General features: G+C 74.2%; 94 protein-coding genes (1 of these 94 only partly in view). 32 read left to right on the forward strand and 62 right to left on the reverse strand.

Annotated elements, in window-relative coordinates; all coding sequences use genetic code 11:
• Positions 1-297: 297 nt before the first annotated feature.
• Positions 298-1,095 carry a DNA-binding protein gene (locus ACWEO5_RS01605; RefSeq protein ID WP_452159088.1) on the forward strand — a complete coding sequence of 266 codons (798 nt, stop codon included), beginning with the start codon at positions 298-300 and terminating at the stop codon, positions 1,093-1,095.
• Positions 1,096-1,183: 88 nt separating this feature from the next.
• Entirely contained in the window at positions 1,184-1,675 is a 492-nt protein-coding gene (locus ACWEO5_RS01610; protein ID WP_452159090.1) for a toll/interleukin-1 receptor domain-containing protein, read from the forward strand.
• Positions 1,676-1,792: 117 nt separating this feature from the next.
• Here ACWEO5_RS01610 and ACWEO5_RS01615 read toward each other — a convergent pair whose 3' ends face one another.
• Both ACWEO5_RS01615 and soxR read right to left on the reverse strand, forming a co-directional pair.
• Positions 1,793-2,641 carry an SAM-dependent methyltransferase gene (locus ACWEO5_RS01615; protein WP_452159092.1) on the reverse strand — a complete coding sequence of 283 codons (849 nt, stop codon included), beginning with the start codon at positions 2,639-2,641 and terminating at the stop codon, positions 1,793-1,795.
• 90 nt (positions 2,642-2,731) lie between these two features.
• Positions 2,732-3,229: a redox-sensitive transcriptional activator SoxR gene (gene soxR / locus ACWEO5_RS01620; RefSeq protein WP_344551858.1), complete on the reverse strand. Its 498-nt coding sequence runs from the start codon at positions 3,227-3,229 to the stop codon at positions 2,732-2,734.
• A gap of 67 nt (positions 3,230-3,296) precedes the next feature.
• Between soxR and ACWEO5_RS01625 the strand changes: the two genes are divergently transcribed.
• Both ACWEO5_RS01625 and ACWEO5_RS01630 read left to right on the forward strand, forming a co-directional pair.
• On the forward strand, positions 3,297-4,007 hold the full coding sequence (locus ACWEO5_RS01625) for a transketolase (RefSeq protein ID WP_452159094.1): 711 nt from the start codon (positions 3,297-3,299) through the stop codon (positions 4,005-4,007).
• A gap of 43 nt (positions 4,008-4,050) precedes the next feature.
• Entirely contained in the window at positions 4,051-4,941 is an 891-nt protein-coding gene (locus tag ACWEO5_RS01630; protein WP_452159271.1) for a transketolase family protein, read from the forward strand.
• Between the two features lie 14 nt (positions 4,942-4,955).
• Here the strand turns inward: ACWEO5_RS01630 and treZ are convergent, their stop codons facing one another.
• From treZ to glgX, 4 genes are all read right to left on the reverse strand, one after another.
• Positions 4,956-6,692, reverse strand: a complete 1,737-nt coding sequence (gene treZ / locus ACWEO5_RS01635) for a malto-oligosyltrehalose trehalohydrolase (protein WP_452159096.1) — start codon at positions 6,690-6,692, stop codon at positions 4,956-4,958.
• Positions 6,692-9,082, reverse strand: a complete 2,391-nt coding sequence (treY, locus tag ACWEO5_RS01640; RefSeq protein WP_452159098.1) for a malto-oligosyltrehalose synthase — start codon at positions 9,080-9,082, stop codon at positions 6,692-6,694. Before treY ends, treZ begins: the two co-directional genes overlap by 1 nt.
• A 63-nt stretch (positions 9,083-9,145) precedes the next feature.
• Complete coding sequence (locus ACWEO5_RS01645; RefSeq protein WP_452159101.1) at positions 9,146-9,988, reverse strand: SDR family oxidoreductase; 843 nt, start codon at positions 9,986-9,988, stop codon at positions 9,146-9,148.
• A 222-nt stretch (positions 9,989-10,210) separates the two neighbouring features.
• The gene (gene glgX, locus ACWEO5_RS01650; protein ID WP_452159103.1) at positions 10,211-12,319 is read right to left on the reverse strand and encodes a glycogen debranching protein GlgX; all 2,109 of its coding nucleotides are present in this window, start codon (positions 12,317-12,319) and stop codon (positions 10,211-10,213) included.
• A 401-nt stretch (positions 12,320-12,720) separates the two neighbouring features.
• Here glgX and ACWEO5_RS01655 point away from each other — a divergent pair, with 401 nt between their 5' ends.
• Positions 12,721-13,968 (forward strand): SAV2148 family HEPN domain-containing protein, encoded by a 1,248-nt coding sequence (locus tag ACWEO5_RS01655; RefSeq protein ID WP_380272865.1) that lies wholly within the window; start codon positions 12,721-12,723, stop codon positions 13,966-13,968.
• A gap of 124 nt (positions 13,969-14,092) precedes the next feature.
• Positions 14,093-14,800 (forward strand): exonuclease domain-containing protein, encoded by a 708-nt coding sequence (locus tag ACWEO5_RS01660; RefSeq protein WP_344551864.1) that lies wholly within the window; start codon positions 14,093-14,095, stop codon positions 14,798-14,800.
• 19 nt (positions 14,801-14,819) lie between these two features.
• Here ACWEO5_RS01660 and ACWEO5_RS01665 read toward each other — a convergent pair whose 3' ends face one another.
• From ACWEO5_RS01665 to ACWEO5_RS01675, 3 genes are all read right to left on the reverse strand, one after another.
• Positions 14,820-15,827, reverse strand: coding sequence for a polysaccharide deacetylase family protein (locus ACWEO5_RS01665; RefSeq protein WP_452159106.1), 1,008 nt, complete (start codon positions 15,825-15,827; stop codon positions 14,820-14,822).
• Between the two features lie 170 nt (positions 15,828-15,997).
• Entirely contained in the window at positions 15,998-16,876 is an 879-nt protein-coding gene (locus ACWEO5_RS01670; protein WP_380272862.1) for a phosphotransferase enzyme family protein, read from the reverse strand.
• An 87-nt stretch (positions 16,877-16,963) separates the two neighbouring features.
• Positions 16,964-19,165, reverse strand: a complete 2,202-nt coding sequence (locus ACWEO5_RS01675; RefSeq protein ID WP_452159273.1) for an MMPL family transporter — start codon at positions 19,163-19,165, stop codon at positions 16,964-16,966.
• 506 nt (positions 19,166-19,671) lie between these two features.
• On the opposite strand from ACWEO5_RS01675, the gene ACWEO5_RS01680 reads away from it, so the two are divergent.
• The 3 genes from ACWEO5_RS01680 to ACWEO5_RS01690 all read left to right on the forward strand — a co-directional run bounded on the left by ACWEO5_RS01680 (position 19,672) and on the right by ACWEO5_RS01690 (position 24,275).
• Complete coding sequence (locus tag ACWEO5_RS01680) at positions 19,672-21,843, forward strand: MMPL family transporter (RefSeq protein ID WP_452159108.1); 2,172 nt, start codon at positions 19,672-19,674, stop codon at positions 21,841-21,843.
• 309 nt (positions 21,844-22,152) lie between these two features.
• The gene (locus tag ACWEO5_RS01685) at positions 22,153-22,356 is read left to right on the forward strand and encodes a cold-shock protein (protein ID WP_014135140.1); all 204 of its coding nucleotides are present in this window, start codon (positions 22,153-22,155) and stop codon (positions 22,354-22,356) included.
• A 185-nt stretch (positions 22,357-22,541) separates the two neighbouring features.
• On the forward strand, positions 22,542-24,275 hold the full coding sequence (locus ACWEO5_RS01690) for a DEAD/DEAH box helicase (protein ID WP_452159111.1): 1,734 nt from the start codon (positions 22,542-22,544) through the stop codon (positions 24,273-24,275).
• 43 nt (positions 24,276-24,318) lie between these two features.
• On the opposite strand, the gene ACWEO5_RS01695 is transcribed toward ACWEO5_RS01690, so the two are convergent.
• Positions 24,319-24,828, reverse strand: coding sequence for a MarR family winged helix-turn-helix transcriptional regulator (locus tag ACWEO5_RS01695; RefSeq protein WP_452159113.1), 510 nt, complete (start codon positions 24,826-24,828; stop codon positions 24,319-24,321).
• 165 nt (positions 24,829-24,993) lie between these two features.
• Here ACWEO5_RS01695 and ACWEO5_RS01700 point away from each other — a divergent pair, with 165 nt between their 5' ends.
• A complete protein-coding gene (locus ACWEO5_RS01700) occupies positions 24,994-25,503 on the forward strand; it encodes a hypothetical protein (protein WP_452159115.1) in 510 nt (169 codons plus the stop codon).
• 223 nt (positions 25,504-25,726) lie between these two features.
• On the opposite strand, the gene ACWEO5_RS01705 is transcribed toward ACWEO5_RS01700, so the two are convergent.
• The 10 genes from ACWEO5_RS01705 to ACWEO5_RS01750 all read right to left on the reverse strand — a co-directional run bounded on the left by ACWEO5_RS01705 (position 25,727) and on the right by ACWEO5_RS01750 (position 35,666).
• Positions 25,727-26,455: a sirohydrochlorin chelatase gene (locus tag ACWEO5_RS01705; RefSeq protein ID WP_452159275.1), complete on the reverse strand. Its 729-nt coding sequence runs from the start codon at positions 26,453-26,455 to the stop codon at positions 25,727-25,729.
• A 250-nt stretch (positions 26,456-26,705) separates the two neighbouring features.
• Positions 26,706-27,632, reverse strand: coding sequence for an ABC transporter permease (locus ACWEO5_RS01710; protein WP_452159117.1), 927 nt, complete (start codon positions 27,630-27,632; stop codon positions 26,706-26,708).
• A complete protein-coding gene (locus ACWEO5_RS01715; RefSeq protein ID WP_452159119.1) occupies positions 27,619-28,422 on the reverse strand; it encodes an ABC transporter ATP-binding protein in 804 nt (267 codons plus the stop codon). Before ACWEO5_RS01715 ends, ACWEO5_RS01710 begins: the two co-directional genes overlap by 14 nt.
• Before the next feature lie 128 nt (positions 28,423-28,550).
• Positions 28,551-29,624 carry an ABC transporter substrate-binding protein gene (locus ACWEO5_RS01720; RefSeq protein ID WP_452159121.1) on the reverse strand — a complete coding sequence of 358 codons (1,074 nt, stop codon included), beginning with the start codon at positions 29,622-29,624 and terminating at the stop codon, positions 28,551-28,553.
• A 312-nt stretch (positions 29,625-29,936) separates the two neighbouring features.
• Positions 29,937-31,265, reverse strand: coding sequence for a sulfate adenylyltransferase subunit 1 (locus ACWEO5_RS01725; protein WP_344551872.1), 1,329 nt, complete (start codon positions 31,263-31,265; stop codon positions 29,937-29,939).
• 3 nt (positions 31,266-31,268) lie between these two features.
• A complete protein-coding gene (gene cysD / locus ACWEO5_RS01730) occupies positions 31,269-32,207 on the reverse strand; it encodes a sulfate adenylyltransferase subunit CysD (RefSeq protein ID WP_452159123.1) in 939 nt (312 codons plus the stop codon).
• Entirely contained in the window at positions 32,204-32,770 is a 567-nt protein-coding gene (gene cysC / locus ACWEO5_RS01735) for an adenylyl-sulfate kinase (protein ID WP_452159125.1), read from the reverse strand. The genes cysD and cysC overlap by 4 nt, the downstream gene beginning before the upstream one ends.
• Positions 32,771-32,829: 59 nt before the next feature.
• Positions 32,830-33,528 (reverse strand): phosphoadenylyl-sulfate reductase, encoded by a 699-nt coding sequence (locus ACWEO5_RS01740; RefSeq protein ID WP_033250780.1) that lies wholly within the window; start codon positions 33,526-33,528, stop codon positions 32,830-32,832.
• A 156-nt stretch (positions 33,529-33,684) separates the two neighbouring features.
• Positions 33,685-35,406, reverse strand: coding sequence for a nitrite/sulfite reductase (locus ACWEO5_RS01745; protein WP_452159128.1), 1,722 nt, complete (start codon positions 35,404-35,406; stop codon positions 33,685-33,687).
• A gap of 176 nt (positions 35,407-35,582) precedes the next feature.
• Positions 35,583-35,666: a putative leader peptide gene (locus ACWEO5_RS01750; protein ID WP_318264789.1), complete on the reverse strand. Its 84-nt coding sequence runs from the start codon at positions 35,664-35,666 to the stop codon at positions 35,583-35,585.
• Between the two features lie 172 nt (positions 35,667-35,838).
• On the opposite strand from ACWEO5_RS01750, the gene ACWEO5_RS01755 reads away from it, so the two are divergent.
• Complete coding sequence (locus ACWEO5_RS01755; RefSeq protein ID WP_344551877.1) at positions 35,839-37,062, forward strand: YihY/virulence factor BrkB family protein; 1,224 nt, start codon at positions 35,839-35,841, stop codon at positions 37,060-37,062.
• A 129-nt stretch (positions 37,063-37,191) separates the two neighbouring features.
• Here the strand turns inward: ACWEO5_RS01755 and ACWEO5_RS01760 are convergent, their stop codons facing one another.
• Together ACWEO5_RS01760 and ACWEO5_RS01765 are read right to left on the reverse strand one after the other, a co-directional pair.
• Positions 37,192-37,542 carry a hypothetical protein gene (locus ACWEO5_RS01760; protein ID WP_452159130.1) on the reverse strand — a complete coding sequence of 117 codons (351 nt, stop codon included), beginning with the start codon at positions 37,540-37,542 and terminating at the stop codon, positions 37,192-37,194.
• The gene (locus tag ACWEO5_RS01765; protein WP_452159132.1) at positions 37,539-38,798 is read right to left on the reverse strand and encodes a hypothetical protein; all 1,260 of its coding nucleotides are present in this window, start codon (positions 38,796-38,798) and stop codon (positions 37,539-37,541) included. The genes ACWEO5_RS01760 and ACWEO5_RS01765 overlap by 4 nt, the downstream gene beginning before the upstream one ends.
• A 459-nt stretch (positions 38,799-39,257) precedes the next feature.
• Here ACWEO5_RS01765 and rsgA point away from each other — a divergent pair, with 459 nt between their 5' ends.
• Complete coding sequence (rsgA, locus tag ACWEO5_RS01770; protein ID WP_452159277.1) at positions 39,258-40,373, forward strand: ribosome small subunit-dependent GTPase A; 1,116 nt, start codon at positions 39,258-39,260, stop codon at positions 40,371-40,373.
• Between the two features lie 502 nt (positions 40,374-40,875).
• Here the strand turns inward: rsgA and ACWEO5_RS01775 are convergent.
• Complete coding sequence (locus ACWEO5_RS01775) at positions 40,876-43,950, reverse strand: BTAD domain-containing putative transcriptional regulator (RefSeq protein ID WP_452159134.1); 3,075 nt, start codon at positions 43,948-43,950, stop codon at positions 40,876-40,878.
• Positions 43,951-44,406: 456 nt separating this feature from the next.
• Between ACWEO5_RS01775 and ACWEO5_RS01780 the strand changes: the two genes are divergently transcribed.
• Positions 44,407-46,518, forward strand: a complete 2,112-nt coding sequence (locus tag ACWEO5_RS01780; RefSeq protein ID WP_452159136.1) for an ATP-binding protein — start codon at positions 44,407-44,409, stop codon at positions 46,516-46,518.
• A 76-nt stretch (positions 46,519-46,594) separates the two neighbouring features.
• Here the strand turns inward: ACWEO5_RS01780 and ACWEO5_RS01785 are convergent, their stop codons facing one another.
• From ACWEO5_RS01785 to ACWEO5_RS01795, 3 genes are all read right to left on the reverse strand, one after another.
• Positions 46,595-47,125, reverse strand: coding sequence for a methylated-DNA--[protein]-cysteine S-methyltransferase (locus tag ACWEO5_RS01785; RefSeq protein WP_452159138.1), 531 nt, complete (start codon positions 47,123-47,125; stop codon positions 46,595-46,597).
• Positions 47,122-48,729: a DNA-3-methyladenine glycosylase 2 family protein gene (locus tag ACWEO5_RS01790; RefSeq protein ID WP_452159140.1), complete on the reverse strand. Its 1,608-nt coding sequence runs from the start codon at positions 48,727-48,729 to the stop codon at positions 47,122-47,124. The genes ACWEO5_RS01785 and ACWEO5_RS01790 overlap by 4 nt, the downstream gene beginning before the upstream one ends.
• Before the next feature lie 116 nt (positions 48,730-48,845).
• Positions 48,846-49,352 (reverse strand): MarR family winged helix-turn-helix transcriptional regulator, encoded by a 507-nt coding sequence (locus ACWEO5_RS01795; protein ID WP_452159142.1) that lies wholly within the window; start codon positions 49,350-49,352, stop codon positions 48,846-48,848.
• 187 nt (positions 49,353-49,539) lie between these two features.
• On the opposite strand from ACWEO5_RS01795, the gene ACWEO5_RS01800 reads away from it, so the two are divergent.
• On the forward strand, positions 49,540-50,967 hold the full coding sequence (locus ACWEO5_RS01800; protein WP_452159144.1) for an MFS transporter: 1,428 nt from the start codon (positions 49,540-49,542) through the stop codon (positions 50,965-50,967).
• A 141-nt stretch (positions 50,968-51,108) separates the two neighbouring features.
• On the opposite strand, the gene ACWEO5_RS01805 is transcribed toward ACWEO5_RS01800, so the two are convergent.
• From ACWEO5_RS01805 to ACWEO5_RS01815, 3 genes are all read right to left on the reverse strand, one after another.
• A complete protein-coding gene (locus ACWEO5_RS01805) occupies positions 51,109-51,843 on the reverse strand; it encodes a DUF305 domain-containing protein (protein WP_452159146.1) in 735 nt (244 codons plus the stop codon).
• Positions 51,840-52,538 (reverse strand): DUF3105 domain-containing protein, encoded by a 699-nt coding sequence (locus ACWEO5_RS01810; RefSeq protein WP_452159148.1) that lies wholly within the window; start codon positions 52,536-52,538, stop codon positions 51,840-51,842. Before ACWEO5_RS01810 ends, ACWEO5_RS01805 begins: the two co-directional genes overlap by 4 nt.
• Before the next feature lie 113 nt (positions 52,539-52,651).
• Positions 52,652-53,224, reverse strand: coding sequence for a hypothetical protein (locus ACWEO5_RS01815; protein ID WP_452159149.1), 573 nt, complete (start codon positions 53,222-53,224; stop codon positions 52,652-52,654).
• Positions 53,225-53,523: 299 nt separating this feature from the next.
• Here ACWEO5_RS01815 and ACWEO5_RS01820 point away from each other — a divergent pair, with 299 nt between their 5' ends.
• Complete coding sequence (locus tag ACWEO5_RS01820) at positions 53,524-55,137, forward strand: protein phosphatase 2C domain-containing protein (RefSeq protein ID WP_452159151.1); 1,614 nt, start codon at positions 53,524-53,526, stop codon at positions 55,135-55,137.
• A 171-nt stretch (positions 55,138-55,308) separates the two neighbouring features.
• Here ACWEO5_RS01820 and ACWEO5_RS01825 read toward each other — a convergent pair whose 3' ends face one another.
• The 3 genes from ACWEO5_RS01825 to ACWEO5_RS01835 form a co-directional block, all read right to left on the reverse strand.
• Positions 55,309-55,911, reverse strand: coding sequence for a TetR/AcrR family transcriptional regulator (locus ACWEO5_RS01825; protein ID WP_452159153.1), 603 nt, complete (start codon positions 55,909-55,911; stop codon positions 55,309-55,311).
• A 60-nt stretch (positions 55,912-55,971) separates the two neighbouring features.
• Positions 55,972-56,202: a hypothetical protein gene (locus ACWEO5_RS01830; protein WP_452159155.1), complete on the reverse strand. Its 231-nt coding sequence runs from the start codon at positions 56,200-56,202 to the stop codon at positions 55,972-55,974.
• A 100-nt stretch (positions 56,203-56,302) separates the two neighbouring features.
• The gene (locus tag ACWEO5_RS01835) at positions 56,303-57,061 is read right to left on the reverse strand and encodes a GntR family transcriptional regulator (protein WP_452159157.1); all 759 of its coding nucleotides are present in this window, start codon (positions 57,059-57,061) and stop codon (positions 56,303-56,305) included.
• Between the two features lie 112 nt (positions 57,062-57,173).
• Here ACWEO5_RS01835 and ACWEO5_RS01840 point away from each other — a divergent pair, with 112 nt between their 5' ends.
• Entirely contained in the window at positions 57,174-57,410 is a 237-nt protein-coding gene (locus ACWEO5_RS01840; protein WP_452159159.1) for a hypothetical protein, read from the forward strand.
• A 93-nt stretch (positions 57,411-57,503) separates the two neighbouring features.
• Here the strand turns inward: ACWEO5_RS01840 and ACWEO5_RS01845 are convergent, their stop codons facing one another.
• From ACWEO5_RS01845 to ureA, 4 genes are all read right to left on the reverse strand, one after another.
• Positions 57,504-58,103, reverse strand: coding sequence for a class IV adenylate cyclase (locus ACWEO5_RS01845; RefSeq protein WP_452159161.1), 600 nt, complete (start codon positions 58,101-58,103; stop codon positions 57,504-57,506).
• Between the two features lie 99 nt (positions 58,104-58,202).
• A complete protein-coding gene (locus tag ACWEO5_RS01850) occupies positions 58,203-59,249 on the reverse strand; it encodes an agmatine deiminase family protein (RefSeq protein ID WP_452159163.1) in 1,047 nt (348 codons plus the stop codon).
• 31 nt (positions 59,250-59,280) lie between these two features.
• The gene (locus tag ACWEO5_RS01855; protein WP_452159165.1) at positions 59,281-61,002 is read right to left on the reverse strand and encodes an urease subunit alpha; all 1,722 of its coding nucleotides are present in this window, start codon (positions 61,000-61,002) and stop codon (positions 59,281-59,283) included.
• A 28-nt stretch (positions 61,003-61,030) separates the two neighbouring features.
• On the reverse strand, positions 61,031-61,741 hold the full coding sequence (gene ureA / locus ACWEO5_RS01860) for an urease subunit gamma (RefSeq protein ID WP_344551897.1): 711 nt from the start codon (positions 61,739-61,741) through the stop codon (positions 61,031-61,033).
• 284 nt (positions 61,742-62,025) lie between these two features.
• Between ureA and ACWEO5_RS01865 the strand changes: the two genes are divergently transcribed.
• Positions 62,026-62,520 carry an ATP-binding protein gene (locus tag ACWEO5_RS01865; RefSeq protein ID WP_452159167.1) on the forward strand — a complete coding sequence of 165 codons (495 nt, stop codon included), beginning with the start codon at positions 62,026-62,028 and terminating at the stop codon, positions 62,518-62,520.
• 239 nt (positions 62,521-62,759) lie between these two features.
• Complete coding sequence (locus tag ACWEO5_RS01870; RefSeq protein ID WP_452159169.1) at positions 62,760-64,961, forward strand: SpoIIE family protein phosphatase; 2,202 nt, start codon at positions 62,760-62,762, stop codon at positions 64,959-64,961.
• Between the two features lie 198 nt (positions 64,962-65,159).
• On the opposite strand, the gene ACWEO5_RS01875 is transcribed toward ACWEO5_RS01870, so the two are convergent.
• The 5 genes from ACWEO5_RS01875 to ACWEO5_RS01895 all read right to left on the reverse strand — a co-directional run bounded on the left by ACWEO5_RS01875 (position 65,160) and on the right by ACWEO5_RS01895 (position 70,192).
• Entirely contained in the window at positions 65,160-66,179 is a 1,020-nt protein-coding gene (locus ACWEO5_RS01875) for a DUF2637 domain-containing protein (protein WP_452159171.1), read from the reverse strand.
• A gap of 165 nt (positions 66,180-66,344) precedes the next feature.
• Positions 66,345-67,160, reverse strand: a complete 816-nt coding sequence (locus tag ACWEO5_RS01880; RefSeq protein ID WP_452159173.1) for a (2Fe-2S)-binding protein — start codon at positions 67,158-67,160, stop codon at positions 66,345-66,347.
• A 95-nt stretch (positions 67,161-67,255) separates the two neighbouring features.
• Positions 67,256-68,125 (reverse strand): hypothetical protein, encoded by an 870-nt coding sequence (locus ACWEO5_RS01885; protein WP_452159175.1) that lies wholly within the window; start codon positions 68,123-68,125, stop codon positions 67,256-67,258.
• Positions 68,126-68,389: 264 nt separating this feature from the next.
• Positions 68,390-69,247, reverse strand: coding sequence for a hypothetical protein (locus ACWEO5_RS01890; protein WP_452159177.1), 858 nt, complete (start codon positions 69,245-69,247; stop codon positions 68,390-68,392).
• Between the two features lie 291 nt (positions 69,248-69,538).
• Positions 69,539-70,192: a nucleotidyltransferase family protein gene (locus ACWEO5_RS01895; RefSeq protein ID WP_452159179.1), complete on the reverse strand. Its 654-nt coding sequence runs from the start codon at positions 70,190-70,192 to the stop codon at positions 69,539-69,541.
• Between the two features lie 131 nt (positions 70,193-70,323).
• Between ACWEO5_RS01895 and moaA the strand changes: the two genes are divergently transcribed.
• From moaA to ACWEO5_RS01910, 3 genes are all read left to right on the forward strand, one after another.
• A complete protein-coding gene (moaA, locus tag ACWEO5_RS01900; protein WP_452159181.1) occupies positions 70,324-71,343 on the forward strand; it encodes a GTP 3',8-cyclase MoaA in 1,020 nt (339 codons plus the stop codon).
• A 78-nt stretch (positions 71,344-71,421) separates the two neighbouring features.
• Positions 71,422-72,090 carry a pyridoxine/pyridoxamine 5'-phosphate oxidase gene (locus tag ACWEO5_RS01905; protein ID WP_452159183.1) on the forward strand — a complete coding sequence of 223 codons (669 nt, stop codon included), beginning with the start codon at positions 71,422-71,424 and terminating at the stop codon, positions 72,088-72,090.
• A 182-nt stretch (positions 72,091-72,272) separates the two neighbouring features.
• Positions 72,273-73,022: an HNH endonuclease family protein gene (locus ACWEO5_RS01910; protein ID WP_452159185.1), complete on the forward strand. Its 750-nt coding sequence runs from the start codon at positions 72,273-72,275 to the stop codon at positions 73,020-73,022.
• 97 nt (positions 73,023-73,119) lie between these two features.
• On the opposite strand, the gene ACWEO5_RS01915 is transcribed toward ACWEO5_RS01910, so the two are convergent.
• Positions 73,120-75,975 (reverse strand): glycosyltransferase family 39 protein, encoded by a 2,856-nt coding sequence (locus ACWEO5_RS01915; RefSeq protein WP_452159187.1) that lies wholly within the window; start codon positions 75,973-75,975, stop codon positions 73,120-73,122.
• A gap of 178 nt (positions 75,976-76,153) precedes the next feature.
• Between ACWEO5_RS01915 and ACWEO5_RS01920 the strand changes: the two genes are divergently transcribed.
• Positions 76,154-76,945, forward strand: a complete 792-nt coding sequence (locus ACWEO5_RS01920) for a hypothetical protein (RefSeq protein ID WP_452159189.1) — start codon at positions 76,154-76,156, stop codon at positions 76,943-76,945.
• Between the two features lie 61 nt (positions 76,946-77,006).
• Here the strand turns inward: ACWEO5_RS01920 and ACWEO5_RS01925 are convergent, their stop codons facing one another.
• A complete protein-coding gene (locus ACWEO5_RS01925; RefSeq protein WP_452159191.1) occupies positions 77,007-78,035 on the reverse strand; it encodes an aspartate-semialdehyde dehydrogenase in 1,029 nt (342 codons plus the stop codon).
• A 193-nt stretch (positions 78,036-78,228) separates the two neighbouring features.
• Positions 78,229-79,068: a dihydrodipicolinate synthase family protein gene (locus tag ACWEO5_RS01930; RefSeq protein WP_452159193.1), complete on the reverse strand. Its 840-nt coding sequence runs from the start codon at positions 79,066-79,068 to the stop codon at positions 78,229-78,231.
• 71 nt (positions 79,069-79,139) lie between these two features.
• Here ACWEO5_RS01930 and ACWEO5_RS01935 point away from each other — a divergent pair, with 71 nt between their 5' ends.
• From ACWEO5_RS01935 to ACWEO5_RS01945, 3 genes are all read left to right on the forward strand, one after another.
• Entirely contained in the window at positions 79,140-80,024 is an 885-nt protein-coding gene (locus tag ACWEO5_RS01935; RefSeq protein WP_452159195.1) for a LysR family transcriptional regulator, read from the forward strand.
• 38 nt (positions 80,025-80,062) lie between these two features.
• Entirely contained in the window at positions 80,063-80,512 is a 450-nt protein-coding gene (locus ACWEO5_RS01940; RefSeq protein WP_344559219.1) for a type II toxin-antitoxin system PemK/MazF family toxin, read from the forward strand.
• Positions 80,513-80,626: 114 nt separating this feature from the next.
• Positions 80,627-81,157, forward strand: a complete 531-nt coding sequence (locus ACWEO5_RS01945; protein ID WP_452159196.1) for an RDD family protein — start codon at positions 80,627-80,629, stop codon at positions 81,155-81,157.
• A gap of 44 nt (positions 81,158-81,201) precedes the next feature.
• On the opposite strand, the gene dnaE is transcribed toward ACWEO5_RS01945, so the two are convergent.
• A complete protein-coding gene (gene dnaE / locus ACWEO5_RS01950) occupies positions 81,202-84,759 on the reverse strand; it encodes a DNA polymerase III subunit alpha (RefSeq protein ID WP_452159198.1) in 3,558 nt (1,185 codons plus the stop codon).
• A 201-nt stretch (positions 84,760-84,960) separates the two neighbouring features.
• Between dnaE and ACWEO5_RS01955 the strand changes: the two genes are divergently transcribed.
• Entirely contained in the window at positions 84,961-86,061 is a 1,101-nt protein-coding gene (locus ACWEO5_RS01955) for a winged helix DNA-binding domain-containing protein (RefSeq protein WP_452159200.1), read from the forward strand.
• A gap of 67 nt (positions 86,062-86,128) precedes the next feature.
• Here ACWEO5_RS01955 and ACWEO5_RS01960 read toward each other — a convergent pair whose 3' ends face one another.
• From ACWEO5_RS01960 to ACWEO5_RS01975, 4 genes are all read right to left on the reverse strand, one after another.
• Complete coding sequence (locus ACWEO5_RS01960; RefSeq protein ID WP_452159202.1) at positions 86,129-86,755, reverse strand: dienelactone hydrolase family protein; 627 nt, start codon at positions 86,753-86,755, stop codon at positions 86,129-86,131.
• Between the two features lie 74 nt (positions 86,756-86,829).
• A complete protein-coding gene (locus tag ACWEO5_RS01965) occupies positions 86,830-89,427 on the reverse strand; it encodes a M9 family metallopeptidase (RefSeq protein ID WP_452159204.1) in 2,598 nt (865 codons plus the stop codon).
• 192 nt (positions 89,428-89,619) lie between these two features.
• Positions 89,620-90,003, reverse strand: coding sequence for a DUF4180 domain-containing protein (locus tag ACWEO5_RS01970; protein WP_452159206.1), 384 nt, complete (start codon positions 90,001-90,003; stop codon positions 89,620-89,622).
• The gene (locus ACWEO5_RS01975; RefSeq protein ID WP_452159208.1) at positions 90,000-90,413 is read right to left on the reverse strand and encodes a helix-turn-helix domain-containing protein; all 414 of its coding nucleotides are present in this window, start codon (positions 90,411-90,413) and stop codon (positions 90,000-90,002) included. Before ACWEO5_RS01975 ends, ACWEO5_RS01970 begins: the two co-directional genes overlap by 4 nt.
• A gap of 534 nt (positions 90,414-90,947) precedes the next feature.
• On the opposite strand from ACWEO5_RS01975, the gene ACWEO5_RS01980 reads away from it, so the two are divergent.
• The 3 genes from ACWEO5_RS01980 to ACWEO5_RS01990 all read left to right on the forward strand — a co-directional run bounded on the left by ACWEO5_RS01980 (position 90,948) and on the right by ACWEO5_RS01990 (position 94,651).
• Complete coding sequence (locus ACWEO5_RS01980) at positions 90,948-91,928, forward strand: serine protein kinase RIO (RefSeq protein WP_452159210.1); 981 nt, start codon at positions 90,948-90,950, stop codon at positions 91,926-91,928.
• A gap of 184 nt (positions 91,929-92,112) precedes the next feature.
• The gene (locus ACWEO5_RS01985) at positions 92,113-93,966 is read left to right on the forward strand and encodes a serine/threonine protein kinase (protein WP_452159212.1); all 1,854 of its coding nucleotides are present in this window, start codon (positions 92,113-92,115) and stop codon (positions 93,964-93,966) included.
• 130 nt (positions 93,967-94,096) lie between these two features.
• On the forward strand, positions 94,097-94,651 hold the full coding sequence (locus ACWEO5_RS01990; protein WP_344557166.1) for a hypothetical protein: 555 nt from the start codon (positions 94,097-94,099) through the stop codon (positions 94,649-94,651).
• A 21-nt stretch (positions 94,652-94,672) separates the two neighbouring features.
• On the opposite strand, the gene ACWEO5_RS01995 is transcribed toward ACWEO5_RS01990, so the two are convergent.
• Positions 94,673-95,560, reverse strand: coding sequence for an ABC transporter permease (locus ACWEO5_RS01995; RefSeq protein ID WP_452159214.1), 888 nt, complete (start codon positions 95,558-95,560; stop codon positions 94,673-94,675).
• Complete coding sequence (locus ACWEO5_RS02000; protein ID WP_452159216.1) at positions 95,557-98,313, reverse strand: alpha/beta fold hydrolase; 2,757 nt, start codon at positions 98,311-98,313, stop codon at positions 95,557-95,559. Before ACWEO5_RS02000 ends, ACWEO5_RS01995 begins: the two co-directional genes overlap by 4 nt.
• 158 nt (positions 98,314-98,471) lie before the next feature.
• Here ACWEO5_RS02000 and ACWEO5_RS02005 point away from each other — a divergent pair, with 158 nt between their 5' ends.
• The gene (locus ACWEO5_RS02005; protein WP_452159218.1) at positions 98,472-99,482 is read left to right on the forward strand and encodes a mechanosensitive ion channel family protein; all 1,011 of its coding nucleotides are present in this window, start codon (positions 98,472-98,474) and stop codon (positions 99,480-99,482) included.
• 24 nt (positions 99,483-99,506) lie between these two features.
• On the opposite strand, the gene ACWEO5_RS02010 is transcribed toward ACWEO5_RS02005, so the two are convergent.
• Together ACWEO5_RS02010 and ACWEO5_RS02015 are read right to left on the reverse strand one after the other, a co-directional pair.
• Entirely contained in the window at positions 99,507-99,968 is a 462-nt protein-coding gene (locus ACWEO5_RS02010) for a GNAT family N-acetyltransferase (RefSeq protein ID WP_344557158.1), read from the reverse strand.
• A 1-nt stretch (position 99,969) separates the two neighbouring features.
• A complete protein-coding gene (locus ACWEO5_RS02015) occupies positions 99,970-100,908 on the reverse strand; it encodes an RluA family pseudouridine synthase (RefSeq protein ID WP_344557156.1) in 939 nt (312 codons plus the stop codon).
• Positions 100,909-101,099: 191 nt separating this feature from the next.
• On the opposite strand from ACWEO5_RS02015, the gene ACWEO5_RS02020 reads away from it, so the two are divergent.
• Positions 101,100-102,617 (forward strand): FMN-binding glutamate synthase family protein, encoded by a 1,518-nt coding sequence (locus tag ACWEO5_RS02020; RefSeq protein WP_452159221.1) that lies wholly within the window; start codon positions 101,100-101,102, stop codon positions 102,615-102,617.
• A gap of 3 nt (positions 102,618-102,620) precedes the next feature.
• Here ACWEO5_RS02020 and ACWEO5_RS02025 read toward each other — a convergent pair whose 3' ends face one another.
• From ACWEO5_RS02025 to ACWEO5_RS02035, 3 genes are all read right to left on the reverse strand, one after another.
• The gene (locus ACWEO5_RS02025; RefSeq protein ID WP_452159223.1) at positions 102,621-103,487 is read right to left on the reverse strand and encodes a DUF3592 domain-containing protein; all 867 of its coding nucleotides are present in this window, start codon (positions 103,485-103,487) and stop codon (positions 102,621-102,623) included.
• A 125-nt stretch (positions 103,488-103,612) separates the two neighbouring features.
• Complete coding sequence (gene lspA, locus ACWEO5_RS02030) at positions 103,613-104,359, reverse strand: signal peptidase II (protein WP_452159279.1); 747 nt, start codon at positions 104,357-104,359, stop codon at positions 103,613-103,615.
• A gap of 106 nt (positions 104,360-104,465) precedes the next feature.
• Positions 104,466-104,969, reverse strand: coding sequence for a TraR/DksA family transcriptional regulator (locus tag ACWEO5_RS02035; protein WP_452159225.1), 504 nt, complete (start codon positions 104,967-104,969; stop codon positions 104,466-104,468).
• Between the two features lie 582 nt (positions 104,970-105,551).
• On the opposite strand from ACWEO5_RS02035, the gene ileS reads away from it, so the two are divergent.
• A complete protein-coding gene (ileS, locus tag ACWEO5_RS02040; protein WP_452159227.1) occupies positions 105,552-108,683 on the forward strand; it encodes an isoleucine--tRNA ligase in 3,132 nt (1,043 codons plus the stop codon).
• Positions 108,684-108,752: 69 nt separating this feature from the next.
• On the opposite strand, the gene ACWEO5_RS02045 is transcribed toward ileS, so the two are convergent.
• The 6 genes in view from ACWEO5_RS02045 to ACWEO5_RS02070 are tightly spaced (at most 29 nt apart) and all read right to left on the reverse strand, a layout consistent with a single transcriptional unit that may run on beyond the window.
• Positions 108,753-109,520 carry a dienelactone hydrolase family protein gene (locus ACWEO5_RS02045; RefSeq protein ID WP_452159229.1) on the reverse strand — a complete coding sequence of 256 codons (768 nt, stop codon included), beginning with the start codon at positions 109,518-109,520 and terminating at the stop codon, positions 108,753-108,755.
• A gap of 29 nt (positions 109,521-109,549) precedes the next feature.
• Positions 109,550-109,954, reverse strand: a complete 405-nt coding sequence (locus tag ACWEO5_RS02050) for a DUF4873 domain-containing protein (RefSeq protein ID WP_452159231.1) — start codon at positions 109,952-109,954, stop codon at positions 109,550-109,552.
• Position 109,955: 1 nt separating this feature from the next.
• The gene (locus tag ACWEO5_RS02055; protein ID WP_344557139.1) at positions 109,956-110,867 is read right to left on the reverse strand and encodes an AurF N-oxygenase family protein; all 912 of its coding nucleotides are present in this window, start codon (positions 110,865-110,867) and stop codon (positions 109,956-109,958) included.
• Positions 110,864-111,706 (reverse strand): HesA/MoeB/ThiF family protein, encoded by an 843-nt coding sequence (locus ACWEO5_RS02060; RefSeq protein ID WP_452159234.1) that lies wholly within the window; start codon positions 111,704-111,706, stop codon positions 110,864-110,866. The genes ACWEO5_RS02055 and ACWEO5_RS02060 overlap by 4 nt, the downstream gene beginning before the upstream one ends.
• A complete protein-coding gene (locus ACWEO5_RS02065; RefSeq protein WP_452159236.1) occupies positions 111,703-112,617 on the reverse strand; it encodes a hypothetical protein in 915 nt (304 codons plus the stop codon). The genes ACWEO5_RS02060 and ACWEO5_RS02065 overlap by 4 nt, the downstream gene beginning before the upstream one ends.
• A gap of 16 nt (positions 112,618-112,633) precedes the next feature.
• Positions 112,634-113,469: the 3' portion of an acyl-CoA dehydrogenase family protein gene (locus ACWEO5_RS02070; protein WP_344557134.1), read on the reverse strand. 421 nt of this gene lie beyond the right edge of the window; the window shows 836 of its 1,257 coding nt (coding positions 422-1,257); its start codon lies beyond the right edge, outside the window; its stop codon occupies positions 112,634-112,636.

Below are 113,469 nucleotides of genomic sequence, written 5' to 3' on the forward strand. Positions count from 1 at the left end.
GCATGCCCGCGGGGACGGCGGGTGGCCCCCGGGTGACCGTCGGCGGTCAATTCCGGTGCGCTCTGTCACCCGCTCTGTCGACAAGGCGGCGCCCCCTACGCGGCCCACGCCTCCTACGCGCCCCTCGCGCCCCTCGCGCCCCTCTCACCCCTCGCGTCCGAGTCGGTCGGCGACCCCTTCCCGCACCGCCCCACCGCGCTCGACCCCGCCGTCCCGGCCCTGCTGCGCGCGCAGCTCACCCAGTACCGGGCGCTCGGCCAGCACCTCGACCCCGTCCTGCTCGTCCCCGCCCTGCAGATGCAGAGCGAGACCGCCGTCCGGATCGCGCTGCGCTGCGACGGCCGTTCGCGCGCCGAACTGCTGCTGATCGCCGCCCACTTCATCGAGTTCGGCGGCTGGATGGCCCAGGAGGCGGGCGACCGGCACACCGCCCTCGCGCACACCGAACGGGCCGTCGAACTCGCCCGGGCCGGCGGCAACCGCCACCTCGCCGGGTACGCGCTGGTCCGCCGCGCCCTGATCACCTTCTACGCCGGGGACGCCGCCGCCACCGTCGCGCTCGCCACCGCCGCCCAGGACCGCCGCCTGCCGCCGCGCATCCGCGGCCTCGCCGCACTCCGCGAGGCCCAGGGCCACGCCCTCGGCGGCGACCGCAACCGCTGCCTGCGCGCCCTGGAACGCGCCGAGGTGCTGCTCGCCACCGCCGCCGCCGACCACGACGGCGGCCCGGTGATCGGCAGCGCCAACGTCGCCGACCCCGCCGCGATGACCACCGGCTGGTGCCTGTTCGACCTCGGCCACGCCCGGCGCGCCGCCGAGGTCCTCGACCGCGAGTACGACCGCCTCCCGCCGCACGCCACCCGGGCCCGGATCCGCTACGGGCTGCGCCGCGCCCTGGCCCACGCCGGCGCCGGCGAGGCCGAGCACGCCTGCGCCGTCGCGGCCGAACAGCTCGGCGCGCTGGCCGACGTCCCCTCCGCGACGGTCGCCACCGACCTGCGCCGACTCGACCGCGAACTGCGGCGCTTCCGGGCCAGCCGGACGGTGCGCGCGTTCCAGCCCGTGCTGCTCCGGGCGATCACCGGCGGCTGCTGACCGCCCCGGTCCGCCCCCCGCACCACCGTTTCCCTCCTCCCGGGCGGGTCCGCCGCCGGGACACCCCGCACAGAGAGGTCGACGCACCATGCCCGCGATCTTCGTGAACTACCGCACCGGAGACCAGGAGGCGGTCGCCGCGCTGCTCGACCACGGACTGTCCTACCGGTTCGGCAGCGACCGGGTGTTCCGGGCGAGCAAGTCCATCGCCCCCGGCCGCCACTACCCGCGGGAGATCATCGCCGGGGTCCGCAGCTGCGCGGTCCTGCTCGCGGTGATCGGCCCCCGCTGGTTCGACGTGCCGGGCCGCGACGGCCGCCCCGCCGTCGAGGACCCCGGGGACTGGCCGCGCCGCGAGATCGCCGAAGCCTTCGCCGCCGGAGCCCTGGTCGTTCCGGTCCTGGTCGGCGACACCCCCAGGCTCCGCCCCGAACGCCTCCCCGAACCGCTGGCGCCCCTCGCCGACTGCCAGCACCGCCGCTTCGACCTGCGCAGCTCGCACACCGACCTGGCCCGGATCGCCGACGAACTCGCAGCGCTGATACCGGAGTTGGCCGCCCACGACACGGCCCGCGTCTGACTCTCCCAAAGACACGCAGCAGCACGGACCTTCGACGGGCTCCGGCCGTCAGCGGCCTCGACCCGCCGTTCCCCGGGCCCCTGGTGGTTGCTCTCCCGGATCCTCGCGGTCCGCCCGTCAGGGCTTGCGGGCGACGCCGGCCCAGATGGCGACCTCGTGGTCGGTGTCCTGCGGGGCCTGGTCGGGGCGCCAGAGCGGGGCGGTGACCAGGCCGGGCTCCAGCAGTTCGAGGCCGTCGAAGAAGCGCAGCACCTGTTCGCGGCTGCGCATGCTGAGCTGCGCGCTCGCGGACTTGTAGGCGGCGGGGCCCTTGGCGGCCTCCTGCGGGGGAGCGAAGTCGCCGGTTGCGTGCGAGAGGGCGAGGTGGCTGCCGGAGGGCAGGGCGTCGACCAGGGTGCGGACGATCCCGTACGGGTCGTCGGCGTCGTCGATGAAGTGCAGGATCGCGAACAGCTGGAGGGCGACCGGCTGGTCGAGGTCGAGCAGCTCGCGGACGGCGGGGTCGGCGAGGATCGCCTTCGGGTCGCGCAGGTCGGCCTGCAGGACGCTGACCGTGCCGGGGCGGGCGCCGGCGAGCAGGGCCCGGCCGTGCACCAGGACGATCGGGTCGTTGTCCAGGTAGGCGACCTTCGCGGCGGGGTCGACGGCCTGGGCGATCTCGTGGGTGTTCCCGGCCGAGGGGATGCCGGTGCCGATGTCGAGGAACTGGCGCACGCCCTGCTCGGCGAGGGTGCGCACGGCCCGCTGCAGGAACGCCCGGTTGGCCCGGGCGCTGATCCGCACCAGCGGGCTGATCGAGAGGACCTGGTCGGCGGCGGCCCGGTCGGCGGGGAAGTTGTCCTTGCCGCCGAGGTAGTAGTCGTACATCCGGGCCGGGTGCGGGATCTCGGGGCGCAGCTCGGCGGACGGCGGCGGCTCCTGGCCGCCGGACATCCAGTCGAGCGCGATTTCCTGATGGTCGGTCATGTCTGGCTCCCCCGTCGGTGGAACGCGTTTTCGGGGGCAGCATAGACGGCCCGGCGGGGGGTGCGGCGGCCGCCCGGGGAAAGGAGCGGATCAGCTCTCCGCGTCCGGGTCGGGCCCGGGTTCGGGGCCGGTGTCCGGGTCGCGGGTGAGCAGGTAGCGGGCGCCCGGTCCGGCGGCCCCGGCCCGGTCGGCGGCGTTGTAGAGGCCGCAGCGGGTCAGGGAGAGGCAGCCGCAGCCGATGCATCCGGTCAACTTGGCTCGCATCAGCTGGAGTTCGGCGATCTGCCGGTCGATCCGGTGCTGCCAGGCGGCGGCCACGGCGTCCCACTGGCGGGTGCTGGGGGCGCGGTCCTCGGGGAGCCGGGCGAGTGCGGCGCGGGCCTCGTCGAGGCTGAGCCCGACCTGCTGGGCGGCCCGGACGAAGGCGATCCGGCGCAGCGCGGAGCGGGGGTAGCGGCGCTGGTTCCCGGCGGTGCGGGTGGAGTGGATCAGCCCGAGGCTCTCGTAGTAGCGCAGCGCGGAGGCGGCCAGGCCGCTGCGTTCGGCGAGCTGGCCGATGGTGAGGACGTCGTGCCGGGTGGGTGCCATGGCCGTCCAGGGTACCGGGGAGCGTCCGCTTGACTTCAAGCGCGCTTGAAGTCGGAGGCTGTTCCCCATGACGAGCGAAGCGACCCGCACCCTCGGCGGCGGCGGGTACACCGACCTGCCGCGCCTGATCTCCCTGATGACCGGCGACGAGAAGCACTCCCCGGCCGCGAACTCCACCCTGGACGCGCTGTGGGTGCTGTACGACCGGGTGCTGGACGTGCGCCCGGAGAACGCGGACGCGCCGGAGCGGGACAGGTTCCTGCTGTCCAAGGGCCACGGCCCGATGGCGTACTACGCGGTGCTGGCCGCGAAGGGCTTCTTCCCGGTGGAGCTGCTGCACAGCTTCGGCGCCTACGACTCGCCGCTGGGCCACCACCCGGACCGGCTGCTGGTGCCCGGCGCGGAGATCGGCTCCGGTTCGCTGGGCCACGGCCTGCCGCTGGCGGTGGGCACCGCGCTGGGCCTGCGGGCGCAGGGGCTGGAGCGCCCGGCGGTGTGGGTGCTGATCGGGGACGCCGAGTTCGACGAGGGCTCCAACCACGAGGCGGTGGCCTTCGCCGGGGCGTACGGCCTGGAGCGGCTGCACGTCCTGGTGATCGACAACTCCTCGGCCACGCACGGCTGGAGCGGCGGCATCGCGGCCCGCTTCGCCGGCGAGGGCTGGTCGACGGCCGCCGTCGACGGCCGCGACCACGAGCAGCTGTACCGGGCGTTCACCGCCCCGCATCCGGGCCGCCCGCACGCGGTGGTGGCCCGCACCGAGCCCAAGTACAGCTGAGAGCAGGGGAGAAGAGACCGTGAACAGCACCCACGAGCCGACCATGCGCGAGCAGTTCGCCACCACCGTCACCGAGTTGCTGGAGCGCGACCCGCGCACCGCGCTGGTGCTCGCCGACATCGGGGTCGCGCAGTTCCCCGGGGCGGCCCGCGCCCACCCCGACCGGGTGGTCAACGTCGGCATCCGCGAGCAGCTGCTGATCGGCGTCGCGGGCGGCCTGGCGCTGACCGGGATGCGCCCGATCGCCCACACCTTCGCCAGCTTCCTGATCGAACGGCCCTTCGAGCAGGTCAAGTTGGACCTGGTGCACCAGGGCGTCGGCGCCGTCCTGGTGTCCGCCGCCGGCTCCTACGACTGGCCGGCCGGCGGCCGCACCCACATGTCCCCGGGGGACGTCGCCCTGCTCGACACCCTGCCCGGCTGGCACATGCACGTCCCCGGCCACCCCGCCGAGACCGACCTGCTGCTGCGCCACGCGGTCGCCGCCGGCGACACCCTGCAGTACGTCCGGCTCTCCGCCCACCAGAACGCCGAGCCCCGCCCGGTCGCACCCGGCAGGTTCCTGACCGTCCGCCAGGGCTCCCGGTCGGCCGGCACGGTGCTGGCGGTCGGCCCGATGCTGGACGCCGTGCTGGCGGCCACCGAGACGCTCGACGTGACGGTGCTGTACGCGGCCACCGTCCGCCCGTTCGACGCGGCGGGCCTGCGCGCGGCGCTGGGCGAGCGGGCCGACGTGGTGCTGGTGGAGCCGTACCTGGCGGGCACCTCCGAGCGGGCGGCGCACCAGGCGCTGGCCGACCTGCCGCACCGGGTCCTGGCGCTGGGCGTGCCGGTGGCCGAGCACCGGCACTACGGTTCGGTCCCCGAGCACCTGGCCGCCTACGGCCTGGACGCCGCCGGGCTGCGCGCCCGGATCGCCGAGCACCTCTGGTAGGGCCCGCCGGCCGCTCAGGCGGTGCGCACCACCGCCACCGCGTCCGGCCCGAGCAGCACCGCGCCGCCCGGACCGGCCGCCACCTCGCCGAACGACGCCTCCAGTGCGGCGAGTTCGCCCTCCAGCGGGACGGGCAGCGGCTGCGCCCCGCCGCCGAGCCGCACCAGCACCCGGTAGCGGCCGCGGTGCACCACCAGCCACCCGGCGGCCGCGTCGTGGCGGACCAGGACGGCCGCCAGGTCGCCGTCCGCCAGCTCCGGGGCGGCCCGCCGCAGCCGGATCAACTCGCGGTACCAGGCCAGCAGTTCGGCGTGCGGGGCGCGCTGCGGTTCGGACCAGTCCAGGGTGGAGGCGCGCACCGTGTCGGGGCTCTGCGGGTCCGGCACGTCCTCGGCCCGCCAGCCGTGCCCGGCGAACTCCCGCCGCCGCCCCTGCCGGACGGCCTCGGCCAGCTGCGGGTCGGTGTGGTCGGTGAAGTACTGCCAGGGGGTGCCCGCGCCCCACTCCTCGCCCATGAACAGCATCGGCGTGAACGGCGAGGTCAGCACCAGCGCGGCCGCCGCGGCCAGCCGCCCCGGCGGCAGCGACGCGGAGAGCCGGTCGCCGGTGGCCCGGTTGCCGACCTGGTCGTGGGTCTGCGCGTAGCCCAGCAGCCGGTGCCCGCGCTCGGCCGGGAACGGGCGGCCGTGCGAGCGGCCCCGGAACGAGGACCAACTCCCGTCGTGAAAGAAGCCCTTGGTCAGCGTCTTGGCCACGGCCGCGTACGGGTCGGCGGCGAAGTCCGCGTAGTAGCCCTGGGATTCGCCGGTCAGCAGGCAGTGCAGCGCGTGGTGGAAGTCGTCGCTCCACTGCGCGTCCAGGCCCTGCCCGCCCGCCTCCCGGGCGGTGGTGGTGCGCGGGTCGTTCAGGTCGGACTCGCCGACCAGGAACAGCGGACGGCCGGTGGCCCGCGCCAACGTGCCCACCTCGGCGGAGAGTTCCTCCAGGAAGTGGCGGGCCCGGGTGTCCACCAGGGCGTGCACCGCGTCCAGCCGCAGCCCGTCGATCCGGTAGTCGCGCAGCCAGGCCAGCGCGCTCTCGATCAGGAAGGCCCGGACCTCGTCCGAGCCCGGCGCGTCCAGGTTGACCGCCGAACCCCACGGCGTCTGGTGCCGGTCGGTGAAGTACGGGCCGTACTGCGGAAGGTAGTTGCCGGACGGGCCGAGGTGGTTGTGCACCACGTCCAGCACCACGCCCACCCCGCGCCGGTGCGCCGCGTCCACGAACCGTTTCAGCCCGTCCGGGCCGCCGTACGGCTCGTGCACCGCCCACAGGTCGACCCCGTCGTAACCCCAGCCGGAGCGGCCCGGGAAGGCGCACACCGGCATCAACTCGACGAAGTCCACGCCCAGTTCGACCAGGTGGTCGAGCCTGGCGGCGGCCGCGTCGAACGTCCCTTCCGGGGTGAAGGTGCCCACGTGCAGCTCGTACACCACCGACCCCGGCAGCGGGCGGCCCCGCCAGGCGGTCTCCGACCAGGCGAACGCCGCGTGGTCGACCGGGCGGCTCAGCCCGTCCGGGCCGGACGGCTGCCGGGCCGAGCGCGGGTCCGGCAGCGCCGGCCTCCCGTTCAGCCGGAACCCGTAGTCACCCTCCGGAGCCTCGCCGCGCCACCAGCCCGGCCGCCCCGAATCGCGCTCCAGCAGGTACGGGATCGCCCCGACCTCGACCTCGACCACCTTGGCGTCCGGCGCCCACACCTGGTACCGCATCACGACCCCTCCGAGAGCAACGCCACCGGCAACTGCCGGAACAGATAGGACAGTTCGACCGGACCGCCGGTGAAGCGGCGCTCCGTCAGCAGGTCCGTCCAGCGGCCCGGCGGCAGCTCCAGCACCGTCTCGCGCCAGCCGCCCGCCCGGTGCAGCCCGTACGGCAGCCGGGTCGCCGCGGACAGCACCCGCTCGCCCCGCCCGAACGCCACCAGGTGCTCCGCCGCCGGGCCGTCCGCCGCCAGCGGCCGGTACGAGCCCAACTCGCCCGCGCGGCGCAGGTGCAGGGCCGTGGTGGTCAGGTGCAGCTTCTCCCGGGCCAGGTCGCCCGGGCGCGGCTCCGGCGAGTCGGTCAGCCGCACCGCCAGCGCGCCCAGGTCCACCGGCGCCCGGTTGTCCGGGTCGACCAGCGTGTACAGCGGCTCCTCGCCGCCCTGGAACACGTCCGGCACGCCCGGCGCCAGCAGGTGCAGCAGCGTCGCCGACAGCGAGTTCACCCGGGCGAACGGCGCGATCAGCCCGGCGAACCCGGCGATCCGCGGACACAGCCCCGGATTGGCCAGCGCCTCCCGCGCGTACCGCTCCAGCCAGCCCTCGAACCCCGCGTCCGGGGCCTTCCACGAGGTGCGCCGCTTCGCCTCCCGCACCGACTTCAGCACCACCGCCAGCAGCCGGTCCTGAGGCAGCGGCCACGCCGCCAGCAGGGTCTGCCACAGCAGCCAGGCCGTCGGGCGGTCCGCGCACGGCCCCGCCGCCAGCGTCCACGCCGCGCACTCCGCCGCCCACACCTCCGGCAGCTCCGCCAGCACCGCGAGCCGGGCCCGGGCGTCCGCGCTGCGCTTGGTGTCGTGCGTGGACAGCGCCGTCATCGCCCCCGGCCACAGCCGCTCCTGGTCGGCGCACCAGCGGTGGAACTCGTCCACCGACACCCCCGGGCGCTCCGGCAGGCCGCCCACCTCGTTCAGCGACAGCAGTGCGTTGAACCGGTAGAACGCGGTGTCCTCCACGCCCTTGGCCGCCACCGCCGACGCGGTCTGCGCGAACCGCCGGCAGAACTCGTCCCGCGCCGCCGACCGCCCCAGCGAACCCAGCGCCAGCGCCCGCACCAGCAGCTCGGTGTCCGAGGCGTCCACCGGGGCCGCCAGCGCCTGGCGGGCCTCCAGCGGGGCCGGCTCGCCCGGCACCACGTACGGCCGGTACACCGGGTACCCGGTCAGCAGGCCCTCCAGCGCCCGGCGCACCGCCAGCGGCGAGTGGTCCGCCAGCTCGGGGCCCTCCGCGCAGATCCGCCCCACCAGGCGCACCAGCCGGTCGGTCTCCGCGGCCAGCGCCCCGCCCGGCGCGACCATCTCGGCCCGCCCGGCCCGGCCCGCCGCCGCCGGGTCCGCCGCCTCGCCGACGTCCCGCCGGTAGGCCGCGAACAGCTTCTCCGCGCCCCGCCGGTCGGTCAGCACCCCGTCGATCCGGCGCAGCGCGTCGTACCCCGTCGTCCCCGCGCACGGCCAGTCCGCGGGCAGCGCCTCGTCCCCGGTCAGGATCTTCTCCACCACCGTGTACGCCCCGCCGGTCGCCTCCGCCAGCCGCCGCAGGTAGCCGCGCGGATCGGCCAGCCCGTCCGGGTGGTCGATCCGGAAGCCCGCCAGCACGCCCTCCCGGTGCAGCCGCAGCAGCACCCCGTGCGTCGCCTCGAACACCTCCGGGACCTCCACCCGGACGGCGATCAGGTCGTTCACGGTGAAGAACCGGCGGTAGTTGACCTGCTCGTCCGCCAGCTGCCACCAGCACAGCCGGTACCACTGCCGCTCCAGCAGCTCCGCCAGCGGCAGGCCCTCGGTGCCGGGCCGCAGCGGGAACTCGTGCTCGTGGTAGCGCAGCACCTCCCCGTCCACCACCAGCTGCCCCAGCACCGCGCCCAGCCGGTCGCCCAGCAGCGGCAGCAGCAGCCGCCCCCGCTCCGGCGCGTCCACCGGCCCCGGCTGGGCGCCCCAGTCGACGTCGAACCAGGCCGCGAACGGGTCGTCCGGGCCGTTCTTCAGCACCTGCCACAGCGGCCCGTTCAACCGCTCCGGCACCGGCAGCGCCATGTGGTTCGGCACCACGTCGGCGATCAGCGCCAGCCCGTGCGCCGCCGCCTCCGCGGCCAGCGCGCGCAGCGCCCCCTCGCCGCCCAGCTGCTCGCTGATCCGGCTGTGGTCCAGCGTGTCGTACCCGTGCGTGGACCCCGCCACCGCCTCCAGCAGCGGCGACAGGTGCAGGTGCGACACGCCGAGCGCCGCCAGGTACGGCACCGCCCGGCGGGCGTCGTCGAAGGTGAACCCCGGCTGCAACTGGAGCCGGTAACTGGCCGTCGGGGCGTCGGCTGTCTCGGGGCGTGCGGCGGCGGACGTCATACCCGGATGCCTACCCGAGCCACCCCGCCGCTACCGCCCGCACTGCGCCGAACGGGCCCCCGCTCACACCGGATCGGGCTCCGCCGCCCCCTCGCCCGCCAGCGCCCGGGCCGCCGCCAGCTCCGCCGCCGCCCCGGTCAGTGACGCCTCCACCATCGCGTACGCGTCCGGCCCCACCGGCACCCGCACCGGCCCGGACGGTGCCGCGACGGCCCGCAGCACCAGCTCCGCGAACGCCTCCGGCCGGTTCAGCTCGGCGTCCCCCGCCATGCCGCGCAGCGCCAGGTGCATCGGCTCCAGCGTCTCCCCGTACACCGGCAGCTTCACCGCCGTCTCGGCCAGCGAATTCCCGTACGAGGTGGCGAAGCCGCCCGGCTCCACCACCGTCACCCGCACCCCGAACGGCGCGGCCTCCGCCGCCAGCGCCAGGCTCATCCCCTCCAGCGCGAACTTTCCCGCGACGTACGCCCCCAGCCCCGGGAAGGCCATCCGGCCGCCCACCGAGGAGACGTTCACCACGTGGCCGCCGCCCTGCGCCCGCATCACCGGCAGCACCAGCCGCGACAGCCGCCACGGCGCCACCGCCAGCACCTCCAGCTGCTCGCGCAGCTCCTCGTCCGAGACCTCCTCCACCGCCCCGAACAGGCCCACCCCCGCGTTGTTCACCAGCACGTCCACCCCGCCGAAGCGCTCGCGCGCCAGCTCCACCACCGCCGCGCAGTCTGCCGCGCTGCGCAGCTCCAGCCGGGCCGGCACCACCTGCTCGGGGAACTCCGCCGCCAGCGCGTCCAGCGGCGAGGCCCCCCGGCTGGTCGCCACGATCCGGTCCCCGGCCGCCGCCACCGCCCGCGCGAGCGCCAGCCCCAACCCCGACGAACAACCGGTCACCAACCAACGACGAGACACTTCGTACCCCCTCTGATCTGCGATTTCACGCTACGCAGGGGGATACCCCGATCAGGGGCCCGGGGAACGGCGGGTCGATGCTGCTGGTGGCCGGAGCCCATCGAAGTGTCCGTGCTGCTGCGTGTCTTCAACGGAACCGGAAGCAGATGCGCGCTCCGGCAGTGAATCGTCAGCAGACCCGGGCTCGCCGTTCCCCGAGCCCCTGGCGGGGGCTCTCTTCCGTCACGCGGGGCGCTGGAGGACCACCAGGGCGCGGTCCGGCAGGCGCAGCGTGTCGCCGGCCTTGACGCGGGGGCCGGTGCCGCGCGGGGGGAGGGTGGGGAGGGAGGTGTCGACGACGAGTTGCCAGGCTTCGCCGTGGTCGGCGGGGACGGTGAAGGCGAGCGGCTCGAAGTGGGCGTTGAACATCAGCAGGAAGGAGTCGTCGACGATCTTGCCGCCCCGGCGGTCGGGTTCGGAGATGGCGTTGCCGTTGAGGAAGACGGTCAGCGACTTCGCGTAGGTGGTGGACCAGTCCTTCTTGGTCATCTCCTCGCCGGCGGGGGTGAACCAGGCGATGTCGGTGAGGTCGTCGTGGGTGCCGGAGACCGGGCGGCCGTGGAAGAAGCGGCGGCGGCGGAAGACCGGGTGGTCGCGGCGCAGCCAGATCATGCCCTGGGTGAACTCCAGCAGGGAGGCGTCGGCGCCGGCCCAGTCGACCCAGGTGAGCTCGGAGTCCTGGCAGTAGGCGTTGTTGTTGCCGCGCTGGGTGCGCCCGGCCTCGTCGCCGTGGCAGAGCATCGGGACGCCCTGGGAGAGCATCAGGGTGGCGACGAAGTTGCGCTGCTGGCGGGCCCGCAGTTCCAGGACGGCCGGGTCGGTGGTGTCGCCCTCGGCGCCGCAGTTCCAGGAGCGGTTGTGCGACTCGCCGTCCCGGTTGTCCTCGTGGTTGGCCTCGTTGTGCTTGTCGTTGTAGGAGACCAGGTCGCGCAGGGTGAAGCCGTCGTGGCAGGTGACGAAGTTGATCGAGGCGATCGGGCGGCGGCCGTCGTCCTGGTAGAGGTCGGAGGAGCCGGTCAGCCGGGAGCCGAACTCGGCCAGCGTCGCGGGTTCGCCGCGCCAGAAGTCGCGGACGGTGTCCCGGTACTTGCCGTTCCACTCGGTCCACAGCGGCGGGAAGTTGCCGACCTGGTAGCCGCCCTCGCCGAGGTCCCAGGGCTCGGCGATCAGCTTGGCCTGGGAGACCACCGGGTCCTGCTGGACCAGGTCGAAGAACGAGGAGAGCCGGTCGACCTCGTGGAACTGCCGGGCCAGCGTGGCGGCCAGGTCGAAGCGGAAGCCGTCCACGTGCATCTCGGTGACCCAGTAGCGCAGCGAGTCCATGATCATCTGGAGCACGTGCGGACTGCGCATCAGCAGCGAGTTGCCGGTGCCGGTGGTGTCCTCGTAGAAGCGCTGGTCCTTGGCGAGCCGGTAGTAGGAGGCGTTGTCCAGGCCGCGGAAGGAGAGCGTCGGGCCCAGGTGGTTGCCCTCCGCGGTGTGGTTGTAGACCACGTCGAGGATCACCTCGATCCCGGCCGCGTGCAGCGCCTTCACCATCGACTTGAACTCCTGCACCTGCTGGCCGCGGTCGCCGGTGGAGGAGAACGAGGAGTGCGGGGCGAAGAAGCCGACCGTGTTGTAGCCCCAGTAGTTGGACAGCCCCAGGTCGCGCAGCCGGTGGTCGCGGACGAACTGGTGCACCGGCATCAGCTCGATCGCGGTCACGCCCAGCTTCGCCAGGTGCTCGATCACCGCCGGGTGGGCCAGGCCGGCGTAGGTGCCGCGGATCTCCTCCGGGATGCCCGGGTGCCGCTTGGTCAGGCCCTTCACGTGCGCCTCGTACAGCACGGTGCGGTGGTAGTCGGTGCGCGGCGGCCGGTCGGTGCCCCAGTCGAAGTACGGGTTGATCACCACCGAGTGCATGGTGTGCGGCGCCGAGTCCAGGTCGTTGCGGCGCTCGGGCGCGCCGAAGTGGTAGCCGTACACCGACTCGTCCCAGTCGATGTTCCCGCTCATCGCCTTCGCGTACGGGTCGAGCAGCAGCTTCGAGGCGTTGTGCCGCTGGCCCAGGCCCGGCTGGTACGGGCCGTGCACCCGGAAGCCGTAGCGCTGGCCGGGCTGCACGCCCGGGAGGTAGGCGTGCCGGACGAAGGCGTCGGTCTCGCGGAGCTCGACCACCGTCTCGGTGCCGTCCTCGGCGAGCAGGCAGAGTTCGATCCGGTGCGCGCTCTCCGAGAACACGGCGAAGTTCGTGCCCGCACCGTCGTAGGTGGCGCCGAGCGGATACGGTTGCCCCGGCCAGACCTGCATGAGACCCCAACTTCCTTGCGCAAGACGCGAACTGGCGCTCCCACGGGGGATTCCCGGCGGAGCGCCCGGCCATGTGCGGGGCGGCAGCGGCGTGACGCACGGCACATTCCGCATACTCCCCGGCGGGGGCCGGAACTCCCCGCCCATTCGCCCGTGGTTCGCCCGAACGGGTGTCCTGGCGGCCCGACCCGTCGGCGTGGCGCGGTCGGACGGTGACGGACCGCCGGGAGCCGGTCCGCTTGCTGTCAAGAGGGCTGCGGCCCGGTGGCGGCGGGCGATACCCTTGATCGTCCGGATCGCGAGCCCCGGGCCCGTGCGGCGTGCGACCAGGACCGCCGCGGTGGAGCGAAACAGCGGACGCACCGTCACCCGCGGGGGACGGACGAGAGGTGAGGTAGCGGATGGGGTTCCCCGCCGGCGGCGACGGCACGGACCCGCGGGCCGGGAGCAGCGAGGCCCCCACGCTGATCGTCCGCGGCGGCCGCGGCCCGCTGCCCCCGCAGAGCGGCCCGCTGGAGGGCATGCCGCCCGCCTGGGCCGCCGAGCAGTGGGAGGACGCCTACCGCCGGGTCCGGCTGACCGGCCGCGCCTACGTCTGGCTCAACCTGGTCGAGCAGCGGATGCGCGCCCTGGTCGACGAGGTGCTGCGCCCGGTCTACGCGCCCGCGCACGGCGAGGAGTGGGTCACCGCCGCCGCCGGACCGGCCGGCGAGGAGTGGGTGCACCGGGCCGCCGCCGTCCGCGAGGTCTCCCGCCGCAAGGGCTACCTGCTGGACCCGCTGGACGACGACCCGCTGGTCTTCCTCACCCTGCCGCAGCTGCGCGAACTGATGGTGCAGCACTGGCCGTGCTTCGAACCGCACCTGGTGGACCGCCGGGAGGTCGAGCTGGCCCTGGACGAGCTGGAGGTCGCCCGGCACGTGGTCTCCCGCAACCGGGCCCTGTCGCAGACCGTCCTCGACCAGACCGAGCGGGCCGCCGCCCGGCTGCTCGCCCTGCTCGACGGCGCGCACGGCGGCGTCCCCGCCGACGTGGTCGAGGAACTCGTGGCCGGCCGCTACGCCGACGTGGTCGCCGTCCACCCCGACCGGGTCCGGCTGCAGCGCGACCTGCCGGTCGAGGACCTGCTCGACGGCGCCCGGCGGCTCGACGCGGTCGGCATCGGCCTGGGCATGCTCTGCCAGAACTACACCGGCAAGCGGCTGGTCAAGCTCGCCTCCGACGGCTGCCGGGTGCGGCTGCTGTTCCTCAACCCGGCCAGCAGCGCGGTGCGTCGGCGCGAGCGCGAACTGGGCATCGGCCGAGGCGAGTTGGGGCGTGCCGTGGAGATGAACATCATGCACGTGCGGCGGGTGCGGGCCCGGCTGCGCGACCAGGGCAGCTTCGAGATCCGGGTGTTCGACGAACTGCCCCGGTTCACCGCGTACCTGGTCGAGGGCCAGCGCACCACCGGCGCCGGCGGGCGCCGCCGCTCCACCGACCTCGGCGTGGTCCAGCCGTACCTGCGCAAGGCGCGCGGCATCGAGTCGCCCGCGCTGGTGCTGCGCGGCGGCGCCGGGCAGGAGTCCGGCGGCACCGAGCCCGGGCTGCTGGAGGTCTACCGCGAGGAGTTCGAGGGGCTGTGGGGCGACTCCCGGCCGGTCTCCTGAACGCGCACCGGGCCGCCCGGCGGGCGCGTACCGGCCCGTCCGAGGGGCAGACGCGCCCTGGCGCTGTCACTGCGGCGCGCGATGATGGACGCACCTTGGCAGTGCTGACGGAAGGACACACCCCATGACCTGGTGGAAGGGGCCGCTCACCGGTTTCGACCTGGAGACCACCGGCACCGACCCGGAGGAGTCACGGATCGTCACCGCCGCCGTGGTCGACACCCTCGGCGGCGGCGTGCAGGGCGCCACCACCTGGCTGCTCGACCCGGGCGTGCCGATACCCGCCGAGGCCGCCGCCATCCACGGCATCACCGACGCCGAGGCCCGCGCCAACGGCCGCCCCGCCGCGGCGGCGATCGAGGAGATCGCCACCGCCCTGGCCGAGCGGCTCGCCGCCGGGCGCCCCGTGGTCGCCTTCAACGCCCCCTTCGACCTCTCCCTGCTCGACGCCGAACTGCGCCGGCACGGCCTGCCCACGCTGGCCGAGCGCCTTGGCGGCCCGGTCGGCCCGGTGGTCGACGCGATGGTCGTCGACCGCGCCCTGGACAAGTACCGCAAGGGCTCGCGCACCCTGCAGCGGGTCTGCGAGGTCTACGGCGTCGAACTGCGCGACGCGCACGAGGCCGGCAGCGACGCGCTGGCCGCCGTCCGGGTCGCCGTCGCCCTCGGCCACCGGTACCCGGACCAGGCCGGCGACCTGCCGCTGGACGAACTGCACCGGCGGCAGGTCGACTGGTACCGCAGCTGGGCCGCCGACCTGCAGGACTGGCTGCGCCGCAAGGACCCGGCGGCCGTGGTCGACCCGCGCTGGCCGCTCAAGGCCGCCTCCTGAGCGCCGCGCCGACGGCCCGTCAGGACTGCGGGAAGTCGAAGGCGTAACCCTGGGAGACCAGCCACGGCAGCAGCTGTTCGAGCGCCGCCACCGTCTGGCTCCGGTCGCCGCCGCCGTCGTGCATCAGCACCACCCCGCCCGGGCGGAGGTTCTGCTGCACGTTGGAGACGATCGCCCGCACGCCCGGGCGCGACCAGTCGCGCGGGTCGACCGTCCAGCCCAGCGACTTCATCCCCAGGTCGGCGCCGATCCGCTCGTTCTCCGCGGTGAAGTCGCCGCCCGGGGCGCGCCACCAGGTGATCTCCGGGGCGTTGCCGGCGGCCTTCTCGATGTCGGCCTTGGCGTCGCCGATCTCGGCGACCTGCCGCTCGTGGCTCTGGGTGTGCATCGGCTGCGGGTGGTCCACGGTGTGGTCGCACAGCCGGTGGCCCTCGGCGAGGATCCGCCGCACCGCCGCCGGGTGGGTCTTCGCGTTGTCGCCGATCTCGCAGAACGTCGCCTTGGCGCCGTACTGCGCCAGCAGGTCTAGCACCCGGCCGGTGGCCGGGCCCGGGCCGTCGTCGAAGGTCAGCGCCACCGTCCGCCCGCCCGCGGCGGTGTGCCGCAGCACGCCGGTGGCCGGTGCGTGGGTGGACGGCGCGGCGCTGCCGGGCGTGCCGCTCGGGCTCGGCCGGACGGGGGCCGCCGTCCGGGCCGCGGACGGGGAGGCGGACGGGGACGCGTACGGGGAGGCGGACGGCGCGGCGGAGGCGGAGGTGCCGCTCGCGGACGGGGCCGGGGTGCTGCGGGTGGGGGAGGCCGGGCTCTCGCCGCCCTCGCCGGGTGTCGGCCGGGCCGCCACCGAGGAACTCCCGCCCGCCGCGCCGGTGGTGCTCGCGCTCGGTGCCACCGAGCGGTGCGCGGCGTCCCCCGCCGCGGAGGGGGAGCCCTGCGCGGCGCAGCCGGCCAGCAGGGCCGAGGTGCCGAGCAGCGCGGAGGCGCCGAGCAGGAGGGAACGTCGGGGGGCGGGTATGCGGGCCTTCACCATGGGGCGACTCCTGACGTCGTACCGGCCGCCGCGGGGCGGGGCGTCCGGTACGACGCCAGGTACGAGCGGGGTGGTTCCGTCCGGTTGTGGGCCGCGTCACAGTGCGGCGCGGAACGCCGCGCCGCGGGGCGGCCAATCGGACAGAAGCGGGCAGAATGGGAGTTAAGCGGTCAGAACGCGAACCAGCGTACTGCCGTCGCTCCGTCCCGCAGCGAGCCCACCCGGCGGCGGAACTCGGCCGCCGCGGCCGGGTTCCCGGCCGCCTGCTGGGCCACCCACGCCGCGCTCGCGGTCTCCCGGGCCCCGCGCAGCACCGCGAAGCCCGGCCAGTCGCGGACGTCCCACCCGTAGGCCGCGTCGAACGCGGCGACCTCCTCGGCCGGTACGCCGTAGCGGTCCTGACTGAGCGCCAGCACCACCAGGTCGTGCTCGCGCAGGTCCGAGGCCATGTACTCCAGGTCGAGCAGCACCGGGCCGTCCGGGGTGACGTGCACGTTGCGCGGCAGCGCGTCGCCGTGGATCGGGCCGGGCGGCAGGGCCGGGGCCAGTTCGGCGATCGCGGTGAGAAAGGTCTCCTTCCGGAGCCGGAGGAAGGCCGTGTCGGCGGGGTCGACGTGCCCCTCGGCGGCGGCCAGCCAGGCGTCCACCGGGGCCAGCAGGTCGCGCCGCCCGAGCGGGACCGGGGCCGGGCCCAGCGCGTGCAGCGCGGTCAGCAGCGGCGCCAGGTCGACCGGCCGGGCCGGGCGGACGGCCGGGGCCAGCCGGTGCCACCAGGTCACGGGGTGCTCCCGCACCACCCGCACGCCGCCGTCGGCCGGGCGCACCACCGGCACGCCCGCGCCGTCCAGCCAGCGCGCCAGCGCGAGTTCGCGCTCGGCCCGGGCGGCGTCCCCCGGGGTGCGGCCGACCTTGGCCACCAGCCCCTCGGCGGGCAGTTCGAAGACGGCGTTCTGCCCCAGCGCGAGCAGCACGGCCCCGGCCGGGTCGATCCCGGCCGGGGCGCACGCCTCCTGCAGGAGGGCCAGCGCCCTCGGTTCGTCGAAGATCACCCGTTCATTGTCGGGGGGATCCCCGGCGGGCGGTGCAGGCGGGGCCCGGGGAACCGCCGCGCCCCGGGCCCCGCCGCCGCGGCTCCGCTAGCGGCCGGCGCCGACGGGCAGCGGTTCGGCGGGCGCCCCGGCCGGCCCGCCGACCGGGCCCTCGGCCTCGATCCGGGGGAGCCAGTGCAGCCAGCGCGGCAGGTACCAGTTCTTCTCGCCGAGCAGGGTCATCACGGCGGGGAGCAGGACGGCCCGGATCACCGTGGCGTCGATCAGGACGGCGACGGCCAGGCCCACGCCCATCTGCTTCATGGACTGCATGGAGAGCGTGCCGAAGACCGCGAAGACGCCGACCATGATGACCGCGGCGCTGGTGACCACGCCGGCCGTGCTGCGGATGCCGTGGGCGACGGCGGCCCCGGTGCCCAGGCCGCGGTCCCGGGCCTCCTTGATCCGGGAGACCACGAAGACGTGGTAGTCCATCGAGAGGCCGAACAGGATCACGAAGAGGAACAGCGGGATCCAGCTCTCGACCGCGCCGACGCCCGCGGTGCCGATCAGCGAGGCGCCGACGCCGTGCTGGAAGACCAGCGCGAGCACGCCGTAGGCCGCGCCGATGGAGAGCAGGTTGAGCAGGACGGCGGTCAGCGCGACCGTCAGCGACCGGAAGGAGAGCAGCATCAGCAGGAAGGCGAAGGCGACCACGAAGCCGAAGACCGGCAGCAGCGAGTCGGACATCTGCCGGTTGAAGTCGACCGACCCGGCGGTGCTGCCGGTGACCGGCGCCTCGGTGCCGGGCACCGCGCCGACCGTGGCGGGCACGACCTCCTCGCGCAGGGCCTTCAGCGCGGCGACCGAGGCCGCGTCGTTGCCGCTGCCGTACAGCGGGATGTCCACCGTCGCGACGTTCTGCTCGGCGTGCACCTTCACCTCGGTGGGGCCGTGCATCTTCCCGGTGGCGAGGGCGCGGGCCTGCAGGTCGGCGAGGGCCGCGGTCATCTCGGGGGAGGTGATGTCCCGGGCCCTGACCACCACGGTGGCGGGGGAGGGGGTGCCGGGGAAGGCGGCCTCGACCCGCTGGGAGGTGGCGACCAGGGCGTTGCCCTCGGGCAGCTGCTGCTGGAAGGTCAGGTTCGCGGTGTGCATGGTCAGCAGCGGGGCGGCGATCGCCAGCAGCACGCCGGTGGCGAGCACGGCGGCGGCCAGCGGGCGGCGCAGCACCGGGGTGAGCACCGCGTTCCAGAACCGGCCGCCCTCCCCGGCGGCGCGCCGCGAGCGGCGCAGGAAGGGCAGCCGGCCCTTCTCGACCCGGTCGCCCAGCATTGAGAGCAGGGCGGGCAGCACGGTCAGCGAGCCGAGCACGGCGGTGACCACGACCACGATCGTGGCGAAGGCCATCGACCGGAAGTCGGCCATGCCGGTGAGGAACATGCCGGCCATGGCGACCACCACGGTGATGCCGGAGACCAGGACGGCCCGGCCGCTGGTGGCGGCGGCGATCCGCAGCGCGGTGGCGTGGTCGCGGCCGGCGGCCCGCTCCTCGCGCTCCCGGCGCAGGTAGAACAGGCAGTAGTCGACGCCGACGGCGAGGCCGACCAGCAGCATCATCGAGCTGGCGTTGTCGCTGGTGTGCAGCACGCCGGAGGCGAGGGCGACCAGGCCGCCGGCGGCGACGAAGGCGGTGATCGCCAGGACCACCGGCAGCACGGCGGCGACCACGGCCCCGAAGGCGATCAGCAGGATGCCCAGGGCGAGCGGCACGGCCGTCCACTCGGCGCGCGTGAAGTCGTCCTTGAACTGGTCGGCGAACCACTTGCCGGAGCTGGCCTCGCCGTACTCCTCGATCACGAAGCCGGTGTGCCGCTCCTTCGCCCCGGCCACCGCGTCCATCACGGCGGGCACGTTGGCGACGGCGGCCTCCTGGTCGTCCCCGTCGACGGTGAACTGCAGCAGCACCGAGTGCCGGTCCGCGGAGACCGCGCCGGTGTCGTACGGGCTGAGCGGCTCGCTGGTGCGGCCGGTGGCCCGGACGGCGGCCGAGACCTGCTCCACGGTGGACCGGAAGGCCGGGTCGTCGGCCGTCAGGCCGGCGCTCTGGACCAGCACGGTCTCGCCGGCCGGGGACTTCAGGCCCGCCTCGTCCAGGATCCGGGCGGCCCGGGAGGTCTGGCCGGGCAGCGACTCCGACTCGGTGACCTTCTCCGAGCCGTGCACGCCGCCGAGGAAGGAGACGAGGACGACGAACAGGAGCCAGCCGAAGACCGCGGTCTTCCGGTGGCGGGCGCTCCAGGCGCCCATGGTGGCGGCGATTCCCTGCTTCACTGCTGGTTCCCCCAGGGGTGTCGGACGGCCGTGGCCGCCCCGGTCAGTGGGCCGCGGGAGCGGGCTCCGGCGGCCCGACCAACGCTAGGAAAGCGGGCCTTGACGAACCATCCGGCTAGTCACCGGCTTTTCCCTGGACCTGCCCCCAGGGGTGAGTAGGGGGTTAACCCCACCCCGGGGGTCGGGGTCTCCTCCTTGGGGTGCGGTGCGGTGTCCACCCTGAGGGGGAGCGATCTCCACCCGGAGCACGAGGTGGGAGGGCCCGCGGCCGGGTGACGATAGTGCGGGGCCGGCTCCGTGGCCGCCCCTGGGGGGCGGAACCGAAACCCACTTGCCGGGCGGCAAGTAAGGTCTCGTAGAATGCCCACTAGTCCTTACCTGCCGACCGGCTAGGCCCTGCGCGGGCCCGCGTGCCGGTCCGAGCCGTTGCCCGGTTCCCGTCCCCCGGCGGCGGTGAACCATGCCCAGGAGGCATTGCGAGCATGTTCCACCGACTTGGACACTTCGTCGTCAAGCGGGCCTGGTGGGTGATCATCGCCTGGGTGGTCGCTTCCTTCGCCCTGGTCTCCTTCGCCCCGAAGATGAGCGCCTCGACCGACGAGTCAGAGTTCCTGCCGAAGCACTACGAGTCGATCCGGGCCTCGGTCCTCCAGGAGGAGAAGTTCCCGGCGGAGTTCACGCCGGGCGCCATCCTGCTGTTCGAGCGCACCGACGGCGGCGCGCTGACCGACGCCGACAAGGCCGACATGGCCAAGGTCACCCAGGGTCTGACCGACAAGCACGTCAAGCTGGTCGAGCAGATCATCCCGCCGTCGGAGAAGAGCACCTCCCAGGACGGCCACTACGCCATGTCGATGGTCTCCATCGACAAGACGAAGATGCAGACCGACGAGTACAGCGACGCCGCCAAGGAACTGCGCACCGAGGGCAAGAAGCTCGCCGAGGGCACCGCGCTGAAGTTCCAGATCGGCGGCCAGGCCGCGATGGCGCTGGACCAGAAGGAGTCCTCCAGCGCCACCGACGCGATCACCATGGTGGCCACCGTGGTGCTGATCGTGGTCATCGTCGGCGTGATCTTCCGCGGCGTGCTGGTCGGCTGGCTGCCGGTGCTGCTCTCACTGCTCCCGATGATCGCCGCCAGCGGCCTGATCGCCTTCGTCACCAAGCTGTTCGACCTGAAGAGCTCGCCCATCGCCTCCGCGATCCAGATCGTGGTGATCCTCGGCGTCGGCACCGACTACTTCCTGTTCCTGATGTTCCGCTACCGCGAGCGGCTGCGGGCCGGTGACGACCGCAAGTCGGCCGTGGCCAACGGCGTCGCCCGGGTCGGCGAGGCGATCGCCTCGGCGGCCGGCGCGGTCACCGTCGCCTTCGCCGTGCTGCTCCTCTCCGAGCTGGGCATGTTCACCGCGCTCGGCCCGGCGCTGGCCATCTCGGTCATCGTCACCGCGTTGGCCTCGCTCACCCTGACCCCGGCGCTGCTCGCCGTCATCCCGGCCAAGGCCACCTTCTGGCCCGGCAAGAAGTGGATGGAGGAGCCGAAGGGCGCCCGCTTCCACAAGTTGGGCAAGACTGTCGGCCGCCGTCCGGGCCTGGTCGCCGCGTTCTCCGGCGGTGTGCTGGTGGTCCTCTCGCTGGCCGGCCTCGGCTACCAGGGCACCTTCGACATGGCCAAGAGCATGATGCCGAAGGACAAGGAGTCCATGGTCGTCATGGACTCGCTCAGCAAGGGCTTCTCGGCCGGCGCCGCCGACCCGACGCACGTCTTCCTGAGCACCGCGAACAAGGGCGGCGGCCCGCTCGACGCCGCTGCGCTGGACGGCTTCGGCGCCAAGCTGGGCCAGGTGCCCGGCGTCGCCGGCGTCGCTGCCGAGCACAAGACCAGCGAGGACGGCACCACCGCCGACTTCGTGGTGACCCTGAAGGACGCCGCGGCCAGCAACGAGGCGATCGACTCGATCACCGAGCTGCGCTCCACCGCGCACGCCGCCGCCCCCAGCGGCAGCGAGGCCCTGATCGGCGGCACCTCGTCGGTCTACAAGGACATCAACCTGGCGATGACCCACGACTACAAGCTGGTCTTCCCGGTGGCGGGCGTGCTGATCCTGCTGATCCTGGGCCTGCAGCTGCGCAGCGTGGTCGCCCCCTGGTACCTGATGGCCTCGGTCGGCCTCGGCTTCGCGGCCACCCTGGGCGCCACCACGGTGGCCTTCCTCAAGATCGGGTCCGAGCCCGGTCTGATGTTCATGCTGCCGATCTTCATCTACCTGTTCGTGGTGGCGATCGGCACCGACTACAACATCCTGATCATCGCCCGCCTGCGGGAGGAGGCCCGCGAGGGCCGCAGCCCGCGCAAGGCGGCCGAGGAGGCGCTGCGGCACGCCGGTCCGACCGTCGCGGCGGCGGGCTTCATCCTGGCGGCGTCCTTCGCGACCTTCATGCTGGCGGGCAACGTGCTCTTCGCGGAGCTGGGCTTCGCCCTGTCCATCGGCATCGCGCTGGCGGCCTTCGTGATGGCGATGTTCTTCACCCCGTCGATCACCGCGCTGCTCGGCAAGAAGGCGTGGTGGCCCGGTCACGGCGCGATGCCCGACCACGGCCCCGAGTCGATCGGCGGCGGCGAGCGCGAGCCGCAGCCGGCCGGTCGGGCCTGATCCGGCGGCCGCCGGGAGCCCGGCGGCCCGGTGCGCGGGGGGCATGCGGTCCGAGAGGACCGCATGCCCCCTCCGCGTGGCGGCGAAACACGGTGTGACCAGCGCAACCATTGCCGCCATTGACGGGGGGCGACGTGCTATTGTCGAAGCAGTTGCAGTATTGGTTCCCATGAACGTGTGTGTGCGCCTGCTGGTTCCAACCGACAGGCGCATTTGTTTTGTCCGGTGTTTAGTCTCCGGATGGGGATCGCGGCTACGTGGGGCGCACGAGGTGTGTGTCCCAATGCCCCAGTGAAAGTGGAGACGGTTATGGCTACCGGCACCGTGAAGTGGTTCAACAGCGAAAAGGGCTACGGCTTCATCGAGCAGGACGGCGGCGGCGCCGACGTCTTCGCTCACTACTCGAACATCCAGTCGACCGGCTTCCGTGAGCTGATCGAGGGCCAGAAGGTCGAGTTCGACGTCACGCAGGGCCAGAAGGGCCCGCAGGCCGAGAACATCCGCCCCATCTGAGTCCCGGCTCACGCCGACTCCTAGATGTCGCAGGCGAGGGCCCGTACCTCCACAGGGTACGGGCCCTCGTCCATGCCGCCCGACGGCCGGGGCGGCCCCACTCCCTCTTTCGGCGGCCGATTCATCGTTCAGCCCCGTCGTGCCCGTGCACACCGGCTGACGGCCCCTCAGAGAGTGGAACACGCATGCCCGAACAGTCCCGTCCGCGCACCGACCAGCCCCGCACCGGGCGGTCCCGTGCCGACCAGCCCCGCGGCGAGCAGCCCCGCACCCGCGGCGGCCGGCCCCGCACCGGCGGTGCGCCGCGCACCGAGCAGCCGCGCCGTCCGCGCCGCGGTGCCGCCGCGCCCGCGCCCGCCGAGGACTTCACGCCCGTGCAGGGCACCCCGTCCCGGCCGCCGGCGGCGAGCTTCGCCGAGCTGGAGCTGCCCGCCGGGCTGCTGAAGGAGCTCGGCGCGCAGGGCGTCACCGAGCCGTTCCCGATCCAGGCCGCCACGCTGCCGGACGCGCTGGCCGGGCGCGACGTGCTCGGCCGCGGCCGCACCGGCTCCGGCAAGACGCTGGCCTTCGGCCTGCCGCTGCTGATGCGCACCCACGGCAAGCGGGCCACCGCGCGCCGCCCGCTGGGCCTGGTGCTGGTGCCCACCCGCGAGCTGGCCCAGCAGGTCACCGAGGCACTCGCCCCGTACGCCGGGGTGCTGAACCTGCGGATCACCACCGTGGTCGGCGGCATGTCGATCACCCGGCAGTCCAACCAGGTCCGGCGCGGCACCGAGGTGCTGGTGGCCACCCCCGGCCGGCTGGACGACCTGATCCAGCGCGGGGACGTGTTCCTGGAGGACGTGGCGATCACCGTCCTCGACGAGGCCGACCAGATGGCCGACATGGGCTTCCTGCCGCAGGTCGTCAAGCTGCTGGAGCAGGTCGCCGAGGGCGGGCAGCGGATGCTGTTCTCCGCCACCCTGGACCGCAACGTGGACCGGCTGGTCAACCGCTTCCTCGCCGACCCGGTCACCCATTCGGTCGACCCGTCGGCCGGGGCGGTCACCACCATGGACCACCACCTGCTCCAGCTCGACCCCGCCGACAAGGCCGAGACCACCGCCCGGATCGCCTCCCGCGAGGGCCGGGTGATCATGTTCGTGCACACCAAGCACGGCGCGGACCGCCTGGCCAAGCAGCTGCGCGCCAACGGCGTGGTGGCCGCGGCGCTGCACGGCGGCAAGTCGCAGCCGCAGCGCAACCGCGTCCTCGACCAGTTCCGCGAGGGCGAGGTCACCGCGCTGATCGCCACCAACGTGGCCGCCCGCGGCATCCACATCGACGGCCTCGACCTGGTCGTCAACGTCGACCCGCCGATCGACCACAAGGACTACCTGCACCGAGGCGGCCGCACCGCCCGGGCCGGCGAGTCCGGCACCGTCGTCACCCTGGTGCTGCCCGAGCAGCGCCGCGAGGTCAACCGGCTGATGAGCATCGCCGGGATCCGGCCGACCGTCACCAAGGTCCGCCCCGAGGACGGCGACCTCAAGCGCATCACCGGCGCCCGCACCCCCTCCGGCGTGGCCGTGACCCTGCCGGTGCCCGCGACGGCGGCCGCCCCGGTCCAGGAGAAGCCCGCGGCGGCGAACGGCGAGGGCGGCGGCGGTCGTGGCCGCGGCCGCGGGCGCGGCGGGGCCAAGCCGGTGGACGGCGAGGCGCGCCGCCGCCCGGCCAAGCGGGCCGACGCCGGACTGCCCAAGGACCTCGACATGAGCGGCAACCCGCGCCGCCCCCGCCCCAAGCAGCGCCCCGGCGGCGGGAACCCGCAGATGGCGGCGGGCTTCATCGGCAAGGCGTCCGGCCGGGCGAAGCCGGGCTCCGGCGCGAAGAGCGGCTCCAACTACGGGACCGGCCGCCAGCGCCGCAAGGCGGACTGACGGCCGGTGCGGCCGGACGCCGAAGGGCTGGGCGCGGGTGCGCTCAGCCCTTCGGCGCGGCGGGACGCTCCGGGACGGCAGGGTCCGTCGGGGCGTCGGAGGGCCCCGAGGGCTTGGACAGTGCCCGGACGGCCGTGACCAGCGGGGCCAGCTCGGGGCGCAGTTCGGCGCCGTCGAGCGCCTCGGCGAGGGCCCGGTCGTTGGTGGGACGGGCCTCGGCGAGCAGGTCGAGGCCGGCCGGGGTGACGTTGGTGTAGATGCCGCGCCGGTCGGTCGGGCACAGGTAGCGGGCCAGCAGGCCGCGGTCCTCCAGCCTGGTGACCAGGCGGGTGGTGGCGCTCTGGCTGAGCACGACCGCGTCCGCGAGCTGGTTCATCCGGAAGTGGCCGCCGTCGCCGTCGTGCTGGTCGGAGAGCACGTCCAGCACCGAGAACTCGCGGACGCTGAGCTCGTGCCCGGCCTGCAGGGCGCGCTCGACGTGCGCCTCGATCCGGCCGTGCAGGGCGGTGAGGGCGCACCAGCCGTGCGCCAGTCCTGGGTCCGGACGGGTCATGGCCGGGGGCTCCCTTCGTCGGCGGTCCTTGCTCTCCTGCCGGTGACAAGCTTATGCGAAGTGCGCAAATTCCCGCGCCTGCAAGTATCGCTGGTCTGCTGGTCTGCTGGTCTGCTGGTCTGCTGGTCGGCTGGTCGGCCGGTCGGCCGGGGAAGGGGAACCGGGATGGAACGGGACGCGCGGATGGACGCGCAGGAAGCGGCGCTGGACGCGCTGCTGGCGGTGCTCGGGCTGGAGGTCCGGATCGAGCCGGACGCGCGGGTCGCCGCGCTGGCCGCCCGGGCCCCCGGCTACGAGCAGTACCACCGGATCGGCCACAAGCGGCAGGCCGCGTACCGGCACCTGGCCGCGGACCGGGCGGCGGTCCGTACCCACTACCGGTCGGTGCTGGACGCGCTGCTGACCGACGACGACCCCTCCTCGCCGCGCTGGCTGGCCCAGGTGCTGGCGGTCGCGGGCGGGAACCGGCGGCTCCAGCAGGAACTGGTCGCCGCACTGGAGGACGGCGAACCCCTGCGGCAGGTCTGCGCGGTCGGCGCCTGGCGGTGGGCGGACGCCCCGCACGGCGACCTGGAGCAGCGCTTCCGGGCGGCCCGCCGGGAAGCGGCCCGGAATGCCGCCGACCCGTGGGTGCGCGAACGGATGGTGGATTCGCCCGGCACGCGCGGAAATTGACGGAACATCAGATTTCCGTTCACCGGGCGGCCTTCGGAGGGCCCTGCGGTGGTCGGTTCCCGGAGCGCCGGGAAAGCGGTTCGGGCACGGCCCCGGTCCGTCGCCTCGGGCACGGGCCCGAAGTCGCGCCGGGCTCCCGGGTGACGGCTTCGGGCAGGTCCGCGCCGACGAGTTCGGCGGGCAGCAGGACGGTCCAGGGCGGGGCCGGGCGGAGGTGGCGCGCTCAGGCGGTGCGGGACGTCCGGACGGGGCGGGCCAGGGCGGCTGCGGCGTGGCGGGAGAGGACCAGGCGGGCGAGTTCGGGGGCGGCGCCGAGGACCGGGGCGAGGTGGTCGGCGCCGTGGGCCGTCGCGGCGGTGGCGATCCGGTCGGGGAGCAGGCCCGGGGCCAGCAGGTAGGGGGCGACGGCGGTGGCGCGGACGCCCGGGGTGGCGCGCAGCGCGGCGAGGGCGTCCTCGACGGTGGGCTGGGCGGCGGAGGCGTGCGCGGTGGTGACGGCGGCCCAGCCCCGGGTGCGGCGCCACTCGGCGGCCACCGCGCGGGTGGTGGCGTTGGCGGCCGGGTCGGAGGAGCCGGCCGCGGCCAGCACGACGCCGGTGCGGGCCCGGACGGCCGGGTCGGCGACGTCCAGACCGGTCCCGGCCAGGCGGCGGTCCAGGGCGTCCAGCAGCAGCGGGGAGGGGCCGAGGACGTCCGCGACCGGGATCGCCGAACCGGCGGCGCGCAGGGCGGCCGGGATGTCGTGCTTGGCGTGGAAGGCGCGGTTCAGCAGCAGCGGGACGGCGATCGCGTCGGTGAGGCGCGGGGCGACCTGGGCGATGCGGGGCGCGCAGTGGTCCAGGTAGGCGGTGCTGACGGCGAGACCGGGCGCGAGGGCGCGGACGGCGTCGGCGAGCGCCTCGACGGTCGCGGCGTGGCGCGGGTCCCGGGAGCCGTGCGCGAGCAGCAGCAGCGGCGGGAGGGCGGGCGCACCGGCTGCGGGCGGCGGCGTCCGGCGCGCGGCGGCGGGGGCGGTGCCCGGCTGCGGGCAGTGCCCTGCTGCGGCGCGCAGTTCTCCGGGCCCCTGGCGGGGTGCGGGAGTCGAGGCGCTCAAGCCGCCGCGCTCCTGGCGGGGCGCGGCGGGGGAGTCCCGGCGGTCCGGTCGGGCCCCGCGCCCTGGTGGGGGCGCGGGGGTGGGGCGTGTGGTGCGGGGGGTCATGCGGTCAGCGGGAGTTGACGAGGAGGCCGCGGCTGCGCAGGACGTGGCGCTCCAGCGGGGAGAAGAACAGCAGGTCGATGGCGACGCCGACGAACAGGATCAGCAGGATGCCGAGCAGCACGCCGGACATGTTGGAGAACTCGCGCTGGTTCTCCAGGTACCGGCCGAGCCCGAGGCCCAGGTCGGGGGAGGCGGCGATGAGTTCGGCGGCCATCAGGGAGCGCCAGGAGAAGGCCCAGCCCTGCTTGAGCCCGGCCAGGTAGCCGGGCAGGGCGGCGGGCAGCAGGATGTGGCGGGCGCCGCGCAGGCCGGTCGCGCCGAGGGTCTGGCCGGCCCGCAGGTAGATCGGCGGGACCTGGTCGATGCCGCTGATCAGGCCGTTGGCGACGGACGGGACGGCGCCGAGCAGGATCACCGCGTACATCGCGGAGTTGGTGATGCCGAGCCAGATGATCGCGGCGGGCACCCAGGCCACCGAGGGCAGCGACTGCAGGCCGGAGAGGACCGGGCCGAGCGCGGCCCGCACCGGCTTGACCCGGGCGACCAGCAGGCCGATCGGGGTGCCGATCACGACGGAGAGCACGAAGCCGGACAGGCCGCGCCAGACGCTGGTCCAGATGATCGAGAACAGCGTTCCGGCGTACCAGAGTTCGGTGAGCGAGTCCCAGACGTCGGCGGGGCTGGGGAGCTTGTCGGGGGTGGTGAGGTCCAGGCTGTAGGCGATCTGCCAGACGGCCAGGACCAGCACCACGCCGAGGACCGGCGGCAGGACCTTCTGGCGCAGCACGGTGGAGAACGGGGTGCGCTGCGCCTGGACGGTCTCCAGGGCGTCGAGGCCGGCCTCGACGCTCGCGCTGTCGGCGGACTCGGCGTCCTTGGCGTCCTTGGCGTCCTTGGCGAGGGGGACGGCGGCGGTGTCAGTGCTGGACATGGCGGCGGATCTCCCCACGCAGTTCTTCGGTGATCTCGATGGACAGGTCCGCGACTCCGGCCGACTCGATCCGGCGCGGCTGCGGCAGGTCGATCCGCCACTCCTTGGCGATCCGGCCGGGGCGGGAGGAGAGCAGCACGACGCGCTGGGCGAGGCGGACGGCCTCGCGGACGTTGTGGGTGACGAACAGGACGGCGAGCTGCTTCTCCGCCCAGATCCGGGTGATCTCGTCGTGCAGGACGTCGCGGGTGATGGCGTCGAGCGCGGCGAACGGCTCGTCCATCAGGAGCACCTGGGAGCCCTGGGCGAGCGAGCGGGCCAGCGCGACGCGCTGGCGCATGCCGCCGGACAGCTCGTGGACGCGCTTCTTGTACGAGCCCTGGAGGCGGACGAGTTCGAGCAGCCGCTCGGCCTCGGGGCGGCGCTCGTCCTTGGGGACGCCGGCCAGCCGCAGCGCGAGCTCGATGTTCTTGCCGGCGGTGAGCCAGGGGAACAGCGCGTGGTCCTGGAACATCAGGGCGGGGCGGCCGCCGGGCACCTCGATGCTGCCGGAGGTCGGCTTGTCCAGGCCGGCCACCAGGTTGAGCAGGGTTGACTTGCCGCAGCCGGAGGCGCCGAGCAGGGTGACGAACTCGCCGGGTGCGACGGTGAGGGAGATGTCCTCCAGCACCGGTGCGGCGGTGCCGGGGCGGCCGAAGGTCTTGTGCACGTGCGAGATCCGGACGGCGGTGTCGCCGTCCGGACGGCCCGTGCCGGGGGCGTCGGGCGAGGTGGTCAGTGCCGTGGTCACGGGCACCTCCTGCGAGTGTGGTTCCGGGCAGGGCGGGGATCGGTGTCCGGGGTCCGGCCCCGCGCCCGCCCGGTGAGTGGGCATCGGTTGGGCGGGCGCGGGGCGCGGACCTCGGGGCCTGGGAGGTCTTACTTGGTGCCCAGACCGGCGTCGGCGACGGCGGGCTGGTTGTTCTCCTTCAGCACCTTGTTGAGCAGGGTCAGGTCGTAGATCCCGGCCAGGTTGGGCTTCTTGAGCAGCCCGGCGTTGACGGCGTGGTCGGCCTCGGCCTGCAGGGTGCTCGCCAGCGGGTCGTCGATGAAGTCGATGTCCTGCCAGGCCGGGTCGAGGATCGCGGCGTCCAGCGAGTTGCCCGCGTCGGCCTTGATCTGGGCGTTGGCGACGTCCTTGGCCTGCGCCGAGTTGGCCTTGATCCAGGCGTTGGTCTTCACCGAGCCGCGCAGCACGGCCTCCACCACGTCCGGGTGCTCCGTGAGGAACTTCTGCGAGACGATCAGGTTGGTGATGACGAACTTCTTGTCCGGCCAGACGTCCTTCTCGTTCAGCAGGACCTTCGCGCCCAGGGTGACCAGCTTGGAGGCGGTCGGCTCGGGCACCCACGCGCCGTCGATGGAGCCGGACTTGTACGCGTCGGGGGTGACCTTGTTGTCGGTGCGCAGCACCTTCACGTCGCCGTCGCCGGTCTGGGCGTCGACCTTGTAGCCCTTCTCCGCCAGGTAGTTGAGCAGGGCGACGTCCTGGGTGTTGCCGAGCTGCGGGGTGGCGATCTTCTTGCCCTTGAGGTCGTCCAGGGTGCTGATCTTGTCCGGGTTGACGACCAGCTTGACGCCGCCGGAGGCCGAACCGCTGATGATCTTCAGCGACTTGCCCTCGGACTTGGTGAACCCGTTGATGGCGGGGGAGGGGCCGACCCAGCCGATGTCGATCGAGCCGGCGTTCAGCGCCTCGATCTCCGCCGGGCCGGCGTTGAAGACCTGGGTCTTGATCTGGGTGCCGCCCAGCTCCTGCTGGATGATGCCCTGCTTGAGGCCGACCAGTGCGGTGCCGTGGGTGAGGTTGGCGAAGTAGCCGATCTTCACGGTGTCCGCGGACAGCTTGGCGCCGCTCGCGGCCGGCTTGGCCGAGGCGCTGTCGTCGCTCTTGGAGCCGTAGGAGCAGGCCGACAGCAGGCCGGCGGTGGTCAGCACGGCGACGGTCGCCACGGCGGCGCGTCTGATCCGGCCCGCGCGGGGGCGTGCGGAGGTATGGGTGAGCTCGGTGCTCGGTGCCATGAGAGGTGTCCCGTTCGAGAGAGAAGGAAGGTCGCGCACTGGGTGTGCCTGACGTGCTGCCGGGGCCGGGCCGACTCCGCCGTGCCTGCTGTGGGAAGGAACGGCGGCGTGCGGGCCCGGTGACAGGGGCTCAGCGCCCCTGTCCGCCCCCACATCGCGTCAGGCCGCCCTGGCCGCTGCCGAGGACGCCGCTGCCGATGCGGCCGCCTTCCTTGTCCATGCCCGAGAACGCCTCGCTGGGCATCAGACCCAGTCCTCCTCTTCCGGAGCGTCAGGTGCGTCGGTGGTGCTGACGGTGTCGAACGCCTCGCCCGCCATGCCGGCGGTGAGCGTGGTGCCGTCGGACGGGTCGATCAGGACGAACGAGCCCGTGCGGCGGTTGTCGGTGTAGTCGTCGAGGGCCAGCGGCTCGGCGGTGCGCAGCACCACGTGGCCGATGTCGTTGACGTTCAACCCCTCGGCGCCGGAGCGCCGTTCGAGGGTGTCGATGTCGATCCGGTAGGAGATCTCCTTGACGAGGGCGCGCACGGTGCGGGTGGTGTGCTTGAGCAGCACCTTCGCGCCGACGTGCAGCGGACGCTCGTTCAGGTGGCAGACGGTGGCCTCGACGTCCTTGGTGGGGACGGGCACCCGGCCGGCCGCGATCAGGTCGCCGCGGGAGATGTCGATGTCGTCCGCGAGGCGGACCGTCACCGACTGCGGGGCCCAGGCGATCTCGGTGGCGGTGCCGAGCGCGTCGATCGCCGCGACGGTGGAGGTGTGGCCCGAGGGCAGCACCGTCACCGCGTCGCCGACCCGCAGCACGCCGGAGGCCAGCTGGCCCGCGTAGCCGCGGTAGTCGTGGAACTCCTCGCTCTGCGGCCGGATCACGTACTGGACCGGGAAGCGGGCCGGCTCGGCGCTCGGGTCGGTGCCGACCGGCACCGTCTCCAGGTGCTCCAGCAGCGTCGGGCCGCCGTACCAGTCCATGTGGGCCGAGGGCTCGACCACGTTGTCGCCGGCCAGCGCCGAGATCGGCACCGCCACGACGTCCTTGACCCCGAGCGAGGCCGCGTACGCGGTGAACTCCTCGGCGATGGCCGCGAACACCGGCTCCGCGTAGTCGACCAGGTCCATCTTGTTGACCGCCAGCACCACGTGCGGGACGCGCAGCAGGGCGGCGACCGCGGCGTGCCGGCGGGTCTGCTCGACCACGCCGTTGCGGGCGTCGACCAGCACCACGGCCAGCTCGGCGGTGGACGCGCCGGTCACCATGTTGCGGGTGTACTGCACGTGGCCGGGGGTGTCGGCGAGGATGAACCGGCGCCGGGCGGTGGCGAAGTAGCGGTACGCCACGTCGATGGTGATGCCCTGCTCGCGCTCGGCGCGCAGGCCGTCGGTCAGCAGCGCCAGGTCGGGGGCCTCCTGGCCGCGCCGGCGGGAGGCGTGCTCGACGGCCTCCAGCTGGTCGGCCAGCACCGACTTGGAGTCGTGCAGCAGCCGGCCCACCAGCGTGGACTTGCCGTCGTCGACGGAGCCCGCGGTGGCGAAGCGCAGCAGCGAGGTGGCGGTGGCTTCCTGGGTGGTGCTCATTGCTTAGAAGTACCCCTCGCGCTTGCGGTCTTCCATGGCGGCCTCGGACATCTTGTCGTCGGCGCGCGTCGCCCCTCGTTCGGTGAGGCGGGAGGCGGCGATCTCGGTGATCACGGCCTCGATGGTGTCGGCGTCGGAGTCGACCGCGCCGGTGCAGGACATGTCGCCGACGGTGCGGTAGCGCACCAGCCGGGTCTCGACCTGCTCGGTGGCCTTCGGGCCGCCCCACTCGCCGGCGGTCAGCCACATGCCGTCGCGCTTGAACACCTCGCGCTCGTGGGCGTAGTAGATCTCCGGGAGCTCGATGCCCTCGCGCTCGATGTACTGCCACACGTCGAGCTCGGTCCAGTTGGACAGCGGGAAGACCCGGACGTGCTCGCCGGCCGCGTGCCGGCCGTTGTACAGCGACCACAGCTCGGGGCGCTGGCGGCGCGGGTCCCAGGCGCCGAACTCGTCGCGGAGCGAGAAGACGCGCTCCTTGGCGCGGGCCTTCTCCTCGTCGCGGCGGCCGCCGCCGAACACGGCGTCGAACTTGTTGGACTCGATGCCGTCCAGCAGCGGGACGGTCTGCAGCGGGTTGCGCAGCCCGTCCGGGCGCTCGCGCAGCACGCCGCGGTCGATGTAGTCCTGCACCGCGGCGACGTGCAGCCGCAGGTTGTGCTCGGCGACCGCGCGGTCCCGGTAGGCCAGCACCTCGGGGAAGTTGTGCCCGGTGTCCACGTGCAGCAGGGCGAACGGCACCGGCGCGGGCGCGAACGCCTTCAGCGCCAGGTGCAGCATCACGATGGAGTCCTTGCCGCCGGAGAACAGGATCACCGGCCGCTCGAACTCGCCCGCGACCTCGCGGAAGATGTGCACCGACTCCGCTTCGAGGGCGTCCAGGTGGGACAGCGCGAAGGGCGTGTCCTCGGCCCGGAACAGGCGCTGGGTGGTGACGGTCATGCCAAGCCCCTCTCGGTCAGGAAGGCGTGCAGTTCGGCGGCGGACTCGGCCACCGTCCGGCCCTGGGTCTGGAGCCGCAGCTCCGGCTTCTCGGGCGCCTCGTACGGGTCGTCGACCCCGGTCAGGCCGGAGATCTCGCCGGCCGCCTGCTTGGCGTACAGGCCCTTGACGTCCCGCTCGGAGCAGAGCTCGACCGGCGTGGCGACGTGGATCTCCAGGAACCCGGTGCCGTTCGCGGCGTGCCGCTCGCGCACCGCGGCGCGCGAGTCGGCGAACGGGGCGATCACCGGGGCGAGCACCTTGACGCCGTTGGCGGCCAGCTTCTCGGCGACGAAGCCGATCCGGGTGACGTTGGTGTGCCTGTCCTCGCGGGTGAAGCCCAGGCCCTTGGAGAGGAACTCGCGGATCTCGTCACCGTCCAGCACCTCGACCCGGTGGCCCTCGGCGCGCAGCCGCTCGGCCAGTGCGAACGCGAGGGTGGTCTTGCCCGCGCTGGGCAGGCCGGTCAGCCACACGGTGGCGCCGCGCTCGCGGCCCGCGGCCGCAGTCTCGGCGGTGGTCACGGTGGTTACTCCTGACGGTCGGTGACGGTGGTTCACGTGCTGCTCGTACTGGCGGCGGCTCAGAGGTGGATGCCGCACTCGGTCTTGCCGGAGCCCGCCCAGCGGCCGGCCCGGCCCTCCTCGCCCTCGCCGGGCTTGGCGGTGCAGGACAGCGGCGAGCAGCCGATCGAGGTGTAGCCCTCCCACAGCAGCGGGTTCAGCAGCACCCCGTTGGCCTGGACGTACGCGTCCACGTCGTCCTGCGTCCAGCGGGCGATCGGGGCGACCTTCACCTTGCGGCGCTTCGGGTCCCAGGCCACCACGGGGGTGTTGGCGCGGGACGGCGACTCGTCGCGGCGCAGGCCGGTCGCCCAGGCGTCGTACGCGCCCAGGCCGCGGTTCAGCGGCTCGACCTTGCGCAGCGAGCAGCACAGGTCCGGGTCGCGGTCGTGCAGGTTCGGCCCGTACTGGGCGTCCTGCTCGGCCACGGTGAGTTTCGGGGTCAGCGTGATCACGTTGACCGGCATGGTCGCGGCGACCGCGTCCCGGGTGCCGATGGTCTCCGGGAAGTGGTAGCCGGTGTCCAGGAAGACCACGTCGACGCCGGGCAGCGCGGTGGAGGCCAGGTGGGCGACCACCGCGTCCTCCATCGAGGACGTCACGCAGAACCGCTTGCCGAAGGTGTCGGCCGCCCAGCGCAGGACTTCCTGCGCGGTGGCCTCCTCCAGCTCGCGGCCCGCGGCGACGGCTATCGCCTCGTAGTCAGTCGCGGTCGTCATGTCCGTTACCCCCGTGGTTCGTTGACAGCAGTCCGAGGAACTTCAACTGGAAGCCCCGGCGGCACGCCCGGCATTCCCACGACCCGTGGCCGCTCTCGGACGGGCGCAGGTCCTCGTCCCCGCAGTACGGGCAGTAGAAGGGGGCGGCCCGTTCGGTCACGAGAGCTGCTCCTCGGTGGCCCGGACCGTCCACTGGGCGAACCGCTCGCCGTCCCGGCGCTCCGCCTGGTAGCGGGTCAGCACGCGCTCGACGTAGTCGGGCAGTTCGGCGCTGGTGACCTTCAGGCCGCGGACCTTGCGGCCGAAACCGGCCTCCAGGCCCAGGGCGCCGCCCAGGTGCACCTGGAAGCCCTCGACCTGCTCGCCGTTCGCGTCGACGACCAGCTGGCCCTTGAGGCCGATGTCGGCGGTCTGGATCCGGGCGCAGGCGTTCGGGCAGCCGTTGATGTTGATGCTCAGCGGCTCGTCGAACTCCGGCAGGCGGCGCTCCAGTTCGTCGATCAGGGTGCGACCGCGCTCCTTGGTGTCGACGATCGCCAGCTTGCAGTACTCGATGCCGGTGCAGGCCATCGTGCCGCGGCGGAACGGGGTGGGGTTCACCCGCAGGTCCAGCGCCTCCAGGCCGGCCACCAGGGACTCGACCTTGTCCTCGGCGACGTCGAGCACGATCATCTTCTGCTCGACGGTGGTGGCGAGGCGGTTCGAGCCGTGCTCGGCGGCCAGGTCGGCGATCTGCGAGAGCAGCTTGCCGTTGGCGCGGCCGACCCGCGGCGCGAAGCCGACGTAGAAGTTGCCGTCGTTCTGCCGGTGCACGCCGACGTGGTCGCGCCAGCGGTTGCTGGGCTCCTGCGGGCCGGGGCCGTCGGCGAGTTCGCGCTTCAGGTACTCGTCCTGCAGGACCTGGCGGAACTTCTCCGGGCCCCAGTCGGCGACCAGGAACTTCAAGCGGGCCCGGTTGCGCAGGCGGCGGTAGCCGTAGTCGCGGAAGATGCCGACCACGCCCGCCCAGACGTCCGGGACGTCCTCCAGCGGGACCCAGGCGCCGAGCCGCACGCCCAGCTTCGGGTTGGTGGACAGGCCGCCGCCGACCCACAGGTCGAAGCCCGGGCCGTGCTCGGGGTGGACCACGCCGACGAAGGCGATGTCGTTGATCTCGTGCACCACGTCGAGCAGCGGCGAGCCGGAGATCGCGGTCTTGAACTTGCGCGGCAGGTTGGAGAATTCCTTGTTGCCGATGTACCTGCGGTGGATCTCGTCGATCGCCCAGGAGCCGTCGATGATCTCGTCCTCGGCGATGCCCGCGACCGGGGAGCCGATCACCACGCGCGGGCAGTCGCCGCACGCCTCGGTGGTGGACAGGCCGACGGCCTCCAGCTTCTCCCAGATCGCCGGCACGTCCTCGATCCGCACCCAGTGGTACTGGACGTTCTGCCGGTCCGTCAGGTCGGCGGTGCCGCGGGCGTACTGCTCGGAGACCTCGCCGATCGCCTTCAGCTGGGCCACCGTCAACTGGCCGCCGTCGATGCGCACCCGCATCATGAAGAACTCGTCCTCAAGCTCGTGCGGCTCCAGGACGGCGGTCTTGCCGCCCTCGATGCCCTGCTTGCGCTGGGTGTACAGGCCCCACCAGCGCATCCGGCCGCGCAGGTCGTTGGGGTCGATCCCGGCGAAGCCGGTGTGGGCGTAGATCGTCTCGATCCGCGTCCGCACGTTGAGACCGTCGTCGTCCTTCTTGAACTGCTCGTTGCCGTTGAGCGGGGTGAAGTGCCCCATCCCCCACTGGCCCTCGCCGCGGTGGCGGGTCACCTTGCGGGCGGCGGGGCGGGCCGCGGGGGCGGCGCCGGCCTGAGGCTCGACCGTTTCGGGAGTGCGGGCCATGGTGTCAGTCCTTTGAGCGGCTTGGCGGGTGCGAGGTGCTGGCGGCCCCGGACGCGCTCCGCTCCCACCTGCGGCGTTCTACGCAGGCGGTGGGAGGGGGTGACGCTGGCCGGGCAGGTCTTGCGCACATCCGCGACGGCGGGGATGGCGCCGGTGCGGTGCGGCGTACGGAGGGCTCAGGTCACCGGACAGATGGCGCTGGACACGCGAAGGAGGTCGACGTGGAGTCGGCCAACTAGGGTGGTTCCGGCGCTAGACATGGCAAGAGATTCGCACGGCGAGCGACTCGCGGTCCACTAACGTCCGAATCCTGGACTCCATTGTTCCGAATGTTGAGACGAACCCCGAACCCGGGCAGCTCCGGGCCCCACCGGCCGTCAGTTCGGGCCGGTGGCGCGCCGGTCGTCCGGCCCGGGCCGATACCGTAGGGGCGTGCAAGGAGCAGGCAGTACCCCCCACCCGGTCGGAGCGCCCGGACCGGCCGGCGAACGGCCCTCCCGCCGACGCGGCGGACGGCGCCGCGCGGCCAAGCGAACCACCTGGTACGGCACCGTGTGGGCGCTGGTGAAGGACACCACCAACACCTGCGTCGAGTACCGGGTCACCGGACTCGCCGCCGAGGCCGCCTTCTTCACCCTGCTCTCGATCCCGCCGCTGCTGCTCTGCCTGGCCGGCACCCTCGGCTACCTCGACGACATCCTCGGGGCCGGCACCATCGACAAGCTCAAGCACGACATCGTCTCAGCAGCTGGGACGGTGCTCTCACCGAGCTCGATCGACCAGATCGTCCAACCCCTGCTGAACGACGTCTTCGACAGCGCCCGGCCCGACCTGATCTCGATCGGCTTCCTGCTCTCGCTCTGGTCCGGATCCCGGGCGCTGTACATCTTCATCGACACCATCACCGTCATGTACGGCCTCGACGGCAAGCGCGGCCTGGTCAAGACCCGGCTGATGTCGCTCGGCCTCTACCTCGGCGCGCTGGTCATCGGCTCGCTGGTGCTGCCGCTGCTGGTCGCCGGACCCGGACTGCTGCTCAACACCTTCCCGAGCTCGGCCGGGGCGATCACCGGCTTCTACTGGCCCGCCGCGATCGTCCTGCTGATCGTCTTCCTCACCACCCTCTACCACGTGGCCGTCCCGGTCTCCACGCCCTGGCGCGAGGACATCCCCGGCGCGCTGGTCGCCCTGCTCGTCCTGGTGGTCTGCAGCGTCGCCCTGCGGCTCTACCTGGTCAGCTCGGTCGAGGGCCACTCCGTCTACGGCTCGCTCGCCGCACCCGTCGCCGTACTGCTGTGGATCTTCGTGGTGGCACTGGCCGTGCTCATCGGCGCCGCCATGAACGCCGCCATAGACCGCCGCTGGCCCACCGTCGAGACCGCCGACGCCCGCGCCGAGAACGAGCGCCTCGCCGAGGACGCCGCCGTCGAGCGCGGCCGCGAGGCCGCCGCCCGCCGCGCCGTCGAACGCGCCGAACGCGCACGCCAGTTCGGCCTCGCCGACGGCCACGACGAGGACCTCTTCGACGAGGACGACGACCTCCCCGTCCCCAGCGAGTACCCCGAACGCTGGGCCGGCTTCCTCCCGCCCCGCGACGTCCGCCGCCGGATCAGCAGCCGGATCGGGACCCGGCGCCGCCGCCGCTCCGGCAAGTGAGCACGCGCCGCCGGGGCCGGGCGGTGGCGTCCGGGCCGGGGCGTCCGGTGGGTGGCGTCCGGTAGGTGGGCGCGGAGCCCCTCCCGCGGGTGCGCGGGAGGGGCCGACGGACCCGTTGCCGGCTGCTCGCTACCGGTTGCCGGCCGTCGTGGCGCGGCGCGCCGACAGCAGGGCGTGCACCAGCGAACCGGCCAGCGGGGCCGGGTCGGCACCGCTGTCCCCGACCGGCCGGAGCGTCAGCACGCCCCCGCGGAAGCGGACCCGCACCAGGCCGTCCGGGCCGCGCAGCGCCAGCACCGCGCAGCCCGGGTGGCGCCGCCACACCTCCTCCAGCGGACCGTCCGGGTGCGCGCCGTGCAGCACGTCCGCCAGCCGCCGGACCCGCTCCGGCTCGTCCGTCCGGGCCGCCAGGTGCCGGTCGCACCAGGCCGGGGCGCCCGGGGCGAGCGCGCCGGCCGGCAGCCGGACCGTCACCGTCACCGCCACCGTCCACCCCCCAGCAGCGGGGCGGGCGGTGCCAGCGGCGGCTCGACCGCCGGACGGGCCGGCTCGCCCAGCTCCAGCACCCGGTACAGCAGGCGGCGGATCCGGGGCAGGAAGGTGCCCGGCTCGGACGAGATCCGGGCCCCGATCTCCGCGTACGCCTCCCGCCGGTACCTCTCGTCCGCGTACGCCAACTGTTCGGCCAGCGGGTAGGACGGGTCCAGCGCCGGTGCGGTGCGCGCCAGTTGGACGCCCGGCGACAGCGGGTTCACGTTCCGGTGCGGGAACCGGGCCAGCAGGATCCGGGCCCCGGTGAGCGACGCGTACAGCGTCACCGAACCGTGGTCCCCGATCACGTAGTCCGCGGCCACCAGCAGCGGGCGCCAGTCGGTCTGCGGGGCGACCAGCGACACCGCGCCGCCCGACATCCCCTCCACCCAGCGGCGCACCTGCCAGCCGCCGTGCCCCGCCGCGACGTTCGGGTGCACCACCAGCGCCGTTCGGAACGGCCCGGCCGGCAGCTCGCGCACCAGCCGGGGCAGCAGCGCCTCCAACCCCCCGAACACCGAGTCCGGTCCCCAGGTCGAGCAGAGCAGCACCAGCCGCTCGCGCTCCGCCAGGCCCAGCGCGGCCCGGTACTCGGCCCGCCGCGGCAGCGCCGCCACGATCCGGTCGTGGTCGCCGTCGCCGACCACCTCCGCCACCGGCAGCACCTCCGGGCAGGTCCGCGCCAGCACCGCCAGGTCGTCCCGGTGGGCCAGCGCGTACGCCGCCGCGTTCGGGCGGCCCTGCCACAGCAGGTAGTCCCGGCCCAGGCCGGCCACCTCCCGTGCCCCGCCGTCCTCCCGCGCCCGGCCGTCCTCCCCGCTTCCGCCGCCCCGGCCGGCGGGACGGTCCCGGCGGCCCGTCACCGAGCCCGCCGGGGGCAGCGCCCGGGCCAGCTTCAGGTGGCCGGCCCCGTGCGGCAGCCGCACCAGCGGGCCGCGCACCCGCTCGATCCCCCGCGAACCGGCGGCCAGCACCAGGTCGAACTCGGTGGCCACCGCCTGCTCCCACGGCACCACCGTGCCGCCGAGCCCCATCAGGAACGCCGTCACCCCCTCGTTGAACGCGTGCGGTGCGACGGTGAACACCACCTGCACCCGCAGGTCCGCCGCCAGCAGCTCGCACACCTCGCGCAGCCGCTGCCCGTACACCACCGTGTGCACGACCGCCAGCACCCGCTTGCGGCCGGGCAGAGTCGCCCAGGACACGGGCTTCCCCCTTCTTCCTTCGCTTCCCCCACTACCCGGCCGTCGGCCGGAACGGCGGGCCCCGTGCGCCGCCGTCGGATGAGGGATGTCCGGACGCGGTGGCGGGACGGCTGGAGAACCCTTGCGCGGCTTGCGGAACCCTTGCGTCCGGCCGGTCGTGCGCGGGCGACCCGTTCGCGCTCCGGGGCGGGCGGTAATTCGGTGGCGCGGGTGGCGGGCGGCCACTAGCGTGGCGTTCGCCGATCGAGGGCACCCCGTGGCGGGGTGCGCGAGGCGCGTCCGGAACGGAAGGAGGTGAGGGCCGTGAGGCCGGTTCACGCAGGTGTTTTCCCCAGCGTTCGGAAGTCCACCGTGTCCATCACCCCCTGGCACCCGGTCCGCCGTCCTCCGGTGTCGCGCACGCGCTGACGCCGACCGGCCGGGGCCGCCCGTTCCCTCGAAGGGTCCCCGTTGATCACCATGCACGACCCCGTCACCACCCCCGACACCCCCGACACTCCCGTCACCGCTTCCGCGCACCCGCTCGCCGGGCTCGGCTGGACGGACGGGCGGGCCGCCGCGTTCGCCCCGCTCGCCGCCGCCGGACTGCTCCCCGGGCGGATCGTCCGGATGGACCGCGGCAGCTGCGAGGTGCTGCTCGTCGACCCGGACGACGGCGAGCCGGCCGTCCGCCGCGCCGCCACCCGTCCGGTGATGACGGCCGACACCGCGCACAACCCGTGCACCGGGGACTGGGTCGCCTACGACCCGGCCGCCCGGCCCGCCCCCGCCCTCGCGGCGGTGCTGCCCCGCACCACCGCGATCGTCCGCAAGGGCGCCCACAAGCGCTCCGAAGGCCAGGTCCTGGCCGCCAACGTCGACACCGTACTGATCGCCGTCTCGCTCGCCGCGGAACCCGATCCCGGCCGGATCGAGCGCCTGCTCGCCCTCGCCTGGGAGTCCGGGGCCGAACCGCTGATCGTCCTGACCAAGTCCGACCTGGTCCACGACGGCGACTTCGTCCGGGCGGACGTCGAGGCGATCGCCCCCGGTGTCACCGTCCTGACGGTCAGCGCCGAAACCGGCGAGGGGATGGACGCGCTGCGCGCCCGGGCCACCGGCTCCTGCGCGCTGATCGGCCAGTCCGGCGCGGGCAAGTCCACCCTCACCAACGCGCTCACCGGGACGGCCGCCATGACGGTCCAGCAGGTCCGCTCGGTGGACGAGAAGGGCCGGCACACCACCACCGTCCGCGAACTCGTCCCGGTCCCCGGCGGCGGCGCCGTCATCGACACCCCCGGCCTGCGCGGCGTCGGCCTCTTCGGCGGCGAGGGCATCGAACACGCGTTCGCCGACATCACCGCCGTCGCCGCCGGCTGCCGCTACGCCGACTGCTCCCACCGCACCGAACCCCGCTGCGCGGTCCGGGCCGCCCTCGCCGACGGCACCCTGCCCGAGCGCCGCTGGGAGAGCTACCTCAAGCTCCAGCGCGAGAACGACTGGATCGCCGCCCGCACCGACGCCCGCCTCCGCGCCGAACGGGCCCGCCACCGCAAGCACCTCACCAAGGCGGCCCGCTCCCGCCCCAAGCCCTGAGGTACCAACGGCCCGCAGCCGATGCCCCCTGCCGGGGCACCGGCCGCGGGCCGTTCCAGCCCGTGCCGGGTGGCTCAGATCCAGATCCAGAGCGAGTTGAGGTCGAGCACCTGTTCGGCCCCATCGGGGCCGGATATGGCGGAGCTGCGGAGATGGGGCCGGCCGGGACGGACGAGGAGGGTGGTGGCGCAGGGGGGCGCAGGGCGGAACACGTTCGGCGAGGTCCTTGCTCTTTGAGGGTCCAGTGTGACTGTCCCAACAATAGCTGATCTTCGGCATGCCGATTCGTCGGCTGGCGCTCATTGGTACGCGGCCAGGACAGGGGGGCCGAAGTTGCGCCACGATGGCTCGATCCGAGCGGGCAGCCGGGCGGAGCGGGGAAGGTTTCCGCCACTGGTTCGCCACAACCGAAAGCCCCGCACGCACCCCGGAAGGAATCCGATGATTTCCGGGGCGTGTGCGGGGCTTTCCGGTGGCGGTCGGGTGGACTCCTCCCGAGGTCTCAGCCGGTCTGCGCCGAGGGAGTGGACGGCCTTTCGCCTGGTCGGTCCCAGTGCTCGGCGAGTTGGCTCAGTCCCCGCCGGGCGGATTCCTCTTCGATCGGGGCGTGTATCGATCTGGCGATTCCGAGTGCTCCGGCATAGACCTCCCCGGCGGATTCCAGATTTCCGTTAAGGGCCAGTATCCGGGCTTTCACATTCATGGTCTCGGCCTGCCGGTGAAGGCTTCCCAACCGATGAAACGCTCGAAGCGAGTTCTCGATCAGGAGCAGGGATCGGCCTGTTTCTCCGGCTGCCGAGAGGACTTCCGCGAGATTGACCCGGGAAATGGCGAGGTCGATCTCCGAGATGATTCCCTCGCCGTTCTCCGAGACGTATTCGAGTGCCTCTCGGGCGGCGGCGGTGTCGCCGGTGTCGAGCCGCAGTGCGCCGATGTTCGTGGTCACCTGCAGGATGGCCGTTCGGTTCCCGCAGGCGCGGAAGCCCGCCAGCGCTTCGTTCAGGCTGGCCATGGCCTGCTCGGGCTCGCCCAGCTGGTTCTGCAGCAGGCCGAGGTTGACGAGGGCACCGGCCACCGCCGCCGTGGGGGCGTCGAGGGCGCGGAGGAGGGTGAGGGATTCGCGCTGCAGGGTCAGTGCCTGGTGGGGTTCGCCCCGTCGCCAGTGGAGCTGGGCCAGGTGTCCCAAGGCTTCGGCGGTGCCCCGGCGGTCGCCGGTGTCCTGGGCGAGGGTCAGTGCGCGGCGGGCCGCCTGGTCGGCGTCCGGGTACCGGGACACCTTCAACGCGTAGTGGGCGAGGGCCAGTCGGGCGTGCAGTTCGGGTTCGGTCGCGCCCGCGTCGCGCCAGTGGTCGGCGGCCGAGCGGTGGGCATCGAGAGCCTCCCGCCACAGGCCGGCGGAATCCATTCGGCCGTTCATGACGTGGATCAGGACGGCGGCGGATCTTCGGTCGCCGTCGGTTCGCAAGCTTTTTTCGAAGTCGCTCAGAGATCTGGTTTCGGTGGCCAGCCAGTCCCGGGCGGGAACCGTCCGGAGAACCTCGGCCGGAAGCTGCGGGCGGCTCCCGCCGGTGCCCGCCAGCAGGGCTTCCAGCGGCATCCGGTAACGTTCGGGGAAGGACAAGCGATCTGCTCTGTCCACCATCTCCGTAAGGAAGTTGACGCACCGTCGGATCGTGGCGGCGTGTTCCGCGGCGGATTCCTCCCGCGACTCCTGAACGGCCGCGTATTCGCGTACCAACTCGTGGAAGCTGAACCGCTCGACCGCGTGCTCGGCGAGCAGGCTGACTCCCATCAGGTCCTCGATCAGGCGTTCCGCCCGGTCGACGGGGCAGTCGATGAGTACCGCCGCGGTCAGCAGGCCGAAGTCGGTGCCCGGGTGCAGGCTCAGTCGGCGGAAGGCGCTCTGATGGTCGACCGACAGATCGTGGTACGACATGGCGAGGGTCCGGTGGAGGCTGTCCGGGCCATGTCTCAGCTCGCTCAGGCGGTCGCCGCGGGAGAGCCGGTCGGCGAGGTGGGCGAGGTCCCACGAGGAACGGGAGCGGAAGCGGCCGGCGGCGAGGCGGAGGGCCAGGGGGAGGTGGGCGCAGCGGCGGGTGACATCGGCGAGCCGGGCCTGGTCCGCGGCCCGTTCGGGGCCGATCAGGCGGGTGAACATGGCGGCGGAGGCGTCGGGCGGGAGGGCGTCGAGCGGAACGATGCTGACGGCGGGCAGTTCGGCCATCCGGTGGCGGCTGGTGATCAGGACGAAGCAGGTGGGGGCGGTGGGGAGCAGCGGGCCGATCTGGTCGGGGCCCGCGGCGTCGTCGAACAGCACCAGGGCGCGGCGTTGGGCGAGCAACTCGCGGCAACGGGACAGGAGTTCGTCGGATTCGAGGGGGATCTCCGGGGCGGGCACGCCGAACTGGCGCAGCAGGTCGGTGGCGGCGGCCTCGGGGCTGCGGTCGGGGCGGGCGGGGGAGTGGGCGGCGAGGCGGAGCATGAAGGCGCCGTCGGGGAAGTCCGGGAGCAGCCGGTGGGCGGCCGCGAGCGCGAGCGCGCTCTTGCCGCAGCCGGGCTGGCCGCTGAGCGCGATCACCGGGAGCGCGGTGGGCCGGTTTGCCGCGCAGGCCGGCCACTCGCCGCGGCCGGCAGCGGTGAGCATCTCCAACTCGTCGTCCCGGCCCACGAGTTCGGGGGCCGGGAGCAGGGTGGAGGGGCGCCGTTCCGGGGCCGGTGGCACTGCGGCGGCCGGTGCTGCTGCGGGCGGTGGCGTGGTGGCGGGCGGTGGGACGGCGGTGACCGGGGGCGCGGCCGGTCGGTCGACCAGGTCGCTGATGCGGTCCCGGCGCAGGATGCCCTCGTGCAGCCGGTCGAGTGCCTCGCCGGGGTTGGTGGCGAGGTCGTCGTACATCCGGCGCCGGATCCGCCGGTACACCGCGAGCGCTTCGTCGATCCGGCCGCAACCGTAGAGGGCGGTCATCAGGTGGGCGGCCACCCGTTCGTTCCACGGGCTCTGTTCGGCGAGTTCGGTGAGGTCGGGGACGAGGTCGGCGAAGTGGCCGAGGCGCAGTTCCACCTCGAAGCGGGTCAGCGAAGCGGCGAACCTGCGGTCCAGCAGTTGGCCGCGGACCTGCTGCGCCCACAGGCCGGGCAGTCCGGCGAGCGGTTCGCCCTGCCAGGCGCCGTCGGCCCGGCGCAGGACGGCGAGGGCCCGCCGGTCGTCCCCGGTGTCGGCCAGTCTGCGGGCTTCGAGGACGAGGTCGTAGTACAACTGCCAGTCCACTTGGTCGGCTCCGGCGTGCAGCGTGTAGGTGCCGGACCGGGAGACGATCTCGATCGGTGCGCCGTCCGTGCCGGCGCCCAGCTCGTTGGCCCGGCGCAGGGCCGTGCGGAGCCTGGAGAGGTAGCCGTACAGGGTGCTGGCGGCGCTCGGCGGAGGGTCGCCGTCCCAGAGCCGGTGGGCGATGGAGGAGGCCGACTGCGGGCGTTCCAGGTCGAGGGCGAGACAGGCGAGCAGGGTTCTGGTCTTGCGCGAACTGATGGGCAACGGCCGTCCCCCGGCCGAGAGTTCGACAGTGCCCAGCAGGTGGATCATCGCGGTGTTCCTCCTGTCGCCGGTTCCTCGGTCGCGCAGGAGGCGAGCATGGCACGGGTGCGGATGCGCTGCCATAGCACCCCGATGTTTCCCGGCGCCAGTTTTCCGGCATTGTTCCGGTGTTCGACCGGCCTTTCTGGTAATGGGCCGGTTCCCCGGTCGGGCCGGGACCGCCGATCGCCACCGGGGCGGGCGCGGCGGTCGCGGGGGCGGGAGCCGAATCGTCCGGGGGCCGGGACCTGGGCTTTCGGGAACGGGAGTCGGCGGAACGCCGGGAAGGCGGGCCGCCCGCCGGTGCCCCCGCCGTCCCGGCGCGCCGGGGAGCGCGGTCCGCTCGGCAGGTGTGCCCGGGGCGGGAGACCGGACCGGTGGCGGGTGGTGCGGCGGGCCGTGCCGATCGGCCGCACCCGTCGGTCCGGCGTCGATCCAGCATCGATCCAGGGGAGGAATGAGCAGGTGGAAGGCGTTCGCAACTCCATCACCGGACAGGTCAGGCTCGAAGGCGTCGCGCTCCAGGCGGGCGACATCCACGGGGGCGTGCACGTCCATTCGCACGCTCCGGCGCTGCTTCCAGTACCCCAACAGCTTCCGCCCGCTCCTGCGCGCCTCTGCGGGCGCGGGGCGGAACTCGCCGCGCTCGACCGTGAGTTGCACGCGCTTCCGGTGCCGGGCGGGCGCTGCCTGGTGCTGGCCGGGCCGCCGGGAGTCGGGAAAAGCGCGTTGGCGGGCCACTGGTTGCGGGCCCGGGCCGCGGCCTTCCCCGACGGCCTGTTCTACGCCGACCTCCGCAGCCACGCGCCGGGCGGCCCGGCCGATCCGGTGGAGGTCCTGGGCGCGTTCCTGCGCGCGCTGGGCCTCTCCGGCGTGCCCGCCGAGCCGGGTGAGGCGGCCGCGCTGTGGCGCTCCGCCACCGCGCACCGGCGGATCGGCCTGCTGCTGGACAGCGCCGCCACCGCCGCCCAGGCCCGGGTGCTGCTGCCCGGCTCCGAGCACTCGGTCGTGGTGGTGACCAGCCGGACCAGACTGCCCGGGCTGGTCCTGGACGGTGCCGGGTTCCTCCAGGTCGGCCTGATCGACCGGTCCGCCGCCGTCGAACTGCTGGTGGACCGGGTCGGCGCCGACCGGATCGCGGCCGAACCGCTGGCCGTCGACCAGGTCGTCACCCGGTGCGCGGGACTGCCGCTGGCGGTCTGCGTGGCCGGTGCCCGGATGGCCGCCCGGCCGAGGCAGTCCCTGGCCGCCACCGCCGATGCCCTGCGCACGGAGACCGACCGCCTCGGCGAACTGCGCCTGGACCGGGACCGGGCCGTGCAGGCGGTGCTGGACGCCTCCTACCGGATCCTCGACCCGGCCGCGGCCCGGCTCTACCGGCTGCTCGGTCTGCTGCCGGTGCCCGAGTTCACCGCGGCGCTGGCGGGGGCGGCGGCCGAACTCCGGCCCGCCGAGGCGGCCCGGCTGCTGGAGGAGCTGGGGGACGAACACCTGCTGGAGGAGCCCGACGACGGCCGCTACCGCTTCCACGACCTGGTGCGCCTGCACGCCCGCGGGCACGGTACGAGCGGCGAGCCGCCGCAACTGCGCCGGGCCGCGGTCCGGCGGGTGGCCGAACACCTGCTGGCCACCGCCACCGCCACCGAGCGGCTGATCAGCCCGAGCCGCCGTCTACTGACCCGCAGCTACGACCAACCACCGCTCTGCGTACCGGAGTTCGCGGACGAGGGAGAAGCCCTGAGCTGGCTCGACCGCGAGCGGGGGCAACTCGGCGCGGCCCTGCGGGCGGCGGCCGACGCCGGGCAGAACGCCCTGGTGTGGCAGCTCGCGGACGCCATGTGGCCGCTCTTCCTGCGTCTGCGCGCTTACGAACTCCAGCTGGAGGCACACGAGTCGGGGCTGGCCGCGGCGCGCGCGGAGGGGAACCGGGCGGCCGAGCAGCGGATGCTGACCTCCGGCGGGCACGGGCTGCGCAACGCCGGCCACTTCGCCGAGGCGGCCCGCTGGTACGGCGAGGCGCTGGAACTGGCCCGCGCCATGGCGGACCCCCGGGCGGAGGCCAACGCCCAGTACGGAATCGGCCAGTCGCACCGGATCGCGGGCGAACTCCCCTCCGCCCGGCGGGCCTTCGAGGAGACCCTGCGGCTGCGGGAACTGGTCGGCTACCCCCGGGGCACCGCACTCGCCCGGATCGCTCTCGCCGAAGTCGCCCTGGCCGAAGCCGACCTGCCGGAAGCGGTCGCACAACTCACCAGAGCAGAAGCCGAGTTGACCGCTCTCGGCGACCACTACGAGGCGGCCCGGGCGCTCGCCCTGACCGGTGAGGCCCGACTCGCCGCCGGACACCTCCCGGAGGCCCGGCAGACGCTGGAAGCGGCCCTCACCGCGTTCCGGGCCGCCCGCTCGGCGCTCTGGGAGGCCCGCGTCCTGGAACTGCTGGGGACCCTCGCCGAACGCGGGGGCGACCACCGGGCGGCCCGGGAACACCTGGAACGGGCCCTGGAGCTGTACCGGGCGGTGGCCGCGCCCAACGCCGAACCGCTGGCCCGGCGGCTGGCCGAGCCACCACCGCACTGACCGGCCCGGCCGGCCGGGCGGGCCGAGCCACCGCCGTACCGGCCGGCCCCCGGCGGCGCCGGTCGGCCCCCGGGCCTCAGAACAGCCGGTCGCCGCTCTCGTGCGCGAGCAGCCAGCGCTTGGCGTCGATGCCCGCGGCGAAGCCGGTGAGGCTGCCGTTGGCGCCCATCACCCGGTGGCAGGGGCGGACGATCAGCAGCGGGTTGGCACCGACCGCGCCGCCGACGGCACGTACCGCGCGGGGGGACTGGCCCGCGACGTCGGCGAGTTGGCCGTAGGTGAGGGTGGTGCCGTACGGGATGTCGTCCAGGGCGTCCCAGACCTGCTGCCGGAAGGGCGTGCCGACGGGGGCGAGCGGCAGGTCGAAGGTGGTGCGCTCGCCCGCGAAGTAGGCGGTGAGCTGCTCGACGGCGGGCGCCAGGGCGTCGGCGTCGGGCTGCCAGTGGGCGGCGGGTTCGGCGAGCGCGCCCTTCTGGCCGGGGGCGGTGACGGCGGCCAGCGCGAAGGTGCCGTCGGCGTGGCGGGTGCCGCTGAGCAGCAGGGTGCCGAGCGGGCTGCCCATGGTGGTGAACACGGTGGTGAACACGGTGGTGGGCGCGGTGGTCATGACTGGTCCTCGCGGGTGTTGCGGGTACGGGGTGCGGCGTTGCGGGTACGGGGTGCGGTGCCGTGCCGGGCGGCGGCGGCCGCCCACAGGTGGTGCAGGGCGTAGGAGCGCCAGGGCGCCCAGGCGGTGGAGCGGTCGGCGGCGGTGCGCGGGTCGCCGTTCTCGCCGAGGGCGCGCAGGCCGTCGCGGACGCCGATGTCGGTGGGGAGGAACACGTCCGGGTCGGCCAGCGCGCGCATCCGCAGGTAGCCCACCGTCCACGGGCCGATGCCGGGCAGCGCGAGCAGCTCGGCGGCGGTCCGTTCGCGGTCCACCCCGCGGTCGAGCCGGACGGTGCCGTCGGCGAGCGCGGCGCACAGGCCGAGCAGGGCCCGGCGGCGGGCGTTCGGCATCGCCAGCTGCTCGGGGTCGGCGGCGGCCAGCGCGGCGGCGGTCGGGAACAGCAGCCGCAGGCAGCCGTCGGCGGTCGGCAGCGGGGTGCCGTAGCGCTCGGCGAGCCGGCCGGCCAGGGTGCGGGCGGCGGCCACCGTGACCTGCTGGCCGAGCACCGCGCGGACGGCGAGTTCGTGCGGGTCGACGTGGCCGGGCGAGCGCAGTCCGGGGCGGGCGGCGGCCAGCGGGGCCAGCAGCGGGTCCGCGGCGAGCCGGGCGTCCACCGCGTCCGGGTCGGCGTCCAGATCGAACAGGGCGCGCAGCCGGTGCACGGCCGTGGTCAGGTCGCGCAGGTCGGTGAGGGTCAGCCGGCAGTCCAGCCACCCCCGGTCCGGCCGGTCGCCGGGCCCGAGCCCGTCGACCTCGGCCAGGCCGTGCCCGTACGGGAGGGCCAGCGTGCGCCGGTAGGTGCGGGTGCCGGGGGTCGGGCCCCCGACGACCTCCTCGACGCCCGGGACGGCCCGCAGGCCGAGGAAGTCGATCAGGTGGTCGGTGTCGATCGCGCCCCGGTAGGCCAGCCGCAGGCCGAGCGTGCCGCCCGCGGCGGGGGCGCGGCGGTGGCCGCCGGGTTCGGTGCGCAGCGCCGACGGGGTGCGGTCGTACACCTCGCGGATGGTGTCGTTGAACTGCCGGACGGAGGCGAAGCCGGCCGCGAACGCCACGTCGGTGACCGGGAGTTCGGTGGTCTGCAGGAGCAGCCGGGCGGTCTGCGCGCGCTGCGCCCGGGCCAGCGCGAGCGGGCCCGCGCCGAGCTCGGCGGTCAGCTGCCGCTGGAGTTGCCGGGAGCTGTAGCCGAGCCTGCCGGCCAGCCCGGCGACGCCCTCCCGGTCGACCACGCCGTCCCCGATCAGCCGCATCGCGCGGCCGACCAGGTCGGCCCGGTGGTTCCACTCGGGCGAGCCGGGCACCGAGTCCGGCCGGCAGCGCCGGCAGGCCCGGTAGCCGGCGCCCTGGGCGGCGGCCGCGGTCGGGTAGAAGGTGCAGTTGGTGCGCTTGGGGGTGGTGGCCGGGCAGCTCGGACGGCAGTAGATGCCGGTGGTCCGCACCGCCGTGAAGAACACCCCGTCGAAGCGGGCGTCCCGGCTGTCCACGGCCCGGTACCTGGTCTCGTCGTCGATCACGCCTTCCAGTCTGCGCGATCCCGGGAGTACCGACTGGCGGGATTCGGACATCGCCGTGGCGGCCCGTTCGGCGGGCTGGAGCCGGCGTGCAGGAGTTCTGCGCCGGAGCCGCCGCGCCGGAGCCGGTGCTCCGGGCCGGGGCGGAGAAGGGATGAGCCGCGAGGGCCTCAGCGGGTCGGGTCGGCGCCGGCGAGGGAGCGGGCGAGGAGGTCGAGGCCGGGGAGGGCGCGCATGACGGCTTCGCGGTCGGCGGGGGTGAGGCTCTCCAGGGCGGTGGCGAGGCGGCGTTCGTGGGCGCTCTGCCAGTCGTGCAGCTGCTGGTGGCCGGCTTCGGTGAGGGCGATCCGGGCGGTGCGGCGGTCCCCGGGGTCGGGTTGGCGGTCGACCAGGCCGGCGTCCAGGAGCTTGGAGATCAGGCCGCTGACGGTGTTGGGGGCGAGGCGCTGGCGGGCGGCCAGTTCGCCGACCCGCAGCGGGGAGGCGGCGAGCGTCTGGAGCAGTTCGACCTGGGCCATCGGCAGTGCTTCCCAGGGGAATTCGGAGCGGATCGAGCTCCGCAGCGCCCGGCGCAGCCGGGTGATCACGTCGGTGAGCTGCTGCGCCCCGGCGAGTGCGTCGTCGCCCGCGGCCGCGGGGCCGGACGGGTGCGGGGCGGGCTGGGGCTGCGAAGACATGCCGGACAGCGTAGCGTCCGGCAACCGTGGGGCTACCGGGAGTCCACCCGTCGACCGGCCGGGACGGCGTGCTGTCCGGTGCGTGCGTGCGGGGGCGGGGCGGGGCGGCGGACCGGCCGCCGGGGCGATTGATCGGGGCCGGAACTGCTCCTTGAACGATTATGTCGGAAACAGATATGTTCGGCGCATGGCTGAACCCGCGGCCGCCTCCCGGCTGCTCGACACCCTCCAACTCGCCGAACGCCCCCGCCCCCGCGCCGTCGCCCGCTGGCCGCACGCGCACTGGCTGGCCGTCGGCACCGTCTGCCTGGGCGCCTTCCTCGGCCAACTCACCGCCAGCGTCACCTCGTTGGTCTTCCCCGCGCTGGAAGGACACTTCGCCGCCCCCTTCGCCGCCGTCGAATGGGTCTCGCTGGCGTACCTGCTGGTCCTGGTCGCGCTGCTGGCCCCGGTCGGGCGGCTCTCCGACCTGATCGGCCGCAAGACCGTGTACCTGGGCGGGTTCGCGGTGTTCGCCGCCGCCTCGCTCGGCGCCGGACTGGCCGGGAACCTGGGCGTGCTGATCGCCTGCCGGGCCGTGCAGGCGGTGGGCGGCGCGATGATGCAGGCCAACAGCGTCGCCCTGGTCGCCCGCGGCGTGCCCGAACGGGCGATGCGCACCGCGCTCGGCGTGCAGGCCGCCGCCCAGGCGCTCGGCCTGGCGCTCGGCCCGACCCTCGGCGGCCTGCTGGTCGCGCACGCGTCCTGGCGCTGGGCGTTCTGGGTCAACGTGCCGATCGGCGTGCTCGGGATGCTGGCGGGCTGGTTCCTGCTGCCGCGCACCTTCCCCGACGGCCGCGGCCCGGCCCGGACCGCGGCCCGCGAGGGACGGTTCGACCTGGCCGGACTGCTGCTGCTGGCCGCCTCCTCCACCGCCCTGCTGCTCGCCCTGTCCGCCGCCTCCGGCCTGCCGCTGCCCGGCTGGGCGGTCGCCGCGCTGCTCGCCGCGGCCGCCGCCGGCACCCTCGCCCTGGTCCGGCAGGAGCGCCGCGCCGACCGCCCGCTCGTCCCGCCCGGCCTGGTCAACACCCCCGGCATCCGGGCCGGCCTGCTGGTCGCGCTGATCGGCTACCTGCTGCTGTTCTGCCCGCTGGTCCTGGAACCCGTCGTGCTGGCCGGGCACGGCACCGGCACCACCGCCGCGGGCGCCGCGATCACCGCGCTGCCCGCCGCGTTCGCCCTCGCCGCCACCGTCGGCGGCGCCCTGCTGCCCCGCCGCTGGAGCGACGCCGCCCGCTGCCGCTGCGGCGCGCTCACCGCCGCCGCCGGACTGCTCGCCCTCGCCGCGCTGCCCGCCCCCGGCCCCTGGACGTCGGCCGGGCCGCTGCTGCTCACCGGCTACGGCCTCGGGCTGCTGCTGCCCGCCAACAACGCCCTGGTGATGCGGGCGATCCCCGCGCAGAGCTCGGCCGTCGGCGGCGGACTGGTCAACATGGTGCGCAGCCTGGGCACCGCGCTCGGCACCGCGCTGCCGGTGCTGGCCGTCCACCAGGCCGGGCCGGCGGCCGGCGGCCGGGTCGTCCTGCTGCTGCTCGCGGCGGTCGCCGGGCTGGCCGTCCGGCTCTGCAAGGGCTGAACGGGGGCCGGGGGCCGGGGGCCGGGGGATGAGGGGGAGCGGGAGACGAGGGGCCGGGCGCGGGAACGCCCGAGGGCGCCGTCCGGTGGTCGGGTCGGACGGCGCCCTCGGGCGTTGCGGTGCGCTCGGCGCCGCGGCGGCTCAGGGAGCGGGCTGGGCGCCGCGCTCGGCGAGCATGTCGGTCATCAGCTGGATCTCGGCGTGCTGCGCGTCGACCATGCCCTGGGCGAGCCGCTTCTCCGGGGCGTTGGTCCCCGCGTCCACGTACGCCTGGGCCATCTCCGCGCCCGCCTTGTGGTGCTTGATCATCAGCTGCAGGAAGAACACCTCGGCGTCCTTGCCGCTGAGCGAACGGAGCTTGTCCAGCTCGGTGTTGGTCGCCATGCCGGGCATCAGCGAACCGTCGTGCGCCTCGTAGGTGTGCCCCATCCAGGCCATCGGCTTGGCGGTGGTGCTCTGCGACAGGCCCCACTGGTCGAGGAAGCCCATCAGCATGCCGCGCTGGTTGGCCTGCGTGTTGATGATGTCGAACGCGAAGCCGCGGACCGCCTCGTCCTGGGTGCGGTCCCGGATGATGAACGACATGTCGATGGCCTGCTGGTGGTGCGTGGCCATGTCGCGGGCGAACCCGGCGTCCGCCGAGTCGGTGGCCGGAGCCGCCGAGGCGGTCGCCGCGCTGCCGGACGCGGGCGTGCTGCCCGAGACCAGCGCCGGGACGCCGAGCCCGAGCGCCACCACGGCCGCCAGCGCGGCGGGCCACCAGAACGCCCGCCGACCGCGCCGACCGGCCGGCCGCGCCGACCCGTCCGCGTGCTCCTCGTCCGCGTGCTCCTCGAACTCCTGCTCCGGCTCGCCGCCGGCGGGGGCGGCCGTCACATCTGCCCCGAGCTGCAGCTGGCGCCCTGCTCCAGGGTCTGCGGGCCCTGCACGAACTTGGCGAAGAAGGTCTCCACCCGCGGGTCGCTGGCCGAGTCCACCACCAGCTGGTTGCTCCACGCGGTCAGCGTGATGGTGCCCTGCTCGTCCGGGTACGGGCTCATCAGGCTGTACGGGGTGGCCTTGACCTTGTCGCTGAGGGTCTTGATGTCGTCCGGGGTGGCCTTGCCGTTGTAGGTGACCCAGACCGCGCCGTGCTCCAGCGAGTGCACGGCGTTCTCGTTCTTGACCGGCTTGTCGTAGACGTTGCCCATGCAGGTCTGCCAGACCGGGTTGTGGTCGCCGCCGACCGGCGGGGTCTGCGGGTACTTCACGTCGGTCTGGACGTGGTTCTGGGTGAGCTTGCCGAAGGTCTGCAGGCCCGGGATGTCGGCCTTCGCGGCGTCGTCCTTGGCCTTCTGCGCGGCGTCGGCCGAAGCCTGCGCCGCCGCCGCCTTCTTGTCGCTCTTGTCCTTCGCGTCCAGCGCCAGCCAGGTGCCGCCGCCGATCATGGCGAGCACCAGGGCGGACGAGATGCCGATGGTCAGCGCCTTGTTGCGGCGCTCGCGGCGCTGCTCGATGGCGCGCAGCTCGGCGATCCGGGCCCGGCGGTCTGCCTGCTGGGCGGACTTGGACTGCTTGGAGGCGGAACCCATGGGTGTCTTCCTTGTCCCCGCCGTGATGTGCACGGCGGTCTGCGGTGGGGTGGGGGCAGCGGAGCCGACGGCCTCCCCGCGGGGCGGGGCGCAGACCGTGCGGTGGGTTCCGCTCAGGACCGGTGAACCTGCAGGACGTGCAGGTCGGGTGCGTGGTGCGACCCCGTCGGAACGCCGCCGACCGAGGCGGCGGGCGTCAGCGGCGGGGCGACCAGCAGCGGGCGGACGGCGGTGCCGGGCTGCGGAGGCGCGTTCGGCAACTGCGAGTCCGGCCCGCAGAAGGGGTGGTTTGAGCAGCCGTGACCGGGCACCGGGCCCGGGGCCTCCGCGGTGCACAGGATGAACTCCGCGCCGCTCGTGCCGGCGGCGTTCGGGCCGGCCGGGTCCGAGCCGGCGGGGTCCGTGCTGCCGGCGTCCGCACCGGCGGCGTCCGCGGCCACCGGCTGGTGGTGCGACGGCGCGGTCCGGCCCGACCGGGTGTCCGGGTGGGCGGCCGCCGTCCGGACCGTCCCGCTGGACGGCCCCGCGACGGGCGCCGGGGCCGGATGCGCGGACGCGCCGGGCGACCCCTGACCGGGGGACGGAGCACCCGGCGTCCGGGCGCTCGCCGTGCTCGCCGCGCACGGCAGCAGCGCGAGCAGCGCGGCCAGCAGCACGGACCACAGCACCGCCACCGGACGGAGCACCGCGCATGCGGGCCCTCCGGGGCGAGTACGAGATCCTGGCGCGGCCATGCGCACATATTAATCAGCCGATCGGGTGAAGCGATGCCCCCCTCGGCCTCTCATTTTCCGGCCGAACGCCCCTCGCCCCCGTCTCCGAAGGCCCTGTTCGAACCCGTCCGGACCGGCCCCGTTCCCGTTCCGCCACCGATGGCCGGAACCCTTCCCGGGCGTCCGCGCGATGTTCCGAATCCCGGACACCGTCCGCGTCCTTCGGAAGAATGACCTGACGTCCGGCCCCCTCACGGATCAGGAGCGGTCAGTTGAACGAGCAGGGCGCACCCAGGCAGCCCCGTCCCGACGACACCTGGTGGCACACCGTCTACGCGGGCCCCGCCGACACCCTGCCCGACACCCCGGCCGCGAACACCGACGCCGGAACCGTCGACGACTGGTTCACCACCGCCGCCGGACTCATCGCCCCGCAACGCCGCCCCCCGCGGGACGCCCCGGCGGCCGAGCCGGTCGCCGAGCCGGAGGCGGGGGAAGCGCCCGAGCCCGAGCCCGAGGCGGCGTTCGAGCCCGAGGCGGCGGTGACGGAGCCGGAGCCGGAGCCGGAGGCCGAGTCGGACGCGGTCGGGGGAGAGGCGCCGCTCGGGCCCTCGCCGCGGAGTTGGGCGGAGGCCGCCTGGCCCGACTTCAAGCCGAACTTTTCGAAAGAACCGGTCGCGGAGCCGGTGGACGAGTCGGCCGCGGAGCCGGTGGCGGCCGCGGTGACGGAGGCGGGACCGGTCGCGGAGCCGGTCGCGGGGCCGGTGGTGGTGGAGCCGGCCGGGCCGGTGCCGACGCCGACCCTGACGGACTTCGCGGTGGCCGAGCCGGAGCCGGAACCGGAGCCGGTCGTCGAACCGGAACCGGAGCCGGTCGTCGAACCGGAGCCGGAGCCGGTGGCCGAGCCCGGGCGGGCCGCGCCCTGGCTGGGGCGTCCGCAGGCGCCCGCGGTGCCGCACGTGGGGGAGCGGCCCCCGACGTACGCGCCCGAGCCGACCGCGCTGGCCGCCGCCGATCCGGCCGGGCTGGCCGTGGTGGTGCCCGACACCGCCATCGACGGCGCCCAGTTCGCGGGCACCACGCTGCGGGCGGTGTCCATCCGTGGCGACTCGGCCCGCTACCGGGGCGAGCCGCGCACGGACGCGCTGCTCACCGTCCGGTTCGGCGAGGGCGAGGAGGCGCTGGTGCTGACCGTGCTGGCCGCGCCCGCCCGCCGGGCCAACGCCCAGTGGGGGTCGGCGGCGGCCGCCGAGTCGGCCCGGCAGCTCGCCGCGGCGATCGGCCGCAGCCGGGCCGAACTCGCCGCCGACCTGCGGGCCGGGGCCCGGGACCGCCTCCGCTACGGCCTCCAGCGGATCGCCCTGCAGTCCGCGGTGCAGCTGCGCAGCGCGGCGGAGGAGGCCGCGGAGGAAGCCGCGCCGGACGGTGCCGCGCCGGACGGTGTCGCGCCGTCCGGCCTGCAGCCCGAGGAGACCGCCTCGCTGCACTGCCTGCTGATGTCCGCCGATCCGGCCGCGACCCACCGCGCCGCGTTCGGCACCGGCCCCGGCGGGCTCTACCTGCTGCGCTCGGGCCACTGGATCGACGCCTACGCCGCCCGGCTCCTGCACCACCCCGACGGGCAGCCCCCGCTGCCGCCGGCCTCGATGCCCGCGCCCCGGCCGTTCCGCTTCCGGCTGGTCCCGGCCACCTCCGGCGACATCCTGCTGCTCTGCACCCCGGGCCTGGCCGTCCCGGTCGCCGAGGAACCCGCGGTCGCCCACTTCCTCTCCAGCCACTGGGCCCACCCGCACCCGCCCGGCACCGTCGACTTCCTCCGTCAGATCCAGGTCCGGGCCAAGGGCTACGCGGACGACCGCAGCGCGGTGGCGGTCTGGACGGACTGAGCGGGGACGCGCGTTCAAGGGCCCGGGGAACGGCGGGTCCGTGCTGCTGCGTGTGGTGAACGGAACCGGAAGCCGATGGGCGCTCCGGCAGTGCACCTCGCGCAGACCCGGGCTCGCCGTTCCCCGAGCCCCTGGTGGTGCCCTCCCCCGCAAGCCCGGCTACCAGCCCGGCTACACGCCCAGCAGGGCGTGCGCCGCGGAGGCCGCGTGGGTGAGGGCGGCTTCGCGGGTGGCGCCGGGGAGGTCGATGGCCAGCGGGATGGCGAGGCCGTCGAGGAGGGCGCGGAGCTGGGTCGCGCGGGTGGCGGCGGGGGTGGCGGCGGGGAGGACGCCCGTGCCGCGGCCCTCGTCGAGGAGCGCGGTGAGGTCGTCCTGCCAGGGGGTTTCGATGTCGAGCTGGCCCCGGCGGAGGTCCGCGGTGCCGGGGGAGCGGCTCCACACCTCGATCCACAGGATCCAGCGCGGGTCGCCGGGGCCCTCCGGGAGGTACAGCTCCAGGTAGCGGGCGAGCCGGTCGAGGACGGGCACCTCGCGGCGGGCGAGTTCGCGGCTGCGGCGCTCGCCGAGCTGGGCCTCGCTCCAGCGCAGGGTCTCCAGGAGGAGCTGGTCCTTGCTGCCGAAGTAGTAGAGCAGGTGGCCGGCGCTCATGCCGAGCTGCTCGCCGAGGCCGGCCATGGTGAGCCGGGCCAGGCCGTGTTCGGCGATCGCGGCGCGGGCGGCGGCGTAGACCTCTTCACGGGGGCGGGCCGGCCGGCGGGTGCGGGGCTGCGCCATCCGTACTCCTCGGTGCGTTGCTGTTCGGGACCAGTCTCCCGCACGGGGTCGGGGCGGAGGTCACCAGCCGCCGTGTTCGCGGCTCTCGGCGGTCTCCCGGCGGCCGTCGGCGAGCCCGGCGCGGTAGGCGCGGCGGAGCAGGGCGGCGGCGCGGACGGGGTCGAGGGCGGGGGCGAGGCGGAGGAGTTCGGCGGTGAGGTCGGCGAGGCCGGTGGGGTCGGTAGGGCCGGTGGGGTCGCCGTGGCGGGTGGAGGTGCCGGGGGTTTCGGGGTCCGGGTGTGCGGTGGCCATGCCTCCATCACACCGCTCCCCGGCGGGGTCCGCCCGGCCGGGGAACGGGAGCGGGAACGGGAGGGGAGCGGTGGCCGGGGCGGTGGCGGGGCCCGCCGGTTCAGGCGCCGGGGCGGCGGCCGTACTGGGCGGCCAGGAGCTCGCCGGGCAGGACGAGGTCGGCGGTCTCGACGGGACGGCCGGTGGCCCGGTCGTAGTGGGTGCGCCGGATGGCCAGCGCGGGGGCGCCGGGCAGCCGGTCGAGGGTCTGGGCCTCGGCGCGGGTGAGGGTGCGGGCGGTGACCAGTTCGACGGGGTCGCCGACCTCGATGCCGATGACGGCCATCCGCGCGGCCACGCCGAGGCCGATGTACGGCCCGGCCTCGGGCAGCACGATCAGGTGGTGGCCGGTGACGGACATCGGCTCCCAGGACTCGGCGAGGTACCCGGGTTCGCCGTCCACCAGGTAGAGGTACGAGGTGTGCATCACCGGGGTGCCGGGTGCGACGTCGAGGCGTTCGGCGGTCTCCGCGGTCGCGGCCTCGGTGGTGGACTGGCTGCGCAGCCCGGGGAGGGCGCCCTGTTCGGCGAGGAAGGCGTGGTCCGGCCCGGGCCCGTCGGCCGCGGGGCGGCGCACCAGGGTGCGGCGCGGTTCCTGCGGGCGGACGAAGTAGCCGCGCCCCTGCTTGGCGAGCAGCACGCCCTCCTGCTCCAGCAGCCGGTACGCGGACTGGCCGACGCCGTGCGAGAAGCCGTACTGGGCCTGGAGGTCGGCCAGGGACGGGAGTTGGCTGCCCGGCGGGAACTCGCCGGCGGCGATCCGGTCCCGGACCTGCTCGGCGACCTGCAGGTAGGCGGAGGGTCCGCTGGTGGTCGTCATGGATCGTCCTCCGGAGGTGTGCGGTCCAGCCGATCGGTGACACAGTATCCCCCGCCGCACTACTCTACGTGTAGGGCTTGGCCGTATCCGTACACCCGGGGAGTGGTGGCGAGTGGTGCAGATCAGCGCGCGGGCGTCCGAACTGCGGGCGGCGATCGAGCGGGCCACCGGCCTGCGGGCGGAGGTGCGGCTCGCCGTCGGCAGCACCAGGATCAGCATCCCCTCCCCGCCCGAGGACGCCCCGACCTGGAGCGAACTGCTCAAGGCGCTGCGCACCGCCGACCGCTGGGGTTCCGTCACCGCGGACGGGCGGACCGTCGTCTGGGCCCAGGTCGAGGACCGGCCCTGAGCGCCGGCCCGGCGCGCCCCGGCCGCTCGGCGGCGGTGCGGAAGATGGCCGGAAAACGCCGCGTCTAAAACTGACGGTCCGTCAGTTCCACTGTTACCGGCTGGAGTTGGATGGATCAACGGCCCGCTCCGGCGGCCGGGCGGCGGCGACCGCGTCGGTGTACAGCTCGGTGGTGAGGTCCCGCTCGGTGATCCCGAGCCGGTGCAGCACGCCCCGCACCACGGCGAGGGCGGCCGGCAGGTCCGCCGGGTCCGCCGCCGACGTCTCGACCTCCAGGAAGGTGCCGTCGATCTCGGGCACCCGCACCAGGGTGGCGAGCAGCCGCCGCCCGTCCGCGCTGAACCCGTAGTTCCGGCAGTGCTTCTCGAACGCGATCCGCGGCAGGTGCCCGAGCCCGCGCAGGATCGCGTGGGCGGCCGCGGGATCGTCCACCCCGGTCTCGTGCTCCGGCTTCGACCCGGACGCCTCGTCCACCCGCGCCCCCTTGTACGTCAGCACCGTACGCGTACGGCCGCCGCCGTACACGGTCCGGATCCGCAGCTCGCGGTCGCCGCCCGTCAGCGACCCGGCCGGGTCGTCGTAGTAGGTGTCGCGGTACACCTCCCCCCGGCCCGGGCCGTACGCCGCCTCCAAGGCGGCCAGCACCCCCTCGGGGTCGGGCACGCGGGCCTTCAGTTCGGCTTCGATGGCCACCTGGTCCTCCGTCGGACGATGGGTGCGGAGTTCCACGCCATCATCCCCGCCGGGCGGCCGCGGCGACCGCGGCGACCGCCCGGCGGGGACGGGCCGGGGTCAGGGGCGGGGCTGCTGCTGGGTGATGCAGTGGATGCCGCCGCCGTTGGCGAAGATCTCGCGGGCGTCGACCAGTTCGACGGTGCGGTCGGGGTACGCCTTCTCCAGGACCGCCTTGGCCTGTTCGTCGCGCGGGTCGTCGAAGGCGCAGAGCAGGACGGCGCCGTTGGCCACGTAGTGGTTGATGTAGGAGTAGTCGACGGGCTCGCCGTCCTCGTCGAACAGGACGGTGGGGGCGGGGAGTTCGATGACCTCCAGGGTGCGGCCGCGGGCGTCGGTGGCGGTGCGCAGGAGGTCGGCGAGTTCCCGGCAGACGAGGTGGTCGGGGTGGGCCGGGTCGGGCTGGGAGTGGACGACCACGGTGCCGGGGCGGACGAAGGCGGCGACGATGTCGATGTGGCCGCGGGTGCCGAACTCGTCGTAGTCGCGGGTCAGTCCGCGCGGGAGCCAGATCGCCTTGGTGGTGCCGAGGTGGGCGTGGAGTTCGGCCTCGACCTGTTCGCGGGTCCAGTCGGCGTTGCGGCCCGCACCGAGTTGGACGGTGTCGGTGACCAGGACGGTGCCCTCGCCGTCGACGTGGATGCCGCCGCCCTCGTTGATCAGCCGGGAGGCGAAGCGCCGCGCGCCGGTCAGGTCGGTGACGTGCTCGGCGATGTCCTGGTCCTTGTCCCAGCGGGCCCAGGACTGGGCGCCCCAGCCGTTGAACACCCAGTCGGCGGCGGCGAGTTCGCCGTTCTCGCCGAGCAGGAAGGACGGGCCGATGTCGCGCATCCAGGCGTCGTTCAGCGGCCGTTCGACGATCTCCACCTCGGGGGCGAGGTAGCGGCGGGCGTCCGCGCCCTCGCCGGTGTTGGCCACCAGGGTGACCGGCTCGTACCGGACGAGGGTGTTGGCGACGTCGGCCCAGGCGCGGCGGGCGGCGTCCAGCTGCTCGGCGCCGTCGAAGGTGGGGTTGCCGGTGGGGAAGGCCATCCAGGTGCGCTCGTGCGGGTGCCACTCGGCGGGCATCGTGAAGCCGAGCGAGGCGGGGGTGGGGGAGCTGGTCATGGGGGTGGAGTCCTAAGCGGGGGAAGGGTGTTCAGAGGAAGTAGAGGCGGCTGAGCGAGACCGAGTCGGCGGGCTCCGAGCGCAGCGGTTCGCCGTCCAGCGAGACCAGCCCGGTCTCGGAGACGTCGACCCGGCCGGTCCGGCCGTTGCGCAGCATCGAACGCGGCCCGATGCCGCGCGTCCCGCGCACGCCCACCCGCCGCCTGCGGGTGGGGAGTTGGTCGCCCGCGACGTCCAAGTAGGCGGAGTCGGCGGCAGCCTGGGCGACGAAGGCCACCGAGAGGTCGGCGGCGGTGGCCCCGTGCGCGCCGAACTGCGGTCCCAGGACGAGGGGTTCGCAGCGGTCGGTGGAGGCGTTCGGGTCGCCGACCACGCCGTACGCGGGGAAGCCGGCCTTGAGGACGAGTTGCGGCTTGGCGCCGAAGTGGTCGGGGCGCCACAGCACGATGTCGGCCAGCTTGCCGGGTTCGATCGACCCGATCTCGTGCGAGAGGCCGTGCGCGATCGCCGGGTTGATGGTCAGCTTGGCGATGTAGCGCAGCACCCGCTCGTTGTCGTCGCCGCCCTCGGCCGTCCCGTACGAGCCGGTGCCGTCGAGCGGGCCGAGTTCGGCCTTCATCTTGCCGGCCATCGCGAAGGTCCGGCGGACCGTCTCGCCGGCCCGGCCCATGCCCTGGGCGTCGGAGGAGGTGATGCCGATGACGCCGAGGTCGTGCAGCACGTCCTCGGCGCCCATCGTCCCGGCCCGGATCCGGTCGCGGGCCATCGCGGCGTCGCCGGGCAGGTCGGGCTTGAGGTCGTGGGCGGAGACGATCATGTCGTAGTGCTCGCCCAGCGCGTCCCGGCCGAACGGGAGGGTCGGGTTGGTGGAGGAGCCGATGACGTTCGCCACGCCCGCCATCTTCAGCACGTTCGGCACGTGGCCGCCGCCGCAGCCCTCGATGTGGAAGGCGTGGATCGTCCGGCCCTCCAGCACCGCGAGGGTGTCCTCGACCGACAGGCACTCGTTCAACCCGTCGGTGTGCAGGGCGACCTGGACGTCGTACTGCTCGGCGACCCGCAGCGCGGTGTCCAGCGCCCGGGTGTGCGCGCCCATGTCCTCGTGCACCTTGAAGCCGGAGGCGCCGCCCTCGGCCAGCGCCTCCACCAGCGGAGCCGGGTCGGAGGACGAACCACGGCCCAGGAAGCCGATGTTGACCGGCCAGGCGTCGAAGGCGTTGAACGCGTGCCGCAGCGCCCAGGGCGAGTTGACGCCCACGCCCCAGACCGGGCCGAACTCCTGGCCGATGACCGTGGTCACCCCGGAGGCCAGCGAAGCCTCCATGATGCGCGGGGAGAGCAGGTGCACGTGGGTGTCCACGGCGCCCGCGGTGGCGATCAGGCCCTCGCCGGAGACGATGGTGGTGCCGGTGCCGACCGCCACCTCCACCCCGTCCAGGGTGTCCGGGTTGCCCGCCCGGCCGATCGAGGTGATCCGGCCCGCCCGGATGCCGATCGAGGTCTTCCGGACGCCCAGCACCGCGTCGATCACCAGCACGTTGGAGACCACCACGTCGCAGGTGTCCCGGACCGCGGCGGGCTTCAGGTGCAGCCCGTCCCGGGCGGTCTTGCCGAAGCCGGCCAGGAACTCGTCGCCCGGCGCCTGCGAGTCCGACTCGACCCGGACGATCAGCCCGGAGTCGCCGAGCCGGACCCGGTCGCCCGCGCGCGGGCCGTGCACCGAGATGTAGTCGTGCGGGGTGATGGCGCTCATGCGGGGTCCTTCCGGGGGCAGAGGGGGGTCACTGGGCCGGCTCGCTGTCGTCGAACTCGGTCAGGTAGCCCGTCGCCCGGGCCTTCGCCAGCGCCGCGGCCTTCGCGCCCGGCGCGTCCAGCGGGCCGTCCACCAGCCCCGCGAAGCCGATCGCCACCCGGGCCCCGCCGATCGGCACCAGGCCCACCTCGACCGTCGCCCCCGGGTCGAAGCGCACCGAGGAGCCGGCCGGCACCGCCAGGTGGGTGCCGTACGCGGCGGCCCGGTCGAAGGCCAGCCGCGGGTTCGACTCGAAGAAGTGGAAGTGCGAGGTCACCGAGATCGGCACCGCGGCGGTGTTGTGCACCGGCAGCAGCAGGGTCTCCTCCACCGGGTCGTACCCCTCGCCCGCGCCCGGCAGCGCCGCGCCCGGGGCGTCCTCGCCCAGCGAGCCCGCGCCGCGGAACGGGTCGGTGACCACCGCCAGCCGCGTCCCGTCCTCGAACACCGCCTCCACCTGCACCACCGTCACCACGTCCGCGACGCCGGGCAGCACGTCCGCGGCGCTCAGCACCGTCCGTCCGGCCTCGATCGCCTCGGCCAGCCGGCGGCCGTCGCGGGCCGCCTCGCAGACCGCGTCCGCGATCAGCGCGGTCGCCTCCGGCACGTTCAGTCGCACGCCGCGCGCCCGTCGGGCGCGGGCCAGCTCGGCCGCGGTGAAGATCAGCAGCCGGTCCCGTTCAGTGGGGGTCAGTCGCACGGTGCCTCGCTCAGAGGGGGTCGCGGGGGTGGTCGGTACAGATGTTAGAACGCCGTTCAAACTTAGCACCGCCGACACTCCAGGCGGAGGGGGGAGCCCTTCCGGCGGGAACGGCGGGGCGCGCCCCCGGCGGTGCCCCCGTGAGCCCCCGGCGGGGCCCGCTTCGCCCGGGGAGGGGTTTTCCGGTGGTGGAGTGGGCAAGAGGAAGGCGAGAAGCGGCCATCGGGCCCGGCGGGGGGACCGGGGCGGCCGTCCCGGAACTACGGCGGGGGCGTAAGAGGTTGATGGACGGTCAGGCGAGGTTTCCGCGACAGCGGTCGGCCACGTGGCGGGAGGGCGCCGAGTACCGGGGGCCGGCGCACGGGGCCCCGGCGGCGTACCAACCCTCCTGCGCGCTGCACCGCCGGCTGCACGCCGCGCTGGACGCGGCGGACCTGCCGGCGGTCGGGGCGATCCGCCGCCGGCTGCGGGCGGCGCTGGACCACTGGGGCGTCCCGGAGGAACTGGCCGACACCGCGGAGCTGCTCGCCTCCGAGCTGGTGACGAACGCGCTGGTGCACACCGGCCGCGGGGCGGTCTTCGACGCGGTGCTGACCGAGGAGTCCCGGCTGCGGGTCGAGGTGCAGGACGGCGCGGCGCAGGTGCCCAGCCGGCGCGCGGCCGCCGAGACGGCTACCTCGGGGCGCGGGCTGTTCCTGGTGGAGGCGCTGGCGGACGACTGGGGCGTGCAATTGCGGGCGGACGGCAAGACCACCTGGTTCGAGCTCTCCGCGGCCTGACCGGGTCGGCGGAGGGGGGAATTCCGGGGCCGCGGCGCGGGCCGGCCCGGGTGAATATGCCGCGGGCGATCGTGTGCGATCCGTACCGTTCGGCGCACCGGCATTGCCGCCTTGCCGAACATACGAGAGGCTAGTGAGAATGTGTGCCAGGAGGCACACGCAACCATCGCGGTCCGGCCGGCCCAGTAGGGGACACGGGAACACCAGCGGCCGCCAGGCAAGGCACCGGCAGGAGAAGCATGGCCACAGAGCCCGAGGCGCCTGGGCCCGCCCGCCGCACCCCGCCCGCCCAGGCCACCAGGAACGAGAGCACCGGGAACCCGCTGCGCACCGCCGTCGGCCCGCCCGCCGCCGGCCGGACCGTGCCGGCGCCCTCCGGCCGCGGCCTGCCCACCCGCACCGGGGACTCCAGCCCCGAGTGGCTGGAACCCGCGATGGCCGCCAACGGCATCGGCTCCTTCGACTGGGACATCCGCCGCGACGTGCTGGTCGGCGACCAGCGCGCCTGCACGATCCTCGGACTGGTCGGCCAGCCCTTCGACCGGACCTCCGCCGCCTTCCTGTCCCTGCTGCACCCCCAGGACGCGCCCGTGGTGCGCCGCCGGGTCGAGCGCGCCGTCGCCGAACTCGGCCAGTGCGGCGCCTACTACCGCACCGTCTTCCCGAACGGCGAACTGCACGCCGTGCGCTTCCGCGGCCGGGTCCTCGCCGACGCCTTCGGCCGCCCGTCCCGGATGGTCGGCTTCGTCTGGGACGCCACCGTCGAACTGCACAAGCGCGAACGCGCCGACGAGCAGGCCCAACTGCGCGAGGAGCGCTCCCGGTTCATCAAGGAGGCCGCCCGGGCGCTCTCCGAGGCCGTCACCGTCCGGGACGTCGCCCGGGTCTTCACCGAACTCCCGCTGCCCGGCCTCGGCCCCGACGGCCTCGCCCTGGCCTCGCTGGAAGCCGGCCGGATCGCCCTGCTCGGCTCCAGCGGCTACCGCAGCCGGCTCAGCGACCAGTTCGACCGGATCCCGCTCGCCCCCACCCACCCCGCCGCCGAGGCGATCCGGCAGCGCGCCCCGATCTTCGTCTCCAGCCGCGAGGAGTACCGGGAGCGCTACCCCGAAGCCTGGGACTGGGCCGAGGAGAGCGGCCGCTCCTCCTGGGCGTTCCTCCCGCTGGTCGCCAGCGGCCGCCCCACCGGCGTCTGCGTGGTCTCCTTCGACGACGCCCGCGAACTCGACGCCGACGAGCGCACTCTGCTCTCCACCCTCGGCGGCCTGGTCGCCCAGTCCCTCGCCCGGGCCCGCCTGCACGACGCCGAGCACGAACTCGCCGCCGGCCTGCAGCGCGTCATGCTGCCCCGCACCGTCCCCGCCGTCCCCGGCGTCAGCACCGCCGTCCGCTACCTCGCCGCCGGCTCCGGACTCCAGATCGGCGGCGACTGGTACGACGTCGTCCCGCTGCCCGGCGGCCACGTCGGCCTGGTCATCGGCGACGTCCAGGGCCACGACGTGCACGCCGCCGGGATCATGGGCCAGCTGCGGATCGCGCTGCGCGCCTACGCCGCCGAGGGCCACCCGCCCGCCGCCGTGATGGCCCGCGCCTCCCGCTTCCTCGCCGACCTCGACACCGACCACTTCGCCACCTGCACCTACGCCGAGGTCAACGTCGACTACGGCGTCGTCTACGCCGTCCGGGCCGGCCACCTCGACCCCGTGGTCCGCCGCGCCGACGGCACCGCGCACCCCGTCCCGGTCTCCGGCGGCCTCCCGCTGGGCGTCGACCCCGACGAGGAGTACCGGGTCACCCGGTTCAGCCTCGACCCCGGCGAGACGGTCGTGCTCTGCACCGACGGACTCGTCGAGGCCCGCGACATGGACCTCGACACCGGGTTCGCCCGGCTCTGCGCGACCGTCTCCGGCCACCTCCCCGGCATCGACGAGTCCCCCCGCGAACCGCTGGAGGAACTCGCCGACCGGATCGCCTCGCAGGCCGCCGACACCAGCGAACGCGAGGACGACATCGCGCTGCTGCTGCTCCGCTGGGACGGCCCGGCCGGCGGCCGCGCCGCACAGCAACTGCGCCGCCGGATCGGCCAGGCCGACCTGGCCCGGATCGCCGAACTGCGCGGCGAACTCCGGGACGCACTGCGGCGCTGGGGCGTGCCCGACCTCATCGACACCGCCGAACTGCTCTCCTCCGAACTCGTCACCAACGCGATCCGGCACACCGACCGGGACGCGATGTTCACCGCCCGCCTCTACCAGGAGCACGGTCGGGCCCGCCTGCGCGTCGAGGTCGAGGACGAGTCGGACCTCTGGCCCACCCGCCGCACCCCCGGCGAGCAGGCGTCCTCCGGCCGCGGACTGATGCTGGTCGAGGCGCTCGCCGACACCTGGGGCGTGGAGCCCCGGGGGACGGGCAAGCGGATGTGGTTCGAGCTCAGCAGTTAGGCAGCCGAAGGGGAACGAACCAGGGGCTCGGGGAACGGCGAGGCCCAGTCTGCTGGCGGTGCACTGCCGGAGCGCGCATCTGCTTCTGGTTCCGTTCACTACACGCAGCAGCACGGACCTTCGATGGGCTCCGGCCGTCAGCAGCATCGACTCGCCGTTCCCCGAGCCCCTGACGGGGCTCCCTGTCGGTGCTCTGCATCAGCCGAACTGCTGCTCCAGGTCCTTGAGCTTCTGCTCCAGGGAGTCGAGCCGGGGCAGGGTCACGGTGTCCTCCTCGGGGGTGAGGTCGATGACGCTGCGGTGGGGGGCGGGGGTGGCGGGGAGGCCGGTGGGGGTCGCTATGGCGGGCTCCGTCGGGGTGGCGGGGGTGGTGGGGGCGGCGGCCGGTTCGAGTTGGCGGGCGGCGCGGTGGCGCCAGCCGGAGCCGGGCTGGCGGCCGATGGCGCGGATCTCGGCGCGTTCGCGGCGGGAGGCCATCCGGCGCCGTTCGCGGTCCTCGGCGGCGGTCCGCCTGTCGTCGCGGACCTCCTCGACCGCCTCGTCCAGGGTGCGGACGCCCTCCAGCAGCATCAGCGACCACGCGGCGTAGGTCTCGCGCGGGGCGCGCAGCCAGCGGACCACCCGGATCTGCGGGAGCGGGCGGGGAACGAGTCCCTGCTCGCGGAGGGCGGCCACCCGGGTCTGCTTGAGGGCGCGGTCGAAGAGGACGGCCGCGGAGAGCGACATGCCGGCGAAGAACTGCGGGGCGCCGTCGTGGCCGAGGCCGCGCGGGGCGTGCACCCAGTTGAACCAGGCGGACGCGGCGGCGAACAGCCACACCAGCAGGCGGGAGCCGAGCGCGGCGTCGCCGTGGCTGGCTTCGCGGACGGCGAGGACGGAGCAGAACATGGCCGCGCCGTCGAGCCCGAACGGGACGAGGTACTCCCAGCCGCCGGAGAGGCCGAGGTTCTGGACGCCGAAGCCGACCAGCCCGTGGAAGGAGAGCGCGGCGGCGACCGCGGCGCAGCAGAACAGCAGCAGGTAGGAGGCCCCGCCGTAGAGGGACTCGGTGCGGCGGCGGCGTTCCTCGGCGCGCTCCCAGGCGGAGTCCGGCCCGCTGCCGGTGGTGGCGCTAGCCGGCCCGGTGCGGCTGCGGGCGAAGGCCAGCAGGGCGATGACGGCCAGCAGGACGGCCGTACCGGCGACGGCCCAGCCCAGCGGTATGTCCGACAGTCTCATGACCTGATCCAGCCTCGCTTTCCGGTCGTGATGGCGGGGACCATCATGGCGGAGAAATTCGGCGATCAAGGCGGGATCGGGGGCATTACCCCGTTAGGGGGGAATTTCGGCGGAAATAATGAATGATCGTCAGACCGGTTTCGCCCCGGCGGCGTTCCCGCGGCGCTACCGGGCGCGCGGGCAGCTGACGCAGAGTTCGGCCGGGCGGACGGTGTAGTACAGGCAGCAGCTGACCCGGGTCCGGGACCGGGCGCCGTCCGGGCCGCGGAAGCCCGGCGTGCCGACGAACGGGGCCGCGGCGGCGTCGCCGGTCAGCAGGGCCTCCAGTTCGGCCACCGCGCGGGGCTCCTCGCCGAGCAGCCCGGCGGCGTACCAGAGGCCGTCCACCACGTCGTCGGTGACCAGCGCCCACAGGGTGCGCGGGCCGCGGCGCACCGCGGGGCGGAAGGAGTCGAGCAGCGGCGCGAAGTGCTCGGCGAGCGCGGTGCGCAGGGCGGCGTCGAGCGCCGGGCGGTCCGGGACGACCAGGGCGTCCGGGCGGGCGGCCGCCGGGTCGTCGGGCAGGCAGTGGAAGCCGGCCGGGCGGGCGGTCAGTTCGCCGGTGCCGCGGTTGATCGAGACCCGGGACGGCGGCAGCAGCGGGACGCGGCGCTCCAGCAGCCAGGGCAGGGTGAAGGCGAGCGCGACCGGCCAGGCGTAGCGGTGCAGGCTGAACCCGGCGGTGACGTCCGGGCGGGTCGGGGCGCCGTACAGGTCGAGGCCCAGCCGCTCGTCGAAGGCGATCATCGCGTCCAGCGCGGCCCGGTCGCCGGCCAGCGCGGTGGCGGTGGTCCAGCCGGGGCCGGTGCGCGGGGCGGCGTGGTGGATCCGCAGGTCGGGGAAGGCCCGGCCCAGGCGCAGCCAGCTGTCCCGGCAGGGGAGCGCGTCGAGGGCGGCGGCGCGGGGGGAGGCGGGGGACTGCTCGACCTGGTAGGTGGTCACGCGGGCTCCCTGGGTGGTGCTCCCGGGAGCGGGCCCGGGCACGGCGAGGTGGACCTGCCCGGGCTGCTGTTCACCCCGGGCAGGTAAGGCTCACCTTAGCTGATGCCGTGCCGCAGGTCGCGCCCGATGCCGCCGTCCGTGGGGCCGCTGCCCGTGCTGCCGCTGCTCGTGGGGCCGCCGTCCGTGGGGCCGCCGTCCGTGCGGCCGGCGCGCGGGGCGCCGGCGTCCTGGGGGCCGGGCTGCGCCGGGACCTGGGCCAGCCGCCGCGCCAGCCACACCGGCACCCCGCCGAGCGCCTGCACCAGCCGGGACGCCTCGGCCCGCAGCCGCTCCGCCTCGGCCGGGTCGGACACCTCCGCCAGCGAGGCCAGCGCCGGGGCCACCCCCACCGTGAAGCCCAGTTCCTCGCGCAGCCGCAGCGAGGCCGTGAACCCCGCGCGCGCCCGCTCCCGGTCGCCCGCCGCCCGGGCCAGGCCCGCCAGGTGCCGCCAGGTCGAGGAGCGCAGCAGGTCGTCCCCCCGCTCCCGGGCCCCCTCGTGCGCCCGGGCGTACGCGCTGTGCGCCGCCACCGGGTCGTGCAGCAGGTTCTCCGCGACCAGCCCCCGGCGGAAGTCCAGCAGCGGACGGCCCGGTGCCTTCGGCGCCAGCAGCGCGGAGGTCCGCCCCAGCGCGGCCTGCGCCTCGTCCAGCCGGTCCCGCCGGCCCAGCACGCTCGCCACGTACGCCAGGAACCCCCGGGCGCAGGACGCCGCCGCGCGCGCCTCGATGCCCGCGACCGAGGCTTCGGCGTGCCGCAGCGCGTCCTCCGCGCGCTCCCAGTGGTCCGCGGTGAACAGGCACTGCTCGATCAGGAGTTCCGCCCGCTGGAGCGCCGCCGTCGGGTCCCGCCCGGCCTGCGGGCGGAGCAGGTCCGCGGCCTCCTGCCAGCAGCCGCGCGACCGCAGCCGCCAGACGACGTCCGCCATGCCCCCCGGGGCAGTACCGTGCACCGACAACGCCACCTCCTTGTGCGCGCCATGCAACGTCCCGCCGGCCCGAGGGCCCGCGTCGTGGCGGCAATTCAACACGCGCGGGAGCTTGTGCACCAGATCACGAGCGCGGGGAAATCCGGAACGGCCCGATCCGGACGGTGGTCGTCGGGGACGTGCGACGGCGGCCCGCCGGAGGTCCGGCGGGCCGCCGTCAGGGGCGTCCCCGGTGGCGCGCGGCGGGGCCGCGCGGGCGCGGCGTCAGGACGTCCAGCCGGTCTCCATCAGCGCCTCGGCGGCGCCGTTCGACGGCTGCGGGATGCCCGCCGCGTCCAGCGTGAACAGCGCCACCAGCAGCTGCTCGCCGCGCACCACGGTCTGCCGGGAGTACCCCGAGACGGTGAACATGGCGGCCGCGACGTCCTCGCTGTGGAGCGTTTCCAGCCACAGGCACTCCACCGCCTTCACGTCGGCGGGCTCCGTCCAGGTGTCCACCCGGGCCACCATCCGGCTGCCCAGCAGGGTGGTCGAGTCGCGCTCCTGACCGGGCGTCAGCTCCAGGTCGCAGAAGCCCAGCCACTGCAGGTACCGGGCCGCCGTCAGCACCGCGTCCTGCGGCGTGCGCACCGGCTGCGGCCGGAACGGTTGGCGCAGCGCCCGGGCCGCGCCCGAGCCGGCCGCCAGCGGGCCCGGCGCCTGGGCGGGCGGGGCCGGCGGCACCGCGGTGGTGTACGGACGGGCGCTCTCCACCGGCCGGCTCGACCGCGCGTCGGTGCTCTGCAGCCGCGGCACCCGGTCCACCGGCAGCCGGACCGTCGCCCCGCAGTCGCAGGTGAACTCCGGCTGCGGCCACTGGTCGCTGCGCCCGCAGTGCGGACAGCGCATGTTCAGCCAGGAGTCCTCCCAGGACCGGAACCTGACCTGCACCGGCACCCCGCCGCGCAGCAGCGGCACCCGCAGCTGCGCCCCGCACGGGCACGGCAGGCTCGGCGGCTCGTACCGGTGCTCCGCCCGGCAGGCCGGGCAGCGCAACTGGCTCGCCCCCGACGGCGAACCGGGGGAGAAACCGGTGGGTACCGCGTCCGCGGTGGCGTCGGCGGCATCCTCGGGCAGCGGCATGGCGGTCACCGTCCGTTCGGGTCGACTGGGAGGGAGGTCCTTCCATCCTGGCCGATCGGGGGCCCGGCCGCCGCGGAATGAGGGATTCCTACAACGGAGTTGAGGTGGCGGAAAGGTGAGCGAACGGTTGCGCGCCGGGGGCGTGCGCGGTCGCACGGGACGCCGGTGCCGGGCGGGGCGCGAGAGCCCCGACAGGACTCGATGACGGCACGTCAACTTGCTTGCTACGGAAGGAAAATACGCGACGGTTCTCCGGCACCGGCGGCTTCCCGGGCCGGCCGCGGACGGACGTCAGCCGATGCCCCACCGGGTCAGGTCCTCCGGGGTGTCCAGGTCGTCCGGAGTGCCCGCGCCGGTGCAGTCGACCAGCGCCACCGGGCGGCCCGCCAGCAGGGCCCGGGCGCCCGCGTCGCCGGTCGCGGTGGCGCGCAGGAACGGGAAGTGCGCGGCACCGATCAGCACCGGGTGGGCCCGGCGCCCGGCGTAGGCGCAGGCGGCCAGGTCCGTGCGGGCGGTGTGCGCGGAACGCAGCCGGCGCACCGCCTCCGCCGTCACGCCCGGGGTGTCCACCAGGAGGACGAGGGCGGCGGTGGTCCCCGGCGGCAGCGCGGCCAGGCCGGCGAGCAGCGAGGAGGCCATTCCGGTGCGCCAGTCGGGATTGTCGACCAGTCGACGATCCCGGGCCACGGTCGGGGCCCGCGGCTCGATCCGGGCCCGCACCTCCGCGGCCGCCGCGCCCAGCACCGCCACCGCCCCGTCGCAGCCGCCGTCCGCCGCCACCGCCAGCACGTGCTCCAGCAGCGGGCGCCCCCGGTAGGGCAGCAGCGCCTTCGGTCGGCCGCCCAGCCGGGAGCCGCCGCCCGCCGCCAGCACCAGGGCCGCGACCCGCAGTGCCGCCCGGCCACCGTCCGCGTCCGTACCGTCACCCGTCGCGCCGCCAGTCATGCGGACAGTCTGCCGCCCCGCCCCGCCCCGCCGCCTTGGACGATCCGACAGGCCGGGCCCGCCGCCCGTCCGCCGCTCCCGGCCGTTCCGTCCCTGGACCGGGCCCCGGCCGTCCCCGTTCACTGGGCCCCATGGCACCGCGCACCCCAGACACCCCCACCGGCGCACCCGCACCGCTCGTCGACCGGTACGGCCGGGTCCACACCGACCTGCGGATCTCCCTCACCGACCGGTGCAACCTGCGCTGCACCTACTGCATGCCCGCCGAGGGGCTCGACTGGCTGCCGCGCGACCAGGCGCTCACCGACGACGAACTGCTCCGGCTGGCCCGGATCGCCGTCCACCGCCTCGGCGTCCGCACCCTGCGCCTCACCGGCGGCGAACCGCTGCTGCGCCGCGGCCTGCCCGCGCTCGTCGCCCGGCTCGCGGAACTCGGCGCGGAACTCTCACTGACCACCAACGGCATCGGACTCGCCCGCAGCGCCCCCGAGTTGAAGCGGGCCGGACTGCACCGGGTGAACGTCAGCCTGGACACCCTGCGCCCCGAACGGTACGCGGCGCTCACCCGCCGCGACCGGCTCGCCGACGTCCTGGCCGGGCTGGCCGCCGCGCAGGACGCCGGACTGGCACCGGTCAAGGTCAACGCGGTGCCGGTGCGCGGCGTCAACGAGGACGAACTCGTCGACCTGGTCCAGTTCGCGGTCGACCACGGCTACCGGATGCGCTTCATCGAGTCGATGCCGCTGGACGCCCAGGGCGCCTGGGACCGGGCCGCGATGCTCACCGCCGACGAGATCCTCGCCGTCCTCGCCGCCCGCTGGCCGCTCGTCCCGGCCGGCCGGCCCGGCAACGCGCCCGCCGAGGAGTGGCGGCTGGACGGCACCCCGCACGTGGTCGGCGTGATCGCCTCCGTCACCCGCCCGTTCTGCGGCGGCTGCGACCGCGTCCGGCTCACCGCCGACGGGCAACTGCGCAACTGCCTGTTCGCGACCGCCGAGTCCGACCTGCGGGCGCTGCTGCGCGGCGACGCCGACGACGAACGGATCGAACGGGCCTGGCGGGACTGCGTCGCCCGCAAGGGCCCCGGGCACCGGATCGGCGACGCCGACTTCGTCCGGCCGGACCGGCCGATGTCCGCGATCGGCGGCTGAGGGCCGCAGGGGCCGGAGGACCGGTGCGGCGTAGGATCGCGGGCGTACGGCGGGCACCTGAGGGGGAGGGGATTTCCCATGGCGGACATCGGCACGACGGACATCAGGCAGTACCTGCGCGGCCTCGCGGTCTTCGCCGGGGAACTGCCCGAGTTCGATCCGGACGCGGCACCGGAACGGCCCGAGACGCTGTTCGTCGACTGGCTGGTCGAGGCGGTGGACGCCGGGGTCCGGGAGCCGCACGCGATGACGCTCTCCACCGTCGGCGCCGACGGCACCCCCTCGGCGCGGGTGCTGCTGCTGAAGAACGTGGACCGGCACGGGTGGCAGTTCGCCGCCGGGGCCGCCAGCCCCAAGGGGCGGGACCTGGCCGCGAACCCGGTGGCGGCGCTCTCCTTCTACTGGCCGCAGCAGGCCCGGCAGATCCGGATCACCGGCACCGTCGCACCGGAACCGGCGGAGCGCAGCGCGGCCGACTTCCTGGCCCGCTCGCCCGGGGCGCGCGCCGAGGCGCTGGCCGGGCGGCAGAGCAGCCCGCTCCAGGACGTGCGGGAGCTCGAACGGGCCACCGAGCTGGCGCTGGAGCGGATCGAGCGGGAACCCGGCCTGGTCGTGCCCGAGTGGACGCTCTACACCGTCCGCGCCGAACGGGTCGAGTTCTGGCAGGCCGACAAGCAGCGCAGGCACACCCGGCTGCGCTACGAGCGCGAGGGCGAGGACTGGACGCGCGGGCGGCTGTGGCCCTGAGCGGATCCGGCGCGGCCCGGTGATCGCTGGGCTGCGGTTCGTGGCGGAGGGAGTGCATGGCGGGGGCGGGGTTTGCCCGCTTTGTGAGGCGGGTCGTGCCGGGCCCCGGCCGGCTTGACCAGGTGGATCGGGGACTGGTCTGCTGGTGGGCCGTCAGAGTCGCCCAGCCGCAGAGGAACACCGTGCGCTCCCGCCGTACCGCCGCCATAGCCGTCCTGTTGCTCGGTCCGCTCGCCCTCGCCGGGTGCACCAGCGCGCCGAAGGGGGGTGGGGGCGGTGGCGCCTCGGGGGCGGCCTCGCAGGGGACGAACCCGCTGCAGAACCCGGACGGGACCAAGCCCGGCCTGGCTCCGGTCAGCGGCGACGCGGACAAGAAGGCCGGGCGGGACCTGATCGCCAAGGTGAAGACCGCCGACGCCGGCCCGAAGACCGGCTACGACCGCGACCAGTTCGGGCCGCCGTGGACCGACAACGTGGACGGCGTGCCGCTGGGCCACAACAACTGCGGGACGCGCGACGACGTGCTGGCCCGGGACGGCAAGGGCGTCGAGCACAAGGACGGCTCCGCCTGCGTGGTCACCGGCATGACCATCTGGGACCCGTACACCGGCAAGACCGTGCAGTGGACCAAGCAGCAGGCGTCGAAGATCCAGATCGACCACGTGATGCCGCTCTCCTACGACTGGCAGCAGGGCGCCGCCCAGTGGGACAAGGCCAAGCGGGTGCAGATCGCCAACGACCCGCTCAACCTGATCCCCGCCGACGGCTCGCAGAACGCCTCGAAGGGCGACTCCGGCCCGGCGACCTGGCTGCCCGCCAACACCGCCGTGCACTGCTCGTACGCGATCCGGTGGGCGCAGGTCTCGCTGAAGTACCAGCTGCCGGTGACGCCCGCCGACAAGAAGACGATGCTCGCGCTGTGCGGCGGCTGAGCCGGGGCCGGTAGGACGCGGAACGGCCCGGGGCCGTCCGGGGCTCCCGGGAGGGGAGTCCGGACGGCCCCGGGGCCGTTCGAGCGGGGCCGGTGGGTCAGCTGCTCGTCTTGGGGCTCGCCGTCAGGTCGTACATGGTGGTGGTGCCGACGGTCTTGGCGGTGTAGGTGGACTCCACCCAGGAGGAGATCTCCGAGGAGTAGTTGGAGCCGCCCATGCTGCCGCCGCCCATCCCGCCGCCGCCGATGAACCAGTGCACCTTGCCCTCCTTGACCAGCTGCTTGAAGCCGTCGAGGGAGAGCGACGGGTCGCTGCCGTTGAAGCCGCCCAGGGCCATCACCGGCTCGCCGCTGGCGAGCTGGTAGCTGGCCTGGTTCTGCGAGCCGACCGCGGCCGCGACCCAGGTGTACTGGTCGGCGTCCTGCTTGAGCAGGTCGGCCACCTCGGAGGAGACCAGGGCGCCGTTGAGCAGGCCGCCCATGCCGCCGAAGCCGCCCGCGCCGCCGCGGCCGGTGCGGCCGTCCTCGCCGGTGGTGCCGCCCGGGAAGCCCGGGAAGGTGCCGCCGTTGCTGCCGGTGCCGGTGCCGCCGGGGAGGCCGGGCATGCCGTTGCTGTTGCCGGTGCCGCCGTTGCCGGTGCCGCCCGGGAAGTTCGGCATGCCGTTGCCGGTACCGCCGTTGCTGCCGGTGCCGCCGTTGCCGCCGGGGAAGTTGGGCATTGTGCCGTTGGTGCCGCCGCCCGGGAAGCCCGGGAAGTTGCCGCCGCGGCCGCCACCGCCGCCGGGGAAGCCGCCCCGGCCGCCGAAGCCGCCGCTCTGGACGGCCGGTCCGGCGGTGACGATGGAGCCGCTGTGGCCGGTGGAGACGGTGTCGAGGGCGTAGGCGGTGGGGCCGGCCAGGCCGGTGGCGAGGGCGGCGAGGCCCGCGGCGGTGGCGATCCGGCGGCCGGTGAGGCCGGCGATCCGGCTGGAGAAGAGCAGGGCGAGGGTGGCGAGGACGCCGACGACCAGCACCGCGTTGCCCAGCCACGGCACGAAGTCGGTGCTGCGGCCCAGCAGTTGGCGCGCCCACCAGGCGGTGACCAGGACGGTCACGGCGAGCACCGCGGCGTACGGCAGGTGGTGGCGGGCCTTCCACAGGCCGTCCGCGCCCATGCCGACCAGGGCGGCGACCGCCGGGACGAGGGCCACCGTGTAGTACTGGTGGAAGATGCCGGACATGAAACTGAAGGTCAGCGCGGTGGAGAGCAGCCAGCCGCCCCAGACCAGGAAGGCGATCCGGGCCGAGTCGGTGCGCGGGTAGCGGCGGGTCGCCCACAGGCCGAAGACCAGCAGGATCAGCGCGGCGGGCATCAGCCAGGCGATCTGCCCGCCGATGTCGCCGTCGAACAGCCGGGTGAGGCCGGTGCTGCCCCACATGCCGCCGCCACCGCCGCCGCCCATCCGGCCGCCACCGCCGCCGCCGACCGAGCCGGTCTCGTCGCCGGTGATCCGGCCGAAGCCGTTGTAGCCGAAGGTCAGCGAGAGGAAGGAGTTGTCCTGCGAGCCGCCGATGTACGGGCGGGCCGAGGCGGGCATCAGCTCGACGACCGCGACCCACCAGCCGCCGGCCACCACCATCGCGACGGTGCCGTACAGCAGTTGGAGGAAGCGCCGGCGCAGGGCGGTGGGCGCGCAGACCAGGTACACCAGGGCGAACGCGGGCAGCACCAGGAACGCCTGCAGGGTCTTGGCGAGGAACGCCAGGCCGAGCATCGTGCCGACGAACACCAGCCAGCGGGTGGAGGCCGTCTCGGTGGCCCGGACGACGCCGTACGCGGCCAGCGTGAGCAGCAGCACCAGCGCCGCGTCCGGGTTGTTGAACCGGAACATCAGCGCCGCGACCGGGGTCAGCGCCAGCGCGGCGCCCGCGACCAGGCCGCCGAGCGCGGAGAAGCGGCGGCGCACCGTCGCGTACACGGTGGCGACGGTGCCGACGCCCATCAGGACCTGCGGGGCCAGCACGCTGAACGAGCTGAGGCCGAGGATCCGGGCGGAGAGCGCCATCGGCCACAGCGCCAGCGGCGGCTTGTCGACGGTGATGAAGTTCGCCGAGTCCGAGGACCCGAAGAACATCGCCTTCCAGCTGACCGAGCCGGCCTGCACGGCGGCCGAGTAGAAGGAGTTCGCCCAGCCGGAGGCGGTCAGGTTCCAGAAGTACATCACCGCCGTCGCCAGCAGCAGGCCGAGGAAGGCCGGACGCACCCAGCGCGGGTCGTCCTCGCGGCCCCGCCAGGTGCGGGCGGGCAGCGTGCGCAGCCGGCCGGCCCAGGAGGCCCGGCCTTTGGGGCCGACGGGCGGCAGCGCGACGGGCGGCAGTGCGACGGGCGGCAGCGCCCGGGGGGCGGGTGCGGGGGTCTCGGCGCCCTCCCTGGGGCGGGCCCAGCGCTCGATCCACTGCCGGTCCAGCACCCGGCGCTCGTCGGCCTCGCCGACCAGTTCCTCGGACTGGTTGAAGTCCCCGTCGGCGGCCTGCAGGGCCCACAGGTGGACGGCGACGCCGTGCTCCTTGGCGGAGGCGACGCCGGGCAGCAGGTCCCCGTCGCCGGTGACCAGCACCACGTCGGCGCAGGCGTGGTTGCGGGCGAGTTCGCTGAGTTCGGCGTGCATCGCCGCGTCCACGCCCTTCTGCACCCAGCGGCCCTCGGCCTTGGTCAGCGCGCCGAGCCGGACGGTGACCCGGGGCAGCACCCGCAGTCGGCGGTGCTCGGGGGCGGGGCGGCGGTCGACGGCCGCGTCGAACCAGTAGATCCGCAGCAGCGGCAGGCCGGTCTCGGCCTCGGCGCGTTCGCGCAGGGCGGCGATCAGCACCGGGTGGTCGACGGCGATCCGGGGGCGGCCGGGATCCCCCGCGAGCAGGCTGGCGGCCGCGCCCAGCAGGTAGCCCGCGTCGACCAGGACGACGCAGCGGTCCATCTCCGGCACCTCCTCCTCGGCCCGGCCCGGCGGTGAGGGCTCCGCCCGGTGGCCCGGCGACCGTTGGGCACACCTTTACCCTCCGTTCGCCCGCCGAACCGCGCCCGTCCCGCCCGTCCCGCCCGCCGGACCGGGCCGGGCCGGGCCGCTGGCGGTCGACCCTGGATACTGGGACACCGTGCGGAAAAGTGCGGTGGCGTTGTGCGCGGTGGCGACGGTCGGGGCGGTCGCCGTCGTCCTGGTGCCCGCGACCGCCCCGGAGTCCTCCAGCGGGGACGTCGAGCTGCTGTCCGTCTCGGTGGACGGCGGCCGGACGGTCGAGCTGGGCCCGGACGGGACCCGCACGGTGACGGTGGAGGTGACCGCGCGCGACGACTCGGGGATCCGCTCGGTCGACCCGGTCGGCCTGTGGGGGCCCAACTACGCGGCCCTGAAGGTCGGCCGGATGACCTGCGCGCCGCTCGACCCGGCCGGGACGACGGCCCGGTGCAGCGGCACGGCGACCGTCTCGGCGACCGCCCGGGCGCTCTTCGACGACCAGGCCGGCAGCTGGTTCGTCGACCTGCGGATCCGCGCCAACGACGGCGACCGCTACCTGTCGAAGAACGCGGCCGGCTTCTCGCTCAAGCACGCCGCCGGGTTCGACCGGGCCGCGGCCCCGCCCCGGGCGGCCCCCGGCGAAGCGGTCACCGTCCGGGCCCGGCTGCGGCGCGCCGAGTGGGACGGCAACACCGACGTGCCGCAGCAGGGCACCCTCGCCTACCTGCAGTTCCGTCCGGACGGCGGCGACACCTGGGCCACCCTGGCGGTGGCAGGCACGGACGCCGGGGGCGAGCTGGCGCTGAACGTGCCCGCCCGGCGGCCGGGGACGTACCAGTGGTACGCGCCGGGCGACAAGTGGACGGCGGCCGCGCTGTCGGCGGAGCTGCCGGTGGCGGTCGACGGGCAGTCGGCGCACCCGGGCCAGTGAGCGCCCCCGGACGGCGCGACGGGCCCCCGGGCGGAAGCACCCGGGGGCCCGTCCGCGCGGGTCAGGCGCGCAGCTCGGCCGCGACCAGCTCGGCGATCTGCACGGCGTTGAGCGCCGCGCCCTTGCGCAGGTTGTCGTTGGACAGGAACAGCGACAGGCCGTGCTCGACGGTCTCGTCGGTGCGGATCCGGCCGACGTAGCTCGGGTCCTGGCCGGCCGCCTGCAGCGGGGTCGGGATGTCGGTCAGCGCGACGCCGGGGGCGTCGGCCAGCAGCTCGGTGGCCCGCTCGGGGCTGATCGGGCGGGCGAAGCGGGCGTTGACCTGCAGCGAGTGGCCGGTGAAGACCGGGACGCGCACGCAGGTGCCGGAGACCTTGAGCTCGGGGATGCCGAGGATCTTGCGGCTCTCGTGGCGGAGCTTCTGCTCCTCGTCGGTCTCGTTGCTGCCGTCGTCGACGATCGACCCGGCGAGCGGGACGACGTTGAAGGCGATCGGGCGCTGGTAGACGCCGGGCGCCGGGTACTCGACGGCGGCGCCGTCGTGGACGAGCGCGGCGGCCCCGTCTACGACCTTGCGGGCCTGCTCGTGCAGCTCGGAGACGCCGGCCAGGCCGGAGCCGGAGACCGCCTGGTAGGTGGAGACCACCAGGGTGACCAGCTCGGACTCCTCGTGCAGCGGGCGCAGCACGGGCATCGCGGCCATGGTGGTGCAGTTCGGGTTGGCGATGATGCCCTTGGGGCGCTCGGTGATCGCGTCGGGGTTGACCTCGGCGACGACCAGCGGGACCTCGGGGTCGCGGCGCCAGGCGGAGGAGTTGTCGATGACGACGGCTCCGGCGGCGGCGACCTTGGGGGCCAGCTCCTTGGAGGTGGCGCCGCCCGCCGAGAAGATCACGATGTCCAGGCCGCTGTAGTCGGCCGTGGCGGCGTCCTCGACGGTGACCTCGGTGTCCTTCCAGGGCAGGGTGCGCCCCGCCGAGCGGGCCGAGGCGAACAGCCGCAGCTGCTCGACCGGGAAGTTCCGTTCCGCCAGGATCTCGCGGACCACGCCGCCGACCTGACCGGTGGCACCTACGATGCCGATCCTCATCCGTCTCTCCTCCTGCTACCGGTTGTGCCGGTTGTCCCGGCCCATCATGCCTTGTCAGAGCGGGTTTCGGCGGGGGTGTCCCAAAGCGTGAACGCTTGCCGTCCGCGGCGGAAATCCCTCCTGCGCAGGCCCTTCCCCGCCGGAAATCCTGCGTGCGATCCGGCTCTTCCCGGGTGTCCCCGGGGGCGGCCGCTCAGGCGTCCCCGAGGTCGTGCGCGAGCAGCGGCAGCCGCACCGCGGGCGTCGGGATGCGTCCGGCGCGGTGCAGCAGCGCCTTGAGCGCGGTCGGGTTGGGGCCGGCGAAGGCGGTCCGGGAGAGCGCGGCGAGTTCGGCGCCGAGCTTGCGGGCGAGCGCGGCGTCGCCGTCCTGCCAGGCCCGGTGCAGGGCGACGAAGCGGGCGGTCTCCAGGTGCGCGGAGGCCAGCACGCCGCCGTCCGCGCCGAGGGCCAGCAGCGGGGAGAGGAACAGGTCGTCGCCGGCCAGCACGCCGCGCGGTCCGGCGGCCAGCAGGGCGACCGTCTCCTCGTCGATGCCGCCGGGCGCGTACTTGATCCCGGCCACGGCGGGCAGCGCGAGCAGGTCGAGCAGGGTGTCGGCGCCGAGCCGCTGCCCGGTGCGGTACGGGATGTGGTAGATCATCAGCGGCAGCGGGCTGGCCGCGGCCAGGACCCGGAAGTGGGCCAGCACCCCGGCCTCGCCGGGGCGGACGAAGCCGGGGACGGCGACCAGCGCGGCGTCGGCCCGGCCGGCCAGCGCGGCCAGCGCCCCGGCGGTGCGGGCGGTGCCGCCGTGGCCGGCGCCGACGGTGAGCACGGCGCCGTGGGCGTCGGTGGCGCGGCGGCAGACCTCGATCACCGCGTCCTGTTCGGCGTCGGTCAGCGAGCCGGGTTCGCCGGTGGTGCCGAGGGCGACCAGGCCGGCCGCGCCGGCTTCCAGGCTGTCGTGGGCGAGCCGCTCCAGGGCGTCGAGGGCGAGCGCGCCGTCGGCGTCGAAGGGCGTGACCAGCGGGACGTGGATGCCGTGGAGTTCCATGCGGGAAGCCTGCCGGGCGGCGACCGTGCAGGTCCAGTTCACATTGCCGATGCTTCTCGTAAGCTGGGCCGATGCTCGATGTGCGAAGGCTGCGGTTGCTGCGCGAACTGGCCCACCAGGGGACGATCGCGGCGGTCGCGGAGGCGTTGTCGTTCAGCCCTTCGGCGGTGTCCCAGCAGCTGTCGGTGCTGGAGCGGGAGGCGGGGGTGCCGCTGCTGGAGCGGACCGGGCGGCGGGTGGCGCTGACCCCGGCGGGGCGGAACCTGGTGCGGCACACCGAGGCGGTGCTGGAGCTGTTGGAGCGGGCGGACGCCGAGCTGGCGCGCGCCCGGACCGGGCCGGCCGGGCCGCTGCGGATCGGCGCCTACCCGTCCGCGGTGCGCGCCCTGCTGCCCGCGGCGCTGGCCGAGCTGGCCTCCCGGCACCCGGAGCTGGAGGCGATGGTCAGCGAGGTGGACCCGGCGGCGGTGGCGGCCGCGCTGCGCGCGGGCGAGCTGGACGCGGCGCTGGTGCACGAGTACGACCTGGTGCCGGGCGAGCCGGAGGACGGGATCGCGCTGACCGGCCCGGTGTTCGCCGAGCCGCTGTACCTGGCGGCCCGCTCGGCGGGCGCCCTGGCCGGGCACCGGGACAGCCCGTGGATCACCTCCCCGCCCGGGACGCTCTGCCACACGATGGTCCAACGGGTGTGCCAGTCCGCCGGGTTCGGCCCGCGGGTGCGCCACCGGGTGGACGACTTCGCCGCCCAGCTGGCCCTGGTCGCGGTCGGCCAGGGGGTGGCGCTGGTGCCGCACCTGGGCATCGGCGACTGCCCGCCGGGCGTGGTGCTGACCCGGTTGCCGCTGTACCGGCGCACCCGCACCGCGTTCCGGGCCGGCGGCGCCGCCCACCCGGCGGTGGCGGCCTTCGCGGCGGCCCTGCACGCGGCGGTGCCCGCCGAACTCCGTTCGGCCTGACCTTCCCGCCGTTCACGGACGGTCGCTAGCCTTCCGGCATGCATCAGTTGAACGAGCAGCAGGAACAGCCGGGCCGGTTCGGCGCGGACGCCACGGTGGAGGTCCGGGCCGAGGGCGTGGGCCGGGTGCGCACCGAGTACGCGCCGGACCACGACGGCGACCCGGACCCGGGCGAGATCGTCTGGACGTGGGTGCCGTACGAGGAGAACGACGGGCGGGGCAAGGACCGGCCGGTGCTGGTGGTGGCCCGGGAGGCGGGCGGTTCGCTGCTGACGGTGATGCTGTCCAGCAAGGGCCACGACGACGACCGGGACTGGGTGCCGCTGGGCGCGGGGCCGTGGGACCGCAGCGGGCGGGACTCCTGGGTGGCGCTGGACCGGGTGTTCCGGGTCCGCGACGGCGGGATGCGGCGCGAGGCGTGCGCGCTGGACCGGGCCCGGTTCCAGCTGGTGGTCGACGCGCTGCGGCACCGCTACCGCTGGCAGTGAGCGGGCCGGGGCCGGGTCGGGCCGGGTAACGATTGTCGGATCGTTCTTCCCCGGTCCGCCCGCTGCCGGTACAACGGCTCCAGGAATCCACACAGTTGAGCTGGAGTCGCCCGCATGAGCAGCAGCACCCCTCCCGGCTACGGGTCTCCGCAGGACCCGTACGGCCAGTACCCGCAAGGCGCTGGGCTTCCGGGCTGGCTCGCCCGGACCCCGCCCGGCGTGCAGCCCGCTCCGGGCACCCGGGTGCTGGCCGCGCCGCTGGACCGCTTCCTGGCCCGCCTGATCGACCTCGCGGTCCTGCTCGTCCCCGCCGTCCTCCTGTTCGTCGTCGTGGGCGGCTTCCTCTACACCCTGCTCGGCGTGGTCGTCGTGGTCGGCTACGAGGCCGCCATGCTGCTGACCCAGCACGGCCAGACCGTCGGCAAGAAGGCCATGCGGCTCCGCGTGGTCAGCGCGGCCCACGGCGGCCGTCCGACCGACACCGAGCTGTTGACCCGGGCCGGCGTCTACGGCGGCCCGAGCCTGATTCCGGTCGTCGGCAACCTGTTCTCGCTGGTCAACTGCCTGTCCCTGCTGTGGGACAAGCCGCTGCAGCAGTGCTTCCACGACAAGGCCGCCAAGACCCTGGTGGTCAAGGAGGGCTGACCCGGCCGCGCGGGCGGGGCCCGGCCGGAGCCCCGCCCGCGGTCTCAGCTCGCCAGGCAGCTCGGCCCGAGCAGCTGCTTGAGGTCGCCGAACAGCGCCGGGTCGGACTTCACCCGGTGCCGGTCCAGCCGCAGCACCACCGTCTTGGTCTCGCCGCGCAGGTGGACGTGCACCTCGGTGCTGCCCTTGTGGTGGACGAGCACCTCGCGGAGCCGGCCGACGATCGGCGGGGTCAGCCGGTCCTCCGGCACGGTGATCACGATCGGCAGCTGCGCCGCGAGGTTGTTCAGGTCGGGCACCGACAGCTCCATGCCCATCAGCCGCGGCACGTCCTCCCGCTTGTCGACCTTGCCGCGGACGAACACCACGGCGTCCTCGACCAGTTGCGAGGAGACCAGCTGGTAGCTGGCCGGGAAGAACATGCAGTCGATCGAGCCCGCCAGGTCCTCGACGGTGGCGATCGCCCAGGCGTTGCCCTGCTTGGTCATCTTGCGCTGCAGGCCGGAGATGATGCCGCCGATGGTCACCATCGAGCCGTCCGGCCGCTCGGCCAGGTCGGCGACCGCGCAGTCCGCCTTGTCGGCGAGCACGTGCTCGATGCCGTGCAGCGGGTGCGAGGAGACGTACAGGCCGAGCATCTCGCGCTCCTGGGTGAGCAGGAAGGGCTTCTCCCACTCCTCCTCGGAGAACACCACGTCCAGCCCGAAGGACGGCTCGTCCGAGACGGCGTCCCCGCCGCTGTGCCCGATGTCAGCGGAGCTGAACAGGTCGAACTGGCCCTCGGCCTCCTTGCGCTTGATCCCGACCACGTTGTCGATCATCGGCTCGAACTGGGCGCTCAGGCCCTTGCGGGTGTGCCCGAGCGAGTCGAACGACCCGGCCTTGATCAGCGATTCGACGGTGCGCTTGTTGCACACCACCGATTCGACCTTCTCCAGGAAGTCCGGGAACGAGGTGTACTTCCCCTTGGCCCGGCGGGTGCGGATCATCGACTCCACCACCGGCCCGCCGACGTTGCGGATCGCGGTCAGGCCGAACCGGACGGTCTCGCTGCCGTGCGGGGTGAAGTCGGCGTCCGACTCGTTGACGTCCGGCGGGAGCACCTGGATGCCCATCTTGCGGCACTCGTTGAGGTAGACCGCGGACTTGTCCTTGTCGTCCTTGACCGAGGTGAGCAGCGCCGACATGTACTCGGCCGGGTAGTTGGCCTTCAGGTACGCCGTCCAGTACGAGACCAGCCCGTAGCCGGCGGTGTGCGCCTTGTTGAAGGCGTAGCCGGAGAACGGGACGAGCACGTCCCAGACCGCCTGGATCGCCGCGTCCGAGTAGCCGCGCTCCCGGCAGCCGCGCTGGAACGGGACGAACTCGGCCTCAAGGATCTCCTTCTTCTTCTTGCCCATCGCGCGGCGCAGCAGGTCGGCCTGGCCGAGCGAGTAGCCGGCCAGGATCTGCGCGGCCTTCTGCACCTGCTCCTGGTAGACGATCAGGCCGTAGGTGGGCTCCAGGATCTCCTTGAGCGGCTCGGCCAGTTCGGGGTGGATCGGGGTGATCTCCTGCTGGCCGTTCTTGCGCAGCGCGTAGTTGGTGTGCGAGTTGACGCCCATCGGGCCGGGCCGGTAGAGCGCCAGGACGGCGGAGATGTCCTCGAAGTTGTCGGGCTTCATCAGGCGCAGCAGCGAGCGCATCGGGCCGCCGTCGAGCTGGAAGACGCCCAGCGTGTCACCGCGGGCCAGCAGTTCGTAGGCGGGCTTGTCGTCCAGCGGGAGCTGGAGCAGCTCGATCTTGACGCCCTTGTTCTTCTCGATCGCCTTGACCGCGTCGTCCATGATCGTCAGGTTGCGCAGGCCGAGGAAGTCCATCTTGAGGAGCCCGAGGCCCTCGCAGGTGGGGTAGTCGAACTGGGTGATGGTGACGCCGTCGGTGTGCCGGGTCCAGACCGGGATGTGGTCGGTCAGCGGCTCGGCGGACATGATCACGCCGGCCGCGTGCACGCCGGGCTGCCGGATCAGGCCCTCGATGCCGCGCGCGGTGTCGATCACCTTGCGGACGTCGGGGTCGTTCTCGTACAGGGCGCGGATCTCGCCCGCCTCGCCGTAGCGCGGGTGCGAGGAGTCGGTGATGCCGGACAGCGGGATGCCCTTGCCCATCACGTCCGGCGGCATCGCCTTGGTGATCCGGTCGCCCATCGCGTACGGGTAGCCCAGGACCCGGGAGGAGTCCTTGATGGCGGCCTTCGCCTTGATGGTGCCGTACGTGACGATCATGGCGACCTTGTCGGAGCCCCACTTCTCGGTCACGTAGCGGATCACGTCGCCGCGCCGGCGCTCGTCGAAGTCGATGTCGACGTCGGGCATCGAGACGCGCTCGGGGTTGAGGAAGCGCTCGAAGATCAGGCCGTGCGGGATCGGGTCGAGGTCGGTGATGCCCATCGCGTAGGCGACCAGCGAGCCGGCCGCCGAGCCGCGGCCCGGGCCGACCGCGATGCCCTGGCTCTTGGCCCACATGATGAAGTCGGCGACCACCAGGAAGTACGCCGGGAACCCCATCTGGACGATGGTGTCCATCTCGTACTCGGCGAGCCGGCGGTGCTCCTCGTCGTAGCCGCCCGGGAAGCGCCAGTCCATGCCCTCCCAGACCTTGGACCGGAAGAAGTCCGCCTCGGACGCGAAGCCCTCCGGGATCGGGAAGCGCGGCATCAGGTTCTTGAACTCGAACATGCCGGCGGTGTCGACCCGCTGGGCGACCAGCAGCTGGCTGTTGCGGCAGCCCTCCTGCCAGATGTCCGAGCCGTCCAGGCCGTACATCTCGGCGGCCGACTTGACGTAGTAGCCGGTGCCGTCGAACCGGAAGCGGTCCGGGTCGGAGAGGTTCTTGCCGGTCTGCACGCAGAGCAGCAGGTCGTGGGCGCCCGCGTCGCCCTCGGTGGTGTAGTGCGAGTCGTTGGTGACCACCGGCGGGATGCCCAGCTTCCGGCTGATCTCGACCAGTCCGTCGCGGACCCGCTTCTCGATCTCCAGGCCGTGGTCCATCAGCTCCAGGAAGTAGTTCTCCTTGCCGAAGATCTCCTGGTACTCGGCCGCCGACCGGACCGCCTCGTCGAACTGCCCCAGCCGCAGCCGGGTCTGCACCTCGCCGGACGGGCAGCCGGTGGTGGCCATCAGGCCCGCCGCGTGCTCGGCGATGATCTCCTTGTCCATCCGGGGCCACTTCACCAGCCAGCCCTCCGCGTAGGAGCGCGAGGTCAGCTTGAAGAGGTTGTGCAGGCCCTCCTTGTCCCGGGCCCAGATCGTCTTGTGGGTGTAGGCGCCGGACGCCGAGACGTCGTCCTTCTTCTGGTGCGGCTGCCCCCACAGGATCCGCTTGGTGTTCGTCCGCGACTCCGGGGCCACGTACGCCTCGATGCCGATCACCGGGGTGATGCCGGCCGCGACGGCCTGCTTGTGGAACTCGGCCGCGCCGTACATGTTGCCGTGGTCGGTCATCGCCACGTGGCTCTGCCCGAGCCGCTCGACCTCCTTGAACAACTGCTTCAGCCGGGCTGCGCCGTCCAGCATCGAGTACTCGGTGTGGACGTGCAGGTGCGCGTACGGCTGGTCGCTCAAGGCGGGGCCTCCGGGGTCCTGGGAGAGGGCTGAAACACGTGCGGCCCGAGCCACCACCAGGGCTCGGACCACGGCTTCCGGGATCGCGCCCCCGAGTCTAATCCTCCCCACCCGCCCCACCGCTCCCCCGCGCGGCAACCCGGCTGTCCTGACGGACTGTTAGCTTGGGCCTCCCCCGCCCGGACCCCAGGAGGCCCCGCGATGCCCGCCGCCCGCACGCTCTCCGACCGCGAGCTGACCGCCTCCTACTTCGCCCGCCAGCTGCTGCACCGCACCGAGCGGCCGTCCGCCGCCGGGGCGGTGGCCCGGCTGGCCGCGCTGCAGGCCCAGTACTCCCCCTCGCCGCACCTGGCGCTGTGGACCCGGCTGCCCGGCTTCGAGCACCGGGAGCTGGAGGCCGCGCTGCTGGACGGCACGGTGGTCAAGTCGACGCTGATGCGCGGCACCCTGCACCTGGTGCCCGGGGCCGACTACGGGCACCTGGCGGCGGCCTGGCGCGGCCGCTGGCTGACCGAACTGCGCGGCCGGCACCGGGACGCCGACCTGGACGAGGCCGCCCTGGAAGCCTCGCTGCGGGCCTTCGCCGCCGTCCCGCGCAGCGCGGACGAGCTGCGCGAGCACACCGCCGAAGCCTCCGGCGGCCGGGTCCGCACCGCGGACCTGCTGCACTACCCGCGGGCGCTGCTCCCGCTGGTGCACGTCGCCCCGTCCGGGCACTGGCGGGCGCACGGCAAGCCGCGGATGGTGCTGTGGGCGGGCGAGCTGCCGCCCGAGCCGGCCGCCACCGCGCGGCTGGCGCGCCGCTACCTGGCGGGCTACGGCCCGGCCTCGCGCGCCGACCTCGCGCACTTCACCGGCCTGCGGCTGCGCCGGCTCGACCCGGCGCTGGCCGAGCTGGACGGGGCGGGCGAGCTGGTCCGCTACCGGGCCGAGGACGGCCGCGAGCTGCTCGACCTGTTCGGCGCCCCGCCGCCGTCCGACCCGGGCGGCGAGCTGCCGGTGCGCTTCCTGCCGAAGTGGGACGCCGCGCTGCTCTCGCACGCCGACCGCACCCGGATGCTGCCCGCCGAGATCCACCAGCGGGTCTACCGGGCGGTCAACGGCACCCTGCTGGCCTCCTACCTGGTGGACGGGCTGGTGGCGGGCGTCTGGGAGCACGCCCGCTCGGGCGGCGCGGCCGTGCTCACCCTGACCCCGCTGCTGCCGCACGGCCGCCGCCCGGAACTGGAGCGGGAGGGCGAACGGCTGCTGGCCTTCCTGGAGCCGGACGCGGAGCGCCGCCGGGTGGTGTTCGCGTCCTGAGGCGCGGCGCTCGGCCCCGCCCGGCCGGCTCAGCCCTGCCCGGCCGACTCGGCCCCGCCCGGCCGGCTCAGCCCTGCTCGTCCAGCTCCGCCAGGAAGGCCAGCGCGGCCGCCCAGGTCCGCTCGGCGGCCTCGGCGTCGTGGTCGGGCAGGTCGGCGTCGGTGTACAGGTGACCGGCGCCCCGGTAGCGGTGCACCTCGACGTCGGCGCCGGCCCGGGTCATCCACAGGTACCAGGTGTTCAGCCAGTCGTCGGACTCGAACGGGTCGGGTTCGGCGACGTGCAGTTGCACCGGGATCTCGGTGGCGGCGTTCTCGCGCAGGTCCGAAGTGCCGTGGAAGAGCACCAGGCCGCGGGCCTGCTCGTCGGCGAGCGCCAGGTTCTGCGCCAGCGACCCGCCGAGCGAGAACCCGGCGTACACCAGCCCGCCCTCGACCGGCAGCAGCGGGGCGACGGCGCCGACGGCCCGGCGCAGCAGTTCGTCGTTGCCGACCTCGTCGCGGTACGCCATGCCCTCCTCCAGCTCCTCGAAGGTCTTCCCCTCGTACAGGTCGGGGGTGTGCACGGTGTGCCCGGCGGCGCGCAGCCGGTCGGCGGCCGCGGTGACGGCGGGGCGCAGGCCGTACGCGGAGTGGAACAGGACGATCTCGGCCACGGGTCGGGCTCCTCGGTGCTGCGGGTGCGGTCCCCCCATGATCGCCCATCGGGGGACGCGCGGCGGCCCGGCCCACCGGTGCGGTGGGCCGGGCCGTTCGGCGCGGGACGGGCTCAGAAGGTCGCGCTGACGGTGGCACCCGCGAAGTCCTGGGCGGCGTGGAGGCTGACGTAGTTCCAGCCCGCGGGCGGGTTGGCGACGGTCAGGGTCTCGGTGTTGCCACTGTTGGTGGACTTGGCGGTGTTGGCGCCGGTGGTGGCCCAGGTGGCGCCGTTGTAGTACAGGTCGGCGTTGCCGGTGCCGCCGGAGGTGTTGATCTTCAAGCTGGCGGTCCCGGCCGGGACCCACAGGTAGAAGCTGGCGTAGTTGCCCGCGGTGGCGGTGACGTTGCTGCGGACGCAGCCATTGTCCAGCTGGCGGGTGTCGGCCGCCGTGCACTCGGTGCCGCCGTTGCCGGGCGGGGTGGAGGTGCCGTCGGAGGCGCTGATGGTGACGCCCGCGAAGGGCTGGTTGCCCGCGGCGTGGAGGCTGACGTAGTTCCAGCCCGCGGGCGGGTTGGCGACGGTCAGGGTCTCGGTGTTGCCGCTGTTGGTGGACCTGGCGGTGTTGGCGCCGGTGGTGGCCCAGGTGGCGCCGTTGTAGTACAGGTCGGCGTTGCCGGTGCCGCCGCTGGAGCTGACGGTCAGCTTGGCGGTCCCGGCCGGGACCCACACGTAGAAGTAGGCGTAGTCGCCGGCGGCCGCGGCGGCGTCCTGGCGGCTGCAGCCGAGGTCGATCTGCTGCGGGCTGGTGGCGCCGCAGTCGCCGCCCGGGTCGGTGGGCGTGGTGGTGCCGCCGCCGCAGGAGCCGGTGCCGCAGGCGGTCAGCCAGGTGTTGAAGCCGGCGTCGTAGCGGGTGCCGATGGTGGTCTTCAGCAGGGTGCGGGCGGCGTTCCAGTCACCGGCGCGGTACTCGGCGAGCACCGCGTCCAGGTCCGAGCGGTGCTGCTCCAGCATGTAGCGGACGGCCAGGTAGCCCCAGTTGTAGATCCGGGTCTGGTCGGCGTTGTCGTAGGTGGTGTCGAACAGGGTGGACAGCGCGTAGGTGTGCAGGCCGGCCTGGGTCATCGCGTCGGTGTAGTCGACCTTGCGGTACGAGTAGGAGACGTACTCGGCGAAGCCCTCGACCCACCAGACGGTCGGGGTGGTCATGCCGGCGTCGAAGTCGCCGGCCATGTCGAACCGGCCGTCGAGGTAGTGGGTGTACTCGTGGTTGAGGTTCCAGATCTGGAAGTCCGGGCGGACCCACTCGGCCTCGTAGGCGATGAACCGGGGCTGGTTGCCCGCTGCGGCCGGGTCGCCCTCCAGGTACATGCCGCCGTTGTCGGTGGAGATGCCGAAGATGGTGCCGGCGTAGGTCTGGTAGTCGCTGCTGGAGTGGAAGACCACCACCTCGATGGTGGAGTTGTTGTCGTTCGCGACCGCGCCGCCGTCCTTGACCACGCCGTGGAAGTAGGCGTCCTGGCCCTTGAGGCTGGTGCAGGCGGTGGTCAGCTGGTCGGCGGTCAGCGCCTGGGCGATGATCCTGATGCTGCCGCTGCAGGTGTAGTTGACGGTCAGCACCGCGGTCCTGAGCCGGTTCGCCAGGTCGCAGGTTCCGTAGTACGAGCAGTTGGCCTTGTCGTAGCTGTCGGTCATCTCGGCCAGGCCGACCCACAGCGCGGCGGTGCGCCCGGTGATCGAGCTCTGGTCAAGCAGGCCCTTCACCAGCGGCCGGACCTTCGCCTGCAGCGCCGGGTACTGGAGGAAGCGGCCCAGCTCGCGGCCCGCGTTGGAGACCAGGTAGCCGTTGTCGCCGCCGAGCAGCGCGCTGTTGCGGGAGGCGAAGGACTGCAGGGTGTCCAGCACGCTCGGGTCGGCCTGCACCGCGGACGGGAAGTCGCTGTTCTGGTGGCCGCGCCACAGCACCGTGTAGGTGTTGTTGACCGCGTTGAGCATGTACCAGGACGAGTCGTAGCCGCTGTTGTAGCCGTTCAGCAGGCGCTTGACGACGTTCAGGTAGCGGGCGTTCTCGGCGGCGCTGTCGATCAGGGTGACCGCCTCGGACAGCGTGGCGCCGTTCGCGTCGTTCACGTCCTGCGAGTGCGCGCTGCCGAAGAACGCGTCCAGGCCGCCCTCGATCGCGCTCTTCAGGCTGCTGCCGTACGCGCCGACGACGTCCGGGTTGTACCACTGCACGTAGTAGCCGGCCCGCAGGTACAGCACGATCTGGGTGGCCGAAGTGGAGTCGTCGCCCGGGTAGTCGGCGGACACCTCACGCAGCGCGTTGGCCACGCTGACCATCTGCGACTCGCCGAACGCCGCCTTCGCGTCGTTGCCCTTGAGGGCGAACAGCGAGTTGACGCAGTCCACCGAGGCGGACTTGATCTGCGCCACCAGGGCGCTGCCGGTACGGCTGGTGAAGTCCGAGGTGTTGCAGGTCGCCGCGGCCGCCAGGGCCCCGGCCCGGACACTGCCGGGTGCGCCGACGGCCGTCAGCGGCGGCCGCTTGCTGGCGTCTGCCCGCAGGTCGCGGTCGGAGTCCTTGCGGCGCTCGGCCGCCTCGGTGTTGCGCGGCGCCGACTTCGACGCCTTCGCCGGTTCGGACTTGGCCGGCTTCTGTTCGGTCCGGGTGGCGGCCCCGGCGCCGGGCGCCAGCGCGCCCAGGAAGCCGAGGGTCAGGCAGAGGGACAACAGCAGGCTCAGCGTCCGTCCTGCGGACGCGCATGCTTTCCGGAAGGTTCGCACGTGGGGGCCTCCGGGCCAAGGTGACGCCGCGGTTGGGGGGCCGCGGCGGAGGGTCGGAGGCCGTCGGGGTGCCCCCGACGGCCAGGTGACATGTACAATTGCACATGTCACCTGGCATCGGAAGCCCTCGCGTCGAAGTCAACTGCCCCGGATAACCCCCGGCCCGGACAGCCGCCCGGCCAGCTCCGGCAGGTCCGCGACGAACCAGAGCTGCAGGCCCCGGTTGCCCTCCCGGACGAAGTCGCGCAGCGCGTCCGACGCCGCCACCCGCTCCGCGATGTCCCCCACCACCGCCAGTCCCATCCGGTACTGCGCGAACTTCTGCACCACCGCCCCCGCGACACCGCTGCGCAGCCGGAAGAACTCCGGATCCAACCGCTCCACCGGCAGCGCCACCCAGGACGCCCCCCGGTAGGACGCGTCCCCCAGCAGGTCCAGCGCCTGCCGCTCCCCCGCCACCACCTCCCCCTCGACCGGCGCCACCAGCACCGGCACCCCGCCCAGCTCCCGGATCTCCGTCACCGCATGCCTCCCGCCAACTCGTCGATCAACGCCAGCACTTCGGACACCCGCCGGGGCGGCCCCAGCACCACGAACCGCAACGCGCTCCGCTCCTCCTCCCGCACCGCCTGCACCCACAACGGCCGCGATCCCCCCGACCACGCCGACGCCGCCGCCAACACCCCCGTCACCAACCGGTCCGCGTCCCGCACCCCCACCCCGTCCACCTGCACCACCGCCGAGACCTCCACCCGGGACGGCCCCACCGGCACCCCGCCCCCCGTGAACGCCTCCACCTCCGCCCGGGCGATCCGGTACTGCTTCCCGATCCGCACCGCCTTGAGCTTCCCGTCCCGCACGTACCCCCGCACGGTCTTCACGTGCAGCCCGAGCAGCTCCGCCACGTCCTCGACGGAGTAGAAATCGTTCATTCCTTATCCTTCCCTATCCCTCCCCAAAGTACAGCCAAATAGAGAACAACCCACCCTGCCACGCCGCCCCGCGCCTCACCTTCCCCGCTCCCCCTCCTCCGCTCTCCCCCCATCCGCCCTCCCCTCCCCCACCCCTCCCTCCTCTCCCCCTCCTTCCCCTTCCTTCTCTTCGCCCCCGCTCCCCCTCCTCCGCCCTTTCTTCTCCCTGCCCCTCCCCCGCTCTCCCTCCTCGCCCCGTCAGGGGCGCGGGGAACTGCGCGCCCGGCCACCCACCCAGCCGCACCCTCCCCACCCCGAATCGACCGCCCCCGAAAAACCCTTTGCGCCGCGTTCACCCCCACGCCTAAGGTGGCAACCGTCCCGCCGCGCCGCCGTGCGCCCGCGGGCCCGACGAGAGGAGGTGCAGACCGATGGTTGCCGCCGTGACGCGGTGCGCCTTCGTGTGCGCGCCATACGCCTCCCCCCGTCTTCGCCCCACCGGCTGACAGCGCGTCACTCCGCGCCCCGGTGGGCCACTCCCCAGGAGCCACCGCAGTGCGCGAGCGCTTTGCCGACAACGATTCCTTCTCCCGCATCCGCCCCAAGGGTGCTTCCCGTCGCGGCCGCCGGGCCGACCGCTTCGACGACTCCCAGCCCGAGTACGACTACTTCGGCGACACCACCCTCGGCACCGACGCCGACACCGACGCCGAAGAGCAGCAGTACCCCGCCCCCGTGACCGACGGCCCCGCCACCGGCGACCGCTGGTCGACGTGGGACCAGTCCACCCCGACCGAGAAGGGCCCCGAGCCGCGCCCCGACTGGGTCGTCACCGAACTCGCAGCGGTCGACACCGAGTTGGGCATCGTGAAGACCGGCAAGGAGGCGGACGTCTTCCTGCTGGAGCGCTCCGTCCCCGGCACCGCCCGCCGCACCCTGATGGCCGCCAAGCGGTACCGGGACGCCCAGCACCGGATGTTCCACCGGGACTCCGGCTACCTGGAGGGCCGCCAGCACAAGGAGTCCCGGGTCACCCGGGCGATGGCCAAGCGCACCGCCTTCGGCAAGGAGGCGATCGCCGGCCAGTGGGCGGCGGCCGAGTTCGGCGCGCTGTGCCGGCTCTGGTCGGCGGGCGTCGCCGTGCCGTACCCGGTCCAGATCACCGGCACCGAGATCCTGATGGAGTTCGTCGGCGACGAGAACGGCGCGGCCGCGCCCCGGCTGGCCCAACTCCGCGCCGAGGAGGCCGACATCGACGACCTGTGGGCGCAGCTGGGCCGCAGCCTCGCCCTGCTGGCCTACGACGGCTACGCGCACGGAGACCTCTCGGCCTACAACATCCTGGTGCACCGCGGCCGCCTGGTGATCATCGACGTGCCGCAGATCGTCGACGTGGTGGCCAACCCGCGCGGCCTCTCCTTCCTGGAGCGCGACGTGCGCAACGTCGGCGCCTGGTTCGTCTCCCGCGGCCTCCCGCCCACCAGCGTCGAGGCCCTGGTCGACTCCCTGGCCACCGACGCCCGCCTGCGCCGCTGACCGGAACCGACCCGCCCCTGACTCTGCCTCATCTCCGTTCCTCCACAAGCCAGTTGCACCAAGCAACGGGTGTAGAGTCTCGGCGGTCGGGCAGGGCGGGGGACGGCACCGGCTTCCCCCTGCGCGTTCGAACGGCCAGAATCACTGCGGAGAAGTCGTACGACATGCTCGGGGGATACGGGACATGTGGGGTCGGGGGACGGTCCTCGGGGGCCGGTACGCGCTCTCCGAGCGGCTCGGCAGCGGCGCGATGGGCGAGGTCTGGCGGGCCGAGGACCAGGTGCTGGGCCGCCAGGTCGCGGTGAAGATCGTCCTTCCGGCGCTGATGGAGGACGAGGTCTTCGCCGCCCGGTTCCGCCGCGAGGCAACGGTGCTGGCGGCGATGAACCACCGCGGTGTGGTGCACATCCACGACTACGGCGAGGACCGCACCGATCCGGACGCCGGGACCGCGTACATCGTGATGGAGCTGCTCTCCGGCAAGCCCCTCGACCGGGCCCGCGGCCGCGACCCCCTGCCGCCCGACCGCGCGCTGGACGTCGCCGCCCAGGTGCTGGACGCGCTGCACGCCGCGCACCGGCAGGGCATCGTGCACCGGGACATCAAGCCGTCCAACCTGATGATCGACGCGGACGGGCGGGTCACCGTCACCGACTTCGGCATCGCCCGCTCGCTGGCCGACAGCCGGATCACCACCTCCCACGCGGTGATCGGCACCGCCCTGTACATGGCCCCCGAACGCGCCGAGGGCAAGGACGCCTCGGCCGCCTCCGACCTCTACTCGGTCGGCGTGGTGCTGTACGAACTGCTGGCCGGCGCGGTGCCGTTCACCGGCGGGACGCCGCTCGAAGTGGTGCTCAAGCACGTCCGCGAGCCGGTCCCCGACCTGCCGGAGGGCGTGCCCGGCCCGGTGCGGGCGGTGGTCGCCAGGGCGCTCGCCAAGGAGCCCGCGGAGCGCTACCCGGACGCGGCGGCGATGGCCGTCGCCGCCCGGCAGGCGATGTCCACCCCGGCCGGGCTCGGCACGGTGCTCAGCGGGCCCGAAGCCGTCGAGGAGCCCCCGGCCGTCCCCGCCCCCGCGCCCGCGCCCGAACCCGCCGCAGCCCCGGCCGCGGCCGCGAAGAAGCGTTCCGGGCGCCGCCGCCTGGCCACCCTGATCCTGCCCGTGGTGCTGGTCACCGGCGGCGGGGTGACCGCCCAGCAGTTCGATCTGCTGCCCTGGCAGGAGCGGGAGTCCCACCGCACGGCCGACGGCACCCGGTCCCCCGGCGGTTCCGCCCCGGCCGCCGGCCCGTCCGCCTCCCCCGCCGGCACCGCGCAGCCCGCTCCCGCCCCGTCGCCGTCCCCCTCCCCCGGCACCGACCCGTCCGGCGATCCCGCCCCGCCGAACACCGACCCCCAGCAGGGCTCCGGCACCTCCACCGGCTCCTCCGGCAACGGCAGCGGAACGGGCAGCGGCTCCTCGACCGCCTCGGGCGGCGGCTCGGGCGGCGGCTCCGGCAGCGGCTCCGGCGGTTCGGGCAGCGGCTCCGGCAGCGGTGCGAACGGCGGCAGCACCCCCAAGCCGCCCCAGCAGACCACCACCGCCCCCACCACCCCCGCCACCCCGTCCGGCCCGGCCCCGGGCTGCGGCGGCGCCGGCTGGGGGAAGCTGGTCAACACCGGCAGCGGCCGCGCCCTCGGCCTCGGCTCCGACGCCGTCAGCGCGGGCGTCCCCGTGGTCTCCGGCGGCCACACCTCCTACGGCTGGGTCAGGTCCGTCACCAACGGCGCGACCACCTTCACCGCCTGCAAGGCCGACAGCGGCATCAGCCTGGGCGCCCGCTACGCGACCAGCCCCGGCATCGCCGAACTCGCGGGCAGCGGTTCCTTCGGCGACATGATCAGCTGGTACCCGGCCGACGCCGGTTCCGGCAACTTCCAGCTCAAGTTCGGCTACGGCCCGCAGGGCTGCCTGACCGACAACGGCAGCGGCAGCACCCTCACCGTCAACACCTGCAACCCGGGCGACAAGTCCCAGCTCTTCCGCTTCTCCTGACGCCCCGCCCCGACGCCCCCGCCCTGATGCCCCGCCCCCGAGGGCCCCTACGGTCCCGCACGGTCGATTCCCTTCCCGAATCCTCCTCCCGCGTAGGGGCGTTGTCCCCCTTCCGGGGCAGAATGCGGGCATGGCCGAACAGTACTTCTCCGCCTTCGCGGTGGACGCCGCCGCCCTGTTGCGCCTGCCCGGCTCGGGCGACCGCGCCCTCCCCGGCGTGCCGCCCTCCGCCGCGCTCGCCGAGCTGCTCTCCGGCCGGCTGCGCCCCGACCAGGACTCCCGCTACACCGCCCTGCTCCCGGCCCTGGCCGGGGCCTTCGGCACCCCGCTGGGCGCGGTCTCCGTCCCCGGCCGGCACTGGGACGAGCTGACGGAGGTCTTCACCGCCCTCGAACTCCCGGCCCTCACCGCGCTGTGGTCGCGCCCCTGGCCGTTCCCGGCCGGTGCCACCGACGACTGGCCGTGGCCGTACCCGACCCTCGCCGCCCGCGCCGACACCGGCGACCTGCTGGTCGAGCTGGCCGCGCTGGCCTCCGAGTCGGTGCACGAGCAGGGCGTCGAGGCGCTGGACGAGGACGACCTGGAGGAGGCGTCCTGGTTCCTCACCGAGCACCTGCCGGTCTGGACGTCCCGGGCGCACGCCCTGGACCTCGACCTGCTGCTGGTCCGCGACGGCGCCCGCTGAGCCCCGGCCCGGACCGGCCCCTCAGGACACCACGTCCTTCGCCGCGAACCCGCGGAACGCCAGCGCCAGCAGCACCACCGCGTACGACAGCGACAGCACCACGCCCTGCACCATGCCGCCCCACTCCAGCCGTGGTTGGAGCGCGTCCGCCCAGGCGTACTGCCAGTGCGCGGGCAGCCACTCGCGCAGCGAGCCGAGCGCGGTGACGGCGTCCAGCACGCCCGTGATGATGGAGGCGAAGACCGCGCCGCCGACCGCGCCGAGCGGGGCGTCGGTGGCCGTGGAGAGCCAGAACGCCAGCGCGCCGATCACGATCTCGGCGAGGAACACGTACAGCACGGCGATCCCCAGCCGGGGCAGCGCCTCGGCGGCGGTCAGGCTCGCCCCGGTGGGCAGCTTCAGGTCGCCCCAGCCGTACGCGGCGGTGCCGACCACCAGTCCGACCGCGGGCAGCAGCACCACCGCGGCGGCCGAGAAGGCCATCGCCACGGTGAACTTGCGCACCAGCAGCCGGGCCCGGGGCACCGGCGCGGCCAGCAGGTAGCGCAGCGAGGACCAGCTCGCCTCGGAGGCCACCGTGTCGCCGGAGAACAGCGCGACCGGGATGACCAGCAGGAAGCCGGTGCCGACGAACAGCATCGTGGTGGCGAAGTTGACCCCGGAGGAGGTCGCCAGCTCGATGAACGTGGTGCGGTTCTCCCGCCCGGGCGTGCCGCCCAGCTGGAACGCGGCCAGCAGGACGAACGGCAGCGCGGCCAGCACCCCGCCGACCACCAGGGTGCGGCGGCGGCGCAGCTGGCGCATCGCCTCGACCCGCAGCGGCAGCGTCCGGCCGGGCCGGTAGCCGGGTGCGGCGCTCTCGCCCGCCGGGCCGATCACGGTCCCGCTCGTCCCGCTCGTGCCGCTCATGCCGCTCCTCGGATCAGGGACAGGAAGGCGTCCTCCAGTCGGCGCTGCGGGCCGATGCCGGTCACCGGCACGCCCAGGCGCACCAGTTCGGCGGTCAGCCGGCTCGCGGGCAGGCCGTCCAGGCGCACCAGCAGTCCGGCGTCCACCGCCTCGGCGGAGGCGATGCCGGCCAGTCCGGCCAGTTTCCCGGCGACCGCGTCGGCGCCCTCGAAGCCGTCCTCGACGGAGACCAGCAGCTGTTCGCCCGCGCCGGTGATCTCCGTGGTGGGCCCGGCGACCACCAGCTGTCCGCGTTCCATCACCACCAGGTGGGTGCAGGACTGCTCGACCTCGGCGAGCAGGTGGCTGGAGACGATGACGGTGCGCCCGGCGGCGGCGTACCGGACCATCACCTCCCGCATCTCGCGGATCTGCGGCGGGTCGAGCCCGTTGGTGGGTTCGTCCAGGATCAGCAGGTCGGGCAGGCCGAGCATGGCCTGGGCGATGGCCAGGCGCTGCCGCATGCCCTGCGAGTAGGTGCGCACGGCGCGTTCGAGGGCCTCGCCGAGGCCGGCGATCTCCAGCGCCTCGGCGAAGCGGGCGTCCTCGACGAGGCGCCCGGTGGCGGCCCAGTACGACTCCAGGTTGGCCCGGCCGGACAGGTGCGGCAGGAAGCCCGCGCCCTCGACGAACGCGCCGACCCGGGAGAGCACCGGCGCGCCCGGCCGGATCGCCTGGCCGAAGACCCGGATCCCGCCCGCGTCGGGGCGGATCAGGCCCATCAGCATCCGCAGCGTGGTGGTCTTGCCGGCGCCGTTGGGGCCGAGCAGCCCGAGCACCTGCCCGCGCTCGACCCGGAACGACAGCTCGCGCACCGCGTACCGGTCGGTCGAGCCCTTGTACTTCTTCGACAGTCCGGTGATCACCAGCGGCACGTCCGCGAGCTCCGGGTCCGGCGCGGGGGCGGCGTCCCGCCGCCGGGCGAACACCAGCAGCGCGGCGGCGGCCAGCGCGACCAGCGGCAGCACCCAGGTCCGGTCCGGCACCGGCGCGGACTCGGTGCGCAGTCCGGGCACCGTGGGCACGGTCAGCGGCCCGTCGGCGGCGACGGTGTACGTGGCGGGCTGCGCGGGCGAGGCGTACGCCAGGTCGGTGCTGGCGAGCACCAGGCGCAGCCGGTGCCCGGCCGGGAACTGGTGCTCCACGGCGGGCAGCGCGATCCGCACCGTCCGGCCGCCGGGCGCGTCCGCGCCGGTCACCCGCAGCGGCGCGACGAGCTGCTGCGGCAGGGTCTGCTTGCCGTCGGGGGCGACGTCGTACAGCTTGGCGAACAGCACGGCCTCGGGGGTGTCCGCGGCGACCCGCACCGACACGGCAGGGGCGCCGGTCAGGTCCAGGGAGCCGGTGAGCGGCGCCGAGTCGAAGGAGGCGTACTGGCCGGGGAAGTCGATGGACAGGCCGGCGCCGAGCGTGGACAGCTGGGAGAGCGCGCCGATGCCGGGCAGCGTCGAGATGTTCGGCGGCGACCCGCCGGGCGGGTTGGCGATCCGCTGCTCGCGGCCGGTCAGTGCGACCTCGCGCCGCGCCGTGCCGTCCAGGCCGGGGTAGGCGTCGGCGTCCGCGCCGCGCAGCACCGCCTGGAAGCCGGTGGAGTCGACGCCGCCGGTGCGGGTGACCCGGAACGCGGGGCCGGTGCCGGTGCCGTCGCCCTTGAGGTAGTGGTCGAACCAGGCGGTGATCCGGGCGTCCGCGCGGGTGCTGCTCTCCTGGCCGCCGTCGTGGCCGGCGCCGAACCAGTCGACCGCGACGGGCGCGCCGTTCGCGGCGACGGCCGCGGCGATCCGGTCGCCCTGGTCGAGCGGGAACAGCGAGTCCTGCTGGCCCTGGACGACGAGCGTCGGCACCTTGATCCGGTCCGCGACCGCGGCGGGGCTGGAGTGCTCCAGCAGTTTCACCGCGTCCGCGTCCGGCCGCCCGGCCGCCGCGACCCGGTCGTACATCTCGCACAGCTCCGCCCGGAACCGCCCGCAGCCCACCGGGCCGTCCCCGGAGCCCGCGCCCGCGCCCGTGGAGGAGCCGGCGGCCAGCCCCGCGGACAGGCCGGAGGAGGAGCCGGTGGTGAAGAAGATCCCGGCCCACAGCTTCTTGAACACCCCGTCGGCGGCCGAACTCCCCCGCACGGCCTGCGGGAACAGCGCGTCCGCCAGGTCGAACCAGGTGATCTGCGGGGCGATCGCGTCGATCCGGCCGTCGTACCCGGCGGCCAGCAGCGACACCGCCCCGCCGTACGAGGCGCCGGTGACGCCGACCTTCGGGTCGCCGGGGGCGTCGAGCTGCACCTCGGGGCGCTGCGCCAGCCAGTCCAGCAGCCGGGAGACGTCCGCGACCTCGCGCTCGGGCTGGTTCAGGCCGATCTGCCCGGTGGACTTCCCGAAGCCGCGCGCCGACCAGGTCAGCACCGCGTACCCCTGCCGGGCCAACTCCTCGGCGCGCGGGCGCAGTTCGTCCTTCGACCCGCCGAAGCCGTGGGCCAGCAGCACCGCCGGGCGGCGCCCGGAGCCGCCCGCGGTGAAGAACGAGGTGTCGATCCGAACGCTGTCGGCGCTGCCCGCGACCTCGGGCATCTCCAGGAAGCGGTCCTCGCGGTGCACCTCCTCCGGCTGCCCGGCCAGCGCGACCGATCCGCCGCCGACCAGCAGCGCGGCCGCCACCGCGCCGGCCAGCACCGCCCTGCGCCTGGTCCACCACCCGCGCCACGCCCCACCGAAGCCCATGGCAGGTGATCCTAACCGGGCGGCCGGTAAGGAAGCCGTCAGGCCGCCCCGGACCGCACCCGCGCAACGCCCCGCCCCCCCGCCCGGGTTCCCGAACCGGCGCAATCCCCCACGGTAGGGTGCGAATCCCCCATCACCGGACGCCACCGAGGTGACCCGTGTTCTGGCCGCTCGCCAGCCTGCTCACCGCCGTCTTCGCCACCCTGTTCGCCGGCTGGCTGGTCGACCAGGTCCTCCAGCGCCTCGCCGACCGCCGCCCCGACGCCCCGGTCTGGGCGCAGCTGCGCCGCTGCCGCGTCCCGCTCCAACTGGTGCTGCTGTCCGCGCTGCTGCTGGCCGCCCAGCCGGTGCGCCGGATCTTCCACAGCGACGACGACGCGGTCCGGCACGGCGTGCTGCTGGTGCTGATCGGCTCGCTCGGCTGGCTGACCGTCCGGGTGCTGGCCGCCGTCATCGAGGCCGCCTTCAGCCGCTACGAGACGGTCACCGAGGACGCCTCCCGGGTGCAGCGGGTGCGCACCCAGCTCGGCCTGGTCCGCCGGGTCGGCTCCGCCGTGGTCTGGGTGGTCACCGGCGGCGCGCTGCTGCTGACCTTCGACGCGATGCGCACCGTCGGCGCCAGCCTGCTCGCCTCCGCGGGCATCATCGGCATCGTCGCGGGCATCGCCGCCCAGTCCGCCCTGGGCAACTTCTTCGCCGGGCTGCAGATCGCCTTCAGCGACACCGTGCGGATCGGCGACACCGTCGTGCTGGACGGCCGGCAGGGCACCGTCGAGGAGATCACCCTCTCCTACCTGGTGCTGCGCCTGTGGGACGAGCGCCGGCTGGTCGTCCCGGTCTCCTACTTCGTCTCCAAGCCGTACGAGAACTGGACCCGCCGCGACCCCGGCCTGCTCGGCTGGCTGCTGCTGCACCTCGACCACCGCACCCCGGTCGACGCGCTCCGCGCCGAGCTGGGGCGCTACCTCGCCGGCAGCGGCCTGTGGGACGGCCGGGACTGGTCCCTCACCGTCTCCGACACCACCCCGTCCACCGTGGTGGTCCGCGCCGCGATGACCGCCCGCGACCCGGACGCCACCGCCGCCCTCAAACTCGCCGCCCGCGAGCACCTGTTGGCGTACCTGCGCGACCACCACCCGGAGTCCCTGCCGCGCGTGCGCACCGACTGAGCGCGCGGCAGGGCCGTCCTGCCGCTACAGCACCCGCGTCATCGTCCGGTGCGGGATCCCGGCGTCGTCGTACACCGGCCCCTCGGCCGCGTACCCGAGCCGCTCGTAGAAGCCGAGCGCCTGCACCTGCGCGTGCAGCTCCACCTCGCGGGCACCCCGCTCGCGGCCCAACTCCTCGACGGCGCGCACCAGTCGCGCGCCGAGACCGGTCCCGCGGGCGGCGGCGACCACGGCGAGCCGGCCGAGCAGCACCCGGCCCTCGGTACCGCCGGTCATCGCCAGCGCCTCGGCGCCGGAGATCAGCCGGGCGGTGCCCAGCGCCGCCCCGTCCGGCCCGACGGCCAGCAGGTGCGCGGAGGTCTCGTCGTACTCGTCGTACTCCAGCTCCGGCGGCACGTGCTGCTCGACCACGAACACCTCGTGCCGGACGCCGCGCGCCAGCGCCATGTCCGCGTCCCCTTCGACCACCCGGATCGAAGCCCCCATCTCAGCTCTCCTTCGCGATGACGTCCAGTGCGTGCTGCAGGTCCTCGGGGTAGGCGGAGGTGAACTCCACCCAGCGCCCGTCCTCCGGGTGCTCGAAGCCGAGCGAGACGGCGTGCAGCCACTGCCGGGTCAGGCCCAGCCGCTTGGCCAGCGTCGGGTCGGCGCCGTAGGTGAGGTCGCCGACGCAGGGGTGCCGCAGCGCGGACATGTGCACCCGGATCTGGTGGGTGCGGCCGGTCTCCAACTTGATGTCGAGCAGGGACGCGGCCCGGTACGCCTCGATCAGGTCGTAGTGCGTGACGGAGGGCTTGCCGTCGCGGGTGACGGCCCACTTCCAGTCGCTGCTGGGGTGGCGGCCGATCGGCGCGTCCACGGTGCCGGACAGCGGGTCGGGGTGGCCCTGGACCAGCGCGTTGTACTTCTTCTCGGTGACCCGGTCGTGGAACTGCCGCTTCAGGTCGGTGTAGGCCCGCTCGGACTTGGCGACCACCATGATCCCGGAGGTGCCGACGTCCAGCCGGTGCACGACGCCCTGGCGCTCGGCCGCGCCGGAGGTGGAGATCCGATACCCGGCCGCGGCCAGGCCGCCGATCACGGTGGGGCCGGTCCAGCCGGGGCTGGGGTGCGCGGCGACGCCGACCGGCTTGTCGATCACCACGACGTGGTCGTCGTCGTGGATGATCCGCATGCCCTCGACCGCCTCGGCGACGACCTGCACCGGCGCCGCGGGGGCCGGGATCTCGACCTCCAGCCAGGAGCCGGCGGTGACCCGGTCCGACTTCCCGGCGACCGCGCCGTCCAGGGAGACCTTGCCCTCGGCGGCGAGTTCGGCGGCCTTGGTGCGGGAGAACCCGAACATCCGGGCCAGGGCGGCGTCCAGCCGCTCGCCCTCCAGGCCGTCGGGTACGGGGAGGCTACGGGTCTGCGCTGCGATACTCACCCACCCGAGTATGCCCGACCCGCACCGGCCCCCCGCCCCACCGGGGCCCGCCCCGGCCACCGTCCGCGCCCCGTCCGGAAGCCCGCGCACCCCGCCCCCGGGCCGCCGCGGGCACCGCCTAGCATCGGAGCCGCACCACCACAGACGGCCCGGTCGACGGCGACGGGGCCGCAGCGAGGGGGGACGGACCCATGAAGGCCCGCACGATAGGCACCGCCGCCGCGGCCGCGGTGGCCGCGCTCGCGGCCCGCGACCTGCTGCAGAAGCGGCACGCGCTGCTGCGCAACTTCCCGGTGGCCGGGCACGCCCGCTACCTGCTGGAGCGGATCGGCCCGGAGCTGCGGCAGTACATCGTGACCTCCAACGAGGAGGAGCGCCCGTTCAGCCGGGACCAGCGCAGCTGGATCTACGCCTCCGCCAAGGAGGAGAACAACTACTTCGGCTTCGGCACCGAGGTCGACGTCGCGCACGTCCAGGGCCACGCCTACCTGAAGCAGCGCACCTTCGCCGGCCCGCTGCCCGACCTGCACGACCCGGCCGCCCCGCTGCCCTCGGCGAAGGTGCTGGGCGGCCCGCGCGGGCGCGCGCGGGCGTTCCGGCCGGGCAGCGTGGTCAACGTCTCCGCGATGAGCTTCGGCTCGCTCTCCGGCGCCGCGATCGCCGCCCTGAACGAGGGCGCCGCGCAGGCCGGGGCGCTGCACAACACCGGCGAGGGCGGCCTGTCCCCGTACCACCGCAAGGGCGGCGGCGACCTGGTGCTGCAGCTGGGCACCTCCTACTTCGGGTGCCGCGACGAGCACGGGAACTTCGACCTGGCCAGGCTCCGGGAGGTGGTGGCCTCCGCCCCGGTCCGGGCGATCGAGATCAAGCTCTCCCAGGGCGCCAAGCCGGGCCTGGGCGGCATGCTGCCGGGCGCGAAGGTCACCCCGGAGATCGCGGAGATCCGCGGCATCCCGGCCGGGAAGGACTGCGCCTCGCCGTCCCGGCACAGCGCCTTCGGCGACACCGACTCGATGCTGGACTTCGTCGAGCTGCTGGCCGCCGAGACCGGCCTGCCGGTCGGGATCAAGAGCGCGGTGGGCGAACTGGGCTTCTGGCGGGAGCTCGCCTCGATGATGGCCCGCGGCGACCGCGGCGTGGACTTCGTGACCGTCGACGGCGGCGAGGGCGGCACCGGCGCGGCGCCGCGGATGTTCGCCGACTCGGTGTCGCTGCCGTTCCGGATGGGCTTCTCCCGGGTCTACGGCACCTTCGCCGAGGTGGGCCTGACCGACCGGCTGACCTTCATCGGCTCCGGCAAGCTCGGCCTGCCCGAGAACGCCGCGGTGGCCTTCGCGCTGGGCGCCGACATGGTCAACGTGGCCCGCGAGGCGATGCTGTCGATCGGCTGCATCCAGGCCCAGAAGTGCCACACCGACCGCTGCCCGACCGGCATCGCCACCCAGAACCCGTGGCTGGCCCGCGGCGTCGACCCGGTCTCGAAGGCCACCCGGGCCGCGCACTACCTGCGCACCCTGCGCCGGGAGCTGCTCAAGGTCTCCTCGGCCGTCGGCGTCGCCCACCCCGCGCTGATCACCCCGGACGACATCGAGGTGCTGAACGGCGACTACGAGGCCCGCACGCTGGCCTCGGTCTACGGCTACAAGGACGGCTGGGGCCGGCTCGGCCCGGAGCTGGCCGAGGAGGCCACCCGGCTGCTCACCGCCTGAGCATCACCCCAGCAGCGCCACGCCGACCGCCGCCGTCGCCGCCAGCACCAGCACGGCGGCGGCGTGCACCGCGACGTCCCACCCCCAGGAGCGGCGGTCGGCCGCCGGGTCCAGGGTGAACTCGGCCGGGTCCGCCGGCGTGTGGTGCACCGTCACCTCGCGCCCGCGCGCCCGGCCCGGGTCGGCGAGGTGCGCGGTGCAGTGCGCGGTGACGGCGGTGCCGTCGCGGGTGGTGAACGCGACGACGGGGGTGAGGGTGGTGAGGGTCGAGCCGTCGTCCTCGTCGACCCGGACGTCCCGGAACACGGCGACGATCCGGCCCGGCACGGCGTCCATCGCGGCCAGCCGCGCCCGCTTGCCCCGCCGGTCCCGGACGGTCCCCGGCAGGTACCACAGGCCGGACAGCGCCCACGGGCCCGCGCCGCCGACCAGCGCCCACGGCCAGGCCCAGCGGATCGCGGCCAGCGCCACCAGGCCCGCGTACCCCGCGAACAGCGCGCCCGCCGGGCCCGCCAGCCCGCGCGAGGGCGGCTCGGGGGCGTTGGCGAACCGGTGCTCGTCGGGTCGGCCCCCGGGGTGGCTGACCCCGATCTCCCGGCCCGCCCAGGCCGCGGTGAGCGTCTCGCCGCGCCCGTCGTCCCCCTGGACGACGACCTCCCGCCCGGTGTCCGGGTCCCGCCAGGCGACGGTCACCGGGATGCCGCCGATCCGCGAGGCGCCGTGCCGCACCTCCCCGACCCGCTCGATCCGCCCGGCCAGCCGCACCGTCCGCTGCGCCTTCGTCACCCCGGCCAGCGAGCGCGCGGCGCCGACCAGCGCCACCGCGCCCCACGCCGCGCTCCACAGCAGCAGGAACCCGTCCCACCCCACGCGCCCTCCCCGGCCCGCCGTCCCGTCCTTCCCGGCACTGTGCCCGCCGGGGCGCCCCTGACACGCGGGTGCCCGCCGGGCCTGAGGTCCGGCGGGCACCCGTACGACTGCGGGAGGCGGAGCGCTCAGCCCTCGCCGCTCTCCCCGGTCTCCGCCGCGGCCTTCTCCTCGGCCTTGGGGGCCGGCCCGCCGTGCGTGGTGCCGTCCGGGTTGGAGCCGCGGAAGGAGAGCAGGACGACCAGGATGCCGCCGCAGACGATCGCCGAGTCGGCGAGGTTGAAGACCGCGAAGTGCTGGACCGAGATGAAGTCGACCACGTGCCCGCGCAGCACCGAGGGGGCGCGGAACAGCCGGTCGGTGAGGTTGCCGAGCGCGCCGCCGAGCAGCAGGCCCAGCGCGATCGCCCAGGGGAGGCTGTACAGGCGGCGGGCGATCCGCCAGATCACCACGATGACGCCGGCCGCGATCGCGGTGAACAGCAGCGTCATGGCCTGTCCCATGCCGAACGCGGCGCCGGCGTTGCGGATCACCTGGAAGGTCATCCAGTCGCCGATCACCTCGATCGGCTCGCTGCGGCCCTCCAGCTTGGCGACCACCAGCAGCTTGGAGCCGAGGTCGATCAGGTAGGCGAGCACCGCGACGGCCAGCAGCAGGCTGATCCGGCGGCGGCGCACCACCACGCGGGCGCCCTCGGCCGCGGTCGCGCCGACGCCCTCCGGCTGCTCCGGCTGCTCCGGTGCGGACTCCGGCCGGCTCACCGGCTCGTCCTCCCCGGTGGGCCGGGCGGTGGGGACGGCGTCGTCCTGGGTCTGGTGGGAACCTGGCGTGCTGATGATCCGCTCCGCTGCCGTGTGGAATGCGCCGGGTGGAATGCCGGTCGACGTGCTTGGGGACGAGGGTACGGCACCGCCCGCCCCGTTGGCCGCCGCGGCCGGGAGATTGCCCGGGCCGCGGGCGCCGGCCGACCGGCATCCGTTCTCAGCGGCGTTCCTGCTTGGCCTTGCAGCTGACGCAGAGGGTGGCGCGCGGGAACGCCTGGAGCCGGGCCTTGCCCACGGGCTGGCCGCAGGACTCGCACAGGCCGAAGCCGGTGCCCTCCAGCCGGGCCAGCGCGCGCTCGGTCTGGGCGAGGCTGTCGCGGGCGTTGTTGGCGAGCGAGAGCTCACTCTCCCGGTTGATGTTCTTGGTGCCGGCGTCGACCTGGTCGTCGCCCGCGCCGTCGTTGGAGTCCCGCATCAGGCCGGCGATGGCGGCCTCGGAGGCTTCGATCTCGGCACGCAGCCGGAGCAGGTCGGCGGCCAGTTCGTCGTGCAGTTCGGCGACCTCCTCGGCCGTCCACGGGTCCTCCCCGGGGCGGACCGGCAGCTCGGCCGGGTCCACCGCCTCGGCGCCGCCGCGGGCTCCGCTGCCCGCCGGCACGTGGTTGCGGCTGCTCGCCGCGGTGTGTCCGGTGGTGCCGGTCTTTCGCCGCGCAGTACTCACGGTCCCCTCCCCTGGGTCGCCGGCCACGGCCTCGCGCGACCCCTTGGTCACGGTTCCTGTCGCCTTCTCAGCCATGGCTTTCGACCTCATTCACGAATGATCAGAAGCGTCGGTTCCCGACGATCTTGCCGGTCCCGGAACGATAAACCTCATCGAATCGGCCCACAACGGGACATACCGAAGCACCTTCCCGATTCCCACCCGCACAGCCGCCGCCGGGTCGGCGCTGCACAGGTTGTGCCCAGATCGCCCCCGGCTAACCACCCGGCCCCCGGCTCGCGGGTGCGCGAAACGGCTTGCGGGGGCCGATACACTGGGCCCTGCAAGGCGCAGATGGGACGAGTACCGACGTACGCAGCCAGCAGCGACCCGGGGGCGGTGTGAGCCCGGGGGTGTGCGCGGCGGGAAGATCACCCCGGAGCCGCCGGAAGAACGGCCCCCTCCGGGGCCCAGTAGAACCGGCCGCAAACCCAAAGAGAGGGCCGCAGCGCGCGCGGTCAAGGAGGGTGGTACCGCGGGGCGGCTCGCCGTCTCGTCCCTCCGTCGGAGCCAGTCCACGCATCCGCCGGAGGTAGACGCCCCATGTCGCCCACGTACAACGCCGTTCCCCCGCAGGTGAGCCTGCCCGCGCTCGAACACCGGATCCTGTCGTTCTGGCAGGAGGAGCGGGTCTTCCAGCGCAGCCTGGAGCAGTCCGAGGGCCGCCCCGAGTGGGTGTTCTACGAGGGCCCGCCCACCGCGAACGGCATGCCGGGCGCGCACCACATCGAGGCCCGGGTCTTCAAGGACGTCTTCCCGCGCTACCGCACCATGAAGGGCTACCACGTGGCCCGCAAGGCCGGCTGGGACTGCCACGGCCTGCCGGTCGAGCTCGCGGTGGAGAAGGAGCTGGGCTTCTCCGGCAAGCCGGACATCGAGAAGTACGGCATCGCCGAGTTCAACGCCAAGTGCCGCGACTCGGTGACCCGGCACACCGACGCCTTCGCCGAGCTGACCGAGCGGATGGGCTACTGGGTCGACCTCGACCAGGCGTACCGCACCATGGACCCGTCCTACATCGAGTCGGTCTGGTGGTCGCTGCAGCAGATCTTCGACAAGGGCCTGCTGGTCCAGGACCACCGGGTCGCCCCCTGGTGCCCGCGCTGCGGCACCGGCCTCTCCGACCACGAGCTGGCCCAGGGCTACGAGACCGTGGTCGACCCCTCGGTGTTCGTCCGCTTCCCGCTGACCTCCGGCCCGCTGGCCGGCACCGCCGCGCTGCTGGTGTGGACCACCACCCCGTGGACGCTGGTCTCCAACACCGCCGCCGCCGTCCACCCCGGGGTGACCTACGTGGTCGCCACCGACGGCAACGAGCGCCTGGTGGTCGCCGAGCCGCTGCTGGCCAAGGCCCTCGGCGAGGGCTGGGAGGCCACCGGCGAGTCCTTCACCGGCGCCGAGATGGAGCGCTGGGCCTACCGGCGGCCGTTCGAGCTCGTGGAGATCCCGGACGCGCACTACGTGCTGACCGCCGACTACGTCACCACCGAGGACGGCACCGGCATCGTCCACCAGTCGCCCGCGTTCGGCGCCGACGACCTCGCGACCTGCCGCCGCTACGGCCTGCCCGTGGTCAACCCGGTGGAGACCGACGGCACCTTCGCGCCCGACGTGCCGCTGGTCGGCGGGGTGTTCTTCAAGAAGGCCGACGAGACCCTGGTCGCCGACCTGCAGGCCCGCGGCCTGCTGTTCCGCCACCTCCCGTACGAGCACAGCTACCCGCACTGCTGGCGCTGCCACACCGCGCTGCTCTACTACGCGCAGCCGTCCTGGTACATCCGGACCACCGCCGTCAAGGACGCGATGATCCGCGAGAACGAGGCCACCAACTGGTACCCGGAGACGGTCAAGCACGGCCGCTTCGGCGACTGGCTGAACAACAACATCGACTGGGCGCTGTCCCGCAACCGCTACTGGGGCACCCCGCTGCCGATCTGGCGCTGCGCGGACGACCACCTGACCTGCGTCGGCTCGCTCGCCCAGCTCTCCGAGCTGACCGGCACCGACCAGTCCGGCCTGGACCCGCACCGTCCGTACATCGACGAGGTCACCTTCCCCTGCCCGCAGTGCTCCGCCACCGCGGTCCGGGTGCCCGAGGTGATCGACGCCTGGTACGACTCGGGCTCGATGCCGTTCGCGCAGTACGGCTACCCGTACCGCAACAAGGAGCTGTTCGAGCAGCGCTACCCGGCGCAGTTCATCTCCGAGGCGATCGACCAGACCCGCGGCTGGTTCTACACGCTGATGGCGGTCGGCACCCTGGTGTTCGACAAGAACTCCTACGAGAACGTCGTCTGCCTGGGCCACATCCTGGCCGAGGACGGCCGCAAGATGTCCAAGCACCTGGGCAACATCCTGCAGCCGATCCCGCTGATGGACGAGCACGGCGCCGACGCGGTGCGCTGGTTCATGGCCGCCGGCGGCTCCCCCTGGTCGGCCCGCCGGGTCGGCCACGGCACCATCCAGGAGGTGGTCCGCAAGACCCTCCTCACCTACTGGAGCACCGTCTCCTTCCAGGCCGTGTACGCCCGGATCGCCGAGTGGGCCCCCTCCGCGAACGATCCGGCCCCGGCCGACCGCCCGGTGCTCGACCGCTGGGTGCTGTCCGAACTGCACACCCTGGTGCGCGAGGTGGACGCCGCCTACGAGGCGTACGACACCCAGCGGGCCGGCAAGCTGCTGTCCGGCTTCGTCGACGACCTGTCCAACTGGTACGTCCGCCGCGGCCGCCGCCGCTTCTGGCGGGGCGACGCCGCCGCGCTGGCCACCCTGCACGAGGCGCTGGAGACCGTCACCCGGCTGATGGCCCCGCTCACCCCGTTCATCACCGAGCGGGTCTGGCAGGACCTGGTCGTCCCGGTCACCCCGGACGCCCCGGTCTCCGTCCACCTGAGCAGCTGGCCGGTCGCCGACGAGAGCCTGGTCGACCCCGAACTGGCCAAGCAGGTGGCGCTGGTGCGCCGCCTGGTCGAGCTCGGCCGCGCCACCCGGGCCGGCAGCGGCGTCAAGAACCGCCAGCCGCTGCTGCGCGCGCTGATCGCCGCCCAGGGCTGGGAGGAGCTCCCCGCCGACCTGCGGGCGCAGATCTCCGAGGAGCTCAACGTCCTGGAGCTGGAGTCCCTCGCCGGGGTGGGCGGCTCGCTGGTCGACACCTCCGCCAAGGCCAACTTCCGTGCGCTGGGCAAGCGTTTCGGCAAGGGCGTCCAGGACGTCGCCAAGGCGGTGGCCGCCGCCGACGCCGCGAAGCTCTCCGCCGAGCTGCGCGCCACCGGCACCACCTCGGTCGAGCTGAACGGCGAGCCGGTCGCCCTCTCCCCCGAGGAGGTGGTCATCACCGAGACCCCGCGCGAGGGCTGGGCCGTCGCCAACGAGTCCGGCGCCACCGTCGCCCTCGACCTGACGATCACCCCGGAGCTGAAGCGCCTCGGCGTGGCCCGCGACGCGGTCCGGCAGGTCCAGGAGGCCCGGAAGAACTCCGGTCTGGAGATCACCGACCGGATCCACCTCCAGCTCGCCAGCACCGACCAGGACACCCTGGAGGGCCTCACCGAGCACCAGTCGCTGATCGCCGCCGAGGTGCTGGCCGAGACGATCGGCCTGACCATCACCGACCCCGACGCCCCGCGCTTCACCGCCGAGGACCTCGCCCTGGAGTTCACCCTCCGCAAGGCGTGACGGCCGGGGGCCGGAAACGGGGGGACCGCGCGACCGCTGTGCCGGTCGCGCGGTCCCCCCGTCCCTCCGTCAGCGGCCGGCCACCCGGTCGACGAAGGCCAGCACGCGGTTCCACGAGTCCACCGAGGCGTCGAGGAAGTCGCCCTGCTTCACGTCGAAGAAGCTGTGCGGCGCGCCTTCGTAGGTGACCACCTCGTGGTCGACCCCCGCCGCCGCGAGGGCCTCCTCGAACTCCTTCACGTGCTGCGGCGGGATCCCCGGGTCGTCGCCCGCCATCAGGGCGAGCACCGGGGCCCCGAGCTCCGCGGCGCGGCCGGTGGGGCCGGGGGCGCCGTCGGGGCCGGGGGCGGGCCAGCAGTAGTAGCCGATGGTGCCGGCCAGCTCGCGGTCCCGGATGGAGGCGAGGACCGCGAGGCGGCCGCCGATGCAGAAGCCGATCGTGAACACGGCCCGGCAGTTGCCGCCCTCCGGCGAGCGGAGGTGGGCGATCGCGGCGCTGAGGTCCTCGTGGAGCTGGCGCGGCGTGAGCCGCCGCATGTGCTCCTGGTACGGGAAGTCCTCCCCGCGCTGGTCGACCCCGGCGGTCCGACCGTAGTAGTCGACCACCAGCGCGGTGTGCCCGTGCTCGGCGAACCGCAGGCCGAGCTCGCGGTAGAAGCCGTACAGTCCGCGGACGTCGGGGAGGACCACCACGCCGACGCCGGTCGGGGCCTCGCCCACCGCGCGGAAGGCGGCGAACTCGGTGCCGTCGGCGGAACGCAGGGCGAGCAGCTCGGCCGAGGCGACCTCGCCGGGACCGTGCTCCACGGGCGGGGCGGAGTCGGGGTCGAAACACATGTCGGGCTCCAGGGTCGTTGCAGCAGGTTTCAGTCGATCCGGTGCACGACGCTCACCGGGACGGGGAACGGCGGCCGACCGACGCCCTCGATCCGGTAGCGCTGCCAGAGGTCCGGGTCGCCGAGCGTGCCGGCGGCCTGCCCGTGCGGGGTCCGCAGGACGGCGTCCGCGCGGCCCGAGCCGACCAGCTCGGCCAGCTCGGCGTCGGCCTGGATCCGGCCGTACCAGTGGTAGCGGCCGTCCAGCGGCTGGAAGTAGCCCGCCAGCCTGCCCCGGACCGGCAGGCTGCGCCCGTCGATCTCCAGGACCGCTGCCCCCATGTACCCGTCCTCGTCGTGCGCGTCCCCGTCGTGGGCGTCCTCGTCGTACGCGTCGTCATCGTCCCCGTACGCGTCGTGACCGTCACGACTACTGTGCACCGTCATCGCCGTCATGTCAGGAGATCCACCCCGCCTCGCGCCAGACCTTCTCGGAGGAGCCGCCGATCAGGCCGATCTTCTTGTAGTACGCGGCGATCCGCTCGGCGCCGTACGCGGCGTTCTCCTTGGCGTACGGGCTGGCCTTGGCCTGGGCGATGGCGACCTTCGGGTCGAGGCCGGCCCGCTGGTAGATCAGCGGGTTGTAGCGGCCCTCGCGCATGCTCTTGACCACGTTCGCCAGGAACTTGCGCAGCAGGTCCAGCTTGAAGCTGGACAGGGTCGGCACGAAGCGCTCCAGCTCGGTGCGGGCGAAGCTGATGTGCCGGGCCTCCTCGACGACGTGGATCCGGGCGACGCTGCGCACCACCGGCTGGAGGGTCTCGTCGTTGGCCTGCTCGCGCTGGAAGCGGTCGAAGAACTCCTCGGTGAGCAGGATCAGCGCCCACAGCGCGGGCACCGGCGCGAAGGTCTTGAGGACCAGGCCGCTCTTGAGGGTCTTCTCCGGCGTCGGGTAGATCTCGCTGCCGATCTTCTCGACCAGCTTGGCGAACATGATCATGTGCCGGACCTCGTCGGCCACCTCGGTCAGCGCGAACTGGACCTGCGGGGTGGAGACGTCGCGCTTGTAGACGTAGCGGGAGACCAGGTGCAGCAGGATGTGCTCGGTCCACACGCCCATGGCCACCGAGGAGGCCAGCTCCTCACGGCTGACCAGGATCTTCTGCTCCAGGCTGAGGGTGTCCCACAGCTCGGTGCCGTACAGCGAGCAGCGCTTCTCGGCCAGGAACCACTTGCCCTCCTCCAGGGGGGCCTCCCAGTCGATGTCGACCATCGGGTCGTAGGAGTGCCGGGCCGAGGCGACGAGCAGCTGGGCGGCCTTCTTCGTCTGCCGGGCGAGCGGGTCGGTCTTCTCCATCAGGTCGGTCATCGTTCCTCCTCCTTGGGGGCCGTTCCGGTCGCGACGAGCCCGTGGACGTCGACGGTGACTTCGGCGGCCACCGGCCAGCCGGCCAGCACCGCCACCGTGTACCGGGCCGCCAGGACTCCGAACAGGTGTGAGGTGTAGACGAGTTGCGGGATGCTGTACTCGGTGTCGGCGCCGTTGGCCCGGATGTCCTGGACCAGGTCCTCGGGGACCAGCTCGCGGGGGATGATCCGCAGCAGCAGGTCCCAGACCCGCTCGGCGCCGAGGTGCTCCTCGGTGACCCGGCCGGCCAGCGGCACGGGGTCGACCCGGTAGTCGTAGTACCGGACGAACTGGGTGCCCGACATGTCGTAGCCGGAGACCACCGGGACGCCCCGGCGGGCGGCCTCCCGGTGCAGCAGGAACTTGGCGCGCCAGCCGGCCAGCGTGGTGACGTCGACGCCGTCGATGACCACGTCCACGCCGTCCAGCAGCTCCCGCACGTTGTCGTCCTGGACGCCGGTGCCGTACACCCGGGCCCGGGCGTGCGGGTTGACCTCGCGGATCGTCCCGGCGGCCCGGTCGGCCTTGTTCCGGCCGAGGTCGTCCAGCCGGGCGTGCTGGCGGTTGAGGTTGTTGAGCTCGTACTCGCCGGGCTCGGCGAGCACGAAGTCCTGCACGCCGAGCCGGACCAGCGGTTCGACCGCGGCGCCGCCGGTGGAGCCGCAGCCGGCGATCAGCACCCGGGCCTTGCCGAGCGCGAGCTGCGCCGACTCGGGGATCAACCCCCGGTTGCGGACCGTGAGTTCGGCGTAGTAGTCGTCGGCGGTGAGGGCGCGGGCGCCAGCTGCCGTCTCGGTCATATCGCGACCCTTCTGAGTTGTCCGCCGACCGAGCCGACCATCGACCGGAAGCCGTGCAGCAGGTCCTCGTGGGCCAGCGCCTCGGTCAACCGGTCGGTGAGCCGGTCGAGTTCGGCTCCCTGTGGGGCGCGGGCGGCGAACGCCTTGACCACCTCGCGCGCGGTGTAGAGCGGGAACATCAGGTCGTCGTCGGGCAGCGAGGGGGTGGTGCCCTCCAGCACGGTGATCTCGCGCAGGCTGCGCAGGGTGCGCTGGATGGCCACGCCCTCCTCGCCGTCCCCGACCAGGACCTTGACGGCCGGACGGATGCGGCCGAGTGCGGTGTAGAAGCCGAGCATCAGTTCCAGGGTGACCCGCAGCCTGGTGGCGCCGTCGTCGCCGGCCTGCGGGGTGCGGTGGACCAGCCGCTTGACCTCCCAGATCTCCCTGGTGGCGACCGGCTCGTCGAACTCGACGTGGTCGAACAGGTTGACCCGGTGGGCCTGCTCGCACGGGAACGGCGGACGGGCCGCGTCCCGCGGGTCCTGCGGGGCGTCGTCGGGGGCGCCGACGAGCGAGACGTAGCGCAGGATCGCACCGCTGCGCTCGTCCATGGCGAGGACGTGCACCTCGTTGGCGGCCGTCCCGCCGTGCGGCTCCGTGAACAGCGCCCGCCGGTAGGCGAGTTCCTCGCTGGCGAAGCCCAGCCGCAGGTACTGGGCGAGCCGGAACCCGTAGATGCCCAGCAGGTAGCGGTGCGGGATGCCCTGGTGGCGGGCCGCCAGGACGACCAGGCCGTCCTGGCGGCGGGCCAGGTAGAGCAGGTCGTCGGGACGGACTGCGGCGGCGAGGCCGCGCAGGTTCATCCGGTCGTGGACGGCCCGCACGTCGGCGACGAACCGGTGTTGAACCGCGGTCTGCGTCCCGTTCATCGTCACTCCTCGGGGGTCAGGCCCGGTGGCCGTAGAGCGCGTTGGTGACGGCCAGGGCGAGCACCTCGGGGGTGCCCTCGTAGATCCGCGCGCCGAAGGACTCGCGGACGAACTTCTCGACGTCGTAGTCCCGGCAGTAGCCGCGGGCGCCGAGGATGGACATCGACTCCTCGGCGACCTCGATGGCGATCCGGTCGGCGAACAGCTTCGCGACGGCGGGGCCGTAGGTCGGGGCGGGGAGCATGTTGTCGGCCTGGTAGGCGGCCTGCAGGTAGAGCAGCCGGGCCGCGTCGATCTTGGCGGTCATCTCGGCCAGCTTCCGGGCCGTGAACTGGTGCTGGTAGAGCGGCAGCCCGCCCTGGACCCGCTCGCCGGCGTAGCGGTGGGCGATCTCGAAGGCGCCGCGGGCGACGCCGACCGAGATGGCGGCGACGGTGGAGCGGGCCTGGTTGGACTGCATGGTGAGGAAGCCCCAGCCGCCGCCCTCGCCGAAGGCGATGTTCTCGACCGGCACCCGGACGTCCTCGAAGAGCAGCGTGGTGCCGAGGCAGGCGCGGTAGCCCATCTTGTCGGCGACCGGGCCGCGGGTGACGCCGGGGGTGTCCAGCGGCACGATGAAGGCGGTCAGGCCGTCGGCGCCCGGGTGGCCCTCCAGGTTGGCGAAGACGGTGGCCCACTCGGCGACCTTGCCGTTGGTGATGAACCGCTTGATGCCGTTGAGGACGTACTCGTCGCCGTCCCGGCGGGCGGTCATCACCTCCTGGGCGACCGGGGAGTTGTCCGGGATGAGCAGGTCGCAGCCGGCCACCTCCTCGGTGATCGCGTTGCAGGCCAGCACCGGCTCGTCACCGA

It is taken from the genome of Kitasatospora sp. NPDC004272, assembly GCF_053603035.1.

What these genes read in the sequence shown, in the direction of transcription:
- ACWEO5_RS01630 (WP_452159271.1), top strand. Translation starts at nt 4,051, where the DNA reads ATGCGCGAGCAGTTCGCCACCACCGTCACCGAGTTGCTGGAGCGCGAC.
- ACWEO5_RS01695 (WP_452159113.1), bottom strand. Translation starts at nt 24,828, where the DNA reads ATGACCCGTCCGGACCCAGGACTGGCGCACGGCTGGTGCGCCCTCACC.
- ACWEO5_RS01700 (WP_452159115.1), top strand. Translation starts at nt 24,994, where the DNA reads ATGGAACGGGACGCGCGGATGGACGCGCAGGAAGCGGCGCTGGACGCG.
- ACWEO5_RS01825 (WP_452159153.1), bottom strand. Translation starts at nt 55,911, where the DNA reads ATGGCGCAGCCCCGCACCCGCCGGCCGGCCCGCCCCCGTGAAGAGGTC.
- ACWEO5_RS01745 (WP_452159128.1), bottom strand. Translation starts at nt 35,406, where the DNA reads ATGGCCCGCACTCCCGAAACGGTCGAGCCTCAGGCCGGCGCCGCCCCC.
- ACWEO5_RS01865 (WP_452159167.1), top strand. Translation starts at nt 62,026, where the DNA reads ATGGACGGTCAGGCGAGGTTTCCGCGACAGCGGTCGGCCACGTGGCGG.
- ACWEO5_RS01895 (WP_452159179.1), bottom strand. Translation starts at nt 70,192, where the DNA reads ATGACTGGCGGCGCGACGGGTGACGGTACGGACGCGGACGGTGGCCGG.
- ACWEO5_RS01665 (WP_452159106.1), bottom strand. Translation starts at nt 15,827, where the DNA reads ATGGTGAAGGCCCGCATACCCGCCCCCCGACGTTCCCTCCTGCTCGGC.
- ACWEO5_RS01750 (WP_318264789.1), bottom strand. Translation starts at nt 35,666, where the DNA reads ATGTCTAGCGCCGGAACCACCCTAGTTGGCCGACTCCACGTCGACCTC.
- ACWEO5_RS01790 (WP_452159140.1), bottom strand. Translation starts at nt 48,729, where the DNA reads ATGTCCGAATCCCGCCAGTCGGTACTCCCGGGATCGCGCAGACTGGAA.
- ACWEO5_RS02050 (WP_452159231.1), bottom strand. Translation starts at nt 109,954, where the DNA reads ATGACGGCGATGACGGTGCACAGTAGTCGTGACGGTCACGACGCGTAC.
- ACWEO5_RS02045 (WP_452159229.1), bottom strand. Translation starts at nt 109,520, where the DNA reads ATGTGTTTCGACCCCGACTCCGCCCCGCCCGTGGAGCACGGTCCCGGC.
- ACWEO5_RS02000 (WP_452159216.1), bottom strand. Translation starts at nt 98,313, where the DNA reads ATGGGCTTCGGTGGGGCGTGGCGCGGGTGGTGGACCAGGCGCAGGGCG.
- ACWEO5_RS01810 (WP_452159148.1), bottom strand. Translation starts at nt 52,538, where the DNA reads ATGGGTTCCGCCTCCAAGCAGTCCAAGTCCGCCCAGCAGGCAGACCGC.
- ACWEO5_RS01955 (WP_452159200.1), top strand. Translation starts at nt 84,961, where the DNA reads ATGCCCGCCGCCCGCACGCTCTCCGACCGCGAGCTGACCGCCTCCTAC.
- ACWEO5_RS01690 (WP_452159111.1), top strand. Translation starts at nt 22,542, where the DNA reads ATGCCCGAACAGTCCCGTCCGCGCACCGACCAGCCCCGCACCGGGCGG.
- ACWEO5_RS01675 (WP_452159273.1), bottom strand. Translation starts at nt 19,165, where the DNA reads ATGGGCGCCTGGAGCGCCCGCCACCGGAAGACCGCGGTCTTCGGCTGG.
- ACWEO5_RS02020 (WP_452159221.1), top strand. Translation starts at nt 101,100, where the DNA reads ATGAAGGCCCGCACGATAGGCACCGCCGCCGCGGCCGCGGTGGCCGCG.
- ACWEO5_RS02060 (WP_452159234.1), bottom strand. Translation starts at nt 111,706, where the DNA reads ATGACCGAGACGGCAGCTGGCGCCCGCGCCCTCACCGCCGACGACTAC.
- ACWEO5_RS01960 (WP_452159202.1), bottom strand. Translation starts at nt 86,755, where the DNA reads ATGGGGGGACCGCACCCGCAGCACCGAGGAGCCCGACCCGTGGCCGAG.
- ACWEO5_RS01875 (WP_452159171.1), bottom strand. Translation starts at nt 66,179, where the DNA reads ATGAGACTGTCGGACATACCGCTGGGCTGGGCCGTCGCCGGTACGGCC.
- ACWEO5_RS01935 (WP_452159195.1), top strand. Translation starts at nt 79,140, where the DNA reads ATGCTCGATGTGCGAAGGCTGCGGTTGCTGCGCGAACTGGCCCACCAG.
- ileS (WP_452159227.1), top strand. Translation starts at nt 105,552, where the DNA reads ATGTCGCCCACGTACAACGCCGTTCCCCCGCAGGTGAGCCTGCCCGCG.
- ACWEO5_RS01885 (WP_452159175.1), bottom strand. Translation starts at nt 68,125, where the DNA reads ATGGCGGACGTCGTCTGGCGGCTGCGGTCGCGCGGCTGCTGGCAGGAG.
- ACWEO5_RS01740 (WP_033250780.1), bottom strand. Translation starts at nt 33,528, where the DNA reads ATGACGACCGCGACTGACTACGAGGCGATAGCCGTCGCCGCGGGCCGC.
- ACWEO5_RS01615 (WP_452159092.1), bottom strand. Translation starts at nt 2,641, where the DNA reads ATGACCGACCATCAGGAAATCGCGCTCGACTGGATGTCCGGCGGCCAG.
- ACWEO5_RS01830 (WP_452159155.1), bottom strand. Translation starts at nt 56,202, where the DNA reads ATGGCCACCGCACACCCGGACCCCGAAACCCCCGGCACCTCCACCCGC.
- ACWEO5_RS01710 (WP_452159117.1), bottom strand. Translation starts at nt 27,632, where the DNA reads ATGTCCAGCACTGACACCGCCGCCGTCCCCCTCGCCAAGGACGCCAAG.
- moaA (WP_452159181.1), top strand. Translation starts at nt 70,324, where the DNA reads ATGGCACCGCGCACCCCAGACACCCCCACCGGCGCACCCGCACCGCTC.
- ACWEO5_RS01945 (WP_452159196.1), top strand. Translation starts at nt 80,627, where the DNA reads ATGAGCAGCAGCACCCCTCCCGGCTACGGGTCTCCGCAGGACCCGTAC.
- ACWEO5_RS01610 (WP_452159090.1), top strand. Translation starts at nt 1,184, where the DNA reads ATGCCCGCGATCTTCGTGAACTACCGCACCGGAGACCAGGAGGCGGTC.
- glgX (WP_452159103.1), bottom strand. Translation starts at nt 12,319, where the DNA reads ATGCAGGTCTGGCCGGGGCAACCGTATCCGCTCGGCGCCACCTACGAC.
- ACWEO5_RS01625 (WP_452159094.1), top strand. Translation starts at nt 3,297, where the DNA reads ATGACGAGCGAAGCGACCCGCACCCTCGGCGGCGGCGGGTACACCGAC.
- soxR (WP_344551858.1), bottom strand. Translation starts at nt 3,229, where the DNA reads ATGGCACCCACCCGGCACGACGTCCTCACCATCGGCCAGCTCGCCGAA.
- ACWEO5_RS01800 (WP_452159144.1), top strand. Translation starts at nt 49,540, where the DNA reads ATGGCTGAACCCGCGGCCGCCTCCCGGCTGCTCGACACCCTCCAACTC.
- ACWEO5_RS01915 (WP_452159187.1), bottom strand. Translation starts at nt 75,975, where the DNA reads ATGGACCGCTGCGTCGTCCTGGTCGACGCGGGCTACCTGCTGGGCGCG.
- ACWEO5_RS01795 (WP_452159142.1), bottom strand. Translation starts at nt 49,352, where the DNA reads ATGTCTTCGCAGCCCCAGCCCGCCCCGCACCCGTCCGGCCCCGCGGCC.
- ACWEO5_RS01930 (WP_452159193.1), bottom strand. Translation starts at nt 79,068, where the DNA reads ATGGAACTCCACGGCATCCACGTCCCGCTGGTCACGCCCTTCGACGCC.
- ACWEO5_RS01940 (WP_344559219.1), top strand. Translation starts at nt 80,063, where the DNA reads ATGCATCAGTTGAACGAGCAGCAGGAACAGCCGGGCCGGTTCGGCGCG.
- ACWEO5_RS01905 (WP_452159183.1), top strand. Translation starts at nt 71,422, where the DNA reads ATGGCGGACATCGGCACGACGGACATCAGGCAGTACCTGCGCGGCCTC.
- cysD (WP_452159123.1), bottom strand. Translation starts at nt 32,207, where the DNA reads ATGACCGTCACCACCCAGCGCCTGTTCCGGGCCGAGGACACGCCCTTC.
- treZ (WP_452159096.1), bottom strand. Translation starts at nt 6,692, where the DNA reads ATGCGGTACCAGGTGTGGGCGCCGGACGCCAAGGTGGTCGAGGTCGAG.
- rsgA (WP_452159277.1), top strand. Translation starts at nt 39,258, where the DNA reads ATGCACGACCCCGTCACCACCCCCGACACCCCCGACACTCCCGTCACC.
- ACWEO5_RS01685 (WP_014135140.1), top strand. Translation starts at nt 22,153, where the DNA reads ATGGCTACCGGCACCGTGAAGTGGTTCAACAGCGAAAAGGGCTACGGC.
- ACWEO5_RS01975 (WP_452159208.1), bottom strand. Translation starts at nt 90,413, where the DNA reads ATGAACGATTTCTACTCCGTCGAGGACGTGGCGGAGCTGCTCGGGCTG.
- ACWEO5_RS01850 (WP_452159163.1), bottom strand. Translation starts at nt 59,249, where the DNA reads ATGACCAGCTCCCCCACCCCCGCCTCGCTCGGCTTCACGATGCCCGCC.
- ACWEO5_RS01775 (WP_452159134.1), bottom strand. Translation starts at nt 43,950, where the DNA reads ATGATCCACCTGCTGGGCACTGTCGAACTCTCGGCCGGGGGACGGCCG.
- ACWEO5_RS02065 (WP_452159236.1), bottom strand. Translation starts at nt 112,617, where the DNA reads ATGAACGGGACGCAGACCGCGGTTCAACACCGGTTCGTCGCCGACGTG.
- treY (WP_452159098.1), bottom strand. Translation starts at nt 9,082, where the DNA reads ATGACGTCCGCCGCCGCACGCCCCGAGACAGCCGACGCCCCGACGGCC.
- ACWEO5_RS01890 (WP_452159177.1), bottom strand. Translation starts at nt 69,247, where the DNA reads ATGCCGCTGCCCGAGGATGCCGCCGACGCCACCGCGGACGCGGTACCC.
- ACWEO5_RS01985 (WP_452159212.1), top strand. Translation starts at nt 92,113, where the DNA reads ATGTGGGGTCGGGGGACGGTCCTCGGGGGCCGGTACGCGCTCTCCGAG.
- ACWEO5_RS02010 (WP_344557158.1), bottom strand. Translation starts at nt 99,968, where the DNA reads ATGGGGGCTTCGATCCGGGTGGTCGAAGGGGACGCGGACATGGCGCTG.
- ACWEO5_RS01680 (WP_452159108.1), top strand. Translation starts at nt 19,672, where the DNA reads ATGTTCCACCGACTTGGACACTTCGTCGTCAAGCGGGCCTGGTGGGTG.
- ACWEO5_RS01605 (WP_452159088.1), top strand. Translation starts at nt 298, where the DNA reads ATGCAGAGCGAGACCGCCGTCCGGATCGCGCTGCGCTGCGACGGCCGT.
- ACWEO5_RS01835 (WP_452159157.1), bottom strand. Translation starts at nt 57,061, where the DNA reads ATGACGACCACCAGCGGACCCTCCGCCTACCTGCAGGTCGCCGAGCAG.
- ACWEO5_RS01660 (WP_344551864.1), top strand. Translation starts at nt 14,093, where the DNA reads ATGACCTGGTGGAAGGGGCCGCTCACCGGTTTCGACCTGGAGACCACC.
- ACWEO5_RS01725 (WP_344551872.1), bottom strand. Translation starts at nt 31,265, where the DNA reads ATGAGCACCACCCAGGAAGCCACCGCCACCTCGCTGCTGCGCTTCGCC.
- ACWEO5_RS01870 (WP_452159169.1), top strand. Translation starts at nt 62,760, where the DNA reads ATGGCCACAGAGCCCGAGGCGCCTGGGCCCGCCCGCCGCACCCCGCCC.
- ACWEO5_RS01995 (WP_452159214.1), bottom strand. Translation starts at nt 95,560, where the DNA reads ATGAGCGGCACGAGCGGGACGAGCGGGACCGTGATCGGCCCGGCGGGC.
- ACWEO5_RS01785 (WP_452159138.1), bottom strand. Translation starts at nt 47,125, where the DNA reads ATGACCACCGCGCCCACCACCGTGTTCACCACCGTGTTCACCACCATG.
- ACWEO5_RS01925 (WP_452159191.1), bottom strand. Translation starts at nt 78,035, where the DNA reads ATGAGGATCGGCATCGTAGGTGCCACCGGTCAGGTCGGCGGCGTGGTC.
- ACWEO5_RS01855 (WP_452159165.1), bottom strand. Translation starts at nt 61,002, where the DNA reads ATGAGCGCCATCACCCCGCACGACTACATCTCGGTGCACGGCCCGCGC.
- ACWEO5_RS02055 (WP_344557139.1), bottom strand. Translation starts at nt 110,867, where the DNA reads ATGACCGACCTGATGGAGAAGACCGACCCGCTCGCCCGGCAGACGAAG.
- ACWEO5_RS01990 (WP_344557166.1), top strand. Translation starts at nt 94,097, where the DNA reads ATGGCCGAACAGTACTTCTCCGCCTTCGCGGTGGACGCCGCCGCCCTG.
- ACWEO5_RS01655 (WP_380272865.1), top strand. Translation starts at nt 12,721, where the DNA reads ATGGGGTTCCCCGCCGGCGGCGACGGCACGGACCCGCGGGCCGGGAGC.